Below are 115343 nucleotides of genomic sequence, written 5' to 3' on the forward strand. Positions count from 1 at the left end.
GTTTTTTTCATGAAGGACATCTTTTCCTTTTTCATATCAGAAAGAAAGGGTATACTACGAGGAGACTGTTTTATAGAAAATGGAACCATGCCGTTTATTGTACAAGGATGAAAAAGTTGTATTATAATGGTTCATACTAAAGTCACGGAGGTGTCAGTCACATGGCAGAAGAATTAAAACGCAGCATCCCGCTCCTCCCTTTAAGAGGTTTATTAGTGTACCCGACGATGGTTTTGCATTTAGATGTAGGACGTGACAAGTCGGTTCAGGCCCTTGAACAGGCAATGATGCATGATCATATGATATTTTTAGCCACTCAGCAGGATATTTCGATAGACGAACCGGGTGAAGATGAGATTTTTACTGTCGGCACCTATACAAAAATTAAGCAAATGCTGAAGCTTCCGAACGGTACGATTCGTGTGTTAGTTGAGGGCCTTAAGCGCGCCCAAATCGTCAAATACAATGAGCATGAGGATTACACGTCGGTCGACATTCAGCTGATTCATGAAGATGAATCGAAAGATACAGAAGACGAAGCATTGATGCGGACTTTGTTAGATCACTTTGATCAGTACATAAAAATTTCTAAAAAAATCTCGGCCGAAACATACGCCGCGGTTACTGATATCGAAGAGCCAGGGAGAATGGCAGACATCGTTGCTTCTCACCTGCCCCTTAAACTAAAGGACAAGCAGGATATTTTAGAAACGGCTGACGTCAAAGACAGGCTGAACAAGGTTATTGATTTTATTAACAATGAAAAAGAAGTGCTTGAGATCGAGAAAAAGATCGGCCAGCGCGTCAAACGTTCGATGGAGCGTACGCAGAAGGAATACTACTTGCGTGAACAGATGAAGGCGATCCAAAAAGAGCTTGGCGATAAAGAAGGCAAAACAGGCGAAGTTCAGACACTGACGGAAAAAATCGAAGAAGCAGGCATGCCTGACCATGTGAAGGAAACCGCGCTTAAGGAATTGAACAGATACGAAAAAATTCCGTCAAGTTCCGCAGAAAGCTCTGTCATCCGCAACTATATCGACTGGCTGATTGCTCTCCCGTGGACGGATGAGACAGATGATAAGCTTGATTTGAAAGAGGCAGGACGTCTCTTGGACGAAGAGCATCACGGACTTGAAAAAGTGAAAGAACGTATCTTAGAATATTTGGCTGTCCAGAAGCTGACAAAATCCCTGAAAGGTCCGATTCTCTGCTTGGCGGGACCTCCTGGTGTCGGGAAAACGTCTTTAGCCAAATCAATTGCAAAAAGCTTGGACCGGAAATTCGTCAGAATCTCACTCGGCGGCGTGCGTGACGAATCAGAGATCCGCGGACACAGACGGACCTATGTCGGAGCAATGCCTGGACGCATTATTCAAGGCATGAAAAAAGCCGGCAAGCTGAATCCGGTCTTCTTATTAGACGAAATTGACAAAATGTCATCTGATTTCAGAGGCGACCCGTCATCTGCTATGCTTGAAGTGCTTGATCAAGAGCAAAACAGCACCTTCAGTGATCACTATATTGAAGAAACCTTTGATTTATCAAAAGTGCTGTTTATCGCAACGGCGAACAATTTGGCCACGATCCCGGGCCCGCTTAGAGACAGAATGGAAATTATTAATATTGCGGGTTATACAGAAGTAGAAAAGCTCGAAATTGTAAAAGACCACCTGCTTCCAAAGCAAATCAAGGAACACGGGCTCAAGAAAAGCAACTTGCAGCTTCGTGACCAGGCGATTCTCGATATCATCCGCTACTATACGAGAGAAGCGGGTGTGAGAAGCCTTGAACGCCAGCTTGCCGCGATTTGCCGTAAGGCCGCAAAAGCAATTGTTGCTGAAGAACGAAAACGGATTACGGTCACCGAGAAGAACCTTCAGGACTTTATCGGAAAACGCATTTTCAGATACGGACAAGCTGAAACAGAAGACCAGATAGGTGTAGTTACAGGGCTTGCCTATACAACCGTCGGCGGAGATACGCTGTCGATTGAAGTATCGCTTTCTCCGGGGAAAGGAAAATTGATCCTGACAGGAAAGCTCGGAGATGTCATGAGAGAGTCAGCTCAGGCTGCATTCAGCTATGTGCGTTCAAAAACAGAAGAACTTGGCATTGAACCTGACTTTCATGAGAAGTATGATATTCATATACATGTACCTGAGGGTGCGGTGCCTAAAGATGGTCCGTCAGCCGGTATTACGATGGCGACAGCGCTTGTTTCTGCTTTAACTGGACGGGCGGTTTCACGTGAAGTCGGCATGACTGGGGAAATCACGCTACGCGGACGTGTGCTGCCGATCGGCGGATTGAAGGAAAAAGCGCTTGGTGCGCATAGAGCGGGGTTAACGACCATCATTGCGCCTAAAGAGAATGAAAAAGATATAGAGGATATTCCGGAAAGCGTCAGAGAAGGGCTGACATTTATATTGGCGTCCCACTTAGACGAAGTTTTGGAACATGCCTTAGTAGGAGAGAAGAAATGAAAGTCACAAAGTCAGAAATCGTGATCAGTGCAGTTAAGCCGGAACAGTACCCTGAGGGCGGGCTTCCAGAAATTGCACTGGCCGGAAGATCGAACGTGGGAAAATCGTCTTTTATCAATTCATTAATCAATCGCAAAAATCTTGCGAGAACATCATCTAAACCGGGAAAAACACAAACGCTCAATTTCTACATTATCAATGATGAGTTGCATTTTGTGGATGTACCGGGTTACGGTTTTGCCAAAGTGTCAAAATCTGAGCGTGAAGCTTGGGGCAGAATGATTGAAACCTACATCACAACACGCGAGGAATTGAAAGCAGTGGTGCAGATCGTTGATTTGCGGCATGCGCCGTCTAATGATGATGTGCAGATGTATGAATTCTTAAAGTATTACGGCATTCCTGTTATTGTTATCGCTACAAAGGCGGATAAGATTCCGAAAGGAAAATGGGACAAACACGCGAAGGTTGTCCGACAGACATTAAATATTGATCCGGAAGACGAACTGATTCTCTTCTCCTCAGAAACGAAAAAGGGGAAAGATGAAGCTTGGGGAGCGATCAAAAAAATGATAAACCGGTAGAGAATACTCTCTGCCGGTTTTATTTATCGTATAGATTTTTTTCGTTTTATCAATAATAACAATAAACTGATTCCAATAAAGACAAACGGCCAATACTCTTTTAGAAGTGCTGTCGGAATACGAGCAGACTCAAGCCACGCCATAATTTGTTTGAAAAAGTACAAAAACAGGGAAAAACAAATCATCGACACAGCTTCATATACATATTCTTTTTTCTGAACGGTTGAAATCAAGAGTGAGAAACCGATCAGAAAGAGAAGCATTTCAAAATCATCCGGCCACCATGTCCATTTTGGCTTTGCAAAAAAGTGCAAACCAATCCCGAAAAGAAGCAAACCGATAAAAAAATGGGGTGTGACGGCTTCTTTTTTTCCTTGATATACAAAGGCAGCGCCTAACAGCATGAGGAGAACAGGCCATTGATCCTGCCCTGAAAACAGTTCGGCTTGGCCGCTTTCAAGCCATGCATATACAGAAGCGGCAAGGAGCAGACAAGGGAATAAAATTGATTTTTGTTTCATGCAAATATCACCTTCTTGTTTTTTAGAGCTGATGTGTAGTAAAATTCTGCTGTTTTTGGTATTGTCAATAGGAATGCTTCTTTTGCGTGAAGCTTTTTCTAATATAGCATAAGAATTTTAAAATCTGTTCACATTTTGCGAAAGAAACTATGTTATAATTATTATAAATAATGAGTTCTATGTTAGAATAATTATAAATAAAGATTTGGTGTTGGGGGTGTAATTAAAGCGATGCATATACTTGTTGTGGGAGTAGATTATAAATCCGCCCCTATTGAGATACGTGAAAAAGTAAGCTTTCAGCCAAATGAGCTGGCAGAAGCGATGGTGCAGCTGAAAGAAGAGAAAAGCATTCTTGAAAACATCATCGTTTCCACCTGCAACCGCACTGAAATTTATGCGGTAGTCGACCAGCTCCATACCGGCCGTTATTATATAAAAAAGTTTTTAGCTGATTGGTTTCAACTAAGCAAAGAAGAGCTGTCACCGTTCTTAACATTTTACGAGAGCGACGCGGCTGTTGAGCATTTATTCCGTGTAGCCTGCGGACTTGATTCGATGGTGATTGGCGAAACGCAGATTCTCGGCCAGGTGCGCGACAGCTTTAAAACAGCTCAGCAAGAAAAAACGATCGGGACGATTTTTAATGAGCTGTTTAAGCAGGCTGTTACGGTGGGTAAACGGACTCACGCTGAAACAGACATTGGCTCAAATGCAGTGTCAGTAAGCTATGCCGCAGTTGAACTTGCGAAAAAAATCTTCGGAAACCTTTCAAGCAAGCACATATTGATTCTCGGTGCGGGAAAAATGGGCGAGCTTGCAGCGGAAAACCTGCACGGACAGGGAATCGGCAAGGTTACTGTCATTAACCGAACTTACTTGAAAGCGAAGGAGCTTGCAGACCGTTTCTCCGGTGAAGCGAGAAGCTTGAATCAGCTTGAAAGCGCGCTTGCGGAGGCCGATATTCTAATCAGTTCAACCGGCGCAAGTGATTTTGTCGTGTCCAAAGAGATGATGGAAAACGCGAATAAGCTTCGTAAGGGACGTCCGCTGTTTATGGTGGACATTGCTGTGCCAAGAGATCTTGATCCGGCGCTGAATGACCTTGAAGGTGTTTTTCTTTATGATATCGATGATCTGGAAGGCATTGTAGAGGCGAACATGAAAGAGCGGAGAGAAACCGCTGAAAAAGTTGAACTGTTAATTGAAGAAACCATTGTGGAGTTTAAACAATGGCTGAATACACTTGGGGTTGTGCCAGTTATTTCCGCATTGCGCGAAAAGGCGCTTGCCATCCAGTCAGAAACGATGGACAGTATCGAGCGGAAGCTGCCGCACTTGAGTACAAGAGAGAAAAAACTGTTGAACAAACATACCAAAAGTATCATTAATCAAATGCTGCGCGATCCGATATTAAAGGTGAAAGAGCTTGCAGCAGATGCTGATTCTGAAGAAAAGCTGGCCTTGTTTATGCAGATCTTTGATATTGAAGAAGCTGCGGGCCGTCAATTGATAAAAACTGTCGAAAGCAGCCAAAAGGTCCATTCTTTTAAGAAGGCTGAATCAAAAGCGGGCTTTGCCCCACTTGTAAGTGAGTGAATGCTGAATGATTGATACTGCAATGGCAAGACTTAATGAGGGAACAATCGTCATTTACGCATTAAGTGTACTCTTTTATTTTATAGATTTTCTTCAACACAACCGGAAGGCTGGAAAAATGGCCTTCTGGTTGCTTTCTATTGTCTGGACTCTGCAAACCGTGTATTTGGCCTATTTTATGTGGGTGACGGGGCGGTTTCCAGTATTAAATGTGACGGAGGCGCTTTATTTTTATGCCTGGGTGCTTGTCACGCTGTCACTTGTTTTAACAAAGCTTTTACGAGTTGACTTTATCGTGTTTTTTACAAATGTAATAGGATTCTCTATGATCGCCATTCATACCTTTTCACCGACAGAGCAGCAATCAGCTGCTTTTTCCGGACAGCTAGTATCCGAGCTTTTGGTGATTCATATTACAATGGCGATTCTTTCATACGGCGCTTTTTCCCTTTCTTTCGTTTTTTCTGTACTATATATGTTTCAATATCATCTGCTGAAAAAGAAAAAATGGGGAAAATGGCTGTTGAGAATAGAAGATTTGTCTAAGCTTGATTATATGGCCTATGTTCTGAATGTCATCGGGGTTCCGATGCTGTTGCTGAGTTTGATTCTCGGCGTCATTTGGGCGTATGTCTCACTAGAAACGCTGTATTGGTTCGATGCCAAAGTGCTTGGTTCGTTTGTCGTCCTGCTGCTGTACAGCTACTATCTTTATATCAGGCTGATTAAAGAGCTGCAAGGAAAGGTCGCTGCACTGTGGAATACGGCTTGTTTTCTCGTGCTGATGATCAATTATTTCCTGCTGGGAAGCCTGTCGCAATTCCATTGGTTCAGTTAAATGATGTCCCAAGCAGATTCGGGAGGAAAGAAAAATATGAGAACGATTAAGGTAGGTTCCAGACGGAGCAAACTCGCTATGACTCAAACAAAATGGGTCATTCAAAAACTAAAAGAAATCAATCCTTCGTTTACCTTTGAAATAAAAGAAATCGTGACAAAGGGCGACCGGATCGTCGACGTTACGCTCTCAAAAGTGGGTGGGAAAGGGCTGTTTGTCAAAGAGATTGAACAAGCGCTTTTAAATGAAGACATTGATATGGCGGTACACAGCATGAAGGACATGCCTGCTGTTTTGCCTGAAGGACTTGTGATCGGCTGTATTCCTGAACGGGAAGACCCTCGTGACGCCCTTATTTCAAAGAATCGCGTAAAGCTTTCAGAAATGAAGGAAGGCGCTGTTATTGGCACAAGCAGTTTAAGAAGAAGCGCACAGCTTTTGATCGAGCGTCCTGACATTACAATTAAATGGATTAGGGGTAATATAGATACGAGACTTCAAAAGCTGGAAACTGAGGATTATGACGCGATTATTTTAGCTGCTGCCGGCCTTTCCAGAATGGGCTGGAAGCAAGACGTCGTAACCGAATTTCTCGAGCCTGAACGCTGTTTGCCTGCTGTGGGCCAAGGAGCACTGGCGATTGAGTGCCGAGAATCTGATGAAGAGCTATTGGCGTTGTTTTCTCAGTTTACAGATGAATATACAAAACGGACCGTGCTGGCGGAACGTGCTTATTTAAACGCGATGGAGGGCGGCTGCCAGGTTCCGATCGCAGGATACTCAGTGTTAAACGGACAGGATGAAATTGAATTGACAGGGCTTGTCGCTTCTCCTGACGGCAAAATCATTTTTAAAGAAACCGTCACCGGAAACGATCCGGAGGAAGTCGGAAAGCGCTGTGCCGCTCTTATGGCTGACAAAGGAGCCAAAGAATTAATTGATCGTGTAAAACGGGAGCTTGATGAGGATGGAAAATGATTTTCCACTGAAAGGAAAAACAGTGCTAGTCACCCGGAATAAGGCGCAGGCAAAATCGTTTCAGCAAAAAGTGGAGGCGCTTGGCGGAAAAGCGATTTTGACCTCTTTGATTACGTTTCGCCGCGCTTTGCCGAATGATGTTGCGAAACAGGTGAAAGAGGATCTTGCTGCGCCTGGCTGGCTTGTTTTTACAAGTGTGAACGGAGCGGACTTCTTTTTTTCTTATCTACAGGAAAATCAGCTTTTTCTTCCTGCTCATAAAAAAATTGCGGCTGTCGGTGAAAAAACGGCTCGCCGCTTGGAAACGCATAACGTATCGGTTGATGTAATGCCTAAGGACTATATCGCTGAACAATTGGCGGAGGCCCTTAAGCAGCATGCTGAACCGGCGGAACGAATTACAGTGATTAAAGGCAATTTGTCCCGTGATGTGATCAAACAAGAACTTGTCCCGCTCGGTTTTGAAGTGAAGGAATGGGTTGTTTACGAAACGATTCCGGATGAAGAAGGCATCGAGGCACTGAAAGAGGCTGCGGGCCAATATTCATTTGACTATGTGACATTTACGAGTTCATCAACCGTACATACGTTTATGCATGTCTTAGGAGAAGAATTGAAAAAGTGGCAGGCGAACAGGACGTCATGTATCAGCATCGGACCTTTAACAAGGGACGCCCTGCTGACGTATGGCATCACATCACATACGCCTGACACATTTACAATAGACGGCATGCTTGAGTTAATGTGCAGCATGTCAAGAGAGGAAGAGAGAATATGAGTCAATCATTTAACAGACACCGCCGCCTGCGGTCCTCAAAAGCAATGAGAGAGATGGTAAAGGAAACACGTTTGCATCCATCAGATTTTATTTATCCGATTTTTGTCGTTGAAGGGCTGGAAGGCAAAAAAGCTGTTCCGTCAATGCCTGATGTTTACCATGTATCATTAGATCTATTGAAGGATGAAGTGGCAGAGCTGGTCAAACTGGGCATTCAATCTGTCATCGTGTTCGGCATCCCGGAAGAAAAAGATGATTGCGGAACACAAGCGTACCATGATCACGGCATTGTTCAAAAAGCCATTACAGAAATTAAAAAACACTTCCCTGAGATGGTTGTTGTTGCTGATACATGCTTGTGCGAATATACAGACCACGGCCATTGCGGACTTGTCAAAGACGGAGTTATCCTCAATGATGAATCGCTGGAGCTTTTGGCGCAGACAGCTGTCAGCCAAGCGAGAGCTGGTGCGGATATCATTGCGCCATCAAACATGATGGACGGATTTGTTACAGTGATCAGAGAAGCGCTTGATAAAGAAGGATTCGTCAATATTCCAATCATGTCTTACGCTGTAAAATATTCAAGTGAGTTTTACGGTCCGTTCCGTGATGCAGCAAACAGCACGCCGCAATTCGGGGACCGCAAAACATATCAGATGGATCCTGCCAACCGTATGGAAGCACTCCGCGAAGCACAATCAGATGTTGAGGAAGGCGCGGACTTTTTAATTGTCAAACCTTCACTTTCATATATGGATGTCATGCGTGACGTGAAAAATGAGTTTACTTTGCCGCTCGTCGCTTATAATGTAAGCGGAGAGTATTCTATGGTGAAGGCTGCAGCGCAGAACGGCTGGATCAAAGAAAAAGAAATTGTGCTAGAAATTTTGACAAGCATGAAGCGCGCAGGTGCCGACCTGATTATTACGTACCATGCGAAAGACGCAGCGAAATGGCTTGCGGAGTAATTTTATTCAGTTGACAGGAGTTGAGGCAGATGAGAAGCTATGAAAAATCAAAAGCGGCTTTTAAAAAAGCGCAAAAACTCATGCCGGGCGGTGTGAACAGTCCCGTTCGCGCATTTAAATCGGTAGACATGGACCCGATTTTTATGGAGCGCGGAAAAGGCTCAAAAATCTTTGATATTGACGGTAATGAATATATTGACTACGTCTTGTCATGGGGACCTTTAATTTTAGGGCATACAAATGACCGCGTCGTAGAGAGCCTCAAAAAAGTGGCTGAATACGGGACAAGCTTCGGGGCTCCGACTGAGGTGGAAAATGAACTGGCACAACTCGTCATTGATCGTGTGCCATCTGTAGAAATTGTACGAATGGTCAGCTCCGGAACAGAGGCCACAATGAGTGCCCTTCGTTTGGCAAGAGGCTATACAGGCCGCAACAAGATTTTAAAATTTGAGGGCTGCTACCACGGGCACGGCGATTCTCTCTTGATTAAAGCAGGTTCAGGAGTGGCCACTCTTGGTCTGCCTGACAGCCCTGGTGTGCCTGAAGGCATTGCGAAAAACACCATCACCGTTCCGTACAATGATTTAGAAAGTATAAAGCTTGCTTTCCAGCAATTCGGTGAAGACATTGCGGGTGTTATCGTAGAGCCGGTTGCCGGAAATATGGGAGTTGTTCCGCCGCAAGATGGCTTCCTGCAAGGTCTGCGTGATATCACTGAGCAATACGGTTCCCTGCTGATTTTTGATGAAGTGATGACAGGCTTCCGGGTCGATTATAACTGTGCTCAAGGCTATTTCGGCGTAACGCCTGATCTGACTTGTTTAGGAAAAGTGATCGGGGGCGGACTTCCTGTCGGCGCTTATGGAGGCAAGGCTGAAATCATGGAGCAGATCGCTCCGAGCGGTCCGATTTATCAGGCTGGTACATTGTCAGGCAACCCGCTTGCGATGACGGCTGGCTTAGAAACATTAAAACAACTGACACCTGATTCCTACAAGAATTTCATCAAAAAAGGTGACAGGCTGGAAGAAGGCATTTCAAAAGCGGCTGAGGCTCATGGCATTCCGCATACCTTTAACCGCGCAGGTTCGATGATCGGTTTCTTCTTTACAAACGAACCTGTCATCAATTATGAAACAGCTAAATCATCTGATTTAAAGCTGTTTGCTAAATATTATAAAGGGATGGCAAATGAAGGTGTATTCCTTCCGCCATCACAATTCGAAGGCCTTTTCCTTTCAACGGCCCATACTGATGAAGATATTGAAAAAACAATCCAGGCAGCTGAGAAAGTATTCGCTGAGATCAGCCGCGGATAAGAGTGAAAAACCGGTATCAAGGACATCCTTGTACCGGTTTTTTCTGTGCTCTCCCACTCATATTTTCCCCAGTTCATACATACACCTTTAGTGACATCTAATTTTAAGGATTAGATGAAAGGAGGATATGAACTTGCCGCAAAATCATCGATTGCAATTTTCTGTAGAAGAATCGATCTGTTTCCAAAAAGGACAGGAAGTTTCTGAACTGCTTTCTATTTCATTAGATCCTGATATTAGGGTTCAGGAAGTAAATGATTATGTATCAATCAGAGGATCGCTTGAACTTACAGGTGAGTACAACATAGATCAAAACAAACATACTGAAGAGTTTTATACAGATAAGCGGTTTGTTGAAGAAGTCAGAAAGAGAGAGGATGGAAGTGCGGAACTGACTCACTGTTTTCCTGTGGATATTACCATTCCGAAAAATAAAGTGAGCCATTTACAGGATGTCTTCGTCTTTATTGACGCATTTGACTATCAATTAACGGATTCGCGTATTTTAACGATTCAGGCTGATTTAGCGATCGAAGGGCTTTTGGATGATACGGCAGATAAAGAGCCGGAGATTCCTCTATATGAAGCTCCTGCGGCATTTAGAGAGGAAGAGCTTTCTGAGCCGCCGATACACAGTGTATTAAAAACGGATGCAGATCCGGCAGAGGAAGCAATTATGCAGGATGAACCGCCAGAACTTTTTGTCTCGAAAACCGGGCTTCGTGAAGAGTTGGAAACAGAAAAAGCAGAATCTGCGCCTCCGGAATCAGTTGCTTCAGAACCAGAGGCGCGAGAAGGTGTGAAAGAAGAAGCCGAGCCAGCAGAGCTTGTAGTGCCGGAAGCGGAGTCTCGTGAAGAATCGGAAACAGAAGAAGCTGAACCAGAACCTAATGCATCAGAAATAGAAATTCAAGAGATCGTTAAAGCAGAAAAAGAAACGCCAGAGCCAGCAGCTGCATTAGCAGATGTTCGGATAGACGCGGACTCTCCAGCAGAGGCAGAGCTTCGTGAAGGTTCTGGAGCAGAAGAATCGCCTGCTTTGGAAGCTGAGCTACAAGAAGAGACTGCAATTGAAGAGGAAAAAGCAGAAACACCAGTGTCCTCTATTCTTGAATATGCGTTGCGTCAAGAGGCTCAAAATGAAGAAGCAGATCAATCGGAACAGGCTGAGTCCGCACTTCGTCAAGAAGCAGATCAACCGGAGCAGGCTGAGCCCGTACTTCGTCAAGAAGCAGATCAATCGGAACAGGCTGAGCCCGTACTTCGCCAAGAAGAGAAAGAAGCAGATCGATCGAAACAGGCTGAGCCTGTACTTCGTCAAGAAGCAGATCAATCGGAACAGGCTGAGCCCGCACTTCGCCAAGAAGAGAAAGAAGCAGATCGATCGAAACAGGCTGAGCCTGTACTTCGTCAAGAAGCAGATCAATCGGAACAGGCTGAGCCCGCACTTCGCCAAGAAGAGAAAGAAGCAGATCAACCGGAACAGGCTGAGCCTGCACTTCGTCAAGAAGAGAAAAAAGCAGATCAACCGAAACAGGCTGAGCCTGTACTTCGTCAAGAAAAGAAAGAAGCAGATCAACCGGAACAGGCTGAGCCCGCACTTCGTCAAGAAGAGAAAGAAGCAGATCAACCGGAACAGGCTGAGCCTGCACTTCGTCAAGAAGAGAAAAAAGCAGATCAACCGAAACACGCTGAGCCTGTACTTCGTCAAGAAGAGAAAGAAACAGATCAACCGGAGCAGGCTGAGCCCGCACTCCGTCAAGAAGCGGATGAAGCTTCGGAGACTGTGACTGAGGAGGTTCTCTCTATAGAGGAAAGTAGAGAGAGGAAACCAGCATCAGCTGCATATGTGGAGAATGCCGAAGCCGATTCACATCATCCTACTAATCAAAAAGCAAGCTCGGAGGAGGCAACTCAAGAAGAAGAGCTTGCACCGGCATACCGCACCTTCCTGCCCGAACAAGAAGATGGGGATTCTTTTTATTCAGCGCCTAAACTATTGGAGGAGGAAGAACAAGAGGAAGAAAGCTTTGAAATTGAAGTGAGAAAAATACCTCCGGCTGAAGAGCCTGAGGAAGAAACACCTTTTCAATCCTTCCAGCTGCCTGAAACCTCTGAGACTGAAAGGAAGGAAGCGGATGCTGTTCCTAGGGTTACTCCTGCTGCTGAAACGAAGGAATCTCAAACAAAAGAAAGTAATAATTCTCTTTATTTAACAAAACTCTTTACGAGAGAAGAGGATGAGTTTTCGAGAATGAAAATATGCATTGTTCAGCAGGAAGACACGATCGAACGTTTATGCGAACGGTATGAAATCACCTCCCAGCAGCTGATCAGGATGAATTCTTTAGCCTTGGATGATGAATTGAAAGCAGGCCAGATTCTTTATATTCCTCAATATAACAACAGCCATGCGTAAGCCGTAAGCGATCGGAAAATGTGGTGAATGGAATGGAAGAAACCCAATCGGTTCTTCAGGAATACGGACTGACTGCTCAATTTATTGAGCCTGTCAGTCCTCTTGTATGGAAAGTGTATACAGACTACGGCGTATTCGCCCTGAAAAAATTGAAATCGGTTCGCAGCAAACAGTTTACAGATCATATGGTGGCGATTGAGGAAAAAGGTTTTCGTTCATTTGTTCCCGTTTACAGAACAAATAGCGGTGAGTTTTTCTCAGCGGGCGTACAATCAGGAGATTCCTATTATTTAATGCCTTGGCTCCAATTTGACCAAGAGGAAGAACGGGATCAGAAACATGCTTATTTATTTAGAGAAGCAGCCCGTCTTCACGAGAGAACTGCGCAGGAAATGAAGGTCAGCCGTGATGATATTGAACGTTATTACGGACAAACGAAAAAAAAGTGGGAAAATGATAAAATTTTCTATGAACAGTTTGTGGACAGAGCGGAGAAGGAATGGTACCTTTCCCCTTTTGAACTCCAAGCCGTAACCTATTTTTCAGAAACCATTTCCGCGGTGAACTTTGCACTGGAGCGGTTGGAGGACTGGTATGAGTCGGCAAAAGAAAAGGGCATCTCAAGGGTTGTGATGAACCACGGCAGCCTATCTATACACCATTTTCTGTATAATGACGCCGGGACCGGGTATTTCACAAACTTCGAAAGAGCGTCTGCCGGCCCGCCGCAAAACGACTTGCTCGGCTTTTATACAAAAATGTTCAGAGGCTTTCCGAAAGCTTGTCCGGAATGCGTCGAATGGTTTTATGCATACACGAAATCATTCCCTTTGCGAGAAGCCGAGGTCAGTCTTTTTCTCAGCTATATGGCATATCCGGCAGCCATGTACAAGGTGCTGAACCGTTATCAAACCGGGAAAAGACAGCATGAAAAAGATGAATGTGCGCATTTATTAAAGGCTTACTGGCAAATGAAAAATATAGAGCCGTTTGTGATGAAAATTCATCAGATTGAACAAGAGAAAAAATTTCAGGCTGAAAACGAGTCCACGTCTTAATGGCGCGGACTTGTTTGTTTATATCCATTCTAAATGAAGGGCGCAAGCTAAAAAGATTAGGATTGCGAGCAGCAAAACATCAAAGGTAGTCGGAAAGAAAATGGTTCTGATCCCTTGAAAAATTGTAATGGGGATAATCACTTGCGCGGATACAAGCCGAATTTGCCTGACCCACGGCGGCAGTGAATAAGAGCTGAATCGTTTCTTCACGGTGCATCCTCCTCTACGCATTTACAAGCATCATATGTAAACTTGGGCAATAGGTGCCTGCCCATTTGTATAGAAAGCGGTGTTTTTGGAAAAGATGATTGACGAATCAAAAACACTTTTACTATAATAAAGAACATAAATAATGTATATAATGAGCTGATAAATACACCTGCTTAGAACGGGAAGAGTACAAAAAAGGCGCATGCAGAGAGAGAAGCCGTTTGCTGAAAGGCTTCTTATGTTGTCTGATTGGAAGGTCGCCCGGGAGCATAATTTCTTGAAAGAAGAGTAGAGAAATTCGGGAAACACCCGTTATCCGTTATAAGTGCATGAACTGATAGAGTTCATGAAAAAAGGTGGTACCGCGAAAGAGCTTTTCGTCCTTTTATAGGGATGAAAAGCTCTTTTTTCGTTCTCAGCCATTTTTAACATGCTGGAGGGTTATGATGGAAACGAATGAACAAACAATGCCGACGAAATACAATCCGGCAGCGGTTGAAAAAGACCGATATGATTTTTGGCTAAAAGGCAAATTTTTTGAAGCGGGCAGTGACCAGACAAAAGAGCCATATGCTGTTGTCATTCCGCCGCCAAACGTAACAGGAAGACTTCATCTTGGACACGCGTGGGACACAACGCTGCAAGACATTGTAACAAGAATGAAACGCATGCAGGGCTATGATGTGCTGTGGCTTCCGGGTATGGACCACGCCGGCATCGCGACACAGGCTAAAGTGGAAGCGAAACTTCGTGAGGAAGGCAAATCCCGCTACGATTTGGGGCGCGAGAAATTCCTCGAAGAAACATGGAAGTGGAAGGAAGAGTACGCTGACTTTATTCGCAGCCAGTGGGCCAAATTAGGGCTTGGCCTTGATTATTCCCGTGAACGCTTTACGCTGGATGAAGGCTTAAGCAAAGCAGTTCGCGAAGTTTTCGTTAAGCTTTATGAAAAAGGCCTGATCTACAGAGGCGAATATATTATTAACTGGGACCCTGCAACAAAAACAGCTCTATCCGACATTGAGGTTATTTACAAAGATGTTCAGGGCGCGTTCTATCATATGAGCTATCCGCTCACAGACGGTTCAGGCTCGATTGAAATTGCGACGACACGTCCTGAAACGATGCTCGGTGATACAGCTGTTGCCGTTCACCCTGAAGATGAGCGCTATAAGCACCTTATCGGAAAAACGGTAATCCTGCCGATTACAAATCGTGAAATTCCGATTGTCGGTGATGACTATGTAGATATGGAATTTGGTTCAGGTGCAGTGAAAATTACGCCTGCTCATGATCCGAACGACTTCGAGCTTGGAAACCGCCACAATTTAGAAAGAATTCTTGTCATGAATGAAGACGGAACGATGAATGAAAATGCCCTGCAATATCAAGGTATGGATCGTTTTGAATGCCGCAAAAAGCTCGTGAAAGATTTACAGGAGGCGGGAGTTCTCTTCAAAATCGAAGATCATATGCACTCTGTCGGCCATAGTGAACGAAGCGGGGCTGTTGTGGAGCCTTATCTTTCAACACAATGGTTTGTGCGCATGCAGCCGCTTGCTGATGCAGCGATTGAGCTGCAAAAGAAAGAAGAAAAAGTTAACTTTGTGCCTGACCGTTTCGAAAAAACGTATTTACACTGGATGGAAAACATCCGCGACTGGTGTATTTCCCGTCAGCTGTGGTGGGGCCACCGCATTCCTGCTTGGTATCATAAAGAAACAGGCGAGTTATATGTTGGCCTTGAAGCGCCTGAGAACAGCGAAAATTGGGAACAGGATACAGATGTACTGGATACATGGTTCAGTTCTGCGCTCTGGCCTTTCTCCACTATGGGCTGGCCTGATGTAACGGCTGAAGACTTTAAACACTACTATCCGACAGATGTTCTCGTTACAGGGTACGACATCATTTTCTTCTGGGTGTCTCGCATGATTTTCCAAGCGATTGAATTTACAGAAGAGCGCCCGTTCAAAGATGTTTTAATTCATGGCTTAATCCGTGACGAGCAAGGTCGGAAAATGAGTAAATCTCTTGGCAACGGTGTCGATCCGATGGATGTCATTGACAAGTACGGAGCCGATTCTTTACGTTATTTCCTTGCAACTGGAAGCTCTCCTGGCCAGGATCTGCGCTTCAGCTATGAAAAAGTGGAATCGACTTGGAATTTTGCCAATAAAATTTGGAATGCCTCCCGTTTTGCATTAATGAACATGGATGGCATGACGTACGATGAGCTTGATCTGTCAGGCGAAAAATCAGTAGCTGACAAGTGGATTTTAACGCGATTAAATGAAACGATCGAGCATGTGACCCAGCTTGCTGATCGATATGAATTTGGTGAAGTCGGGCGCCATTTATATAACTTTATTTGGGACGATTTCTGTGATTGGTATATTGAAATGGCGAAGCTTCCGCTTTACGGAGAGGACGAAGCGGCTAAGAAAACAACCCGTTCTATCCTTGCTTACGTACTGGATCAAACGATGCGCCTCCTCCATCCGTTTATGCCATTCTTAACGGAAGAAATTTGGCAGCACCTTCCTCACCAAGGGGAATCGATTACAGTAAGTCAATGGCCTGTTGTAGTGCCGGAACATACTGATACTGAAGCGGCAGCTGACATGAAGCTTCTCGTTGAGCTGATCCGTTCTGTACGTAATATCCGGAGTGAAGTCAATACGCCAATGAGCAAGCAGGTTGAACTGTATATTAAAACAAGCACAGACGAAATAGCAGCCCGCCTCGAGGCGAACCGTTCATACGTTGAACGCTTTACGAATCCGAGCGTACTTAAAATCGGCACTGATATCGAAGCTGTTGATAAAGCGATGACGGCTGTTGTCTCAGGAGCAGAGGTTATTCTTCCGCTAGAAGGCTTAATTAATATTGATGAAGAAATTGCCCGTCTGCAAAAAGAATTCGATAAGCTGACGAAAGAAGTCGAGCGTGTCCAAAAGAAACTTGGAAATGAAGGATTTATGAAAAAAGCGCCTGCGCACGTAATTGATGAAGAACGTGAAAAAGAAAAAGATTATGTGGCAAAGCGTGACGCTGTTCAAAAACGAATGGCTGAGCTGAAGGGCTAATGAAAAGCCGGGGCGGTTTCTATAGAAACCGCCTTGTCTTATAAAAGAGGGGATTATCATTGTTTACTGCATATGAAGAAGCGCGCAGCTGGATTCACGGGCGGCTGAAATTCGGAGTGAAGCCCGGACTCGGCCGAATGAAGCAGCTGATGGCGCGGTTAGGCCATCCTGAAAAAAAAATCCGCGCGTTCCACGTAGCAGGAACAAACGGCAAAGGATCAACTGTCGCTTTTATCCGTTCTATGCTGCAAGAAGCCGGATATTCGGTTGGAACGTTTACGTCACCTTATATCATTACGTTTAATGAACGGATCAGCGTAAACGGGACACCGATTTCAGATGAGGAATGGACAACACTCGTCAATCAGATTAAACCGCACGTTAAAGCATTAGATCAAACGGACTACGGCCAGCCGACAGAATTTGAAATTATGACGGCTTGTGCATTTTTATATTTTGCTGAGTTTCATAAGGTCGACTTTGTTATTTTTGAAACAGGTTTGGGCGGTAGATTCGACTCTACCAATGTGGTTGAACCGCTTTTAACTATGATCACAAGCATTGGACACGACCATATGAACATTTTGGGAAATACTATTGAAGAAATTGCTGGGGAAAAGGCCGGAATTATTAAAGAAGGTATTCCTATCGTTACAGCTGTTACTCAGCCGGAAGCCCTACAGGTCATTCGTCATGAAGCTGAACGACATGCTGCGCCGTTCCAGTCATTACATGATACATGTGTTATTTTCAATGAAGAGGCTCTGCCTGCCGGAGAACAGTTTTCATTCAAAACGGGCGAGAAGTGTTATGAAGATGTTCGAACATCTCTGATCGGCACCCATCAAAGACAAAATGCGGCTTTGTCCATTTTGGCTGCGGAGTGGCTCAATAGGGAGGATATTGCCCATATCAGTGATGAAGCGCTAAGAAGCGGGCTGGTAAAGGCTGCTTGGCCGGGACGGTTAGAGCTTGTTCAAGAACATCCGCCCGTATACTTAGACGGTGCGCATAACGAAGAAGGCGTTGAAAAGCTGGTGGAAACGATGAAGCAGCGTTTCCCTGACTCCCGCATTTCTGTGGTATTTAGCGCGTTAAAGGACAAACCGTATCACAATATGATTAAGAGATTGGAAACCATAGCGCATGCGGTCCATTTTGCTTCTTTTGATTTCCCGCGTGCTTCTCTTGCAAAAGATCTCTATGATGCAAGTGAAATCAGCAATAAAAGCTGGAATGAGGACCCGGACAATGTGATTGAATTCATAGAAAGCAAAAAGGGCTCAAATGAAATTGTGCTCATTACCGGATCGCTTTATTTTATTTCTGAAATCCGCAAAAGATTGCAATAAAGGCATCCACCCGGCAGTATCGAAAATGAGATTCTGCCGGGGTTTTTTATGTGTAAAATTGAATATTCCCGATTAGAGTTCAGGCCGCTCACTCTGCTACAATCCATACCAGAATCTACAGTGAGTAAAGGTGTGTTGTCTATGCTTCCCATTCTCTTTATCCTCGGGCTTATCCTTGGTTCATTTTATTATACGGCCGGGTGCCGTATCCCCTTACATATATCCATTATCACGCCCCGTTCGGCATGCTCATTTTGCCGGCGGACATTAACCCCGGCAGAATTAATCCCCATCCTGTCATTCCTTTTCCAAAAAGGCAAATGTAAAAGCTGTGGGCACAGAATTTCTTTTATGTATCCTGTGGCAGAGCTTGTGACAGCGTGTTTATTTGCGACAGCAGGAATACACTTTGGCCCGTCTCCGGAACTGTTTCCCGCTCTCGTGTTTATCTCTCTTCTCATCATCGTTGCAGTGACAGATATTCATTTTATGCTGATACCAAATCGGATATTAATTTTCTTTGTTCCCGTTTTGGCCGCTGCAAGATTGATTTCTCCGCTTGATTCCTGGTATGCCGGCCTGTTAGGTGCGGCCGCCGGATTTCTATTCCTGGCCTTAATTGCCGCAATCACCCATGGGGGAATAGGGGGAGGAGATATTAAATTATTTGCGGTGATTGGCTTTGTACTTGGTGTAAAAATGCTGACAGCTGCCTTTTTCTTTTCTGTTTTGATAGGTGCTTTGTATGGAGCGGTAGCTGTCCTGACTGGAAGACTCGCCAAAAGACAGCCGCTTCCCTTTGCCCCTGCCATTGCTGCAGGGAGCATTTTAGCTTATTTATACGGTGACTCTATCATTTCTTTTTATATCAAAATGGCATTGGGCTGACTGCTGAAAAATTTGACGAACGTTTTTTGGACAAGACGACAAAAGTCTTGTTCTTTTTTTTTTCGCCTGTGCTAAAGTGTGTAGCATGAAAAGCCGACAAGAACGGTCAAGCAAATGAAGGGAGGAAGCGGAATTGAAAAAAAGAAAGAATAAAAAAAACAGTAAAGCCGCAGAAAAAGCCCTCAAGGTGACGATTAATGGAAAAGAAGAGACGGTTTACGAACAGGAGACGTCTGAGACTGAGACGGAAAAAAGCATGACATTTTCAAATTGGGAGGAAAAGAGAAAGGCAGAGCAAGAGGTTGCGGCATCCCATGAACATCCTAATGAAGATGAATTTAACTGGGATTCCGAGGAGGACAAGGTGTTTAAAGAGGATCCAAAAGTCGTTCCGTCCTATCAAAAGAAAAAAACAAAGCTGTATTCAAAAGGAAAGGCCGGGGCGGCCAAGCCGGTAAAAAAAGTGGCGGCGACGATTGCCTTTGCGGCCGTCATAGGCACTGGATTAGGGTTATTCGCGTTAAACATCTCGGGCAATAAAGAAGCGTCGGCACCGGCCTCATTAGATGATTCTCTAGGAAGCCAAACAGCAAAAGCCGGAGATACATCTGCTGAAAAACAAAGCTCAGGCGCAGAAAAACAAGCGGCACAAACTGAAGGTACATATAAAACGTACGCTGTACAAGCCGGAAAATTCTCAAATGAAAAGGGTGCCGAAACGTTAACTGAACAACTGACCGCAAAAGGCTACTCCGCAGTGTCACTGTCAAAGGATGACGGGTATACGTACGTCATTGCAGGCTTAGCCGGTGATAAGGAAGTGTCACAGCAGTTAGGACAGCTTTTGATCGACAGCGATTTTGAAGCTTGGGGAGGCAAGGAGCTTTCCTTATCAATAGAGTCAGATATGACAGATTCGTTCAAGGAAACAGCGGAGCTTGCAGCAAAGGCGATTCTTGGTGAAGACATTACAAAAGCGAGTGTAGAGAAAATAGAAAAGTCGCTTGGTAAAACAGAAGCGTCTGAAGGAGGAGAGAAAAAAGCGATTTTGCAGGCATTAAAGGAATTAGAGGACCCAAGTGCTGAAGCCGGGTGGAAGGCTCAGCAGGAGCTGTTAGCCGTCATTAAATAAGAAAAAATGCCTGAGCCTTCGTCCTTTAGTGACAGGCTTTTTTTATTTTGTCATGAAAAAGTTATTTTTCTGAAATTGTGACAAGCCTCGTGATTTGGTAGGATAAACGAGTATCTTTTTTTCTTAAGCAAACCCTGAAAGGATGACAAACATGACAAAGCCGCTAATACTTGCATCACAATCTCCGCGCAGAAAAGAACTCCTCGATCTTCTCCAGCTGCCCTACTCCATTATTGTCAGTGAAGTAGAGGAAAAATTAAATCGAAACTTTTCACCTGAAGAAAACGTCCAATGGTTGGCAAAACAAAAAGCTAAGGCTGTAGCTGATCTCCATCCGCATGCAATCGTTATCGGCGCTGATACAATGGTATGCCTGGACGGCGAATGTCTCGGCAAACCGCAAGATCAAGAAGAAGCCGCTTCTATGCTGCGGAGGCTTTCAGGCCGAAGTCATTCAGTGATAACTGCGGTCAGCATACAAGCCGAAAATCACAGCGAAACTTTTTATGATAAGACAGAAGTTACGTTTTGGCCCCTCAGTGAAGAAGAGATTTGGACTTATATTGAAACAAAAGAGCCGATGGATAAAGCAGGTGCATACGGTATCCAAGGAAGAGGCGCGCTTTTTGTAAAGAAAATAGACGGAGATTATTATTCAGTCATGGGCCTTCCTATATCAAAAACGATGAGAGCTCTTCGCCATTTTGATATGAAGGGATGACAGTTCTATAAACGGGAAGGGAAAGAAAAGGAGTGCTTGATCATACACGATCTGCCATTAAAACTCAGAGATTTCCCAACGAAAGAAAAGCCAAGAGAACGGCTTCTGAAAGTCGGAGCCGAGAACTTAGCGAATCATGAACTTTTGGCTATATTATTGCGGACAGGCACTAAACACGAATCTGTTATGGACCTGTCAAACCGGCTGCTGCGCTCTTTTGACGGGCTGCGACTGCTGAAAGAAGCGTCAGTTGAAGAGCTGTCGAGCATTCCGGGAATCGGTATGGTAAAAGCGGTCCAAATACTGGCGGCAGTTGAGCTTGGAAGCCGGATTCATAAATTAGCCAACGAAGAACATTTCGTCATTCGCTCCCCGGAAGACGGCGCAAATCTTGTCATGGAGGATATGCGCTTTTTAACCCAGGAGCATTTTGTCTGTTTATACTTAAATACAAAAAACCAAGTCATCCATAAACGCACCGTATTTATCGGAAGCCTGAATTCATCTATTGTCCACCCTCGGGAGGTGTTTAAAGAAGCGTTTAAACGATCTGCCGCTTCCTTTATCTGTGTTCACAATCATCCTTCTGGAGATCCGACGCCGAGCAGGGAAGATATTGAAGTGACAAGACGGCTGTTTGAATGCGGAAACCTGATTGGCATCGAGCTGCTTGACCATTTGGTGATCGGGGACAAAAAATTTGTGAGTTTAAAGGAAAAAGGATATTTGTAACACTTTTTTTTTCGTCGAATTAAGCTATAATAGAGTTTATGAGTTTTTCCCTTTAGGGTATTTTTGCTTTAAGAAAGGAAGATACATACATATGTTTGGAATTGGTACAAGAGACCTTGGTATAGATCTTGGAACTGCGAATACGCTTGTTTTTGTAAAAGGAAAAGGAATTGTTGTCAGAGAGCCTTCAGTTGTCGCTTTGCAAACGGATACGAAGTCGATTGTTGCTGTCGGAAATGATGCGAAAAATATGATCGGACGGACACCTGGCAACGTGGTAGCTCTTCGCCCGATGAAAGACGGCGTTATCGCTGATTATGAAACAACGGCTACGATGATGAAATATTACATCAATCAAGCTATAAAAAATAAAGGCATGTTTGCCAGAAAACCATATGTGATGGTTTGTGTTCCATCAGGCATTACAGCTGTTGAGGAACGCGCTGTCATCGATGCGACAAGACAGGCGGGAGCGCGTGACGCGTATCCGATTGAGGAGCCGTTTGCCGCAGCAATCGGAGCCAATCTGCCAGTTTGGGAACCGACTGGAAGCATGGTTGTTGATATCGGGGGCGGTACGACAGAGGTTGCGATTATTTCCCTCGGAGGCATTGTAACGTCTCAATCGATCCGTGTAGCCGGTGATGAGATGGATGATGCGATTATCAACTACATCAGAAAAACGTACAATCTGATGATCGGTGACCGTACGGCTGAAGCGATTAAAATGGAGATCGGATCTGCAGAAGCTCCTGAAGAATCCGATAATATGGAAATCCGCGGACGCGATTTACTGACAGGTCTGCCGAAAACAATCGAAATTACAGGAAAAGAAATTTCTAATGCTCTGCGTGACACTGTATCTACAATTGTTGAAGCAGTGAAGAGCACACTTGAAAAAACACCGCCTGAGCTTGCAGCTGATATTATGGACAGAGGTATTGTGTTAACCGGCGGCGGAGCGCTTCTTCGCAATTTGGATAAAGTCATCAGCGAAGAAACAAAAATGCCGGTCCTTATCGCCGAAGACCCGCTTGATTGTGTAGCGATCGGAACAGGGAAAGCACTGGAGCACATCCATCTTTTCAAAGGAAAAACTAGATAATCGGGAGTTCAATAGAAGAGGTGTAACACGATGCCGAATAAACGGTTAATGCTATTACTTCTGTGTATTATCATATTGGTGGCTATGATTGGATTTTCGCTGAAGGGCGGCCGCAATACCACCTGGCCTGAGAAAGTGATCGGCGATACGACGGGAGTATTTCAAAATATTTTTCATACGCCTGCCGAATTTTTTGCAGGGATATTTGAGAACATTGATGATTTAAAAAACACATACAAAGAAAACGAGCGTCTGAGAGAGAAACTGGACGGACAGACACAATATGAAGCCAAGCTTCAAGAACTTGAAGAAGAAAACAAATCCTTGCGTGACGAGCTTGGCCATGTCAAATCGATTAAAGATTACAAGCCGATTTTAGCGACGGTTATTGCCAGAAGCCCTGATAATTGGGCGAAACAGGTCACGATTAACAAAGGGTCTCAGCAAAATGTAGCGAAGGATATGGCTGTTACAAACGAAAAAGGCGCATTAATCGGCAAGATCAAAAGTTCCGGACTTAACAATTTTACGTCTACGGTTCAGCTTTTAAGCGATACTGACCGCAATAACAGAGTCGCGACGAAAATATCCGGAAAAAAAGGCAGCAAAGGCTACGGCCTGATCGAAGGATATGACAAAGACAAAAAACGCCTTAAGATGACCATTATTGAGCGCAAGGATAAACAAGACGTGAAAAAAGGCGATCTTATTGAAACATCAGGCACAGGCGGCGTTTTCCCAGAGGGGCTGACAATCGGTGAAGTGACTGATATCGAGTCAGATTCCTATGGATTAACGAAAGTTGCTTATGTAAAACCTGCGGCTGACCTTACCGATTTAAATAATGTGATTGTTGTTAACCGGGATGTGCCGACTGTCGATACAGAGGAGGAAGGATCGTGAAGCGTTTCCTTCTCCCTTTCGTTATGATGCTTGTTTTTTCTGCGGAAAGCATTTTTACAGATCTGGTGCATTTTCCGTTCGTTACAGATGATCAGGTGCTCGTCCCGCGTTTTCTGATGCTTGTACTGATATTTATGTCGGCTTTCATCAACCAAAAACACGCGATGATTTACGGCTTTATTTTTGGTCTTCTATATGACATGAATTATACAAGTCTATTAGGCGTTTATATGTTTGGTTTTGCCGGGTTATGCTATTTGGCTTCAAAAGCGTTTAAAGTGCTGCATACAAACGCATTTGTGGTGATATTGATAGCTGTTCTCGCTGTCTGCCTGCTCGAATTTTACGTATTCGGCATTCAGTCTTTGATTCATAAAGACATCATGACGTTTAACGGATTTGTACTTGACCGGTTTATACCGACAATTTTATTAAATATTGCAGCCGCTCTTATTCTGGTTCTGCCATTTAGATTATTTTTTATGAGTCTAAAGAAAGAATTGAGAGATGAGTAAAAAGGATTTTATCTTTTTTTGACGAAATGAGTATGTTGTTGAGGTGAATATTGTGAAGACCAAAAAGCAGCAATATGTAACAATAAAAGGAACAAAGAATGGGTTAACATTGCATCTGGATGATGCGTGTTCTTTTGATGAGCTTCTCGATGGTCTTCAGAATATGCTGTCAATTGAACAATATACGGATGGAAAAGGCCAGAAAATCAGCGTCCATGTTAAGCTGGGAAATCGCTTTTTATATAAGGAGCAAGAGAAACAGCTGACAGAATTGATTGCGTCAAAGAAAGATTTGTTTGTTCATTCTATTGACAGTGAAGTCATTACTAAAAAAGAAGCACAGCGTATGAAAGAGGAAGCTGAAATTATTTCTGTTTCAAAAATTGTCCGTTCAGGCCAAGTGCTGCAGGTGAAAGGCGACTTGCTCCTGATCGGTGATGTGAATCCCGGCGGAACAGTCAGGGCCGGAGGGAACATTTTTGTTCTGGGCTCACTTAAAGGAATCGCGCACGCCGGATTTAACGGAAATAATCAAGCGGTCATCGCCGCCTCTGAAATGCTGCCGACACAATTAAGAATCAATCACGTGTTAAATCGCTCCCCAGACCACATTCAAAAAGGGAACGAAATGGAATGTGCTTATTTAGATACAGACGGAAATATGGTCATTGAACGCCTTCAACATTTGGCTCATTTAAGACCTGATCTAACAAGGCTTGAGGGAGGAATGTGAATTGGGTGAGGCTATCGTAATAACTTCGGGAAAAGGCGGAGTAGGTAAAACAACAACATCTGCGAACCTCGGTACCGCCTTAGCCATTTTAGGGAAGCGTGTATGCTTAGTAGATACTGATATAGGGCTGCGCAACCTTGATGTTGTAATGGGTCTTGAAAATAGAATTATTTACGATCTTGTAGACGTTGTAGAGGGCAGATGCAAAATGCATCAGGCGCTCGTAAAAGACAAACGTTTCGATGATCTGCTCTATTTAATGCCCGCTGCTCAAACGAGCGATAAGACAGCTGTTGCTCCTGAACAAATTAAAAATATGGTCCAAGAGCTTAAACAGGAATATGACTATGTCATCATAGACTGTCCTGCCGGAATTGAGCAAGGATACAAAAATGCCGTTTCCGGAGCAGATAAAGCGATTGTGGTCACAACGCCTGAAATCTCAGCTGTTCGTGATGCTGACCGTATTATAGGGCTGCTGGAGCAAGAGGAAAATATTGAATCGCCGCGGCTCGTTGTAAACAGAATCAGAAATCACCTGATGAAAAACGGTGACACGATGGATATCGACGAAATCGTACAGCATTTGTCGATCGATTTGCTCGGAATTGTGGCTGATGATGATGAAGTCATTAAAGCTTCCAACCACGGCGAACCGATTGCGATGGACCCGAAAAACCGCGCTTCCATTGCATACCGCAATATTGCCCGCCGCATCTTAGGTGAATCTGTTCCTTTGCAGGTGCTTGAAGAGCAAAACAAAGGAATGATGGCTAAGATAAAATCATTTTTCGGAGTAAGATCTTAATGTAATAGAATCAAAGAGAAGAATCTGACAAAGCAAATGCTGTGTCAGGTTTTTTTGTTTTTGTCTGCTTTGAGTAACGAATATTTGCCATGGACAAGACATATGATGTACAAACCCAACGAATGCAAAGGATGATGGCAATGAGTCACAGAGCAGATGAAATCAGAAAACGATTAGAGAAAAGAAGAAAACAGCTTTCCGGCTCGAAACGTTTCTCTACTCAGACAGTTTCTGAGAAGCAGAAACCCCCGTCCTGGGTGATGGTCACGGATCAAGAAAAGCATGGAACTCTTCCGGTCTATGAAGATAACATTTCAACATTTAATGGAAAACACCCTCTGGTTAAAACAGATTCAATTATCCTGAAATGTCTTCTGTCGGCCTGCCTTGTTCTCGTATCCGCCATAGCCTATAAAACTAACATTGGTCCCGTCAGCCAGATTAAACCCGTTGTTGCCAAAACCTTCGAAACTGAATTTCAATTTGCCTCAGCAAGCCATTGGTTTGAAACGAAATTTGGCAATCCGCTCGCTTTTCTGGCTCCTGGACATAAAAATAAGGAACAGCAGGTCGAAGTGGGCCAAGACCTGGTCGCGCCTGCATCCGGGAAAGTGCAGCAGGATTTTCAGGACAACGGGGAAGGGATTAAAGTCGAAACGAGCAGCGATACAATTGATAGCATAAAGGAAGGCTATGTAGTTGAAGTCAGCAAAGACAGCCAGACGGGACTGACAGTTAAGGTGCAGCATGCTGACAACACCTATAGTATTTATGGCGAGCTCAAAGAGGTCGATGTTGCTTTATATGATTTTGTAGATAAAGGCAAAAAGCTCGGTTCGATTAAACTTGATGATCATAATAAAGGGGTCTATTATTTTGCCATGAAAGACGGCGATAAATTTATTGATCCGATTCAGGTGATTTCATTTGAATAAATGGCTCGACCTTATCTTGAAGATTCATGTGCACCCTTTTCTTTGGATTATCGCGGCGTTGGGACTGCTCACAGGCCATATGAAAGCATTATTATGTCTGCTCCTGATTGTACTGGTCCATGAGCTGGGGCATGCTGCTCTGGCCGTGTTTTTTTCTTGGAGAATCAAGCGTGTTTTTTTGCTGCCGTTTGGTGGAACGGTTGAAGTGGAAGAGCACGGGAATCGGCCGTTAAAGGAAGAGTTTGCGGTGATTATTGCCGGCCCTCTTCAGCACATCTGGCTTCAGCTTGCTGCCTGGATGCTTGCAGAATTCTCAGTGCTTCATCAGCATACCTTTGAACTCTTCACCTTTTATAACCTTTCTATTTTATTTGTGAATCTGCTGCCGATCTGGCCGCTTGACGGCGGAAAACTGTTATTTTTGTTGTTTTCCAAGCAGCTGCCTTTTCAAAAGGCTCACCGGCTCAATTTAAAAACGTCGCTCTGCTTCTGCCTGTTGCTCGGGTGTTGGGTTTTATTTGTGATTCCTCTGCAAATCAGCGCATGGGTTTTGTTTGTCTTTCTGGCTGTTTCTTTGTTTGAGGAATACAGGCAAAGGCACTATATCCATGTGAGATTTCTCCTTGAAAGGTATTACGGAAAAAACCGTGAGCTTGAAAAACTGCTGCCGCTGACTGTAAAGGCAGAGGACAAAGTCTATCATGTGATGGCCGAGTTCAAACGCGGCTGTAAACATCCGATTATTATAGAGAAATCAGGACAGAAACTCAGCCAGCTTGACGAGAATGAAGTGCTGCACGCTTACTTTGCCGATAAGCGGACGAATTCCTCCATGGAGGAACTGCTGCTGCCTTACTAAAATCAATTGACAAACGTCTTGTATTTTGGTATATTTTTTAATGTTATGGATGTAGCACCATTGCTACAACCGCTCAGTACAGGTGTTAAGAGCTTTTACAGCCCCCTGGTGTCTGGCGAGTCTTAGTCTAATAGGAGGTGCAGAGAATGTACGCAATCATTAAAACAGGCGGAAAACAAATCAAAGTTGAAGAAGGCCAAACTGTTTACATCGAAAAACTTGCTGCTGAAGCAGGTGAAACAGTTACTTTTGAAGACGTTTTGTTTGTTGGCGGAGACAACGTGAAAGTCGGCAACCCTACAGTTGAAGGCGCAACAGTAACGGCTAAAGTTGAAAAACAAGGCCGCGCGAAAAAAATCACTGTTTTCAGATACAAACCAAAGAAAAACGTTCATAAAAAACAAGGTCATCGTCAGCCTTACACTAAAGTGACGATCGAAAAAATCAACGCGTAAGCATGATTCAGGCAACAGTCAGAAGGTCTCATGATAAAGGCATATTGTCTTTTGAAATGACAGGCCATGCGAATTTTGCTGAACATGGACAAGATCTTGTTTGTGCCGGAGTGACAGCTGTTGTGTTTGGAGCCGTTAACGCGGTCATTGTGCTCGCGGGTTTCGAGCCGCTTCTTGATATAGGGGAGGACGGGGGTTATTTTTACTTTGAATTCCCTGAATCTCTTGATCCAGAGGCGCGCCAAAAAGCTCAGCTGCTGATTGAAGGCATGATTGTTTCGCTGGATACAATCGAACGGGATTACAAAGATAACTTGCGTGTGACCACAAACATAATATAGGAGGTGAGCTACATGCTTAGATTAGATCTTCAGTTTTTCGCTTCTAAAAAAGGAGTAGGTTCTACAAAGAACGGACGTGACTCTGAGGCTAAACGTTTAGGTGCTAAACGTGCTGACGGTCAATTCGTAACAGGCGGTTCTATCCTTTACCGTCAACGCGGAACAAAAATTTACCCAGGTGAAAACGTGGGCCGCGGCGGAGATGACACTCTATTTGCGAAAATCGACGGAACTGTTAAATTCGAACGTTTCGGCCGTGACCGCAAAAAAGTGAGCGTATATCCTGTAGCTCAATAATGATTCAAAAAACTCCGGTCGATGATGACTGGAGTTTTTTTTGCAATATGCGGAGTAAACACCAAGAATGAAATGCAGAGTATGTGCGAGCAGACCCCGCCAAGAATGAGAATAAACGTCTCAAACCCACTGGATATGTTCCCCAAGCAGTAATACATAAAATGTTCTGCCTGGCTGCAAATCAACCAAAGCCAGAAAAAAGGAACATGATATTTCTGGGAAAAACAATTGTTTTTCTAACAAAGCCTTCTCTGTTATAATTCATAATACACACTTATACAGACTCCTAAATAAGAAATTAAATGATTGGGAGTGCGAAAATGAAGGATGTTTCAAAAAATCAAGAAGAAAATATAAGCGACACGGCATTAACAAACGAACTGATTCATCTGCTCGGCCATTCCCGGCATGATTGGATGAATAAGCTGCAGCTGATTAAAGGAAACTTAAGCTTGCAGAAGTATGACCGCGTCTTTGAAATGATTGAGGAAATGGTTATAGACGCAAAGCACGAATCAAAGCTCTCAAACCTGAAAACACCGCATTTGGCGTTCGATTTTCTTACATTTAATTGGAAAACCCATTATATGACGCTTGAATATGAAGTTCTTGGAGAAATTAAGGATTTGTCGGCTTATGATCAAAAGCTGGCGAAACTGATGAGAAAGCTGTTTTATCTGTTTGATCAAGCAGTCAGCAGAGAGAGCGAAAATCATTTAACGGTTTCGCTTCAAACGGATCATCCTGACAGACAGCTGATTCTGTACCTTGATTTTCACGGCGCCTTTGCCGATCCATCTGCTTTTGATGATATTCAGCAAAATGGATATGAGGACGTTGATATCATGCGTTTTGAGATCACAAGTCACGAATGTCTGATTGAAATTGGGTTGGACTAGCGGAGTTTTTAACGGTTTAGAACGGAGGACATTATGTTTGTAGATCAGGTCAAAGTATATGTAAAAGGTGGCGACGGCGGCAACGGGATGGTTGCGTTTCGCCGTGAAAAATATGTGCCGAAAGGCGGCCCTGCCGGCGGTGACGGAGGAAAGGGAGGAGACGTCGTTTTTGAAGTGGATGAAGGTCTCCGCACCCTGATGGATTTTAGATACAAAAAACACTTTAAAGCGATTCGCGGGGAGCATGGCATGTCCAAAAACCAGCATGGGCGAAATGCTGATGATATGGTCATTAAAGTTCCGCCAGGCACCGTTGTGACAGACGATGATACAAAGCAGGTCATCGCTGATTTAACAGAGCATGGACAGCAGGCTGTCATTGCAAGGGGCGGAAGAGGCGGAAGAGGGAATTCCCGCTTTGCTACACCGGCTAATCCCGCGCCTCAGCTTTCAGAAAACGGCGAGCCGGGAAAAGAACGCTACGTTGTTCTTGAATTAAAAGTGCTTGCGGATGTCGGACTTGTTGGATTCCCGAGTGTTGGAAAATCCACTTTGCTGTCTGTTGTCTCATCTGCAAAACCGAAAATTGCGGACTATCACTTTACAACGCTTGTCCCAAATCTCGGCATGGTTGAAACGGATGACGGACGCAGCTTTGTCATGGCTGATTTGCCGGGACTGATTGAAGGCGCACACCAAGGGGTCGGACTTGGCCACCAGTTCTTGCGCCATATTGAACGGACACGGGTTATCGTTCACGTCATTGACATGTCCGGCTTAGAAGGCCGCGATCCGTATGAGGATTATGTCACGATTAACCAGGAGCTGAGCGAGTACAATTTGCGTCTCACTGAGCGTCCGCAAATTATCGTTGCCAATAAAATGGACATGCCGCAGGCTGCGGAAAATCTTGAGGCCTTTAAAGAAAAGCTGACAGATGATTACCCGGTATTCCCGGTCAGTGCGGTGACAAGAGAAGGCCTTCGTGAGCTTCTGTTTGAAGTCGCCAACCAGCTGGAGAACACGCCGGAATTCCCGCTGTATGACGAAGAAGAGCTTACACAAAACCGTGTCATGTACACGATGGAGAATGAAGAAGTGCCATTTAACATTACACGCGATCCGGACGGTGTATTTGTACTTTCAGGAGACAGTCTTGAGCGGTTATTCAAGATGACTGATTTCTCACGTGATGAATCGGTTAAACGGTTTGCAAGACAGATGCGCGGAATGGGTGTTGATGAAGCGCTCAGAGAACGCGGAGCCAAGGATGGAGATATTATCAGGCTTCTGGAATTCGAATTTGAATTTATTGATTAATGGTGGCTGAGAGGAGAGCCTGGATGTCAGGCTCTCTATTTTAAAGGGGGGATGCAAATGAAAGAGGAGACATTTTATCTTGTCCGTGAAGATGTATTGCCCGATGCGATGAGAAAAACATTGGAAGTCAAAAAGCTGCTTGATCGAAAAAAAGCAGATTCAGTGGCAGATGCCGTTCAAAAGGTGGATTTAAGCAGAAGTGCGTTTTATAAATACAGAGATGCTGTTTTTCCGTTCTACACGATGGTTAAAGAACAAATTATCACACTTTTCTTTCATTTGGAGGATAGATCAGGTGCACTATCTCAGCTCCTGCAGGCGGTAGCTGATTCTGGAAGCAACGTCCTTTCCATTCACCAGACCATCCCGCTTCAAGGCAGAGCAAATGTGACACTGTCTATCAGTACGTCTGCAATGGAAGAGGACATTCATACGTTAATGAATAAGCTTAGGAAGTTTGATTTTGTAGAAAAGGTTGAAATATTAGGTTCAGGTGCATAAGGGAGAGAAGATCGTCATGAAAGTCGGTTATTTAGGTCCAGCAGCTACATTCACACATCTAGCAGTCAGTTCTTGTTTTCAAAACGGCGCCGAACATGTTGCTTACCGCACCATACCGGAGTGTATAGATGCGGCAGTTGCAGGCGAAGTTGATTTCGCTTTTGTTCCTTTAGAGAATGCATTAGAAGGATCAGTAAATTTAACGATAGACTATTTAATACATGAGCAGCCCTTGCCAATCGTGGGTGAAATGACATTGCCGATTCATCAGCACTTGCTCGTCCATCCTTCCAGAGAGAGTGCATGGAAAGAGCTCGACAAAATTTATTCACACTCACATGCGATTGCGCAATGCCATAAATTTCTCCATCGTCATTTTCCTTCCGTTCCATATGAATACGCCAACTCAACTGGGGCGGCAGCAGAATTTGTCAGTGACCATCCTGAGCTGAATATCGGGGTCATTGCCAATGAAATGGCAGCTTCTACATACGAATTAAAAATCGTGAAACGAGATATACAGGATTATAGGGACAATCATACGAGATTTGTGATCCTGTCTCCTGATGAAAACATATCATTTGAAGTGAATTCAAAATTGAGCTCAAGGCCTAAAACGACTCTGATGGTGATGCTTCCGGATGATCAATCCGGGGCGCTGCACAGAGTGCTGTCTGCTTTTTCTTGGAGAAACTTAAACTTGTCAAAGATTGAATCACGTCCGACTAAAACCGGATTGGGCCATTATTTCTTTATTATTGATATTGAGAAAGCGTTTGATGAGGTATTGATTCCAGGTGCCATGCAGGAGCTCGAAGCGCTCGGCTGCAAAGTGAAGCTTCTTGGTGCATATCAGTCCTACCAATTATAAAAAAAGCCCAATAAAGGGCTTTTTTTAGTCTTTAATTAAAATACCGGCTTCCTCGAGTGCTTGGCAGGCTTGGTCGATGCGGTGTTCATCCGGTGCTGTCAGTGTATGAAGATGCACGCCGTCCGTCAGCTGTGATAAATAGGCGGCATTCGTAGAATTGATTTTTTTGATGAAATTGCTAACTTCCTTCCGGGTGCCTACTTGGATAGCTGCAGTTAAATCTCCGTATACGGGATGTTCAATTTTTACGTCTTTTACTGTAACACCTTCGTCCACGATGAGCTGCAGTTCCTCTTCTGTCCGTTCAGGACCGTGCAGACAAGCTATGATTCTTTCGGCCTGCTGGTGCTGCTGAGCGGCTGCATCCATGTATACATATCCTTGGCTTGTGGCGATAATCGGTTCATTTTTCGCTTTCAAAAGCGATATATCCTGAACAATTACCTGTCTTGAAACGTTCGCTTTTTTTGCAAGTTCTCCTCCTGTCAGCGGTGATGTGGATTCCTTCAGCCACAGAAGAAGCTGGTCACGCCTGTTGGCGCCCATGAGCTTTAATTCTTCGGTCAATATCAAGTTCTCCTTTCTTTTGTTCCCAAAGCGATGTAAACGTATGTAATAACTTATCCAGCTGTTCCTCCGTTGTATGCCTTCCAAAAGAGATGCGGATAAATTGCAGGGCTTCTTGGTCTGTTTTTCTTAATGCTTTCATCGCTGCAGACGGACCATGATAACCGGCAGAACAAGCGCTGCCCGTTGATATGCAAATATTGCTCCGATTACATTCTAACATAACATATTGTCCTTCAAATGCGTGAAAAAAACACCCGACAATATGCGGAAGACATTCCGTTTTTGAAGTGTCTGCCGCAAGAGTTACAGGGAGAGACCGAATGCTGATTTGGTCTAATAGGTATGTTCTTAATGTCTCATTGCGGGATATTTGTTTATCCATTTCGCTTAACATCAGCTCAGCAGCGGCAGTAAAGGCTCCGATCCCGGGAACATTCACGGTACCGGCTCTGAATCCGTGTTCGTGAGAGGTAAGAGGGTAAACGGGTTTCCAAGGGGCATCTGGCCGAATATAGACCGCGCCAACTCCTTTAGGACCGTGGACTTTATGACTGGACATTGAGAGTGCATCAACCCCCAGTTCTTCTGTACTGATAGGGATTTTCCCAAATGTTTGAACAGCGTCGCAATGAAGAAGAATGTCCCTATTATGCAGATATGAAGACAGACGTTGAATGGGCTGAATGATCCCGGTTTCAGAATTGGCATGCTGAATAGATACCAGGCCTGTTTCCGGGCGGATATGAGCTGCTAATATTTCCTCGGTAATAAGCCCGTATTCATCCGGTTCAATGATTGTTACATCAAATCCATGCTGTTCCAGAAAAGCAGCACAGTTATGAATAGACTGATGCTCCATAGCAGTCGTAATGAAATGTCTTTTTGTTTTTGGCAGGCCGTTTAACAGTGATTGAATAGCCAGAAAATTGGATTCAGTGCCGCCGCTTGTAAAATAGATGCCGCTTGCTTCTCCGCCAATGATGTCAGCGATTTTCTCGCGGCAGTACTCCAGTATGTGCTTTGCTTTTCCTCCTGCATCATGCAGGCTGCTGGCATTACCGTACATATCCATACTGAGCTTCTGATATACATTAAGGGCTGCCTCGCAAATAGGCGTTGTCGCTGCATAATCTAAATAAATCATCGGGTCGTTCCTCCATCCGTTCTCCAAAAAAACTCTTGAGTTTATTTTATCCTTGTGTAAATATAGGTGTCAAGACAGGTGTAAACAACAGGAGGGTGGCATATGTCTAAAAAGACGATTGCAGTCATCGGTTCAGGGGCGGCGGCACTTTCCTTAGCGTCCGCTTTCCCGCCCTCATACGAAGTGACTGTCATCACAAAGAAAAGCACCAAAAACAGCAATTCAGTCTTTGCACAAGGCGGGATTGCTGCGGCTTATGCAAAAGGTGACTCGATTGAAGCCCATCTGGAGGATACGTTATATGCGGGTTGCGGACATAACGATCTGACGATTGCATCAGACGTTTTACATGATGGGAAAATCATGATTCAAAGCTTATTGGAGAGTGAATTTCCATTCGACCGCAATGAACAGGGTGATGTTTGTCTTGGCAGAGAAGGAGCCCACTCATACAACCGCATTTTTCATGCAGGCGGAGACGCAACAGGCAGACTGCTAGTTGATTATTTGCTGAAACAGATCGACAGCAATATCGAGCTAATTGAGCATGAAACAGCAGCAGATTTGCTGATGGAGAATGGGCACTGTATCGGTGTCATCACAAAAGACAGCCAAGGGCGGATCAAGGTAAGACATGTGGATGCAGTTGTGCTGGCGGCCGGCGGCTGCGGAAGCCTGTTTCTTCACCATACGAACGATCCATCTGTCACAGGTGACGGCCTTTCTTTAGCTTACCGGGCCGGAGCGGAAATAACTGATTTAGAGTTTACCCAGTTTCACCCGACACTGCTTGTGAAAAATGGTGTTTCCTATGGGCTTGTTTCAGAAGCTGTCAGAGGGGAAGGCGGATATTTAGTTGACGATAACGGACGCCGGGTTATGGCTGGACGGCATCCTTTGGGTGATTTGGCTCCAAGGGACATCGTCTCACGGGTTATTCATGAAGAAGTGGCAAAAGGAAACCGTGTTTATATCGACTGCAGTGCGATTTCTGATTTCGAAGCACGTTTCCCTACTATCACCGCTATTTGTGAAAAAGCAGGGGTGGAGATCCAAAGCGGAAAAATACCTGTTGCCCCGGGAATGCACTTCTTAATGGGGGGGGCTTCAGTTAACCGCTGGGGGGAAACGACAGTGCCGGGGCTTTATGCAATAGGCGAGACTGCATGCACCGGTTTACACGGAGCCAATCGACTTGCAAGTAATTCCTTATTGGAAGCGCTGGTGTTTGGAAAAAGAGCAGCAGAGCATATCATGAAAAAACCGGTTTATAACATGCAATATCAATCAGCACCAGAAAACAGTGTAATCTATGAGGTACCGCACACAGAGGTGTATGAACTGCAAAGCAGAATGACAAGCCACATGTCTATCTTGCGGGAACAAGGCAGTCTGATTGAGCTGAGCATCTGGCTTCATACGCTTCCTTTTCAGGAAGTGAATGTGAAGGATATCACAATTCCGCAGCTGGAACTTTCTCATTTATGGCAAACTGCAAAGCTGATGACATTTTCTGCGCTTTTGAGGGAGGAAAGCAGAGGGGCTCACTTCCGCACCGATTTTCCTCAAGCTGATGTACGCTGGCAAGGAAGACAAATTGTTCATACAAAAAAGGGAACGAAGATTAGAAAAAACGAGGGGATTTGGAAAAATGAATCATTTACAGCTGAAAAAATTGCTGAATCACTTTTTTCTTGAGGACATAGGGATGGGGGATCTTACATCGCAATCAATCTTTGGAGAACAGAGCTGTGAAGCGGAGATTATTGCAAAATCAGACGGCATCTTTGCCGGAGCTGCAGTGATAAATGAAGGCTTTGTTTTATTAGACGAACATATTCAAATCATTTTGCATAAAACAGATGGGGACATTTTGCGAAAAGGTGAAGTAATTGCCGTGTTATGCGGTCCGGCGGCTGCGCTTCTTTCAGGAGAGCGGGTCGTATTAAATCTCATTCAGAGGATGTCAGGAATTGCGACGATGACAAGGGAGGCTGTTCGGCGGCTGGATGATGAACAGATTAAAATTTGTGACACGAGAAAAACAACACCGGGGCTGAGAATGCTGGAAAAATACGCTGTCAGAGCCGGGGGCGGGTATAATCATCGATTCGGTTTGTATGACGGCATCATGATTAAAGATAATCATATTGCAGCATGCGGCTCTATTTTAGAGGCATGCCAAAAAGCGCGTCAGGCCGCGGGGCATATGGTAAATATCGAGGTGGAAATTGAAACGGAGGAACAGCTGCGGGAAGCAATTGAAGCTGGAGCAGATGTTATTATGTTTGACAACTGCCCGCCTGATACGGTCCGACATTTTGCAAATCTCACACCGAACCATATAAAAACTGAAGCTTCGGGCGGGATTACGTTAGAATCTTTGCCTGCTTTTAAAGGGACGGGCGTGAATTATATTTCATTAGGATTTCTGACTCATTCCGTCAAAAGTTTAGATATCAGCATGGATGTTACATTATCAAATGAATCTGCGGAGGAATGCCGTTATGTCAATTCTTGATGTAATAAAACAATCGAATGATATGATGCCTGAAGGTTATAAAGGAATGTCGAGAAAGGATATGGAAACGCGTGTTGCCGCCATTAAGAAAAAGTTCGGCAGCAGGCTCTTTATACCAGGCCATCATTATCAAAAAGACGAAGTGATACAATTTGCTGATCAAACAGGCGATTCCCTGCAGCTGGCCCAAATTGCGGAAAAAAACAAAGAAGCGGATTATATCGTATTTTGCGGCGTGCACTTTATGGCAGAGACCGCTGATATGCTGACAGGCGAGCAACAAACGGTCATCCTGCCTGATATGAGAGCCGGATGTTCTATGGCAGACATGGCTGACATGCAGCAGACCAATAGGGCATGGGAGAAGCTTCAGCATACATTCGGAGATACGATCATACCATTAACTTATGTGAACTCCACTGCGGAGATCAAGGCTTTCGTCGGTAAGCATGGCGGAGCGACTGTAACTTCTTCGAATGCGAAAAAAGTGCTTGAATGGGCGTTTACGCAGAAAAAAAGAATTTTATTTTTGCCTGATCAGCATTTAGGGAGAAATACGGCTTATGATCTGGGCATCGCGCTTGAGGATATGGCTGTGTGGGACCCGATGAAAGATGAATTAGTGACTGAGTCTGATCATAAGAATATAAAAGTGATTTTGTGGAAAGGGCATTGCTCTGTTCACGAAAAATTCACCGCGAAAAATATCCATGATGTGAGAGAGCGTGACCATGACATTCAGATCATTGTGCATCCGGAATGCTCACATGAAGTCGTGACGCTAAGTGACGACAGCGGATCAACGAAATATATTATCGATACAATCAACAAGGCTCCGGCGGGAAGCAAGTGGGCAATCGGAACAGAAATGAATCTTGTCCAGCGGATCATTCAAGAGCATCCTGATAAACAAATCGAATCACTCAATCCTGACATGTGCCCGTGTCTGACAATGAATCGAATCGATTTGCCGCATTTGCTGTGGTCTTTGGAACAAATAGAAAAAGGAGAACCTTCAGGCGTGATCAAGGTGCCAAAAACCATTCAGCAAGATGCCCTCCTTGCCTTGAATCGAATGCTTGCGATCACGTAAATCTGAAATATTTCCCCTCCTTTACTCATAACTTCTTTTGTTCAGGCATATGTTGTGAAGAAACATATTGTAATCACAGCTGAACTGTTCACGTTTTGCATAGGAGGGGAAAACGTTGAAAATCCATATCGTTCAAAAAGGCGATTCGCTCTGGAAAATAGCTGAAAAGTACGGAGTTGATGTTGAGGAAGTGAAGAAACTCAATACACAGCTCAGCAGTCCAGACTCAATCATGCCTGGAATGAAAATAAAAGTGCCGTCCGAGGGTGTCCTGGTCAGAAAAGAGGCAAAGACGGGCCCGGCGGCCGGGAGTGTGAAGCAAGAACATCCAGAACACCCATATGCGAAAGAGAAGCCTAAATCCGTTGTCGACGTGGAAGACACAAAGCCGAAAGAAAAGAAGTCTGTGCCGTATGTCCCGCCGATGCCTAATTTGCAGGAAGATGTGTATCCTGAAGCTGATGTGAACGATTATTATGATATGAAACAGCTTTTCCAGCCTTGGTCGCCTCCTAAACCGGAGGAGCCAAAACATCATGACGGAAATAATGATCATATGTATCATATGCAAGATCAATTTCCACAACAGGAGGCTATGAGTAATATGGAAAATGCAAATTATCCGAATATGCCTAATATGCCAAAGGCGCCAGAGGTAGGCGGTATGGAAGAAGAAAACGTTCATCACACAGTTCCGAATATGCCGGCTGTTCAGCCTTATTTTCATTATCCGGCTCATTTTGTGCCGTGTCCGGTTCCTGTTTCACCGATTCTTCCGGGTTCAGGATTATGCTACCCGTTCTATCCGGCACAACCTTATCCAATGTATCAGCCTCATGGATACCAGCCAAGTTTTGTATCGCCTCAGTATGATCCGGGTGAATATGAAAACCAGCATCATGAAAACAGCCACCACGGACATTACGGTTCATTCGGAGCGCCTCAATACGCCTCACCGGCTTTTGGATCTCCGTATGGACATATGCCGTACGGCCCTCATTATGGTGCACCTCAAGTGATGGGAGCATACCAGCCGGCTGCTGCTCCAGGATTCATGCCGTACAAAGATCATGACGACTGCGGCTGTGATGATGGTCATCAGCCATATTTCTCCGCACCTGGATATTCGGGACTTGGAGCTTATGGAAGTCCTAATTTGCCTTACGGCGCAGCTAACCCAAATCCTAACCCAAATCCTAACCCAAATCCTAACCCAAATCCTAATCCTAATCAAAATCCATATGCGGCCGGAGTTTCTATGCCGATGACGAATCAGCCATCAGTAAACCAAATGTTTGGCCGGCCGGAAGAAGAAGATGAGTGATTGTTCGGAACGATGTAAATCGTTCCTTTTTTTGTTTCACTGCCAAATGGACAGAACTTACAAGCTTAACATGCCCCTCGGACGCACATGATAAAAACGAGCAAACATGCTCAAATTCGTCCACGGGGGGCTTTTCCATTGGGTAAAAAAATGACGATCGCTAGCTTGATTCTAATGACAGCCGGCTTAACAGCATGCGGAGCAAACGATAATGCTATGAATGATACGCGCAATAACGGCAATACCCGTCCAATCGGATATTATACAAATGAAAATGACGCTGACAGACAGGGAGAAGGAATCGTCGACAATGACGGTCCTGTTACTGAATTAATGGAGGACCAGAACGGCGGTAACCGAAACACTACTAATGTAAATAACCGTGACCGTGTTACTGCTGACGATCGCGTTCCTTTGGCAACTGACGGAACATATAACAACACGAATAACAGAAATATGAATCGGAACGTGACGAACAACGGATATGACAACCAAGAAAACAGAAGACTGGCTGCAAAAATTGCCAACCGTGTGAAACAAGTGAAAAACGTCAATGACACACAAGTTAAGGTAACGGATGACCGAGTGGTCGTTGCAGTCAGAAGCCACAGAGAATTCACAAAGTCCGACAGGGAAAATGTTGCAAAAGCGGCACGCAACTATGCGAATGGCCGTGACGTCCAAGTGTCCACAGACAAAAGGCTGTTCACGAGACTTCATAAAATGAACTCCCGCTAGGACGGAAAGGCTGCCGGAAATGATATTCGGCAGCCTTTTTCTTTGCATCAGCGAACAATACCTATTAAAGTGTACATAGAAAATGTCAAAAGAAGGTGAAAACATGGCAGGTCATTCCAAGTGGAAAAATATACAAAAAAGAAAAAATGCACAGGATGCAAAGCGCGGGAAAATCTTTATGAAGCTTGCAAAAGAAATCTATGTGGCAGCGAAAGAAGGCGGAGCTGATCCAGAAGCAAATTCAGCATTGCGTCTTGTCATCGAAAAAGCAAAAGGCGCCAATATGCCGAATGAAAATATAGACCGTGCCATTAAAAAAGCCGCAGGGAACCAAGACGGAAGCAGCTATGAGGAAATCACCTATGAAGGCTATGGTCCATCAGGGATCGCCGTTATGGTAGAATGTGTAACGGATAACAAAAACCGAACCGCTTCAAATGTGCGTACAGCATTTAATAAAAATGGCGGAAGTCTGGGAGAAAGCGGATGTGTAGCCTTTTTATTTGAACGGAAGGGATTCATTGCAATCGACCGTACAGAACGGCAAATAGAAGAAGATGAGCTTATGCTTGATGTGCTGGAAGCAGGGGGAGAAGAGTTGCAGACAGAAGAAGAGCAATATGAGGTATTAATAGAGCCCGAGCGTTTTGATGAGGTAAAAACAGCTCTAGAATCGAAATATCCCATTTCTTCGGCAGAGGTGACCATGCTTCCGAAAACCTATGCAGATGCCGATGATCAGGCCGTTGAGAAGCTGGAAAAACTGATTGACATCCTTGAAGATGACGATGATGTTCAAGAAGTCTATACCAATTACCGCTTATAAAAAACCGGCACGATGTCATATCGGGCCGGTTTTTATATATTCAAGAGACACGCTCATTTTCCTGTGTGTATTCCTTCTCCCAGAAATCAGCGTTTTTGATGCCCAACGCCTTCGGATCAAAGACTGGGTCTAAGCCTTGCTTCTTTTGGCGCTCGTAATCCTTTAAGGCGAGAAGCGCGGGTTTGGCAAGCAGCACGATGGCTATGACGTTCAGCCATACCATAATGCCAAGCCCTGCATCGCCTAATGCCCAAGCCAGTGAAGCGGTTTTCACAGTTCCATAGAACGTCGCGGCTAAAATAATCAGTTTTAAGCCGAGCATTGCCCATTTGCTTTCTCTGCCTCGGGCTAAATAAGCGATATTTGTTTCTGCGATGTAGTAATACGCCATTATTGTTGTAAATGCGAAGAAGAATAAAGCGATGGCGACAAAGCCTGCACCGAATCCGGGAAGCACGCTGTCAATGGCCGCTTGAGTGAAGCCAGGCCCCGCCTCTACGCCTTTAAGTTGTTGAACAATAAAGGAACCATCTGCAGCTTGAGTATTATACATACCGGTAAATAAGATCATGAATGCTGTAGCGGAACATACAAATAGGGTGTCAATATAAACGGAAAATGCCTGAACCAATCCCTGCTTGACCGGATGGGAAACTTCTGCAGCGGCGGCCGGATGCGGGCCTGTTCCCTGGCCGGCTTCGTTAGAGTAAATGCCCCGTTTGACTCCCCAAGAAATCGCCATGCCGATCAGGCCGCCAAAAGCGGAATCCAATGCAAAAGCGCTTTTGAAAATCAATGAGATGACAGCAGGCAGTTCAGATATATTCATGGCAATAATAATCAATGACAACAGAATATATCCAATAGCCATAAACGGAACAATCATTTGCGCGGCATTGGCAATTCGTTTGACGCCGCCAAAAATAATAAACCCTAATAATAAAACGAGAATACAGCCTGTGATGGCAGGAGAGATGCCGAATGCATTTTGGACGCCAGCTGCAATGGAGTTGGACTGTACGCCCGGCATCAGAAGGGCCATTGCAATAAGGGCAGCAGCGGCAAATAGGACGGCAAACCATTTAATGCCTAAGCCTTTTTCTATATAATAAGCGGGGCCCCCTCGATATTGGCCGCCTTGTTTCACTTTGTAAATTTGAGCAAGAGTTGATTCAACAAAGGCGCTCGCAGCACCGATAAAGGCAATCGCCCACATCCAGAACACTGCGCCGGGTCCGCCGAATGCAATCGCTGTCGCCACACCCGCAATGTTTCCTGTTCCCACTCGGCCGGACAGCGCAATTGATAATGCTTGAAAAGAAGAAACGCCGGCTTCAGAGCTCTTTCCCTGGAACATCAGAACTATCATTTCTTTCAAATGCCTGACTTGTAAAAAACGGGTCATAATAGAAAAGACAAATCCTATTCCCAATAAAATATAAATGACGGGCGTACTCCATAAAACCGCATTTAAACTAGTAACAAAATCTGCCATCAAGCTTCCCCCTCACTTCATTTCGAATACATGTATAAAAAGGATTTTGGGCTAATCGAACTATTTCTACAATCGATTTGTCACATTATATGACCGGTAATTGTCAATGAGAAGAGAAGGGGAAAAAGAAAACGCGGCATATCGATTACGCCGCGTTTTTCTTACAGAGGCAAACTGATGGCAATTGTAAAAAGGTCCTTCAACAACAAATAGCCAAGCTCTGTCAATCCGTATATAAAAGGAAAAGCAATCAGGAATTGTTGGAATCGTTTTTCGTTTCGTTCATCACATTCATGTTTCATCAGTATCAAGATGTAAAGTCTAATTGCCGATTTTTACTGTATTGTGATTAATCCATTTAACAGCTCGGCTGCTGTCCGGATAATTCCAGTAAATTGTTTTTTTTATTTACAAGTTCGCCTCCGGCTGCATCTAAGCTTAAGGTATTTCGGGATACATACGTGTTTAACGTATAGCTGCCGTCCGGCGATTCAATCGATTGGACGAGACTGCCTTTTGGGACGTTTTTCAGTGAAAATAACATCCAATAGACGGCGCCGCCGAAGAATATCAGAAGTGCAAATATGATAATTGGATTTTGCTGCGTATATTGATGTGACTCTCTCCCTTTTTTTCTCTCATGTTACCATATACCGGGTTTATGCTATCTTTACATTTCCTTAAAATTCCCTCAATAAACTGATGGTATGATGAAATAAAACAGATAAAGGGTGGGGGAGACAGAGATGGAGAAAACATATTGTCATTCCGGCGAGAAGGGCTCAGAAGCGGTTTACTTAACTGTGAGAGGCTATCGAATTAAGCTGTCACCTGAACAAATGAAACTGATTTCTGCTGTCAGAAAGTAAATATAAATGGACAAAGGCAGCCGCTTGAGCGGCTGCCTTTTCGAATTAAGAATATTTTCTTTTCCGTTGCGCGAAACGCTTTTGGAACCAATCTTTCTTATATAAAAATGCAATAACCTCAAGCCAAAAACCCGGAATCTTTTTGGGGAATATCGGTTTTTTATAGAGTGCATGATACGCTGATTTTAAATCGTCCCACTGAGTGCACGTTTTTGTCTGTTCAAATCTCGCAACATCAATCACCCGCACCGCTCCGGTTTCTGTCAGAATCAGATTCCGCAAATGAATGTCTGACGGGTTCAGGCCGGCTCCCCGTGCGTCAGAGAGTGCTTCTTCAACCTGCTGAATCATGTCATCACTGATCGCAATGCCTTTCTTTAGACAGTTATAAAAGGTTTCACCTTTAATATATTCCATGAGAATAAATGAATCACCAGTTTCGTAAATGTCAGGGTAGAATGCGGACCCGGCTAATTTTTCATAGATCGCGGCTTCTTTGACGGCTGTCGCTTGATATTCCGGAAAAAATACTTTCAGCGCCATTTTTCGATCACCTTCTGTTAAGGCGAACACATAGGCGCTTCTTCCTTTGCCGATGAGGGTCAATTCCTCGGACTTTTCTTTGACTTTATCAAATCTGCTGTTCTTGCGGTATATGACTGAATGGGCCAGTGCCTCTGCTTTTGTCAGCATTTCATTCACCTTCTTTGCTCTATTTTATGCAGTTGTTTATAAGAAAATCATAAACTGTTCGGGAAAAAGAGCCTATTTCTAGTGTATCTGGTCTTGAAGAAGAAGGCTACCTATAAGCCTTGATTGTGATAAAAGAGACATAAAGCGATCATTTCCATTCTTGAAAAGCGCTTACAAATGGGATAGTATTAATTTTAAATAAAGCGCTTTCGTAAATGTTCAAGGAGGAACAAGCTATGACAAAACAGATTGTGACAGGGATTATCGGTGCGGGGCGCATCGGCAAACTTCATGTTCAAAATATACACCGGATTCCTCACATGAAAATAAAAGCGGTCTCTGATATTCAGGCAAGCCGTATAAAAAGCTGGGCTGACAGTCATCAGATTGAATACATAACCTCTGACTATCGTGATTTATTACATGACCCTGATATTGACGTTGTTTTCATTTGCTCACCGACAGCTGCACATGCGCAGATGATCAGAGAAGCGGCCGAGGCGAAAAAGCATATTTTTTGTGAGAAGCCCGTCAGTTTTTCTCTAGATGAAACAAAAGAAGCGCTCGCAGCCGTCCGAAAACACGGGGTTGCACTTCAAGTCGGATTTAACCGCCGTTTTGATCCTCATTTTAAGAAAATCAAAATGATTGTTGAAAATGGTGAAATCGGTACGCCCCATTTATTAAAAATTACTTCTCGGGACCCAGAACCCCCGAATATAGATTATGTCCGTACCTCGGGCGGCTTGTTTATGGATATGTCGATCCATGATTTTGATATGGCCAGATATATTATGGGAAGCGAAGTGACGGAAGTGTATGCAAAAGGGGCGGCTTTGGTGAATCCTTCTTTTGCAGAGCTGGGAGATATTGATACGGCTGTCATTACACTGACTTATGAAAACGGTGCCATGGCTGTAATTGACAACAGCCGCCAAGCTGTGTACGGATATGACCAGCGGATTGAGGTCTTCGGGACGAAAGGCTCGGCAGCAGCGGACAACAGCATGCCGACGACGGTCGAAGTGTCAACAGCTGATTTTGTGATGAAGGATAAACCGCATTTCTTTTTCCTAGAACGCTATAAGGATTCGTATGAGGAGGAGATTCTTCGGTTTGCGGAAGCGATTGATACAAACCGGGAGACTGCCTGCACCGGCAACGACGGTTTTCAGGCGGAACGGATCGCTAGAGCGGCTCAGCAATCGCTTGCTATTGGCATGCCTGTCAGTATTGAGCACACTGAAAAAATCGTTTTTTGAACAAGCAGGATTACATTTCAGCAAGCTTGGGTATATACTCCATTGATACTTTAAGTAGGCGGTGGAGAAAATGAATACAGCACATGCTAAAGGAAATGTTTTGAACAAAATCGGAATTCCTTCTCACATGGTTTGGGGTTACATTGGCGTTGTCATCTTTATGGTTGGAGACGGCCTCGAACAAGGCTGGCTGTCTCCTTTTCTCGTTGATCATGGTCTTAGTATGCAGCAATCCGCATCGTTATTTACCATGTACGGCATTGCTGTCACCATCTCGGCTTGGCTTTCAGGCACGTTTGTCCAAACTTGGGGGCCAAGAAAAACGATGACTGTCGGCTTGCTTGCATTTATCCTCGGTTCGGCCGCTTTTATCGGCTGGGCGATTCCTCATATGTATTATCCGGCTCTTTTAGGCAGCTATGCTCTTAGAGGCTTGGGATATCCGCTGTTTGCATACTCTTTTCTTGTGTGGGTGTCATACAGCACCTCTCAAAAGATTCTTGGAAAAGCCGTCGGCTGGTTTTGGTTTATGTTTACGTGCGGCCTTAACGTGCTCGGTCCATACTATTCAAGCTATGCGGTTCCTGCATTTGGGGAAATCAATACGCTTTGGAGCGCTTTACTGTTTGTAGCGGCAGGCGGATTTCTCGCCCTATTTTTTAACAAAGATAAATTTACACCTGTGCAAAAACAAGATCAGCCGAAATGGAAAGAGTTGTCGAAGGCATTTACAATTATGTTTGAAAACCCTAAAGTCGGCATCGGCGGAGTGGTCAAGACAATTAATGCCATAGGACAATTTGGATTTGCCATCTTTCTCCCGACTTATTTAGCGCGTTTCGGATATTCTGTTTCAGAATGGCTGCAAATATGGGGGACGCTGTTTTTTGTTAATATTGTGTTTAATATTATTTTCGGTGCAGTCGGAGATAAACTTGGCTGGCGCAATACCGTGATGTGGTTTGGCGGTGTGGGGTGCGGCATTTTCACGCTGGCGCTTTATTACACGCCACAGTTAATCGGGCATCAGTATTGGGTGCTGATGATTATCGCCTGCTGTTACGGTGCGGCATTGGCAGGCTACGTGCCATTAAGTGCGCTTTTGCCGACACTTGCTCCTGATAATAAAGGCGCTGCCATGTCTGTGTTGAACTTGGGGTCCGGATTATGTGCGTTTATTGCACCGGGCATTGTGAGTCTTTTCATTGGACCGCTCGGCGCTGGCGGCGTCATTTGGATCTTTGCGGCGTTGTATTTTTTCAGTGCTTTTCTAACACAATTTTTGATGATTTCTGAGCAAAGCGCTGATGTGTATACGGAAGAACGGCTGGTCAGGGAAAACGTGCAAACAAATTTCGAGAAAACGGTTAAGCAGTAGCCTCTTTGGTCAAACTAATCATAAACGTGTGCAAAGAGGTGTAGAGGGTGAAACGATTCAGCACGGCGTATCTGTTGCTGGGCATTCTTTGCTCAGCCGCAGCATTTCTAATAGGTGCTCCTCCCCGCGCACTTGGGGTTGAAGTGGAACACTATGAACCGCTGCAGGTGCATGTGCAGCTTGAAAAAGTGTATTTGGACGGAGATGTCAGCATTGAGCATAAGCGTGAAAAAGTGCTTTCTATGGATGATTTTTGGGCAGCTTATGCCGGCTGGACGCTGGTCGAACAAAAAAAGGGTTATGTGCTCTTCCGGAAGCAAATGGACGATATTTCTCCGCTCAGCAAGGTGAACGGGTATATCGGTGTATCGGATAATGGAGTGATTTCCACTTTTCATGGTCGGCCTGAGTCAGCTTCCGAACCGATTCAGTCTTTTTTCCAAATTGATTTAGAAAGGCTGGAAAGCCATATGCAAAAAAATCTGCTGAAAGGCATTCCATTTCGGACAAAAGCGGAGTTTGAGGACGTCATAGAACATATGAAGACATACAGCGGGTGACGTCCGCTGATTGAAGACATGTATTCATGTCTTTTTTTTCGTGGAAGAATGAGAGAGAAGCGAACATATGTTAACTTTTCTATAAGACTTTGGCTGTTTTTATGGTACAATGAAGAACAGTCAAAGAGGTGAATTTGCGTGATCGAATTTGTTAAAGGGACGATTGATTATGTATCTCCCCAATATATTGTGATAGAGAACGGCGGCATTGGCTATCAGATTTTCACGCCGAATCCGTTTATATATAAGGAGAGAAGTCAAGAAACGATTTTTACGTACCATCATATCAGAGAGGATGCTTTTTCGCTCTACGGTTTTTCAACAAGAGAGGAGAAGGCGCTCTTTACAAAGCTCTTAAACGTGACCGGTATCGGTCCAAAAGGCGCACTCGCCATTTTGGGCTCAGGTGATCCGGGAGCGGTTATCCAAGCAATTGAAAATGAGGATGAAGCCTTTTTGGTCAAGTTTCCTGGTGTAGGAAAGAAAACCGCGCGCCAGATTATTCTTGATTTAAAAGGAAAGCTTGCTGATGTTGTGCCTGAAATGATTGAAAATCTGTTTAATCATGAAGAAAGGCTTGAAAAGCAAACAGCAGAAACGGCTCTCGAAGAAGCGCTTGAAGCCCTAAGGGTTCTCGGCTATGCTGAAAAAGAAATCAAAAAGGTGCTTCCTCACTTAAAAGAAGATATTGGGCTGACAACAGACCAATACGTGAAAAAAGCATTACAAAAACTATTGAAGTAAGGTGATGTTCATGGATGAACGGCTCGTCTCAAGTGAAGCAGACAACCATGAATCAGTGATAGAGCAAAGCCTGAGGCCGCAAAATCTGGCGCAGTATATCGGGCAGCATAAGGTGAAAGAAAATTTGCGCGTGTTTATAGATGCGGCAAGAATGAGGCAGGAGACGCTGGATCATGTTCTTCTGTACGGGCCGCCCGGACTCGGGAAAACCACGCTTGCTTCCATCGTTGCCAATGAAATGGGAGTGGAATTGCGGACGACATCAGGGCCTGCGATTGAAAGACCCGGTGACTTGGCTGCCATATTAACGGCGCTAGAGCCGGGAGATGTATTATTTATTGATGAAATACATAGGCTGCACAGATCGATTGAAGAAGTGCTTTATCCTGCGATGGAGGATTTTTGTCTGGATATTGTGATCGGCAAAGGTCCCTCTGCCCGCTCGGTCCGGCTTGACCTGCCGCCTTTTACGCTGGTAGGCGCCACGACGAGGGTAGGGCTTTTGACAGCGCCGTTAAGAGATCGATTCGGCGTAATGTCGCGCCTTGAATACTATACGCAAGAAGAGCTGGCGGATATTGTCACAAGAACTGCAGATGTATTCGAGGTTGAGATTGATAAACCATCCGCTCTTGAAATTGCAAGAAGATCGAGAGGTACGCCCCGCGTAGCGAATCGTCTCTTGAGAAGGGTCCGCGACTTCGCCCAGGTGCTGGGTGACAGCCGGATTACGGAAGAGATTTCGCAGGATGCGCTTGAGCGGCTTCAGGTTGACCGTCTCGGTTTGGATCATATTGATCACAAGCTGCTGATGGGCATGATCGAAAAATTTAACGGAGGCCCGGTGGGTCTTGATACCATTTCAGCCACAATCGGCGAAGAACCGCATACGATTGAAGACGTGTACGAACCGTACCTCCTGCAAATCGGATTTATCCAAAGAACGCCGCGTGGAAGGATCGTGACACCGGCCGTTTATCATCATTTCCAAATGGAGGCTCCCCGATATGACTGAATTCCCTAAGATCATTATGATTCTTGGTGCTGTTTTGCTTATCATTGGAGCAGTTTTGCATTTTGTCGGCAAGATGCCGGGAGATATTTTTGTGAAAAAAGGAAATGTCACATTTTTCTTCCCGGTTGTCACTTGTATCATCATAAGTGTGGTATTATCAATTTTGCTTAATCTTTTCGGCAGAATGAAATAACAAAAGACTAGAATAAAGGTGAAATCATCATGAAAGTCGATTTATTTGATTTTGAACTACCGGAACGTTTAATTGCACAAGTGCCGTTGGAGCAGCGTGATGCTTCAAGGCTGATGGTGCTTGATAAACATACAGGAGAGCTGACTGACAGCTCGTTTAAACACATTATCAGTTTCTTTAAAGAAGGAGATTGTCTTGTACTGAACAATACCCGTGTGCTGCCTGCGCGGTTATTCGGGACAAAAGAGGATACCGGCGCGAAAGTGGAACTGCTTTTGCTGAAACAGGAAGCTGGTGACAAGTGGGAAACACTTGCCAAACCAGCGAAACGGGTAAAAAAAGGAACCGTTGTGACATTTGGAGACGGAAGATTGAAGGCTGTCTGCACGGAAGAGCTTGAGCATGGCGGCAGAAAAATGGAATTCCAGTATGACGGTATTTTCTACGAAGTGCTGGAATCCCTTGGAGAGATGCCGCTCCCGCCATATATTAAAGAACAGCTAGATGACAGAGAGCGCTACCAGACCGTATATTCTAAAGAAATCGGCTCTGCGGCCGCGCCTACTGCGGGACTTCACTTCACGGAAGAAATCTTGCAGCAATTGAAAGACAAAGGTGTGCAAATTGAGTTCATCACTCTGCACGTAGGCCTTGGAACGTTTCGTCCTGTGAGTGCCGATGACGTTGAAGAGCATAATATGCATGCAGAGTTTTATCAAATGTCAGAAGAAACGGCGGCAGCCTTAAACAAAGTAAGGGAAAATGGCGGCCGGATTATTTCTGTCGGAACGACATCGACACGCACGCTTGAAACGATTGCCGGAGAACATGACGGGCAATTTAAATCATCAAGCGGCTGGACATCTATTTTTATTTATCCGGGCTATGAATTTAAAGCCATTGACGGAATGATTACAAACTTCCATTTGCCGAAATCGTCATTGATTATGCTGGTCAGCGCGCTTGCGGGAAGAGAAAACGTTCTCCGCGCTTATAACCATGCGGTGGAAGAGGAATACCGTTTCTTCAGCTTCGGAGACGCGATGCTGATTATATAATTTTGAGAACAGGAGGCCTCATCAAAAGTGGCTGAACAACCAATACGCTATGAATTTATAAAAGAATGCAAACAAACAGGGGCTCGGCTGGGCAAAGTGCATACCCCTCACGGCTCCTTTGAAACTCCAGTGTTTATGCCGGTCGGCACACTGGCGACAGTCAAAACGATGTCACCTGAAGAGCTGAAAGCAATGGATGCAGGCATCATTTTAAGCAACACTTATCACCTATGGCTCCGCCCGGGTCACGATATTGTCAAGGAAGCAGGCGGGCTCCACAAATTTATGAATTGGGACCGCGCGATTTTAACAGATTCAGGCGGTTTTCAGGTCTTTTCCTTAAGCAAGTTTCGTAATATAGAGGAAGAGGGCGTCCATTTCCGCAATCACCTAAATGGAGACAAGCTGTTTTTATCTCCGGAAAAAGCGATGGAGATCCAAAACGCACTCGGCTCTGATATTATGATGGCGTTTGACGAATGTCCGCCGTACCCGGCAGAGTACGATTATATGAAGCGATCAGTTGAGCGGACAAGCCGATGGGCGGAACGCTGCCTGAATGCCCACAACCGTCAGGATGAACAAGGGCTGTTTGGCATTGTACAGGGCGGAGAATATGAAGATCTGCGTACACAAAGTGCGAAGGACTTGATCTCCCTTGATTTCCCGGGATATGCTATAGGCGGATTATCAGTCGGAGAGCCGAAGGATGTCATGAACCGTGTACTCGAGTTTACAACACCGCTCCTGCCGAAGGATAAACCGAGATATCTGATGGGAGTCGGTTCTCCGGACGCGCTGATCGACGGAGCGATCCGCGGGGTCGACATGTTTGACTGTGTGCTGCCTACCCGGATTGCAAGAAACGGCACAGTGTTTACAGCTGAAGGCCGTCTCAATATGAAAAATGCGAAATTCGAAAGAGATTTCCGTCCGATTGATGAAGAGTGTGATTGCTATACATGTAAAAACTACACTCGCGCGTATATCAGACACTTGATCCGCTGCAATGAAACATTTGGCCTTCGATTAACAACTTACCATAACCTTCATTTTCTGTTACACTTAATGGAGCAGGTAAGACAGGCTATTCGTGAGGATCGTCTGGGTGATTTCAGAGAAGAGTTCTTTGAGCGTTACGGCTACAACAAGCCAAATGCGAAAAGCTTCTAAATAAAAATGAAAAACAGGTTTACAGAAAGGGGTGAAAATCATGACAGGCACTTTAGGTACATTGGTTCCTATTATTTTAATGTTTGCGGTCCTTTACTTCTTGCTGATTCGTCCTCAGCAAAAACAGCAAAAGGCAGTACGCCAAATGCAGGAGGAACTGAAAAAAGGCGATTCAGTAGTGACAATCGGGGGATTGCACGGTACTGTTGACTCTATCGACGAAAGCAAAGTCGTCATTAAGACTGGTGAAAACACACGTCTTACGTTCGACCGCCGCGCGATCAGAGAAGTTTCTGCTGCTGAATAACAGCAGGAGCTATACATAGCAAACAAAAAAAAGAGCGGGTGAACCCGCTCTTTTTTTTATGTGGAAGACCTGTTTCCCCTCATGTTCACGCCGAAAATCCCGCCCAGCATGCATACCCCTAAAAATCCGAGATGGAATAGCAGCTGTTCCGCTGTAAATGTCTTTCCGAATCCTAAATACTGAAACAATAAAATAATCAGAGAAAAGCTTAAGGCAGTCAATGCCCCGATCATCCAGCCTTTTTCTTTCCCTTTCCCCCCTGAAATAAACCCGCCGATAAATAAAGAAAGAAATGAGATGGCGTTGATCAGCCAGTTGAATGATGCCTCTTCAAGCGAGGTTGCTGTCAGTAAAAGTGAAACGGCTAAACTCGTCAGGAGCATGGCTGAGAATATGGCGATTAAGCCGTAAAGAATGCCTTTTCCAACTTGTTTCGTTTCCTCCATGAATGTCTCCTCTCTGCCTGTATTAAAAGGCTTCTTATCTTTTTGAACAAAGCCGTCAGACATGCTGATGGCTCGTCTTTGTAAAAATGTATTCCCTTATCCCATGAATTAGACGTAAAAGCTTTATGAAATACGATCGGTTTTCCTTACATAAATTGTTCGTTTTGTTGCATCCTATGATGAGTTGGAGGTGCATGATGGAAGAGCTTCTCACTATTGCGTTTCGCACAATCGTATTATATTTTGTGATACTGGTCATTTTTCGTTTCATGGGCAAACGGGAAATCGGGGAGCTTAGTATTTTAGATCTCGTTGTCTTTATCATGATGGCTGAAATTGCCGTTTTAGCCATAGAAAATGTAGAAGATCATCTATTTCACACCATTTTGCCAATGCTTGTATTAATGATCATCCAAGTGACATTCGCATACTTATCTTTAAAAAACCGAAAAGTTCGCCAGCTTCTGGACGGCAAGCCGACCATTATTATTAAATACGGGAAAATTGACGAAGACGCCATGAAATCACAGCGTTATAATTTTGATGATTTAATGGTTCAGCTCAGAGAAAATAATATCGACAGAGTATCTGATGTATCATTTGCTATTTTAGAGCCGTCAGGCAAACTGACTGTTGTAAAGAAAGAAAACAGCGGAGAGCATCGGCAGCTGGAAATGCCGCTCATTATAGACGGCTCTATTCAAACGGAAAACCTGTCCAGAATCGGCAAAGACAAACAGTGGCTGCATGAAAAGTTACGAAAACACGGATATACAAACCCTTCAGACATTTCTTTTTGCTCGTTTACTGACGGAGAGTTATTTATTGATGAAAAAGATGGGCACCGCACGTGACCTTTACCGGACGATCAGACGTCCGATAATAGGAATGCGGCGAAGCTCATCTTTTTTAATTAAACCGAATGCGAGCAGGAGGATGATATAGATGCCTGCACTCATCGCAATCCATCCGGCGACATTCACAGCCTCGGACGCTCCAAAGCTTACATATTGTTTGATGGCGGAGCTGATGAATCCGGAAATCACAATAACAGCAAAACTGAGTGCATACTCCTTGATTTTAATACTGATCGGCAGTACCTTGCTTACTGTTGCCGCGTGCAAAAGCGTGACGAGCACCATACCTGTCACAATGGCTAATGCTGCGCCCATAATGCCGAGAGACGGTCTGGTGGCAAGGACGAAAATAAGGCCTGTTTTGACAAGAGCTCCGATTAGGCTGTTCATCATCGCAGCCCCGGCTAAATTAAGCGCCTGCAGCACTGCTTGAAGAGGGCCTTGGAAATAATAAAGCAGAAAAAACGGGGCCATCACTTTTATAAATACAGCAGCGCCTGAGGACCCATACATCACCCTCATCAGCTCATCCGCAAATACGAATAAAATGACAACTGAAATGCCTCCGCTAAGCAGGCAGAGCCGCATGGCTTGTTCCAAGCGGTATTCCACCACCTGCAATTTTTTCTGCTCCATTCCTTCACTGATCGCAGGAACAAGCGCGGTCGACAAAGAATATGTAATAAAGCTGGGCAGAGTCAGCAGCGTCATGGCAAAGCCCGTCAGTTCGCCGTATTGCTTTGTTGCGGCAACTGTCGCCACGCCGGCAATGGCAAGGCTTTGGGCGACGACAATCGGCTCAAAAAACCAAGAAAGATTTCCGATAAAACGGCTTCCGGTCGTTGGAAGGGATACGCTCATTAACTGGGAAAAAGTTTGTTTTCCGTTTTTTATTGACTGGAAAAAGTGCTTTCTGATTTTAATTGTCTTTTTATACTTAAAGCAAATGAATAAATAAAGGAGTGACGCCAGTTCCCCTGCGACTGAGGAGATCATTGCCCCCGCTGCAGCATATTCAATTCCGTAAGGGAGAAAAATCGTCGTGCATACGGCGACAAGTGAAATCCGGACGACCTGTTCAAGGACTTGAGACACGGCAAGCGGGTTCATATTCTGTTTTCCTTGAAAGTAACCCCTCAGCACACTCGATATAGCGATAATCGGTACAACTGGCGTAATGGCCAGAAGCGGGTACAATGTTCTCTTATCTGTCAGCATCGTTTCAGCCATAACCGGGGCGAAAAACAGAAACAGCGGTGTAAAGATCAGGCTGAGCACTCCTGTGATGGTCAGAGACATGACTAAAATATTTTTCGTTTTTTGATGATCGCCGCGCGCGCTGGCTTCAGCTACAAGCTTGCTGATCGCCACCGGCAGACCGAATTGAGTTAATGTAGTGGCTAAGAAAAAGGTAGGCACCGCCATCATGTAAAGCCCGACTCCTTCTTCACCGATAAAACGGGCGATAACCACCCGGTTGACAAACCCGAGCATTCTTGTAACCATTCCTGCTGCGATAAGGATAAGAGTGCCCTTTAAAAACGTCTGTTTCGCCATTTTTACCCCCTGCCTTCTCAAACTACCTGTAATCATATACAATAAAGATATGCGTATATATCGTCCAAGCATGACAAGTCTTCTTGAAAAACAATAAAAAGGAGCGTGGAATTCATGGAGAAGCATCCCGCCGATCTATATAAAGACCACGTCAGGCCGTTTCTTTACAGCAAACTGGAAGAGTTTAAGATTCTCGGGTATGATGATGTTGAACTCGAAAGTTTGTGGTCATACTTAACAGATAAGAAGTGGAAAAAGAAAACGGAACTGCACATTTATGAAATGACGAGCGATATTTTATCAGTGAAAATTGGCGAATTTATGAACTATGCAACCGTTGAGTCATTTAAAACGTCTAATTGGCTGGGAAGTGAAGAAGGCCAGGAAGCATTGGAAGAACTGCTGAGATAGCAGGTTGATTCGCACAGGTTTAAGGGAGGATATACATAATGAAAAAAGGACGCTTGATTGCGTTTTTCCTTTTCGTTTTATTGATCGGCACGGGCTTGGGCTACTTTACGAAGCCTGCCGCTAACAATATTACGTTAGGATTGGATTTGCAAGGCGGATTTGAGGTGCTGTATGATGTACAGCCCGTAAAAAAAGGTGACAAAATCACAAAAGACGTTCTGGTCAGCACAGTAGAGGCGCTGAACCGCAGGGCCAACGTTCTCGGTGTCAGCGAACCGAACATCCAAATTGAAGGAAATAACCGGATTCGCGTTCAGCTCGCTGGGGTGACAAACCAAAACAGGGCGCGTGAAATCTTGGCGACTGAAGCCCAGCTTTCTTTCAGAGATACGAATGACAAAGAATTGCTGAATGGCTCTGACCTCGTCGAAAACGGGGCCAAACAAACATATGATGCCAAAACAAATGAACCGATTGTCAGTATTAAACTGAAAGATGCTGATAAATTCGGAGAAGTGACCAAAAAGGTCATGAAAATGGCGCCAAATAACCAGCTTGTCATTTGGATGGACTACGAAAAAGGGGACTCCTTCAAAAAAGAAGTTCAAAAAGAGCATCCTAAATATGTATCCGCTCCAAATGTAAGTCAGGAATTAAACACAACAGACGTTACAATTGAAGGACAATTTACTGTACAAGAAGCGAAAGATTTAGCCAGCATTTTAAACGCCGGCGCGCTTCCTGTGAAACTGACTGAAAAATATTCGACATCAGTAGGCGCACAATACGGCCAGCAGGCGCTCCATGATACGGTGTTTGCCGGTATTGTCGGTATTGCAATTATTTTCTTATTTATGCTTTTCTATTACCGCCTGCCGGGATTAATCGCCGTGATTACGCTATCAGTTTATATCTACATTACACTCCAGATTTTTGACTGGATGAATGCTGTACTTACACTTCCGGGAATTGCCGCTCTCATTTTAGGTGTCGGGATGGCTGTTGACGCCAATATCATCACCTATGAGCGGATTAAAGAAGAGCTCAAGCTAGGAAAGTCAGTCCGCTCTGCCTTCCGTTCAGGAAACAGACGGTCATTTGCGACGATTTTTGACGCGAATATTACAACGATTATTGCAGCGGTTGTGCTCTTTATCTTCGGGACAAGCTCTGTTAAAGGGTTTGCGACGATGCTGATTCTGTCGATTTTGACAAGCTTTATCACTGCCGTTTTCTTATCAAGATTTCTTCTCGCTCTCCTTGTGGAAAGCAGATGGCTTGATCGGAAAAAAGGCTGGTTCGGCGTCAACAAGAAGCATATCATGGATATTCAGGATACGGACGAAAATACAGAGCCGCATACACCGTTCCAAAAATGGGATTTCACGAGCAAACGCAAATATTTCTTTATTTTCTCCAGTGCGGTCACGATAGCCGGGATTATTATCCTGCTTGTGTTCAAGCTGAATCTTGGCATTGACTTTGCAAGCGGTGCACGTATTGAAGTGCAAAGCGACCATAAGCTGACGACAGAGCAGGTGGAGAAGGATTTTCAATCTCTGGGCATGGAACCTGATACTGTAGTTCTGTCAGGCGAAAAGAGCAATATCGGTGTTGCCCGTTTTGTTGGAGTGCCAGATAAAGAAACCATTGCAAAAGTCAAAACGTATTTCAAAGACAAATACGGATCAGAGCCAAATGTCAGCACAGTTTCACCGACAGTCGGCAAAGAGCTGGCAAGAAATGCGCTGTACGCAGTTGCTATAGCTTCAATTGGCATCATCATTTACGTTTCGATCCGATTCGAATACAAAATGGCGATTGCCGCAATAGCTTCACTGCTTTATGACGCTTTCTTTATCGTCACGTTCTTTAGCATTACAAGGCTTGAGGTAGATGTTACGTTCATCGCGGCCATCTTGACGATTATCGGGTATTCCATTAACGATACTATCGTTACATTTGACAGGGTTCGCGAGCATATGAAAAAGCGCAAACCGAAAACATTTGCCGACCTGAATCATATTGTAAACCTGAGCCTGCAGCAAACCTTTACACGATCTATTAACACAGTATTAACTGTCGTGATTGTTGTCGTGACATTGCTGATCTTTGGAGCATCTTCTATTACAAACTTCTCAATTGCTTTATTGGTCGGGCTGTTAACAGGCGTTTATTCCTCTCTCTACATTGCTGCACAAATTTGGCTTGCATGGAAAGGAAAAGAACTGAAAAAAGATTCGGCACAATAAAAAAACAGGCTGTCCTTTGCAGGGCAGCCTGCTTTTTTGAAGTTTCATTGAACTTAAAATAGACATTTGCTATAATGACATACGCTTACATTTAAACATATAAATGGTGTTAAGAGTGTTTGTGACAGGTTTTCAGAATGTGGGAGGGTTATATATGAGGGTTCGCGAATCAGAGCTGCCGGGCATAGGGCAAAAAGTTGAAATGATTACTAGAAACCACGATAAAATTTCAATTATCATTCATCATGACGGCCGGAGAGAGCTGTACTATTTTGACGAAAACGATCATGAAGAATGTGTTGCCTCCGTGCAGTTAGATGACGCTGAAGCTAGGCAAATTTCTGCAATTCTCGGCGGAATGGCATATAAACCGAAAGCATTAGAAAGCGTCGAGGCAGCCCTTGGTGATTTGATCATAGAATGGTTTAAAGCAGAGACTGGAGCGCCTGCCATTCATCATACAATTGGTGATTTGGATGCAGGGCAGGAATATCATGTGACTGTCATTGCGATCATTAAGAAGAATCAAGAAAAACAATTAAATCCGGGATCTGAAACAGTCATTGATGAGGGCGATACCCTTGTGATTTCCGGTGAGAGAAACGGACTGAAGAGGCTGATCCGGGAAAAATTAACTGCAAATGAGGCTTGACCTAGCGTCAAGCCATGTTTAAAACCAGTCTTGATAGGGAAAGTTACCTCAATAAGTGAAGTTTGGGGGAAAGAGAATGAATAAACAATGGACCATTATTTTCGCACTTATTTTTACCTTAATTGTCGCTATTTTTGCAGTCATTAATGTCAGATCGGTAGAAGTTGATTACCTGTTTGGCAGATCAGAATGGCCGCTCATTCTTGTCATTTTAGGCTCAGTTTTAATGGGAGCGCTGATCGTGTTTTCTGTTGGGATTTTTCAGGTGATGAAATTAAAGCGGGAAATAAAAGCGCTGCGGAAAGAAAACAAAACTGCGATACATAAACAAGAGGATACTCAACTTGCTGATCAGACCGATACACAGGATGCATCAGCCGTGATTGAGAAAAAAGACTAGTTTTCGAATAATATTTGAAACCCCTCAGCCTGCTCTAGTATAATAGGGTGGTTGAGGGGTGAATTTATGTTAGCGTCAAAAATGCGATGGGAAATCCAGCGACCAGATCAGGATAAGGTCAAATCACTCACAGAACAATTGCATATAACACCTCTTGTTGCGTCCCTGCTTGTAAAAAGAGGCTTTGATACGGCAGAAAGCGCAAAGCTGTTTTTACATACAAAGGATGCCGATTTTTATGACCCTTTTGAAATGAAGGGCATGAAAGAAGCGGCAGAGCGTATAAAACAGGCGATTTCACAACAAGAACAGATTATGATATATGGCGATTATGACGCCGATGGAGTTACCAGTACGTCAGTGATGCTGCACACACTGCAAAAGCTGTCGGCTCAAGTTGATTTTTATATACCTGACCGCTTTAAAGAAGGATATGGCCCTAATGAACAGGCGTTTCGTTCGATTAAAGAACGGGGCTTCTCTCTGATTATTACGGTTGATACAGGAATTGCCGCTGTGCATGAAGCAAAGGTGGCAAAGGAACTCGAACTTGATGTCATCATTACCGATCACCATGAGCCGGGACCGGAGCTTCCGGATGTTCACGCGATCGTCCACCCGAAGCAGCCGGGCTGCACCTACCCGTTTAAAGAATTGGCCGGGGTCGGAGTCGCGTTTAAGCTTGCTCACGCTTTATTGGGCGAACTTCCAGATGAACTGCTTGACTTGGCGGCAATCGGTACTATTGCGGATCTTGTCCCGCTGCATGACGAAAACAGATTAATTGCAACACTAGGACTTGAAAGGCTTCGGCAGACGACTCGGCTGGGTTTAAAAGAGCTGATCAAGCTGTCAGGCGGAGACATCGGAGAAGCGAACGAAGAAACAGTCGGTTTCCAGCTTGCACCAAGGCTGAATGCCGTCGGAAGAATTGAACAGGCTGATCCCGCTGTTCATTTGCTCATGTCAGAGGATCCGTTTGAAGCGGAAGAGCTTGCCGCTGAAATTGATCAGCTGAACAAAGAACGCCAAAAGATGGTCAGCAAAATGACGGATGAAGCGATTGAAATGGTTGAACAGCAAGGTCTCAATCAAACTGCAATCGTCGTGGCCAAAGCCGGGTGGAATCCGGGAGTCGTCGGGATTGTGGCTTCAAAGCTAGTGGACCGTTTCTACAGACCGGCCATTGTGCTCGGCATTGATGAAGAAAAAGGGATTGCTAAAGGTTCGGCCCGAAGCATCAGGGGCTTTAATTTATTTGAGAGCCTTTCTGAATGCAGAGATATTCTCCCTCATTTCGGCGGCCATCCAATGGCGGCGGGGATGACGCTGAATGCCGAAGATGTGCCGGATTTGCGTAACAGGCTGAATGAAATAGCGAACAACACGCTTACGGAAGAAGATTTTATTCCTGTACAGGAAGTCGATCTTGTCTGCGATGTCGAGGACATTACAGTTGAAAGCATCACAGAGATGAACCAGCTGTCCCCATTTGGCATGCTGAACCCGAAACCGCACGTTCTCGTAGAAAACGCTGTGCTGGAAGATGTCCGCAAGATCGGGGCTAATAAAAATCATGTCAAAATGACGGTCAGAAACGAGTCATCCCAGCTTGATTGCGTCGGCTTTAATAAAGGTGAGCTTGAAGAAGGCATCGTCCCGGGTTCAAGAATTTCAATTGTCGGTGAGATGTCAATCAACGAATGGAACAATAGAAAAAAACCGCAGCTTATGATTAAGGATGCCGCTGTTTCTGAATGGCAGCTGTTTGATTTAAGGGGAAAACGGATGTGGGAAGACACAGTTTCCGCCCTTCCATCTGCTAAACGGGCCATTGTCTCTTTCAAAGAAGACTCAACAACACTTCTTCAGACTGAAGACCTTCGCCGCGAAGTGCACGTCATTAGCTCTGTAGATCAAGCGAAGGCGTTTGACCTCGATGGTGCATATATTGTATTACTTGATCCGCCGCCTTCGTTGGACATGCTTGCACGTTTGCTGGAAGGCAAGGCGCCTGAGCGGATATATTTCATTTTTCTCAATCATGAGGACCACTTTTTATCAACTTTTCCCGCAAGAGACCACTTTAAATGGTATTATGCGTTCTTGCTGAAAAGAGGCGCTTTTGACGTAAAAAAACACGGTTCAGACCTTGCAAGACATAAAGGCTGGTCCGTTGAAACAATCAATTTCATGACAAAGGTGTTTTTTGATCTAGGTTTTGTTAAAATAGAGAATGGTGTGCTGTCTGTGGTTAGCGGAGTAAAGAAACGCGACTTAACAGACTCACAAACATATCAGGAGAAACAGCAGCTGATGGAACTGGATCAAAAGCTGAATTATTCTTCTGCTGAAGAGCTGAAGGAATGGCTGAATAAGCTGATGAAACAAGATTCAGAGGCTTATGAAAGTACGAGGAGGACATAAAACAGATGGATTTAAAACAATACGTAACAATTGTACCGGATTACCCGAAAGAGGGCGTGCAATTTAAAGATATTACGACACTGATGGATAAAGGCGATGTATACCGCTATGCCACAGATCAAATTGTTGAATATGCGAAAGAAAAACAAATTGATTTGGTCGTCGGCCCTGAAGCACGCGGTTTTATTATCGGCTGTCCCGTTGCTTACGCGCTAGGCGTAGGTTTTGCGCCGGTCCGTAAAGAAGGCAAACTGCCACGTGAAGTGATCAAAGTGGATTACGGCTTGGAATACGGAAAAGACGTATTAACGATCCACAAAGATGCCATTCAACCGGGGCAGCGTGTGCTTATCACAGACGACCTGCTTGCGACAGGCGGCACAATTGAAGCCACAATCAAACTTGTTGAAGAGCTTGGCGGCGTTGTTGCTGGTATCGCTTTCTTAATCGAGCTTTCTTACCTTGATGGCAGAGAAAAACTTGATGATTATGACATTTTAACATTAATGAAATACTGAGGATAATCGCATAACGGAAAAAGCACTCCATGTCAGGGTGCTTTTTTCCTATTGTTTTGACATTTATTTTATATAATATTTGGCTATTTGAACTTCTGCTCTTTACATCTTTCGTTTTTTTCTTGATAATAAACTACAATACAGTTTACATTTTAAAAAAGGTGATTCCATGGCGAACGAACAAGTATTGACTGCCGAGCAAGTTATTGATAAAGCGCGCAGCTATCTATCCGATGAGCATATCGCATTTGTCGAAAAAGCATATCTGTACGCTGAAGGTGCTCATCGCGAGCAATACCGCAAATCGGGCGAGCCATATATAATTCATCCGATTCAGGTTGCGGGCATTCTCGTTGATCTTGAAATGGACCCTTCCACGATCGCAGGCGGATTTTTGCACGATGTCGTGGAAGATACAGATGTGACGCTCGATGACCTGAAAGAAGCATTTTCCGAAGAAGTGGCAATGCTTGTGGACGGCGTAACGAAGCTCGGCAAAATTAAATATAAATCTCAAGAGGAACAACAGGCGGAAAATCATCGCAAAATGTTTGTCGCTATGGCTCAAGATATCCGGGTCATACTGATCAAGCTGGCGGATCGTCTTCACAATATGCGGACGCTGAAACATCTTCCTCAGGAAAAACAGCGGAGAATATCAAATGAAACGCTGGAAATTTTTGCTCCTTTGGCGCATCGTCTCGGGATTTCAAAAATTAAGTGGGAATTGGAAGATACGGCGCTCCGTTATTTGAATCCTCAGCAATATTACAGAATTGTCAACCTCATGAAGAAGAAACGCGCAGAACGTGAGCTTTATGTCGAAGAGGTTGTCAATGAAGTGAAGAAACGTGTCGAAGAAGTGAATATCAAGGCTGACTTCTCGGGACGTCCAAAGCATATTTACAGCATTTATCGAAAAATGGTGCTGCAAAATAAGCAATTCAACGAAATTTACGATTTGCTGGCTGTCCGCATTCTTGTGAATAGCATAAAGGACTGCTACGCGGTGCTCGGCATCATTCACACATGCTGGAAACCGATGCCTGGCAGATTCAAAGATTATATCGCAATGCCGAAGCCGAATATGTATCAATCTCTTCATACAACGGTTATTGGACCTAAAGGCGATCCGCTTGAAGTGCAGATCCGCACCTTTGAAATGCATGAAATTGCGGAATACGGGGTTGCGGCTCACTGGGCTTATAAAGAAGGGAAAGCGGCCAATGAAGGCGCAACCTTTGAGAAAAAGCTTTCTTGGTTCCGTGAAATTTTAGAATTCCAAAATGAATCAACTGATGCAGAAGAATTTATGGAATCGCTCAAAATCGATTTGTTTTCTGACATGGTGTATGTCTTTACGCCGAAAGGAGATGTAATCGAGCTTCCGTCCGGTTCTGTTCCGATTGATTTTTCTTACCGGATTCACTCTGAAATCGGCAATAAAACAATCGGTGCCAAAGTAAACGGAAAAATGGTAACGCTGGACCATAAGCTTCGGACAGGTGATATCGTTGAAATTCTCACCTCTAAGCATTCCTACGGTCCGAGCCAAGATTGGGTGAAGCTTGCCCAAACATCCCAGGCGAAGCATAAGATCCGTCAATTCTTTAAGAAACAGCGGCGCGAAGAAAATGTCGAAAAAGGCCGTGAACTGGTAGAAAAAGAAATTAAAAATCTGGATTTTGAAGTGAAGGATGTCTTAACGCCCGAGAATATCCAGAAGGTTGCTGACAAGTTTAATTTCTCAAATGAAGAGGATATGTACGCAGCGGTCGGCTACAACGGCATTACAGCCTTGCAGGTGGCAAACCGCCTGACGGAAAAAGAGAGAAAGCAGCGCGACCAGGAAGAACAGGAAAAGATCGTTCAGGAAGTCACTGCGGAATCAAAGCCATACCCGCAAGGAAGAAAACGGGAAGCGGGCGTTCGCGTCAAGGGCATCGACAATCTTCTTGTCCGTTTATCAAAATGCTGCAATCCTGTACCGGGCGACGATATTGTCGGATTTATCACAAAAGGCAGAGGGGTTTCGGTCCATCGTGAAGACTGTCCGAATGTCAAAACGAATGAAGCCCAAGAGCGGCTGATCCCGGTAGAGTGGGAACATGAGTCACAGGTTCAAAAGCGCAAGGAATACAATGTTGAGATAGAGATTCTTGGTTATGACCGCCGCGGATTGCTGAACGAGGTACTTCAGGCAGTGAATGAAACGAAAACAAATATTTCATCTGTCTCTGGCAAATCGGATCGCAATAAAGTGGCAACCATTCATATGGCGATTTTCATTCAGAATATTAATCACTTGCATAAAGTCGTCGAGCGTATTAAACAGATAAGAGATATCTATTCTGTGCGCCGCGTCATGAACTAGAGGGGTTAAAAAATGAGATTAGTTGTTCAGCGAGTAACAGAAGCAAACGTTACTGTGGATGAAGACGTTGTCGGTCAAATTGGACAAGGCCTCATGGTGCTGGTCGGCATCACTCACGATGATACAGAAGAGGATGCAGCTTATTTAGCCGATAAAGTTGTTCATCTACGTATTTTTGATGACAGTGAAGGAAAAATGAATCTGTCTCTTTTAGATATAGGAGGAGAGATTTTATCTGTCTCACAGTTTACACTTTACGGAGATACGAAAAAAGGGCGCCGGCCGAACTACATGAACGCCGCCAAACCTGATAAAGCTTTAGGGCTTTATGAAAAATGGAATGACCTGCTTCGTGAAAAAGGAATCAAGGTGGAGACCGGAACGTTTGGAGCAATGATGGATGTTCAGCTAACAAACTCCGGACCGGTCACGCTCATTATGGATTCAAAATAAAAAAGCTGCCAAGAGGCAGCTTTTTTATTGGAAATATTTCTCTAATCCGCTTTCAATCCCGTCTGTTACTTTTTCCTGGTATGAATTGCTATGTACAATGGCTTCTTCCTGCGGATGGCTTACATATCCCAGCTCATACAGCATAGCGGGCTGCCTGTTTTCCCTGAGCACAAAATAATCTCCGAATAACACGCCGCGGTCAGGAATGGAAGAACGCTTTACCACTTCAGAGTGTACATCTGATGCCAGTTCCTGATCTTTGGCAGGACTGTAGTAATAAGCAGTGCTGCCTCTTGTGGAAGTATCTGCATAGCTGTCATAGTGAATGCTTATAAAGGCGTCAGCGTTGCGATAGTGAGACGTGGAGACCCGTGACTGTAAACTGACAAAGGTATCATCCTGGCGTGTCACATACACATCTGCTCCAGCTGATCTGAGTTTACTGGCGAGCAGCTTTGCCGTCTTGATCGTCAGGTTTTTCTCAAATTTGCCCGAATAGCCGATCGTTCCGCTGTCTTTTCCTCCGTGTCCCGGGTCAACAATAATCGTTTTATTGTTCAGAGAGCCGTTTCCGGACGGGGAATCAGAGACAGGCGGCTCACCTGCTTCTTCTGCGCTTTTAGACGTTTGGACCACCCAATTGGCTACATAAGCAGTCTGCCCGTTATCAAGCTTTATTTCATACCAGCTTCCCTTTGAACCAGTAATGGTATACGAATCGCCTTTGCCAGCACGTTCAACGATCGAAGCTGATGTTGACGCATCACTTCTTAAATTCGTTCCTCCGTATACGATATAGGCTTTTTTAGCGGTGGATGAACTGCCGGCATTTGCTGAATCTTCAGTTGGATCAGAACTAGTCAAAAGGTAATGACTTGCAACCCAGCCTTTCAGCCCATTCACCTCGATGTGAGCCCAGCCATTTTTCTCGTTGAGAATCGTCAGTTTCGTTCCGCGGTCAAGTTTTGTTATAATCGCCGCGTCATGTGAGGCGGAGGCTCTTACATTAAGTGAAGAAACACCGACTGTGCCCGTTGATGCCCCGGAAGATTCGGTTTGATCGCTCTCATCAGACGCTGAACTGCTGCCGCCTGACGTGACATATTCAGATGACACCCATCCGGTGGCATTTTGATAGGATATCTTGATCCAGCCGGAATCTTTATCAATGACAGATGCTTGGCTGCCTTGAGGGAATTTGCCGATGACTTCGTATGAAGTGCCCGGTCCGGTTCTCATCCGCAGATCGGGGTCTGTTGATGTCACAGTGTCACTGCTTTCTGAAGAACTTGAGCTGGCCTGGTCTTCCTTTGTAATAAGCCAGGAGACCACCCATCCTTTTTCTCCGGAACCAAGCTGTATCTGCACCCAGTCTCCGTCTTCCTTTAAAATCGGGTAGTGCTCTCCCTTTTTCACTTCCGCTGTAATGCCGTAGCTAAGCCCCGGGCCGCTTCTGACGTTCATTTCATCTGTTGCGATAACCGCTTCTCCCTGAGCGGCTGTAACAGATGAAAAAGGCGGGAAAAGCGCCCCGGCGACGATAATACATACAATAAGAACAAAGTATTTCTTGCTCATTGTGTCCTCCTTTCGATGATCATAAAAAAGCATTCTTGCTTAATATCGTAAAGTCCTTTCTGATTTTTAAATAAAAATAAAATGATTTGTTTATACTAGGCGTAAATAAATCAAAAAGGTGTGCAAATCATGAAATATCATCCAAAAATGGGACGCGCATTTCACGACGGTGAAGCAAATCTGCATTACAGCGATCACGCTGACCCCGATACGACCGGTTATCTAACGGAAACAGCTTCTGAATTTGGTCTTATGTCCAAAGAAGCAGCGATGAGGAAAAACAACCGGAATAAAGCTTGACAGAGAACCCCAATCCCATTATTATAATAGAAATTGAGTACATAGCAAATGATGAATGATTTGAACCAATAATGGAGAAGAGTAGGTCAGATTGCATGGCTAGAGAGGAACCGCCCCGGCTGAAAGCGGATCCCATTGCGTCTTTCTCGAAACAACACTCCGGAGGTTTCCTGCTGAACGCGTTAATCCCGTCATTAGGCAGTGAACGTGAACCTGCGTTAAAGGATCGAGCGGGAATATGAACATATTCCAACTAGGGTGGCACCACGGGTATAACTCTCGTCCCTACTATACATGTATAGTAGGGGCGGGGGTTTTTTTATTTTCATCATTAACGATAATTGTATATTTTATAAGGAATCCATAAGGAGGTCTACATATGGGATATAACATTCCGAGAGGAACACAGGATATTCTGCCTGGAGAATCAGATCGCTGGCAGTTTGTTGAACAAATTATGAGAGACACTTGCCGCACTTATCAATATAAAGAAATCCGCACACCGATTTTTGAGCATACAGAACTGTTTGCCAGAGGTGTCGGGGAGTCAACGGATATCGTACAAAAAGAAATGTATACCTTTCAGGACCGCAAAGGCAGAAGCCTGACGCTTCGTCCAGAGGGAACCGCTGCGGCGGTTCGCGCTTTTAATGAAAACAAGCTATTCGCAAATCCTGTTCAGCCGACAAAGCTTTATTATGTCGGGCCGATGTTCCGTTACGAACGTCCGCAGACGGGCCGCTTCCGCCAGTTCTATCAATTCGGAATTGAAGCGATTGGCTCGAAAGACCCTGCGATCGATGCAGAAGTAATGGCGCTTGCGATGAGTATTTATCAAAAAGCAGGCTTGCAAAACGTTAAGCTTGTTCTAAACAGTCTCGGCGATCAAGAAAGCCGCAAAAGCTACAGAGAAGCGCTCGTGAAACATTTTGAGCCTCGCATCGAAGAGTTTTGTTCAGACTGCCAGTCACGGCTGCACACAAACCCGCTCAGAATCTTGGACTGCAAAAAAGACCGAGATCATGAGCTGATGAAATCGGCACCTTCGATTTTGACCTATTTAAATGAAGAATCAGCCGCTTATTTTGAAAAAGTGAAACAATACTTAAACGACCTTGGCATTTCGTATGAAATCGATCCTAACCTTGTGAGAGGATTGGATTATTACAACCACACCGCATTTGAAATCATGAGCAATGCGGAGGGCTTTGGCGCGATTACGACACTTGCCGGCGGCGGACGCTACGACGGACTTGTCGAACAGATCGGCGGACCTGAAGCGCCGGGCATCGGATTTGCGATGAGCATTGAACGCCTGCTTGCCGCAATTGATGCTGAAAAAAGAGAACTGCCTGTTGATCAGGGAATCGACTGCTATATCGTCACACTCGGCGAAAAAGCGAAGGATTATTCTGTTTCATTGGTGTACAAACTGAGAGAAGCAGGCATTTCCAGCGAAATTGATTATGAAAATAAGAAAATGAAAGGCCAGTTTAAAACAGCTGACCGCCTGAATGCCAGATTTATTGCGATTATGGGTGAAGATGAGCTTGCCCAAAATAAAATCAATGTAAAGGATTCACAGACGGGCGAACAGATTGAAGTGGCACTTGATGAATTTATACATGTGATGAAGGCAAACCAAAAGGGATAAGGAGTGGAACGCATTGTTTGGAAGAACATATTATTGCGGTGATATAACTGAAAAAGCAATTGGTGAATCTGTAACGCTGAAAGGCTGGGTCCAAAAAAGACGGGACCTCGGCGGATTGATTTTTATTGACTTGCGTGACCGTACAGGAATTGTTCAAGTCGTTTTTAACCCTGATGTGTCAAAAGAAGCGCTTGCTATTGCAGAAGGCATCAGAAACGAATACGTCCTTGATGTTAAAGGGAAAGTGGTAGCGCGTGAAGAAGGCACGGTCAATGCGAATTTGAAAACAGGCGCAATCGAAATTCACGCTGATGGAGTGACAGTATTAAGTGCTGCAAAGACACCGCCGTTTGCGATTTCTGATCAAGCAGAAGACGTATCAGAGGACGTCCGTTTAAAACACCGTTACTTAGATTTGCGCAGACCGGCTATGTTTCAAACGATGCAGATGCGGCATAACGTGACGAAAGCTGTCCGCAGCTTTTTAGATGATAACGGGTTTCTTGATATTGAAACGCCGATTTTAACAAAAAGCACACCTGAGGGAGCACGTGACTACTTGGTGCCGAGCCGTGTGCACGAAGGTGAGTTCTATGCGCTGCCTCAGTCTCCGCAGCTATTTAAACAGCTTCTGATGGTATCCGGCATTGAACGCTATTATCAGATTGCCCGCTGTTTCCGCGATGAAGACTTGCGTGCGGACCGCCAGCCTGAGTTTACGCAGATCGATATTGAAATGTCCTTTATGAGCCAGGAAGATATTATGTCATTGGCTGAGGATATGATGGCAAAGATTATGCGTGAAACAAAAGGTGTGGAACTCAAGCTTCCTCTTCCGCGTATGACGTATGACGAGGCAATGAACAAATACGGTTCTGATAAACCTGATACGCGTTTTGACATGCTGTTGACAGATGTGTCTGACATTGTGAAGGATACAGAATTTAAAGTATTCTCATCAGCTGTGGAAAACGGCGGCGTTGTCAAAGCGATTAACGTAAAAGGCGGAGCCGGCGATTACTCCAGAAAAGACATCGACGCTCTTGGCGCTTTTGCTGCAAACTACGGGGCAAAGGGACTTGCCTGGGTGAAAGTTGAGGCAGACGGAGTGAAAGGCCCGATCGCCAAATTCTTTGATGAAGAAAAGCAGTCTAAGCTGATTGAAGCACTTGATGCTGCTGAAGGTGATTTGCTGCTGTTCGGAGCGGATACATTCGGAGTTGTTGCTGCATCACTCGGCGCCCTGCGCTTAAAGCTTGGGAAAGAGCGCGGACTGATTGACGAAAACCTGTTTAATTTCTTATGGGTCATCGACTGGCCGCTCTTAGAGCATGATCCGGAGGAAGGCCGTTTTTACGCAGCCCACCATCCGTTCACAATGCCTGTCCGTGAAGACCTTGAGCTGATTGAAACAGCGCCTGAAGACATGAAAGCACAAGCCTATGACCTCGTCTTAAACGGCTATGAGCTTGGCGGAGGTTCGATCCGTATTTTCGAAAAGGATATTCAGGAAAAAATGTTTGCGCTTCTTGGCTTCTCACAAGAAGAAGCAGCTGAGCAGTTCGGATTCCTTTTAGAAGCATTTGAATACGGCGCTCCTCCGCACGGCGGAATCGCGCTCGGCTTAGACCGACTCGTTATGCTTCTCGCAGGACGTACGAACCTAAGAGATACGATCGCATTCCCGAAAACGGCAAGTGCAAGCTGCCTAATGACAGAAGCGCCAGGGGAAGTAAGCGACGCCCAGCTTGATGAGCTTCATCTTTCTATTAAGAAAAAAGTTAAGAACTGAATGAGCAGTTCGATTCTTGAAAATCAAAATCGTCTGTGATATGATTTTGACAAGTTAAATAAAGTCCTGATGTGTTAGTTGTACACCTAGTTTTGACCGAACATTTTTTTGATTTGGGAGCCCGCATTTTTAAATGGCGTACATGCCTCTTTTCATTCGGTAAAGAGGACTTACAAGATTTAAAATAGGGCACCCACCTGCTGAGAGCGGGTTCAAAACAAAGGAAAGCTGCAACGGCACTATTGGGACTTTATTTTTTGTGCGCAGAAAAAACGGCTGCTCATGGATCAGCCATTTTATAGATGAAAACCAGAATACGAATGTGGAGTGAGGTTCTTGTTACACCAGTTTTCACGCAATGAATTAGCTATCGGAAAAGAAGGCCTTGAAACGCTGAAAAACAGCACGGTTGCTGTTCTTGGGGTCGGCGGAGTCGGATCGTTCGCGGCGGAAGCTCTTGCGCGGTCAGGCGTCGGCCGCATTCTGCTCGTCGACAAAGATGACGTCGACATAACAAATGTAAACCGCCAGCTTCACGCGCTTCTTTCAACAGTCGGACAGCCGAAAGTTGATTTAATGAAAGCGCGGATCGCAGACATTAACCCAGAGTGTGAAGCGATCGCGTTAAAAATGTTCTATACCGAAGAAACATATGAGCAATTTTTTGAATATGATCTTGACTATGTCATTGATGCGTCAGACACCATCTGTTATAAAATTCATTTAATGAAAGAATGTCTGAAACGGGATATTCCGCTTATCTCCAGCATGGGTGCCGCGAATAAAACGGATCCGACACGCTTCCAAATCGCTGATATCTCAAAAACGCACACTGATCCAATTGCGAAGGTCGTCCGTACGAAGTTACGCAAAGAGGGTATCAAAAAGGGCGTTCAAGTGATTTTCTCTGACGAAAGCCCGATTGTCATTCGGGAAGATGTCAGAAAAGAAGTGGGAAATGATGAAGCGAAAATCCGCAAAGCAAAAATGCCGCCATCCTCTAATGCTTTTGTGCCGTCAGTTGCCGGTTTGATTATGGGCGGACATGTTGTCATGGATCTTTTGAAAGACATTGAAATCAAACGTGTGAAAGATAAATAACCCGTAAAAAACAGCCTTGAGTCATCAAGGCTGTTTTTGTCTTATTTCCTTTTCATTAATTTGTCGTATACCTGTTTTAACGCGGATTCGAACTTGCCCGTTTGCTTCGGCTTGTAATATTGCTTGTTCTTTAAAGGATCAGGGAGATATTGCTGTTCGACCCATCCGTTGTCGTAATTGTGCGGGTACTTATAGTCGATTCCTCTTCCTAATTCCTGTGCTCCTTTATAATGCGCGTCCTTTAAATGCTTCGGGACATCCCCGATTTTTCCGGCTCTGATATCCGCCAGCGCCTCATCGATTGCGAGAATGGCTGAGTTTGATTTCGGTGAGAGGCAAAGTTCAATGACTGCGTTGGCCAGCGGGATTCGTGCTTCGGGAAATCCGACTCGCTCAGCGGTCTGAATAGCGTGCAGGACTCTTGGACCGGCTTGCGGGCTTGCTAAGCCGATATCTTCATAGGCGATAACAAGCAGTCGTCTTGCGATGCTTTCCAGGTCGCCAGCTTCAATTAATCTTGCTAAATAGTGAAGAGCGGCGTTGGCATCAGAGCCGCGGATCGATTTTTGAAAAGCGGACAAAACATCATAATGCGCGTCACCGTCTTTATCGTGAGAAAAACTCTTTTTCTGCAAACATTCTTCCGCGGTTTCTAATGTAATGTGAATCACACCATCGGCAGATTCCTTTGTTGACAAGACGGCCAGCTCAAGCGCATTTAAAGCGGAGCGGACATCTCCTCCGCAACCGTGGGCAAAATGCTCCATCGCCTGATCATCAATGGATACAGAATATGTGCCAAGGCCCCGATGCTCATCATGAAGCGCCCGATCTAGAGCCTGTTTAATCAGTTCCGGTGTTAACCGTTCAAGCTCAAAAATCTGTGTCCGGCTTCTGATCGCAGGATTAATGGCATGATACGGGTTAGCCGTGGTTGCTCCGATCAAAATGATCATCCCGTTTTCTAAGTAGGGCAATAGAAAATCTTGTTTCCCTTTATCCAGCCTGTGAACTTCATCCAGAATCAAAATCACCTGACCTGACATTTTAGCTTCCTGGGCTACGATTTCCATATCTTTTTTATTGTTAATGACAGCATTCAGCTTCCGAAAAGCAATACTTGTTGAACCGGCGATTGCTGTTGCGATTGATGTTTTTCCAATTCCGGGCGGCCCGTACAAAATCATGGATGACAAATGTTTTGCCTGAACCATTCTGCCGATAATTTTATCTTCTGCCACCAGATGCTGCTGGCCGATAATATCCTCTATTTTTGTCGGACGCATCCGATATGCCAATGGCTTCATCATCATCTCTCCTTACTTAATTACAGGGTAACGGAAAACTGGACATTAGAAAAGAGGGAAGGCCCGTTTCCGCCTGCCTCAATGAAAATTTGCTGAAGGTATGTTATAATAACAGTTGGTCTATTAGATAATAAACGGACGAATCATATAGAAATTACCATTATAAATGTGGAAAATCATGAAATAACAGAGGTGTTCATGTTGAAAATATCAACTAAGGGAAGATACGGGCTCACCATTATGATCGAGCTTGCAAAAAAGCATGGTGAGGGTCCGACTTCATTAAAAAGCATCGCACAGACGAATAATTTGTCCGAGCATTATTTGGAGCAGCTGGTATCGCCGCTCAGAAATGCCGGTTTAGTGAAAAGCATCAGGGGCGCATACGGCGGATATGTATTAGGCAGCGAGCCGGATGCAATTACGGCGGGAGATATTATCCGTGTACTTGAGGGGCCGATCAGTCCTGTTGAAGTGCTGGAAGACGAGGAGCCTGCCAAGCGTGAGCTCTGGATTCGCATTCGGGATGCTGTGAAAGAGGTTTTAGACAGTACAACACTAGAGGATCTTGCAAGCTATACAGACGGAGAACAAGAAGCTTATATGTTCTATATTTAGATCAGAGGTGTAAACATAATGGAACGGATTTATTTAGATCATGCCGCAACGTCTCCGCTGGATGAGCGCGTGCTGGAAAAAATGATACCGCATTTCTCCGGCAATTTCGGCAATCCATCCAGTATTCATTCATTTGGAAGAGAATCTCGAAAATGGGTGGACGAAGCAAGAGCGCAGATTGCAGCTGAAATCGGAGCTACAGAGCAGGAGATCATTTTTACAAGCGGGGGCACGGAAGCCGATAACTTGGCTATCATGGGAACCGCGCTTGCAAGAAAAGATTTGGGCAGACATATCATCACGACAAAAATTGAACATCACGCCGTGCTTCACACGTGTGAAAAACTTGAGGAAGACGGATTTGAAGTAACGTATCTGGACGTTGACCAAAATGGAAGAGTCAGTGCAAATCAGGTGAAAGAAGCACTGCGTGATGATACAATCCTTGTGACAGTGATGTATGGAAATAATGAAGTCGGAACAGTGCAGCCGATCGATGAAATCGGTGAGCTGCTGAAGGAACACCAGGCTTATTTTCATACGGATGCTGTTCAGGCATTCGGGTTGCTGCCAATTCATGTGAAAAACAGCCATATTGACCTTCTGTCTGTTTCTGGGCACAAGCTCAACGGGCCAAAAGGGACAGGCTTTTTATATGCAAGTAAAGATGTGAAGCTTTCCCCGCTCTTGTTCGGAGGAGAGCAAGAAAGAAAACGCCGTGCCGGAACAGAAAATGTTCCCGGTATTGTCGGGCTGAAAGAAGCCATCAAGCTGTCAAGTGAAGAACGGGACGAAAAAAACGAGAAGTATCAATCGTTTAAAACAATCATTGCCGACACGCTTGAAAATGCCGGTGTGGCATTCGAGATCAACGGGGACAAAGAGCATAGTTTGCCGCATGTACTGAACCTGTATTTCCCCGGTGTATCAGTAGAAGCACTGCTTGTAAATCTTGATATGGCGGGAGTCGCTGTCTCAAGCGGATCAGCGTGCACCGCCGGTTCGGTCCTGCCGTCACATGTGCTGACTGCCATGTTCGGGGATGAGAGTGACCGGCTGACGTCCTCGATTCGGATCAGCTTCGGCCTCGGCAATACGGCTGAGCAAGTGAAAACCGCTGCCAAACATGTGGCCGACGTTGTCAAACGGCTGACACAATAAGGCGGCTTAGTTATTGGAGTGAATAAAATGGAAAAACGGCCGGAGGATACAAGAGTCGTCGTCGGCATGTCCGGCGGAGTAGACTCATCTGTGGCGGCCCTGCTGTTAAAAGAACAGGGCTATGATGTAATCGGAATCTTTATGAAAAACTGGGATGATACGGACGAAAACGGTTTTTGCACGGCGACAGAGGATTATGAAGATGTGATCCGCGTCTGCAATCAAATCGGAATTCCGTACTATGCCGTTAATTTTGAAAAGCAATATTACGAGAAGGTATTTCAATACTTCCTCGATGAATATAAAGCAGGCAGAACACCAAACCCGGATGTGCTGTGCAACAAAGAAATTAAATTCAAGGCATTTTTGGAGCATGCCCTGTCACTTGGCGCCGACTATTTAGCGACTGGCCACTATGCTAGGGTCGACAGAAGCGGCGGCAAAGTCAGAATGCTGCGCGGCATTGATGAAAACAAAGATCAAACGTACTTCTTGAATCAGCTGACAGAAGATACGCTAAGCAAAGTCATGTTCCCGATCGGCGAGCTTCAAAAAAGCCGTGTGCGTGAAATTGCCAAAGAAGCAGATCTTGCAACGGCAACGAAAAAAGACAGTACGGGCATCTGTTTTATCGGCGAACGCAACTTCAAAACGTTTCTCAGCCAATATCTCCCTGCACAGCCGGGCGATATGATGACGATGGACGGCGAAGTAAAAGGACGCCACGACGGGTTAATGTACTACACGATCGGACAGCGTCACGGCCTTGGCATCGGAGGAAGCGGCGAGCCGTGGTTTGCGGTTGGTAAAGATCTTGAAAAGAACATCCTCTACGTGGATCAAGGGTTCCATAACCCGCTTCTTTATTCCGACAAAATTACAGCTACGAATATTAGCTGGGTTCGTTCGGATATCATGAAGGGCGAAGAGATTTCCTGCACGGCTAAATTCCGTTATCGCCAAGAAGATCATAAAGTGACGGTGCGCATGACAGGTGAAGGCGAAGCGGAAGTCATCTTTGATGAACAAGTCCGCGCTGTGACGCCGGGTCAAGCCGTTGTCTTCTATGACGGAGAAGAATGCCTTGGCGGCGGAACTATTGATGATGTGTACAAAGACGGAACAAAATTGTGGTACGTATAAAAGATGAAAAACCTCAACACTGAGTTGGGGTTTTTTAATGAAAGGAAGATGGTCGGTGGATTATAATCAACTCGGTATAGAGGCGATGCAAAAAGGCGATTACGAGAAAGCGGCAGAGGCATTTACAAAAGCGATTGAAGAAAATAAAGAAGACGCGATTCCGTATATTAACTTTGCTAACCTGCTTTCATCCGTGAACGAGCTGGAACGGGCTTTAGCGTTTTATGATAAAGCGCTTGAATTAGACAGCAGCGCCGCCACTGCTTATTATGGAGCAGGAAATGTCTATGTTGTAAAAGAAATGTACAAAGAAGCGAAAGACATGTTTGAAAAAGCGCTTCGTGCCGGGATGGAAAACGGCGACCTGTTTTATATGCTCGGAACGGTTCTTATCAAGCTCGAACAGCCTAAGCTTGCACTGCCATATTTACAAAGAGCGGTCGAACTGAATGAGAACGATACAGAAGCGCGCTTTCAATTTGGGATGTGCTTAGCGAACGAGGGCATGCTGGACGAAGCGCTCAGCCAATTCGCAGCTGTAACAGAGCAAGATCCTGGGCACGCTGATGCATTTTACAATGCCGGTGTTGCTTATGCTTATAAAGAAAATCGAGAAAAAGCGCTGGAAATGCTAGACAAGGCGATTGACATCCAGCCAGATCATATGCTTGCGCTTCATGCAAAAAAACTGATCGACCCATCATAACAGGCAGAGGAGGAGGGACAGCTCGTGCAGCAGCATCCGGATCAGCTTAAACTGGAGGAAGAGCCCTATTTAAAAGGGACAGTCAACACAGTCATCTATCATAATGACACCAATTTATATACGGTTCTGAAAGTGAAAGTCACAGAGACCTCCGAAGCTATTGAAGATAAAGCCGTATCCGTGACGGGCTACTTCCCTGCGCTTCAAGAAGAAGAGACCTACACGTTTTACGGCAAGATCGTAACCCATCCAAAATTCGGGCTTCAATTTCAAGCAGAGCATTTTAAAAAGGAGATTCCGACGACTAAGGAAGGCATCATTCAATATTTATCGAGTGATTTGTTCGAGGGAATCGGCAAAAAAACAGCCGAAGAAATTGTGAAAAAGCTGGGCGACAGCGCTATTAATAAAATATTGGCTGACGCTTCAGTGCTTTATGACGTTCCCAAGCTGTCAAAAAAGAAAGCTGATACGCTGGCCGGCGCCTTACAGTGTCATCAGGGACTGGAGCAAATCATGATTTCCCTGAATCAGTTTGGCTTCGGCCCTCAGCTGTCTATGAAAATCTACCAAGCCTATGAATCCGAGACGCTTGAAAAGATTCAGGAAAACCCTTATCAGCTTGTGAAAGATGTAGAAGGCATCGGATTTGGGAAAGCGGATGAGCTGGGCAGCAGAATGGGCCTTTCGGGTAATCACCCTGAGCGGGTAAAAGCCGCCATATTGTACACGCTTGAAACGACTTGTCTGTCAGAAGGGCATACGTACATAGAAACGGAGAAGCTGATTATTGACACCCAATCTCTATTAAATCAATCAGCTCGGGAGGGACAGCGCATCACTGAAATGGATGCCGCTAACGCGATTATTGCCCTTGGAGAAAATAAAGACATTGTCATAGAAGATGGCCGCTGTTATTTTCCATCGCTGTTTTACGCTGAACAAAATGTTGCTAAGCGAGTGAAACATATCGCAAGCCAAACTGAATATGATAACCAGTTTCCCGAATCAGAATTTCTGCTCGCTTTAGGAGAACTGGAAGAACGGATGAACGTTCAGTATGCCCCTAGCCAGAAAGAAGCGATTCAAAAAGCCCTTTCCTCACCGATGCTTCTTTTAACGGGGGGACCGGGAACAGGGAAAACGACGGTAATCAGAGGGATTGTCGAACTGTACGGAGAGCTTCACGGTGTGTCACTCGACCCGTCAGCGTATAAAAAGGATGAAGCTTTTCCGGTTGTATTGGCCGCACCGACAGGAAGAGCGGCGAAACGGATGAGTGAATCAACGGGGCTTCCGGCAGTGACGATTCACAGGCTGCTCGGCTGGAACGGCGCTGAAGGATTTACCCATACAGAGGATGAGCCGATTGAAGGGAAGCTGTTAATAATCGATGAAGCCAGCATGCTTGATATATGGCTGGCGAACCATTTGTTCAAGGCGATCCCTGATCATATTCAAATCATCATTGTCGGTGACGAAGATCAGCTGCCTTCTGTCGGTCCGGGCCAAGTGCTGAGAGACCTTTTGGCATCCCAGGTGATACCGACTGTGAGACTGACAGACATCTACCGCCAGGCGGAGGGTTCATCGATTGTCGAGCTTGCCCACCAAATGAAAAATGGGTTGCTGCCAAACAATTTGACTGCCCCAACGAAGGACCGTTCCTTTATTCGCTGCGGAGGCTCGCAAATTAAAGAGGTAGTTGAGAAGGTTGTCGCCAATGCATTGAAAAAAGGCTATACGGCAAAGGACATTCAGGTTCTCGCCCCGATGTACAGAGGAAAAGCCGGGATCAATGAACTGAATGTGATGCTGCAGGACATTTTGAATCCTCCTAGAGAAAAACGGAGGGAAATAAAGTTCGGGGATGTTGTCTACAGAACCGGAGATAAAATTTTGCAGCTCGTCAATCAGCCGGAAAACAATGTGTTCAACGGAGACATTGGCGAAATTACATCGATATTTTATGCGAAGGAAAATACAGAAAAAGAAGATATGGCCGTCGTTTCTTTTGACGGCAATGAAATGACGTTTACGAAAAAAGATTTTAACCAGTTTACCCATGCGTATTGCTGCTCTATTCATAAATCGCAGGGAAGTGAATTTCCGATTGTGGTTTTGCCTGTTGTGAAAGGCTATTATAGAATGCTCAGAAGAAACCTTCTTTATACCGCTATTACAAGAGCAAAGAAATTTCTCATTTTATGCGGAGAAGAGGAGGCGCTGGAGTGGGGCGTGAAAAATAACGACGCAACTGTCAGACAGACTTCTTTGAAAAACAGGCTGTCATTACAGGTTGGGGAAATGGATGCTGAGCTTGAAGCTTTGCAAAAGGAGCTCCCATTCAGCGTACACGATGCCAATATTGGCATGGAAGGCATTACACCATTCGATTTTATGAAAGAAGAACAGCTGTAAAAAGGCTCCCGTGATAGCGGGAGTTTTTTTATTTGCGGTGGAAGTGATTTCATCGTATGAGTCAAAGGCGCAAAGCAAAACCTAAGCCTGTTCAACAAAAGGTGGTTGATCACACTTTGAGAACATGCCATGAAGTAGAAGGATTCCCAGTATACTCAGAACGAACTTCTTGTTATCTCGGGACAATATCCGATATTTGTTTTTCTCTTGAGGGAGATTGTCTTGGGTTTATTCTTGCACAAAAACGGTTTTTGCATCATCATCATGCGCTATTAAGGGCGTGTGATATCTCTTGTATTCTTGATGACCGCATATTGGCCTCGGTCAGTTCAGATCAGCTTTTGCCTCTTCCGAAATCATGCTTCACATACGAGCAGATGAAAATGAAGCTTGTGAAATCGCAAGAGGGAGATATATTGGGGATGCTGGAAGATGTATACTTTTGTCTGGACAGGGGCATAATCGTAGCATATGAACTCTCGGACGGTTTCTTTTCTGACCTGGCGGGAAGCAAGCGCCAGATCCAAAGAGCGGATTCGCTTGTCGAGGTGGGGAAAGACGAGATCGTTCTGAACGGATAGAGGTGTGAGATATGCTTATATGCCCGAACTGCAAAAGTAAGGATATCGGGAAAATCGGCGTGAACCAATATTATTGCTGGGGCTGTTTTATTGAACTGACAGTGGCGAAAGGGAAGATTGCAACTCATCAAGTGGAAGAAGACGGAACGTTAAGCAGCTTGGATGATTTGTTTTCTGAGGATGAACGCAGCATCAATTTTTAATCATGAAAGGAGATGCGCAGGATGAATCGGACGATGACTTCTCTTTTGGCATTGGGAGCCGGAGCTCTCGTGTACCGAATGGCGACTCAATCCGACATGCTGAATAATCGAAGCATGAAGCGGATGAGAAGAAGAATAACGAAAATGTTTTAATGCGAAAAAGGATACTCTCCGAAGAGTATCCTTTTCTATGTTTGCCGTGCCTCAAGGCGCCTTGCTGCGAGCGAAAGGCTGTAGTTGACTGCAAAATACATAAGTGCCGCAAGTAAAAAGATCGGGAAAAAATAACTGCCGTCTGCGCTTTGGCCGTTTAAAATCTGCGCGTTATGAATCAGTTCGGGCAGGGCGATCACTACAGCAAGCGATGTATCTTTTAATAAAGAAATAAACTGGCTTACGATTGGCGGTACCATGCGGCGAAGCGCTTGCGGCATGACAATGAAGAACAGGGCCTGTGTATAGCTCAGCCCGGAGGAGCGCGCAGCTTCAATTTGTCCTTTATCAATTGATTTCAGCCCGCTTCGGATAATTTCAGATAGCATAGCGGATTCGAAAATCGTTAATGCTGTAATTGCTGCAGCTGTAATTTCAAGCTTAATCCCGATTTCCGGAAGGGCAAAGAACGTAAAGAAAATAATTAATAGCAAGGGGAGGTTTCTGATCATTTCAACGAGAACCGCAATCAATTGAGAAAGAACGGGAACTTTCGCATAGCGCAGGGTGCCTGCGATTAAACCGAAGAAAAAGCTCAGAATGATGGAGATGAAAGCAACGTACAAGGTGACGAGAAAGCCATCCCATAAAAACGTTAAATGCTCTTTCGAATAAGCTCCGATAAAATCCAATGTATCTCACTCCTTATCAATAGCTTCTTTCCAGCCGTTTTTCCAAATAGTTAACACCGATGCTCAGCGGTATCGTCAGCACTAAGTAAAAAAGCGCCACAAAAATATAAACATCAAATACAACGAGTGTGCTCGAAGAGACCAAATCGGCCTGATACATAAGATCCAGTCCGGCTACAACTCCGAGAATCGAAGAGTTTTTGACTAAGTTTAAAAATTGATTGCCCAATGGCGGCATGACGATTTTGATTGCCTGCGGTAAAATGATATGGAGCATGGCCTGGCTGTAGGTAAAGCCTGACGAACGCGCCGCTTCCATCTGCCCTTTTGAAACAGACTGGATGCCTGCTCTGATGGCTTCTGCGATAAACGCAGAGGTATAAATGGTGAGTGCAACCGTTCCCGCTTGAAAACCGTCAAGCCTCAAGCCTGCGTTTGGAAGGCCGAAATAGAAAACAAAGGTAATTAAAAGAAGAGGAATATTGCGGATAAACTCCACATATGCGGTCCCGAGCCATTGCAGCGGCTTAAAAACTGTAATTCTCATAACCGCTACAACAACGCCGAGAACAAAACTGCCGGCCAGCGCGATGATACTTGCGAGCAGAGTATGGTAAAAACCGTCCATATACATGCCGAAGTTATCGAAAAGAATTGATACATTCATCTGCCTATTCACTCCTTATCAAATCGGGATGAGCATCACCTGCTCATCCCGGGATGGTCGTTATTCAGCTGGGTCTTCTTTGATCCATTTTTTATAAATTTCATCATATCTGCCATCTGACTTCATCTTTTTGAGTGAAGCGTTAATTTCTTTCGCGAGAGCAGATTGCCCTTTTTTTACGGCGATCCCGTAAGGCTCATCTGTAAAAGGCTCTCCTGTTAATTGATAATTTTTATTTTCGTCAGCCATCCCGTATAAAATCGCATTATCCGTTGTAAGGGCATCGCCTTGCCCTGCTTTGAGCGCCGTAAAGGCTTCTGCGTAGTTTTCAAATTCTAAAACAGATGCTTTAGGCGCTTTTTCACGAATGTTTTGAGAGGAGGTGGAGCCTTTTACTGCAAGAACTTTTGAGCCTTTGCCAAGATCTTCAACACTCTTGATTTTGGTTCCTTTTTTTACAAGAAGCGATTGCCCAGCCTCGAAATAGACATCAGAAAAGTCAACTTCCTTTTTTCGTTCTTCAGTGATCGTCATTGTGGCGACAATAGCATCGATATCCCCGTTTTGCAGCATAGGAATCCTTGTTTTTGAGGTGACCTCTTTAAATTCAGCTTTTTTTTCGTCACCTAAAATGTCTTTAGCGATTTGCTTGGCAATATCGATATCGAAACCCTCAATCTCACCTGAGCTCGGGTTTTTAAGACCGAACAGTCTGGTGTCTGTTTTTACGCCGAAGACAATTTTGTCATTGTCTTTAATGGCGGCTAGCGTATCTTTTTTGCTTTCCTTTGAGGCTTCTCCATTTGACCCCTTGCTGCCGCAAGCAGCAAGCAAGATGACAGCGAATAAAGAAATGAATGCTAAAGATAAAATCTTTTTCATACAAGTTCCCCCATTTCTGTTTTAATGATTTAAAATACGGCTTAAGAATAAGCGGGCCCGTTCTTCCTTCGGATTCGCGTAAAACTCAGCCGGTGTTGCTTCTTCTAAAATTTTTCCTCCGTCAATGAAGACAATGCGGTCGGCAACTTCTTTGGCAAACCCCATTTCGTGCGTCACGACAACCATTGTCATGCCTTCTTTCGCAAGTGTTTTCATGACATCAAGCACCTCGCCGATCATTTCGGGATCAAGTGCTGATGTCGGCTCGTCAAACAGCATGACCTCCGGCTTCATCGCAAGCCCTCTTGCGATGGCTACACGTTGCTGCTGTCCGCCAGAAAGCTGGGAAGGGTAGGCGTCAGCCTTGTCTGGGATGCCGACTTTTTCAAGGTAATAACGCGCCGTTTCCTTTGCTTGTTCAGGTGATTGTCCGAGCACTTTTACAGGCGCCAGCATGATATTTTGCAGCACTGTTTTATGCGGATATAAATGAAAGTGCTGAAATACCATCCCGATGTTCCGCCGCACTTTATTAATGTCAGTTTTTCTGTCGTTAATGACAGTGCCGTTTACTGTCAGCGTCCCCTTACTGATCGTCTCCAGCCTGTTGATGCATCTGAGCAATGTGCTTTTACCGGAGCCGGATGGGCCGATGATGACAACGACTTCGCCTTTTTCGATTTGAAGATTAATTTGCTTTAACACATGAAAATCTCCGTAATGCTTGTTTACATTTTGAAATGTGATCATCGCAATCCTCCTATCAGAACTTCAGACAAGTTGTTTGAAAATCACTACCTTTTAATGTAATCAAAAGTAATATAACTTTAAACGTCAAACTTTTCTGAAAATTAAATGCGAAAAAATGTCCATGACTTCTGACTGACTGAAGAAACATAAAGAATAATTCCTTATAAACCTCAAAAGATATAGAAGAGGTGAAAGCAGATGCTTCAAAAACCGGTGCAGCTTTTGTTATGGGTGGCAATTTGTTTGCTGGTCCTGTTAACAGTCTATGTCTTTTTTATGCTTGATATGTTATGGTCGCCCTTTTGGCTCGTTATAAAAACGATCTTTATCCCCTTGATTATTTCCATTTTTATTTCTTATGTATTACTTCCGGTCACGGAATGGCTGCACAGCAAAGGATTGCCGAGGACTTTGAGCATCTTGGTGATTTATGTTCTTTTTTTTGGCGGACTTGGCTGGGCGCTGTATAAAGGGGTACCTGTTTTAATCGTGCAGCTGACGGATTTATCAGAAAATATACCTATGTTTGCCGAAACGTACAACGGGCTTCTTCTTCATGTGCATAACCATACTGATGACTGGCCTGACGGCATGCATCATCGTATAGACAAAATGATCCGCCAGACGGAGGCGTTTTTCGCGGGAACGATCGAGGGTGCAATCAGTGGAATCCGCAATGTGCTTGATTATTTCTTAATAGCGGCAACAATTCCTTTTCTCGTGTTTTATATGGTAAAGGATATTGAGTTGATGAAAAAAACGGTATGGTACTTGACTCCGAAGTCGTGGAGAAAGCGGGGCAGTGACTTCTTGCGGGATGTGGATGACTCCCTTGGCGATTACATCCGCGGACAGCTTCTGGTCTGCTTGATTCTCGGCGTGATGGCGGGCATTACGTTCTGGATATTTGGGCTTCCATATCCGCTGATCTTGGGACTTATTTCTGGGATAACGAATGTCATACCATATTTCGGTCCTTTCATTGGAGCGGTTCCTGCGCTTTTGATTGCAATGACGATCTCAGTGAAAGCAATTCTTGTTGTGGTGATTACAGTATTTATTCTGCAGTTTATGGAAGGGAATATCCTCAGTCCGTTCATTGTGGGCAGAAGCCTTAAAATGCATCCTGTCGTCATCATGCTTGCGCTCCTTGCCGGGGGAGAGCTAGCGGGAATCGTCGGAATGATTCTGGCTGTTCCTGCGACGGCTGTTTTAAAAGTGATGATGATCCATTTTTTGCGGATGAGGACGGAGCATTGACATTGGCGTGCTGCTTGTCTATAATTTCTCGTAGAATACATACGAATCTCGAGTGACGGATCTGAGTACGCCGAAGCCCTGTTAAAGAGAGAAGCTCCGCAAGCTGAAAGGAGCTTTATCAGAAGATCGGAGGAAGCTAATCCTGAGTGCAGTTAATCACTGCCGCACATCCTGCGTTACAGGGTAAAAGGTGACGGGCGAATGATAATGCCCGTAATCAGGGTGGTACCGCGAGACAGCTCTCGTCCCTGTGTAAACGTGTGGTTTGCATAGGGGGAGGGCTTTTTTGCTGTCACTGAAGAGAATTCCGATTTTTATAGAGGAGGAAATACAATGAAACACTTAACTTCTGCGGAAGTGCGTCAAATGTTTTTGGATTTCTTTAAAGAAAAAGGACATGCGGTAGAGCCAAGCGCGTCATTAGTGCCTCATGAGGATCCTTCACTGCTTTGGATCAACAGCGGTGTTGCGACGCTGAAAAAATATTTTGACGGCCGTGTTGTTCCGGAAAATCCAAGAATCGTAAACGCTCAAAAAGCGATCAGAACAAACGATATAGAAAATGTAGGTAAAACTGCGCGCCATCACACATTCTTTGAAATGCTCGGAAACTTTTCCATCGGCGATTATTTCAAAGAAGAAGCCATTACATGGGCTTGGGAGTTTTTAACGAGTGACAAGTGGATTGGTTTCGACAAAGAGCTTCTCTCTGTTACGGTTCATCCTGAAGATGAAGAGGCGTATGAGTTCTGGGCGAAAAAAATCGGTATTCCTGAAGAAAGAATTATCCGTCTTGAAGGGAACTTCTGGGACATCGGTGAAGGGCCGAGCGGACCGAACACGGAAATCTTCTACGACCGCGGTGAAGCATATGGTAATGATCCAGAAGATCCGGAGCTTTATCCTGGCGGAGAAAACGACCGTTACTTAGAAGTATGGAACCTTGTGTTCTCTGAGTTCAACCATAACCCTGACGGCACGTACACGCCGCTTCCGAAGAAAAACATTGATACGGGCATGGGACTTGAAAGAATGGTATCTGTCATCCAAAATGTTCCGACAAACTTTGATACCGATTTGTTTGTTCCGATCATCAAAGCAACAGAAACCATTTCTGGTGAAACATACGGCAAAGACAATGTGAAGGACACTGCGTTTAAAGTGATTGCCGACCACATCAGAACGGTTGCCTTTGCTGTCAGTGACGGGGCGCTTCCGTCAAATGAAGGCCGCGGCTATGTATTAAGACGCTTATTGCGCCGGGCCGTGCGTTATGCCAAAACGATCAACATCCATCGTCCGTTCATGTACGACTTAGTGCCGGTTGTCGCTGAAATCATGGCAGATTTCTATCCTGAAGTGAAAGAAAAAGCGGATTTCATCGCAAAAGTCATCAAAACCGAGGAAGAGCGCTTCCACGAAACACTTAATGAAGGGCTTGCTATCCTGTCAGAAATGATCAAAAAAGAAAAAGACAAGGGCAGCAGCGTTATTTCAGGTGCCGATGTATTTAAGTTGTACGACACGTATGGATTCCCAGTTGAGCTGACGGAAGAATACGCAGAAGACGAGAACATGACGGTTGACCATAAAGGCTTTGAAGAAGAAATGAACCAGCAGCGTGAACGGGCAAGAAACGCCCGCCAGGATGTCGGCAGCATGCAGGTGCAGGGCGGCGCATTGCGCGACGTGACCGATGAAAGCACATTTGTCGGCTATTCTCAAACAAAAGCTGATGCCAATGTCATTGTACTTCTTCAGGACGGCCAATTAATTGAAGAGGCTCATGAAGGGGAAAGCGTTCAAATCATTCTTGATGAAACCCCATTCTATGCAGAAAGCGGCGGCCAAATCGGCGATAAAGGCTATCTCCGCAGCGAACAGGCAGTGGTGAGAATTAAAGATGTGCAAAAAGCGCCTAACGGCCAGCATGTACATGAAGGTGTTGTGGAGAGCGGCACTGTTCAAAAAGGCCTGCATGTTACTGCTGAAGTTGAAGACCATATGAGAAGCGGCGTCATTAAAAACCATACGGCAACGCATTTATTGCATCAGGCACTAAAAGACGTTCTTGGAACTCATGTCAATCAGGCAGGATCTCTTGTGACTGAAAACCGTCTTCGTTTTGACTTCTCGCATTTTGGCCAAGTGACAAAAGAAGAGCTTGAACAAATTGAAAGAATCGTAAACGAAAAGATCTGGGCGAGCATCCCGGTCAGCATTGATTTGAAACCGATCGCTGAAGCAAAAGAAATGGGCGCGATGGCTCTGTTCGGCGAAAAATACGGCGATATTGTCCGGGTCGTTCAAGTCGGAGATTACAGTTTAGAGCTGTGCGGCGGCTGCCATGTCAGAAACACAGCAGAAATCGGCCTGTTCAAAATCGTTTCTGAATCCGGAATCGGAGCAGGTACAAGACGGATTGAAGCTGTAACAGGACAAGGCGCTTACGTCGAAATGAACAGCCAGATCTCAGTATTGAAGCAGGCTGCTGACGAGCTGAAAACAAATATCAAAGAAGTGCCGAAACGGGTTGCGGCTCTGCAGACTGAACTGAAGGATGCACAAAGAGAAAATGAATCTCTTCTTGCGAAACTCGGCAATGTTGAAGCAGGAGCGATCCTGTCAAAAGTTAAAGAAGTTGACGGCGTGAGTGTGCTTGCGGAAAAAGTAAATGCGAAAGACATGAACCATCTCCGCACAATGGTGGATGAACTGAAAGCGAAGCTTGGCTCTGCGGTGATCGTGCTTGGCGCGGTACAAAATGATAAAGTCAATATCTCTGCCGGAGTCACAAAGGATCTCATTGAGAAGGGCCTTCATGCCGGCAAGCTGGTCAAACAAGCTGCGGAAGTTTGCGGTGGAGGCGGCGGAGGCCGTCCGGATATGGCGCAGGCAGGCGGCAAACAGCCGGAAAAATTAGAAGAAGCTTTGGCTTCTGTAGAAGATTGGGTGAAATCCGTTTTATAATTTGCCCATGTAGTGTAGAATGATGGTAAGATTAGGACCCCAGGCTGAACTTTGCCTGCGAATTTGGGAAAGAGGTGCAAAACGGTGAGCTCGTTTGATAAAACGATGAAATTTAATTTCTCCGATGATTCTGCTGAGACTAACGTAAATGAGGTGCTGATTACAGTGTATGACGCGCTTCAGGAAAAGGGCTACAATCCAATCAATCAGATTGTCGGATACTTGCTGTCAGGTGATCCCGCTTATATTCCTAGGCATCGTGACGCTCGCAATTTAATTCGCAAACTTGAAAGAGACGAATTAATCGAGGAATTGGTAAAGTCTTATTTAGAACAGCATAAAGAGGCGTAAATAAAGAATGAGAATATTAGGACTCGATTTAGGAACCAAAACACTCGGTGTTGCTCTGAGCGATGAAATGGGCTGGACTGCTCAAGGCATTGAGACCATAAAGATAAATGAAGCGGAAGGCGATTATGGTTTATCCCGTTTATCTGAACTGATAAAGGACCATACTATAGATAAAATCGTGCTCGGCTTTCCTAAGAACATGAACGGAACAGTCGGGCCGAGAGGCGAAGCCAGCCAAACATTTGCGAAAGTGCTTGAAACAACGTACAATGTTCCTGTTGTGCTGTGGGACGAGCGTCTTACCACAATGGCGGCTGAAAAAATGCTGATTGCCGCTGATGTCAGCAGGCAAAAACGAAAAAAAGTCATTGATAAAATGGCGGCTGTTATGATATTGCAAGGATATCTCGACAGCTTAAATTAAAGCCAGAGGTGAAGAAAATGGAACACGGCGAAAAAAATATTACAATTGTTGACGATCAAGGAAATGAACAGCTTTGTGAAGTGCTGTTTACATTTGAAAACGAAGAGTTTGACAAGTCTTATGTGTTGTACTACCCAATTGAAACAAAAGATGACGAAGAAGTAGAAATTCTTGCTTCCAGCTTCACGCCAAACGAAGACGGTGAAAACGGTGAGCTATTCCCGATCGAAACTGATGAGGAATGGGATATGATCGAAGAAACACTAAACACGTTCTTAGCGGACGAAGACGAAGAATAAAACACCGCGCCAAAGCCGGAGCCATACTGCTCCGGCTTTTTTTCTGCTGTATGAAGGCCTCTTTCACCCTTTTTTTGTAATAAATTGCCGAAATACAATGAATCATGTAGTATAAGAGCTGATGGGAGGAGACCTAATGTATATCAATCAGCAAAAAAAATCATTTTTAAATAAAAAAAGAATCATACTGTCTTCCATTATTGTGCTGCTTCTCATCGTTGGCGGGGCATTTTTATATGGGAAATCATTGCTTGAACCTGTTGAGGAAAACAGTAAAACGACAGTTAATATTAACATTCCGAGCGGATCGTCTGTTTCGGCCATCGCATCGATATTGAAGAAAAACGATGTCATAAAAAGCGAGAAGGCATTTCAGTATTATGTGAAATATAAAGGTGCTTCCGGGTTTCAGGCGGGATTCTATCACCTGAATAAAGGAATGGATTTAGATGCCATTATTCATAAGCTGACAAGCGGGGCTACAGGCTACGCCTTTCAAATCACGGTAACTGAGGGAGAACAGCTGACACAAATTGCAGCCGCTATTGCTGATGAAACGAAATACTCTAAAAAACAAGTCATAGCGAAGCTGGACGATGAAACATTTATCAATCAGCTGAAGAAAGAATTTCCGGACACTGTTACAAACGATGTTTTCAATAAAAAAATTAAGCATCCGCTGGAAGGGTACCTATTCCCGGCTACATACCCTTTTAACGATCCGGATACATCACTTGAAGACATTATTACTGCAATGGTCAAACAGACAAACTCTTATGTGGAAACTTACAAAGCAGAAATGAAGAAAAATAAACTTTCTGTGCATAAGCTGCTGACGATGGCTTCTTTAATTGAAGAAGAAGCAACTGAAAAAGCCGATCGCCATAAAATTGCGAGCGTATTTTATAACCGCCTGAAAGAGAAAATGCCGCTTCAAACAGATCCGACCGTGCTATATGCGGCAGGCAAGCATAAAGACCGGGTTCTTTATAAGGATCTGGAAATCGAATCATCGTACAATACGTATAAAAACACGGGACTGACGCCAGGGCCGATTGCCAACGCCGGCATGTCGTCATGGGAAGCGGCGCTGCATCCGGATAAAACAGACTATCTGTACTTCTTGGCCAAATCAAATGGTGAGGTTGTATTTACAAAAACGCTAAAAGAGCATAATAAAGCAAAAGAAAAATACATTTCCTCAAAAAATGAGAAATAAAAGGAGAGCAAAAAGCTCTCCTTTTGTTCGCTTTCCGCAAGGTTTTATGATAAAATATATCGGGTTGTTTACCGATGTATCATGATGTATTCAGAGAGTGTCCTGTGTTAAAGACTGGGGCACTCCTTTTTAGAACGGGAGGCTGTTTGTTGTGACTGACCGCTATGAACAAATAAATGACTATATAGAAGCATTATTGAAGCCTCGGCCGGAAAACGTGAAGAAGCTTGAAGCATATGCAGAAGAACATCATGTCCCGATTATGGAAAAAGCGGGCATGGAGGTACTGCTTCAAATTTTGTCTGTGAAACAGCCGAAAAAAATACTAGAAATCGGAACGGCCATTGGTTATTCCGCCATTCGAATGGCGCTGGAGCTGCCGTCTGCTGAAATATATACAATTGAACGCAATGAGAAACGGCATGAAGAAGCGGTAAACAATATCAAGGAGTTTCAGCTTGATGACCGGATTCATGTTTTTTACGGAGACGCGCTTGAATTAGCCGACGCCGTTCGTGTGACCGCGCCTTACGATGTCATTTTTATTGACGCTGCAAAAGGTCAGTATCAAAACTTTTTTCATTTATATGAACCGATGCTTTCACCGGACGGGGCGATTATAACAGACAACGTGCTGTTTAAAGGTCTGGTGGCAGAGGATTACAGCAAAATAGAACCGAAAAGAAGGCGCAGGCTGATAACAAAAATTGATGAATATAATCATTGGCTGATGAATCATCCGGATTATCAAACTGCGATTATTCCTGTCGGGGACGGACTTGCGATTAGTAAAAAGAAGAGGTGAACGTCATGAAAAAACCAGAGCTCTTAGTGACGCCGACGAGTACAGCGGACATTTTGCCGCTGATACAGGCGGGGGCAACTGCGTTTTTAGTTGGGGAACAGAGATACGGCTTGAGATTAGCCGGAGAATTTTCTCGTGAAGATATAACAAAAGCTGTAGAGATCGCTCACAAAGAAGGGGCAAAAGTATACGTTGCTGTAAATGCAATTTTCCATAACGATAAAGTGGGAGAGCTTGGCGAATATCTGGCTTTCTTAGCGGAAACCGGTGTGGATGCAGCGGTGTTCGGCGATCCTGCCGTGCTTATGGCTGCCCGTGAATCTGCGCCTGGCCTGAAGCTTCATTGGAGCACAGAAACAACAGGCACCAACTACTATACATGCAATTACTGGGGACGCAAAGGCGCGGCGCGTTCTGTGCTTGCCAGAGAGTTAAATATGGACAGCATTGTGGAGATTAAAGAAAACGCTGAAGTCGAAATTGAAATCCACGTGCATGGAATGACATGCATGTTCCAATCGAAACGTTCTTTGATTGGAAACTATTTTGAATACCAAGGCAAAGTCATGGACATTGAAGGAAAGAAAAAAGAATCGGGCATGTTTTTGCACGATAAAGAACGTGATAACAAATATCCGATTTTCGAAGATGAAAACGGAACGCACATCATGAGCCCGAACGATGTGTGCATCATTGATGAGCTAGAAGAATTAATAGATGCAGGCATTGATTCTTTCAAAATCGACGGTGTCCTGAAAACGCCTGAATACCTAATAGAAGTCACCAAAATGTACAGAGAAGCCATTGATCTGTGTGTGGAAAACCGTGACGAATACGAAGCGAAAAAAGAAGACTGGATTGAACGCATTGAAAGCATCCAGCCAGTTAACAGAAAAATCGATACCGGATTCTTCTTCAAAGAAACGGTTTATTAATCAAAAGGAGGTTAAGCTATGACTGCCGTAAATGATAAAATATCCACAATCGTCAATGGTAAACGTGTGATTACGAAAAAGCCTGAGCTTCTCGCACCTGCGGGTAATCTTGAAAAGCTGAAAATTGCTGTTCATTACGGAGCGGACGCGGTCTTTATCGGGGGACAGGAATACGGGCTGCGCTCGAATGCCGATAACTTTACGATCGAAGAAATTGCAGAAGGCGTTGAATTCGCGAAACAATATGGCGCGAAGATCTACGTAACGACGAATATTTTCGCCCATAATGAAAACATGGACGGGCTTGAAGAATATTTAAAAGCGCTCGGAGATGCCAACGTTGCCGGCATCATTGTGGCAGATCCGCTTATTATCGAAACATGCCGCAGAGTGGCGCCGAATGTTGAGGTTCACTTGAGCACGCAGCAGTCTCTTTCAAACTGGAAGGCTGTCCAGTTCTGGAAGGAAGAAGGCCTTGACCGCGTCGTGCTGGCACGTGAAACAAGCGCGCTCGAAATCAGAGAAATGAAAGAAAAAGTAGATATCGAAATCGAATCCTTTATTCACGGCGCGATGTGCATCGCATATTCCGGCCGCTGTGTCCTGAGCAATCACATGACAGCGCGGGATTCCAACCGCGGAGGCTGCTGCCAGTCATGCCGCTGGGATTATGATCTCTATCAAACAGACGGTGCTAACGCCGTTGCTTTGTATGGTGAAGAAGATGCGCCATTTGCGATGAGCCCGAAAGATTTGAAGCTGATTGAATCCATTCCGAAAATGATCGAAATGGGCATCGACAGCTTAAAGATTGAAGGTCGCATGAAATCAATTCACTATGTAGCAACAGTAGTCAGCGTATACCGCAAAGTAATTGACGCTTATTGTGCTGATCCGGATAACTTTGTGATTCAAAAAGAATGGCTTGAAGAGCTTGATAAGTGCGCCAACCGGGACACTGCGACAGCTTTCTTTGAAGGAACGCCAGGCTATGAAGAGCAAATGTTCGGCGAGCATGCCAAAAAAACGACGTTTGATTTTGTCGGCTTAGTGCTGAATTATGATGAAGACACACAAATGGTCACGCTTCAGCAGCGCAATTTCTTCAAAAAAGGCGACGAAGTGGAATTTTTCGGTCCGGAAATCGAAAACTTTACACACACGATTGAAACCATTTGGGACGAAGACGGAAATGAGCTAGATGCTGCCCGCCATCCCCTGCAAATTGTCAAATTCAAACTAGACAAAAAGATTTATCCGAGCAACATGATGAGAAAGGGGAAGTAACACCCATGGGTAAGAATCCAGTAGTCATTGGAATCGCAGGAGGTTCCGGTTCAGGAAAAACGAGTGTCACACGGTCAATTTATGAACAATTTAAAGGACACTCGATTTTAATGATCCAGCAAGACCTTTATTATAAAGACCAAAGCCATCTTCCATTTGAAGAAAGGCTGAACACAAACTATGATCATCCGCTTGCGTTTGATAATGACTATTTAATCGAGCATATTCAGGATCTATTGAATTACCGTCCGATTGAAAAGCCGATTTACGACTATAAGCTTCACACACGTTCAGAAGAAACGGTTCACGTAGAGCCCAAGGATGTTATTATCCTTGAAGGCATTCTTGTTCTTGAAGACAAAAGGCTCCGTGATCTGATGGATATCAAGCTTTACGTTGACACAGACGCTGACTTGCGTATCATCAGACGGATTATGAGAGATATTAATGAGCGCGGCCGCTCTATTGATTCTGTTATTGAACAGTATGTGTCAGTTGTCCGCCCGATGCATAACCAATTTGTCGAGCCGACGAAACGATACGCTGATATTATTATCCCGGAAGGCGGACAGAATCACGTCGCAATTGATCTGATGGTCACAAAAATCCAAACCATTCTTGAACAAAACGCGATTTTGTAATACCATAGCATAGACATAAATAACTCTGACCATATTATGTATAGGCAGGAAGGGGATGCGCGAATTCCCTTCTTTCCCTGTTTATAAACGCGAAATATTTGCAGAACAACGAGATTCAGTTTAAGATAAACAGTACCTATATGGGAGAGAAGAACGAGGACTGCCCTGTGTTCTCATTCTTGTATTTTTTAGTTTATGCTCTCATACATAATCGAAGATGTTGAGGGACAACCAGAAGGAGTGAAGGGACATGGCACAAGAGAAAGTTTTTCCTATGACTGCAGAAGGAAAACAAAAACTTGAACAAGAATTAGAATATTTGAAAACGGTTAAACGAAAAGAAGTAGTAGAGCGCATTAAAATTGCGAGAAGTTTCGGAGACCTTTCCGAGAACTCTGAATACGATTCAGCGAAAGAAGAGCAGGCATTCGTAGAGGGCCGTGTGACGACTCTTGAAAATATGATCCGCAATGCGAAAATTATTGAAGATGACGGCGGCTCTAACGTTGTCGGTTTGGGTAAAACCGTCACTTTCGTCGAACTGCCTGACGGTGACGAAGAATCATATACAATCGTTGGAAGCGCTGAAGCTGATCCGTTTGAAGGAAAAATCTCAAACGATTCACCAATCGCCAAAAGCCTGCTGGGCAAAAAAGTAGATGATGAAGTGACAGTTCAAACACCGGGCGGAGAAATGCTCGTGAAAATTGTGAAAATTTCATAATATCCGTTTAGCAAAGAAACACCTCGTCCACAATGTGGGTGAGGTGTTTTTTTATGAAGATATCGAAACGAATGAAGCTGACAGTCATCGCTTTTTTGATCGTGTTTTTTTTCCTTCTGCTAAGGCTGGCGGAAATCCAGCTGTTTTTCACAGAATCATTTTCTAAAAAGAAAATCAATTTGATCCAAGAAAGCGTGAAACAGCGGACGGAGGAAGTGCTCATTTCTGATGGAAGAGGTTCCTTTTTAGATCGAAACGGGCAGGCGCTGACCGGAAAAAGTGAGCCTGCGGTTGTTTTGTTCCCTTTTCTGCTGACGCAGGATTGGCCGATCAAAAAAGTTGCAGACATCCTCGGCATGTCTGAAGATGAACTGCACCAGACACTCGCAAAAGCAAAAAAACCGGTCATTTTGCAGCAAAAGAAAATCAAAACACTTTCGAAACAATCCATCACAAAAATCAATTCTTTGAAATATCCCGGAATTTACGGCGTATATATGGAGAATGAAGACAAGCCCAGCCTTGCTTCACATACGATCGGGAGCACGAATCAAGATCCGGCGCTTCTCCGCAGGAAATATCCTGATAAGGAGAGCCTTCCGGTTACAACGGAAATCGGAACAACCGGATTAGAACGGACATTTGATGAGTTTTTGCTTCCGGAACAAGATACGAAGCTTTTATATCATGTGGACGGAAAAGGAAACCCTTTGTTTGGCATGGACGTCAAATATACAGCTGAAGCCAATACATTTTATCCGCTCCAGGTCAAAACAACGATCGACCAAAGCATTCAGAAAGCGATGGAGGAGGTATTGGATGAACAGGGGCTGAAAAAAGGAGGAGCCGTGCTGCTGGACATCGAAAAAAGCAGTGTTCTGGGAATTGTAAGCAAACCGGATGCCGATGTGTCTCAGCAAAACACGCTTCAAAATTACATGCTGACGCCAATCTATCCCGGCTCTGTTTTTAAAACAGTCATTGCCGCAGCTGCGCTCGAAAATGATACAGTGAAGCCGAGCCAAACCTTTAATTGCAATTTAAACCTGTACGGGGAACCGGGCGACGACAAAGGAACCTTGTCTTTTGATGAAAGTTTTGCCCAAAGCTGCAATTACACATTTACGAGTCTTGCAGAACAATTAATGAAAAAAGACGGCTCGGTTATTGAAAATATGTCAGAAAAGCTGGCACTCACAGATCGGGCAGGCTGGGAAGGAAAATTGTATCACGAAACAGATTTCCGCCAGTTGTATAATGAAAAAAGCGGCGTGATTTGGGGGGATGAAAAAGACAAATCGGTCAAAAAAGCCATTGCGCAAACAGCAATCGGGCAGAAAAATGTAAAGGTAACGCCACTCGAGGTAGCCAATATGATGGCAACGATCGCCCGCGGCGGAGAAAAGCGGCAGGTGAAAATCGCTGAACAGATTGAATATAAAAACGGCACAACGCTCGTCAAGTTTAAAGATCAGAAGCTCAAAGGAGAAACGATAGACAAATATACGGCACAGCAGCTTCAAAAAATGCTGCGGCGGGTGGTGGAATCTCCTTCCGGAACGGGCAGAAGGTTTCAGGATCTTCCGTATACTGTAGCAGGGAAGTCAGGCACAGCCCAGACAGGCAAGCTTTCAAAAGAGAAAGAAACGCTTTATGAAAAATGGTTTGCCGGATATTTTCCTGCGGATAAGCCGAAATACGCTCTTGTCGTTTTACACATGGATACGCCGGGGGATAAGGCTCTGACAAATTCGGTGTTTTATGATATTGTTAAAAAAGTACACGAAATTGAAATCAATCAGAAATAGAACAACTTCTCAGCACATGGTAAAATATATGCTGAGCCAAGAGGGATAAAGGAGTGCAGAATTATTGAGCAATAATCAATCTCGTTATGAAAACCGTGATAAGCGCAGGAAAGCTAATTTAGTGCTTAACATTTTAATCGCAATCGTATCCATACTAATTGTCGTAGTAGCAGCTAATCTATTCATTAACAGTCCTTCTAGCAAAGATGTCAGCAAGGATTCTGAAACGGCGCAAAAACAGGAATCTCCGGCTTCAGGAAAGACGGAAAAGAAATCGGATGAGGATATAAAAGACAGCAAGAAAGATACATCTGACAGCGAAAAGGATTCTGAGAAGTCTTCTGACTCAGATTCAGATTCCAAAAAAGATGATTCTTCTAAAAGTGATGAATCAGATTCTGATTCAGACTCAAGCTCAGACGACCCGCTTAAAGACGCAAAAGTAACAGAAGGCGGCTCATCAAGCGATGTGGAAAAAACGTATGAAAACCCTGACTGGAAAGCAGTCGGAACTGAGCAGACGGGCGAGCATGCCGCCACTTATGACTCAAGCTCACAAGACTGGGCTGAGATGCTAAAAGCCATTTCATATGCAACGGGTGTCTCAACAGATCACATGACGGTGCTCTGGCTCGGAAATAACGGCAGCCCGCAGGATGCCAAAGGCAAGATTTTAGACAAGACGACTGGAGATAAATATCAAGTCACGATTACATGGGTTGATGAAAAAGGCTGGAAGCCGACAAAAGTAGAAAAACTAAAATAAACAAAAGCAGCCGGATTAAACCGGCTGCTTTTGTTTTAGGCTTCAGCTGCGAAATGAACAACCGCGCTGTACAATATTCTTCCGTCTGCCACAGCGGTTTGGTGTGAAACAGATTTCACCCGGAGCATGATGGCTTTATTGTTTTCAATTTGTGTATTGATTTTCTTTTCAAGCTCCTGCAATGAAGCCGCTTCGAAAAATTCCACTTTGTCTTTTATCAGATCTAATTGAAAATTCATATCTCGACCCTCCAGCTTTCACAAGTCATATGAAGTATAAGCTTTTTGAGGGGTAACGCGCAATATAGATGGCATAAAATACACAAAGTGTTTTAGTACCTGCTTTCCAGAAGATGTGGTATGATAGGAACTGTTCCATCATTAATTCATAGTATGCTTATAGGAATTATAAAATATGGAGTGTGACAAATATGGGACGTGAATTTATCCCTCTCTTTGAAGATTGGGCAGCAACTTATGATCAAACAGTACAAGGTTTTGATATTCAGTATAAAGAAGCGTTCAGAGGCTATGATGATATTCTTGATGCCATCGTCAGCAGGTCTGGAACGCATGTGGTAGAATTTGGCCCGGGGACCGGGAATTTGACAGCCAAGCTGCTGGATGCGGGCAAATCTGTATTTGGAATCGAACCGTCTCCCGCAATGCGCAAATTGGCTTCTGACAAGCTTTCCGGCAGGGCAGAATTCGTTGACGGAGACTTCCTGACATTTCCTGAGCCGCCATTTCAAGCTGACACGATTGTCAGTTCATATGCTTTTCATCATTTGACCGACGAAGAAAAGCGGGCTGCCATAAAGCAATATGGCAAATACCTTCACTTGCATGATAAAATAGTGTTTGCCGATACCGTCTTTGAAGATGTGCAAGCATATCAACAGGCTATTGATAAAGCACGTTCTCAAGGCTTCTATCAGTTGGCAAATGATTTAGAGACGGAGCATTATCCTACATTGGATGCGTTGAAAGAGATGTTTACAGCTGAAGGTTTTGCAGTCCAATTCACTCAGCACAACGATTTCGTGTGGATAATGGAGGCGATCAAACGGTAAAGTGAAGGGAATGTGAATAGATGAAACTAGCAGTCATCGGAGCAATGGAAGAGGAAGTCACCATCCTAAGAAGCAAACTTGAACATGCAAAAACAGAAACAATCGCACATTGTGAATTTACAACAGGCGAATATGAAGGAACCGAAGTGATTCTTTTAAAATCAGGAATTGGAAAAGTAAATGCTGCGATCAGCACGACGCTTTTGCTTGATCGTTACAAGCCTGATTATGTCATTAACACAGGCTCAGCGGGCGGATTTCATCATACATTGAATGTAGGAGATGTCGTCATTTCCACTGATGTTCGCCACCATGATGTAGATGTAACGGCCTTTGACTATGAATACGGGCAGGTGCCGGGTCTTCCGGCTGCTTATGCCGCGGACGAAAAGCTGATCAGCATCACTGAAGAAGCAATTTCTGAACTCGACGGCATTCAGGTTGCAAAAGGAACGATCGCAACAGGCGATTCTTTCATGAACGATCCGAAGCGGGTTGAAGAAGTGCGTGCGAGATTTTCTGATCTGTATGCGGTTGAAATGGAGGCTGCGGCAGTAGCTCAAGTGTGCCATCAATTTAAAACGCCGTTTGTCGTCATCAGAGCGTTATCCGATATCGCAGGAAAAGAATCACATGTATCATTTGACCAATTTTTAGAACAGGCAGCTGTCAATTCAACAGAGCTTGTGTTAAAGGTGATCAAACGAATTCATTAAAACGGGGGAGAGTTCTCCTCCGTTTTCCCTAAAAACAACCTCTATCAAGGAGGAGACATATATGACTGTCATTACGGACATTACCGAGCTGATTGGGAATACACCGCTTCTCCGCCTGAAGAACTTTGATGTTCCTGAAGGAGTCGCAGTGTATGCCAAGCTTGAAATGATGAATCCCGGCGGAAGCATTAAAGACAGACTGGGAGATATGCTGATCCGTGACGCGCTGGATTCAGGCAAGGTGAATCCTGGCGGAGTAATTATAGAAGCTACGGCAGGCAATACAGGAATCGGCCTTGCGCTGAGTGCCAGAAAATATGGGTTGAAAGCGATTTTCTGTGTCCCTGAACATTTCAGTACAGAGAAACAGCAAATTATGCAAGCGCTTGGAGCATCAATCATTCATACACCGCGTCAAGACGGAATGCAGGGAGCCATTCAAAAAGCCGTGCAGCTGGAGACTGAAATTGAAAATTCTTATTGCGTTTTGCAATTTAAAAACCGAGTAAATCCATCGACTTACTACAAGACACTTGGACCTGAAATATGGGAAGCGTTAGACGGCAATATCCATACGTTTGTCGCAGGGGCAGGATCAGGAGGCACATTCGCAGGAGTTGCTTCTTTCTTGAAAGAAAAAAATCCAGCAGTCAAAACAGTGATTGTCGAACCGGAAGGCTCCATTTTAAACGGAGGAGAGCCTCACGCTCATAAAACAGAAGGCATCGGCATGGAGTTTATCCCCAACTATATGAATGAAAGCCATTTTGATGAGATCTACACCGTAACAGATGAGAATGCGTTTAGACTTGTGAAAGAAGCGGCAGAAAAAGAAGGTCTGCTGATCGGAAGCTCTTCAGGTGCAGCGCTTTATGCAGCATTGGAGGAAGCGAAAAAAGCATCCGCAGGAACAAACATTGTCACAGTATTCCCTGACAGCAGCGATCGATATATCAGCAAACAAATATATGAAGGAGGCATCTGATATGAAGAAAAAAACATTGATGATTCACGGCGGAATCACAGGTGATGAGAAAACAGGCGCGGTTTCTGTGCCTATTTATCAAGTAAGCACGTACAAGCAGCCGAAAGCAGGGCAGCATACAGGCTATGAGTATTCAAGAACGGCCAATCCGACTAGAACCGCTCTCGAGGCACTTGTGACAGAGCTGGAAGGCGGGGAAGCAGGCTATGCGTTCAGTTCTGGAATGGCTGCCATTACAGCAGTTATGATGCTGTTTAACAGCGGAGATCATGTCGTGTTGACTGATGATGTGTACGGCGGAACATACCGCGTAATGACAAAGGTGCTCAATCGTCTTGGCATTGAATCAACATTTGTCGATACAAGCAGCAGAGAAGAAGTGGAAAAAGCGATTCGCCCTAACACGAAAGCCATTTATATTGAGACACCGACAAACCCGCTGCTCAAAATCACCGATCTGTCGCTCATGGCTGATATCGCAAAAAAAGCCGGTGTTCTGCTTATCGTAGACAATACCTTTAACACCCCTTATTTTCAGCAGCCGCTTACTTTAGGAGCTGATATCGTGCTTCACAGTGCGACAAAATATCTTGGCGGACACAGTGATGTCGTCGGCGGTTTAGTTGTGACAGGTTCAAAAGAGCTTGGGGAAGAACTTCATTTTGTGCAAAACTCCACAGGCGGCGTGCTTGGCCCTCAAGATTCCTGGCTGTTAATGAGAGGAATCAAAACATTGGGACTCAGAATGGAAGCGATCGATCAAAACGCGCGGAAAATCGCAAGTTTTCTTGAGAATCACCCTGCTGTCCAAACGTTATATTATCCTGGTTCTTCAAATCATCCCGGACACGAGCTCGCAAAAACTCAAGGATCTGGCTTCGGCGGCATGATCTCCTTTGATATCGGCAGTGAAGAGCGAGTTGATGCGTTTTTAGGAAATCTGAAACTGTTTACCATTGCTGAAAGCCTGGGTGCGGTAGAAAGCTTAATTTCTGTTCCGGCAAGAATGACACATGCCTCTATTCCGAGAGAACGCCGGCTTGAGCTCGGCATTACGGACGGCTTAATCAGAATTTCTGTAGGGATTGAAGATGCGGAAGATTTGCTGGAAGATATCGAGCAAGCGCTTAAAAATGTATAACAAATGGATAGAATTACTTTCTCTGTAAGCTGCCAGATTATATTATAATAGTCGTATACTATGAATCTGGCAGGTGATTCTTTTGAACAAAAATAGAATGAAATCTTTAAAAGAAGACTACAAGCATTTTGCTTTTACATTGCTTGCAGTCAGCACTTTTTTATATATAGGCGCAGTTCTCCCCGATCAAGGCTTAACGTTAGGGCAGAAATCGACGATGTTTTTAGCGGACTGCGTATTTTTAGCCGGTGCTTTCTTTTGCGCTGATCGTTCATTGATTTACAAGAAGCGTTTGGAAGAAGCCGACGAATAAAAAACAGCCATCAACTCAGCGATGGCTGTTTTTTGTTATTTTTCCTGCAGTTCTTTTCCCATGCCTTTTAAAAACTGAAGGCCGAAGCCAACGGCTCTGTTGATATCAGGATCGTTCATTGCTTTTATAAGGTCGAGAATCCCGACTTTCTTGTCTTCTTTTAAAAAGCTCTGCGCCTGTTCAGTACCAGCCATCACGCTTTCTAAAAGCTTTCCTGTAAACTCTGGATCGGCTTTAGTTAATGCGCCTCCGGCGGCCATCATCGTGTTGATGAGATTGGTGACAGGCTCACGTGAAACTTGGCCAAGTGCAATCTTGGCGATGTCTTCCTTCGCTCTCAGCATGCTTGTTGCCGCGTCAAAGATTCCAAGTTCATTGAGTTCATTCATTAATGTCATCGTTTTTGAGACGGCATCCTCATTTTCCGCCAGCAGCTCTTTCAGCTCTTCTATTTTTTCAAGCTTCATTTGCTCTGCTGTTTTTGTTTCTTTTTTGATCGTCGTAATCGGAGTGGCCATTCGTTTTCCTCCTTTCGTTTAATCAGTCAGATGGACATAGCCCGGACGGTTCCATTTTCTTTCTGCTTCGACCCCGTTTTGCGGGTGCCGTTTTTTGTTGCGCGGATTTGTTTTCGGAAGCGGCGCTGTTTCACAGCCTCCAAGCACCTCCATGCGGACCTTTGTCTGTTTATAAGCAGGCGTGTTCGTCCGTTTATCAGCTGCAGGCCCCGTCAGGAAGTTAATCGCTGACTCCTTGTCTGTTGAGTTCATTGGCAGATAGAGTTCATTTTCCCGCACACGGTCTGTGACCAGCGCGTTTAATTTGACTGCTCCGAACGGAGAAACGAGCCGTACAAGCGAACCGTCACAAACCCCTCGCTCCTGTGCAAGCTCAGGCGAGATTTCAACGAATACATTCGGCACTTTTGCTTGAATGCCTTTCGATTTATTTGTCATATTTCCTTCATGGAAATGCTCCAGCATCCGGCCGTTATTGATATGAAGATCATATTCTTCAGGAAATGCCGCTGGCTCAGTCCAATCAGAAAGGGCAAAGCGGGCTTTTTTGTCAGGAAAATTAAACCCGTCTTCATACAGAAGCGGTGTGCTTTCACCTGAGTAGCTGCCCCATAGGAAGCTGTTCCAGCCTTCAAGCACCTCATAGCTTGCTTTACCAAACAGAGGTGAAAGGCTCGCCATTTCTGAGAAAATGTCACTTGGATGGCTATAGTTCCAGTTCGCTCCTAAACGGTTTGCCACCTCTTGAATAATCCACCAGTCCGGTTTTGCGTCACCAAGCGTCGGAAGCGCCTGATATAATCGCTGCACACGGCGTTCTGTATTGGTAAATGTTCCGTCTTTCTCAAGTGAAGGAGTGGCCGGCAAGACGACATCGGCATATTGAGCTGTTCTTGATAGGAAGATGTCCTGCACCACGAAGAAATCAAGGCTTGATAAAATATCATGCACATGGTTTGCGTTTGAATCGACAAGTGCCATATCCTCACCGACAAGATACATAGCCTTCATTTTGCCTTCTTCAATGGAATGAAGCATTTGAATATTATCTAAACCAGGCTTTCCGTCAATCTTGACACCATAAGCCTCTTCAAATTTAGCGCGTGCATTGTCATCTGTAATATGCTGATATCCCGGCAGCCAGCCAGGCAATGTTCCCATATCGCAAGCGCCCTGAACGTTATTGTGTCCGCGCAGAGGATAAGCGCCGGCACCCGGACGGCGATAATTGCCCGTAGCGAGAAGCAGGTTTGAAATCGCTGCTGACGTATCAGAACCGCCTGTATTTTGTGTGACACCCATTCCCCAAAGGACACAAGTGCCGTCAGCGTCACGAATCATTTCGGCAATTCGAATGATATTTTCTTTTGGAAGGCCTGTGATGCGTTCTGCATAATCAAGCGTATAGGTTTTAAGCGTTTCTTTATAATCTTCAAAGTAATTTACGTTCTCATCAATAAACGTCTGATCGTGCCAGCCTTGGTCGATCATATATTTCGTAACAGCCATCAGCCAAACTTGGTCTGTGCCTTGTTTAGGGCTGATGAACAAATCAGACCGCTCAGCCATCTCATTTTTACGCAGGTCGGCAACGATCAGTTTTTGACCGTGGAGCTTGTGTGCCCGTTTGACACGTGTTGCAAGCACGGGATGTCCTTCCGCCGGATTGGCGCCGACAATGATGACGAGACCGGCTTTGGCAATATCTTTAATCGTGCCGGCGTCACCGCCCATGCCGACAGTGCGGAACAATCCGTCTGTAGCAGGAGACTGGCAGTAGCGTGAGCAGTTATCGACGTTGTTTGTTTCAAAGACCTGACGAGCTAATTTTTGAATGACATAGTTTTCTTCATTCGTAATTTTAGAAGAAGAAATAAACCCGACAGAGCCTTTGCCATACTGCTCTTTAATCGATCCTAATCTGCTTGCGACAAGATCGAGGGCTTCTTCCCAAGAAGATTCAACAAAAGCCCCGTTTTTACGGATTAAAGGTTTTGTGATCCGCTCTTCAGAATTGACGAAATCCCAGCCGAATTTTCCTTTCACACATGTAGAAATCGCGTTAACCGGAGCGTCAGAAACAGGCTGGATCTTTAAAATATCCCGTCCTTTTGTCCAGACTTCGAAAGAACAACCGACACCGCAGAACGTACATACAGTTTTTGTTTTTTTCGTTCTCGTTTCACGCATTGCCGCTTCAACTTCAGAAATGGCAAAAATGCTGCCGTACCCCGGTTCAACGTTTTTCACGAGGTCAATCATCGGCTCCATGACATCCTCTTTAATGCCAGTCATAAAACCTGCTTGCCCAAGCATTGATTTTTCCATCAGCGCATTACATGGGCATACTGTGACACACTGGCCGCAGCTGACACAAGAAGATTCATTGATCGGAACTCCCTCATCCCAAATCACGCGAGGGCGTTCGCGTTCCCAATCGATTGAAAGTGTTTCATTTACCTGAAGGTTTTGGCACACCTCAACACACTGGCCGCAGGCAATACATTGATTTGGGTCATAGCGGTAAAACGGATGAGACATATCAACCGCGCAAGATGGATCTTCTTTTGGCGTGTATGGGTATTTTTGATGCTCGATCCCCATCATTTCCGCTGTATTATGCAGTGTACAGTTCCCATTGTTGTTATCGCAAACCGTACAATACAGCAAGTGATTTTCAAGAAGGCGGTCCATCGCTTCGGTTTGGGCCTCTTTCACCCGATTGCCCGAAAGATCAATTGACATTCCATTTTCTGCGACTGTAGAGCATGAACGGACCAGCTTGCCGTTTGCCTCTACAATACATGTATCACAAGTTTGAATCGGGTCAACCTCTGGAACGTGGCAAATCTGCGGGTACTCAATCCCGTTTTCATTTAAAATATCTAAAATTGTGGCCCCTGCTCGTGCTTGAATTTCTGTTCCGTCTACACGGACATTGATCGACTTAACGTCCATCATCTTCATATTCCCCTCCATCTTTCTTTCAAGAAGTCAAAAAAGCCATGTATAGATACACCTGTCCTAAAATTCTTGAAGGTGTAAACACACATGGCGGAATAGTTCACTAGCAAGTCTTACTAACAGACCAATCCTTGATTTTTATAAAACGATAGACTCATAACAAGATCCTATTACAAATCCATCAACACTGCTTTTATTATAAAGTGATATTTATTATAATACAATATGGCAGGAAAATTTTAACCAAGTGAAATGTCCTAAGGGGAACCGGGAAAAGCCTTTATGAGGCAATATCGGAAGGGGTAATCAGCATGTCTAAAAAAATTCATGAGTTCAATGATATTATTCGAAAACTTCGCAAAGAATTGTTCGGCAAAGGGCCTGAACGGATTCATACTGTATTTGTAGAAAACATGGCAGTCTCAACATTATACGGAAATCTGAGTGCAAGCGAGCAGTTTATCGCCCGCACGCCTGAAGGAAGAGAAATGGTACATGCAGCCCGGACAAGCCTGATTCAAGATCTTTATTCCAAACAAACGCCGGAAGGAATGGAGGAGCTGATGGGGGCTAAGCTTGTCCATTTGTTTTCTGATATTAAAATTGAGGAAAATATCGCTGTATCTGTGTTTGTCTTTGACAAAAAAATAGATGATCAAAAAGAAGCCCTGCAAAGCTAGCATATTTGCCATTGACACAAATTTGTCACATTTGATATGATGTTGCTACAGTTATAGAAGGCAAAAAGCGATGGGAATGTATGCACGAACTGTATATATTCTCTTTCAATATCTTAATTCTGCTTGATATTGTTGTATGGGTATGCATACAAGTTAGGCAGCATTCAAACGCCTGGTTGACACAGGTTATTTGAGTGCTGCCTTTTTTATTGCCTTTCTGGCATAACTGTAAGAAAAGAAGAAATAATGGAGGCGTTTTAGTATGGCTTTTCGGAAACCGGATGAAATAGCGGATGCAGCAATTGAAGCAGGGATGAACAAAGTAAAGCTCCCGCTGCCGTCTCTGCTTGTGCTGGGGTTTTTAGGCGGCGCATTTATCGCGCTCGGGTACTTGCTTGATATCAGGGTAATCGGCGACCTTCCGAAAGAATGGGGAAGCCTGTCCAGCTTGATCGGGGCTGCAGTATTTCCTGTCGGTCTGATACTTGTGGTTCTCGCTGGCGCTGAACTGATCACAGGAAATATGATGTCCGTTGCGATGGCTTTATTTTCAAGAAAAATATCAGTTAAAGAATTGGCGGTTAACTGGGGAATCGTCACGATTATGAACCTAATCGGCGCATTGTTTGTTGCTTACTTTTTCGGGCATTTAGTTGGATTGACTGAAACAGGCCCTTATTTAGAAAAAACGATCGCCGTGGCGCAGGGAAAGCTCGATATGAGCTTCGGCAAGGTTCTTATTTCTGGCGTCGGCTGTAACTGGCTTGTGTGTCTTGCCGTTTGGCTTTCTTTCGGCGCTCAAGACGGAGCAGGGAAAATTCTTGGCATCTGGTTCCCGATTATGGCATTTGTGGCAATCGGATTTCAGCACGTTGTCGCCAACATGTTTGTGATTCCCGCTGCCATTTTTGCAGGGTCATTCACGTGGGGGCAGTTTATCGGAAACATCATTCCGGCTTTTATCGGCAATGTCATCGGCGGAGCGGTGTTTGTCGGTCTCATTTATTTTATTGCATATCATAAGAAAGAACGCTCCAGAAAAGAAATGAAGCAGGTGTCATGAAGAAAGGGTAAATCCACTCGATGATTTGCATAATTTCCGTCCATTTTTAGAAAAAGATGTTTACAAAATGGAATTTGGTGGATATACTTACAAAGTAAGAAAAAAGCAAAGGAGGCTGAACAAAATGACAATGAGACAACGACGTCAACCTGTACGTGAAACACAAGTAAAAGTTCATGGTTCATTCAGCCTGTGGAAGAGTTCGTGTCCTTCCTTAACCGATGCTTATCGCACGCATTAAATTGGGAATAGTCGGACATACGCAACTCCCCGCAGGCAGTAGAGGCATTGGTGTCTTCTTTTGTCTGCGGTTTTTATTTGCCCGCGGCAGAAGGAATGATGCCGCGGGTTATTTCGCTTGAAGCGGAATTTGAAAGGGGGTGAGTGATATGACGATTAACCTATTCTTTTTAACGTTAACGATTAACAAACGGTTTAAAAGCCCGGAAGAATTCGAACGAGAACAGCAGATTGAGCAGATTTATGATGAAATGAAAGAGTCTCAGTTAAAGCATCTTTATTTGACAAACTGGCGCTAAAAAACAATGAAAAATACTGAAGGGGGAGATGGCATATGCTTAGAATGGAATTATTGATGCATTATACGATGGAGAAGGACCAAGTTTAGCAAAAACAGCTGTCAAGAAAATGCCTGCCTGCATATGATAAATCAACGTTACGGGTAAGGCAGGTGATGGCATGATGAACGATTATCAAAAAAGGCTGCCGTCGATTGGCCATGGTTATGCGTCCATGCCGCATTCCTTCAAACATGGTTATGGAAATCCATTCCGCCAGCAGAGGCTGATGGCCATGCAGCAGCATAGGCTGTATGTATTCCCTTATTATTGGCATTAGAAAGAGGGCAGAAAACATTTTGTTTTCTGCTTTTTTTGCGGAAAAAAATGAAAAAGTTCAGTTCTATTGAAACATTATTAAACACATTGCCGTCTAGTTGATATCTTCATTCACATTTTAAAATGAAGGTGATATTTATTTTTCGAATATAATAAATAAGCATAGGAAACCAAAAGCAGGTGTTTAAAATGCTAGAAAATAGACTCTATAAACGATCGAATCTTTTGAAATTATTTTCTCGGAAATATAAGCAAACAAAAACCATTGAGCATATGATGATTGACTCTATAGACATACAGGAAAATGACAGAATTTTAGAAATTGGAATTGGAAATGGCACTGTCTTTAAGAACATAACCGAGAAACTGGAAAAGGGAAGCTTAAAAAGCATTGACCCGTCAAAGCGAAAGGTAAGACAGATATCACGAGCGAATCGAAAGAACATGGGGAAAAGGGAGATTTTTCATGGCTATCCTGAGAACATTCCCTTTGATGACCGTACCTTTAATAAAGTGTTTTCCTTACATACGGTTCAGAGCTGCACTGATATGAGGCTTGCATTAAGAGAAATTTATCGGGTGCTTCAAATTGACGGCCGGTTTTACATCAGTATTGATACAAATACCGGTGAGAAAGAGAAAACGTATATTCAGCTGCTGAAAGATCAGCATTTTAGGGATCTTTCCGTCATCAGGCGTGATTCCTGTCTGTGCATTGTGGCTGTTAAATAAAAAAATTTCTCGGGAAATATATCCAGGGCCCTCATTTTTGGTTTTGGGTATATTTTCTTAATTTTTTATTTTTTGCATATACTTTATATTAAAAAAAGTTTTTTTCATATAAACTGATAACATAAGCAAGGGTAAAGAGGTGATATCAGACAGATCGGACATGTTTATTATGAACAAAAGGAATGAATGTTCATTCCGGGACGAATCGGAGGTTGCAACATTACATGTTATCCGCATCCAGCACTAAGTACGACATGATTATGAAAGCGTCGGTCTCACTATTTACGGAAAGGGGATTTAACGCTACCACTATCCCTATGATAGCTGAACGAGCTCATGTTGGGACAGGAACGATCTACCGCTATTTTGACAGCAAAGAAACGCTCGTCAACGTATTGTTTCAAGAAAGCATCCAGCGCTTTACGGAAAAGCTGAAGCAGGATTTTTCGGAATTGCCTGCCAGAGAAGGCTTTCGCCATGTATTTTGCTGTCTCGTTCAATTTACGAAAGAGAGCGACTATGCGCTTTTTTTTCTTGAAACGAAAAAAGACGCTCATTACTTAAACGAAACAAGCAGAAAAATGATAGAAAATCTGACTCAAATGCTTGATGACTATTTTAACAAGGGAAAAGCAGAAGGCGTGATACGCGGCCTGCCCTCTAATGTGTTAATTGCAATTGTGTTAGGGGCGTTTCTCAAGATATATCAGCTTGTCCAAACGGGTGATATAGAGATGGACACTGATTTAATTACTGAATTGGAACAATGCTGCTGGGACGCCATCAAGCTTCATTCATTTACTTCACAAAAATAAGAGAGGAAGATGTTAATGAAACAGGCAAGCGCCATACCTCAGCCCAAAACATACGGACCTTTAAAAAATCTTCCGCATCTGGAAAAAGAGCAGCTTTCTCAATCCTTATGGAGGTTAGCTGATGAATTGGGACCGATTTTCCGTTTCGATTTTCCAGGGGTGTCCAGTGTTTTTGTATCCGGACACAATCTTGTGGCTGAAGTGTGTGATGAAAGCCGTTTTGACAAAAACCTTGGCAAAGGCCTGCTAAAGGTGCGAGAGTTCGGAGGAGACGGCTTATTTACAAGCTGGACCCACGAACCGAACTGGCAAAAAGCCCACCGCATTTTGCTGCCAAGTTTCAGTCAAAAAGCGATGAAAGGCTATCATTCTATGATGCTGGATATCGCAACCCAGCTGATTCAAAAATGGAGCCGGCTTAATCCTAATGAAGAAATTGATGTAGCGGACGACATGACCCGTCTGACGCTTGACACGATCGGATTATGCGGGTTTAACTATCGCTTCAACAGCTTTTACCGTGATTCTCAGCATCCGTTTATCACCAGCATGCTCAGTGCCTTAAAAGAGGCGATGAATCAATCGAAAAGATTGGGCCTGCAAGATAAGATGATGGTGAAAACGAAGCTGCAGTTCCAAAAGGATATAGAAGTCATGAACTCCCTTGTCGATAGAATGATAGCGGAGCGAAAAGAGAATCCGGATGAAAACATTAAGGATCTTTTATCGCTCATGCTCTATGCAAAAGATCCTGTAACAGGTGAAACGCTGGATGATGAAAATATTCGATACCAAATCATCACATTTTTAATTGCAGGGCATGAAACAACAAGCGGTTTGCTTTCCTTTGCGATTTACTGTCTGCTTACACATCCGGAAAAACTGAAAAAAGCGCAAGAGGAAGCCGATCGCGTGTTAACAGACACGCCGGAATATAAACAAATCCAGCAGCTGAAATACATTCGGATGGTGTTAAATGAAACACTCAGGCTATATCCAACAGCTCCGGCCTTTTCTCTCTATGCGAAGGAGGATACTGTTTTAGGCGGGGAATACCCGATCAGCAAAGGTCAGCCTGTCACTATTTTGATTCCGAAGCTGCACCGGGATCAAAATGCTTGGGGAGAAGATGCAGAAGATTTTCGTCCGGAACGGTTTGAAGACCCTTCGAGTATTCCTCATCATGCTTATAAGCCGTTTGGAAACGGGCAGCGCGCTTGTATTGGCATGCAGTTTGCTCTCCAAGAAGCGACGATGGTTCTCGGTCTTGTATTAAAGCATTTTGATTTGATGAACCATACTGGATACAAACTGAAAATCAAAGAGGCATTAACAATCAAGCCGGATGAATTTAAAATTACTGTGAAACCGCGGAAAACAGCAGCAATCAATGTACAGAGAAGAGAACAGGCTGACAACAAAACAGAAACGAAGCCAAAAGAAACAAAACCTAAACACGGCACACCTTTACTCGTTCTTTACGGTTCAAACCTTAGGACAGCGGAAGGAATAGCCGGAGAATTGGCTGCTTACGGCCGCCAGCTGGGATTTACAGCCGAAACAGCTCCGCTTGATGATTATATTGGCAAGCTTCCTGAACAAGGCGCTGTCGTCATCGTTACGGCTTCTTATAATGGGGCGCCGCCTGATAATGCTGCCGGCTTTGTAGAGTGGCTGGATGAGCTTGAGGAAGGCCGATTGAAAGGGGTCTCCTATGCGGTATTCGGCTGCGGAAACCGGAGTTGGGCCAGCACGTATCAGCGGATTCCGCGCCTTATAGATCACATGATGCAAGCGAAAGGGGCATCACGTTTAACACCGATTGGGGAAGGTGATGCCGCCGATGATTTTGAAAGCCATCGCGAGTCTTGGGAAAACCGCTTCTGGAAGGAAACGATGGAAGCATTTGATATAAACGAAATATCTCAGAAAGAAGACAGGCCTTCATTATCGATTACTTTTCTCAGTGAAGCGACGGAAACGCCGCTTGCCAAAGCATATGGTGCGTTTGAAGGGATTGTCTTAGAGAACCGGGAGCTCCAGACAGCTGATAGTCCGCGTTCCACCCGCCATATTGAATTGCAGGTTCCTGACGCCAAAACATATAAAGAAGGCGATCATATCGGAATATTGCCGAAAAACAGCCAAGAGCTTGTTCAGCGGGTTCTCAGCCGATTCGGTTTGCAGTCCAATCATGTGATAAAAATGAGCGGAAGCCCTCATATGGCTCATCTTCCGATGGATCGGCCGATCAAAGTGGCGGATTTATTGTCGTCCTATGTGGAGCTGCAGGAACCGGCTTCAAGGCTTCAGCTTCGGGAGCTGGCTTCTTATACAGTTTGTCCGCCGCATAAAAAAGAGCTGGAACAGCTCGTTTCAGAAGATGGCATTTATAAAGAGCAGGTACTGGAAAAACGTCTCACCATGCTTGATCTTTTAGAGGATTACCCTGCCTGCGAAATGCCGTTTGAGCGGTTTTTAGAACTTTTGCCTTCACTAAAACCGCGATATTATTCCATATCAAGCTCACCGAAAGTGCATGCTAATATCGTGAGCATGACAGTAGGGGTTGTTAAAGGCTCAGCTTGGAGCGAGCGCGGAGAGTACCGGGGAGTCGCCTCTAATTATTTAGCAGAGCTGAATACAGGTGATGCAGCAGCCTGCTTCATCCGAAAGCCGCAATCCGGATTTCAAATGCCAGATGACCCTGAAACGCCTATGATTATGGTCGGGCCGGGTACAGGAATTGCGCCATTTAGGGGCTTTATTCAGGCAAGATCTGTTTTGAAGAAGGAAGGAAACACGCTTGGTGAAGCTCTTTTCTATTTCGGCTGCCGGCACCCCGATCATGACGATCTTTACAGAGAAGAGCTGGATCAGGCGGAACAGGATGGTTTGGTTACAGTCCGCCGCTGCTATTCACGCGTCGAAAACGAATCAAAAGAATATGTCCAGCACTTGCTCAAACTAGATGCACAGAAGCTGATATCACTCATTGAAAAAGGGGCTCATATTTACGTATGCGGTGATGGATCGCGAATGGCTCCTGATGTAGAGAATACTTTGCGACTGGCGTTTGAAGCTGAAAAAGGAGCAAATCAGGAAGAATCAGCTGAATGGCTGATGAAGCTGCAAAACCAAAAACGCTATGTCAAAGACGTTTGGTCAGGTATGTAATAAAAAATCAAACCCCGCCATCAATCAGAATGGCGGGGTTATTTTGCATATGAAAAAGCCGGCACGATATTGAAATCTACTGAAAAGGATGTTATAGGGAGTATCGCGCCGGCCTTATTGTTAATATCGTCATACAGGGACAAAGGTTTAGGTTTTTTGCCTTATTTTTAAAAATAAATAGTCGAAAAGTCTTGTTTTTGTATATTGTGCTTCAGATTTTCTTGTCAGTTTGTTTTCGTTAAGCAAATATTTCTATTCCTCAAGACCACAAGCATGAGGATTAATCGGCTGAAGATCGATGTTTAAATTGGCGCTCCACATGTTTTCTATAATGAAAGTCATGAACCAAACGAATCGTCGGCCTGATTAACAGCAGCAAGCTCCCAATTACAAATAGCCATATCCCTGCCGACATCAACTGGTCATAAAAAAAGAAAAAGCTCCCGACAAGAAACAAAGCACCAATGATAAAATCATTTACTGTATAAAGAACCTTATATCGTTTTTTGAAAAAAAGCTCGTATCGATTGAGTTCTTTTTTGATATCATGTTCTTCATTAGCTGCCACTATCATCCCTCCATTCTATTTTGGCTTACCCTCACGTAAACGACATGTAAACATAAGAATTGTTTTGAAAAAATGGAGATGAAGAGAGAAAGATCAACAATCTTTTTATATAGGACCTCTTATCTTACAAAAACGATTTCATCGCCTGAACAATAAGACCAGTCAAAGCTTTAGCCCCTTGAGGAACCAAGTGTACGCCATCAGGTGTAAAATATTCTGGGTGCTGAAGAGCTTCTGTGTGCCAGTCAACTAACGTAACATTTTGATGTGCGTGGGCCTGTTGCTGCAAAGATTCATTTACCTTGCTTTCCCATTGGCGGGGAACTCGTGTATTGACAAGATAGATATGAGCTTTTGAGAAAGATTGAAGCAATTGTTCGATTTGGCTGTTTGTAAAGTAGCCATTGGTTCCCAGCTCAATGATGACAGCCTTGTTCGGCTGATTAAAAGACTTGTATTCATTTGCGAGTTCCAGAGCTTGAGACATTTGTCTCCCCACCTTTCCATCAATCGTAACATGTGAAAGTGACTGGCGGAGGTGTGAGGCAATATCAAGCATGACGGAATCTCCTATAGCTAACACTTCTTTATCAGAGTCTGCTGGTACTTTCGCCTGCTGAGATTGCTTGTCTTTATTTTTTCTAGTCTCTTGTTCATTAATTTTGTTTTCCTTTTGATCTTGATTGGAGTCTGTTGTCTTTTGTTCAGGATTGTTTTCCCTGTCTTTATCAGCTTCAGCTTTCTTTCTATCCTCAGAAGCCTGGCTGGTATCAGCGTTTGTTTTTTGTGAGCTATACGTCCATTTGGTGGGGTGCTTTTGCTCTCCGGCTAGCCCAGACAGCCCTCCCGCAAAAATAAGTATAGCGAGAATGACGAAACCAATTGACGTTTTGCTGATGACAGATGTCGTTTTCCATTCTCTGATTCTATGTATAAAAATACGGCGGAAAAATGATCTAAATCCCTGTGTCCGTACGGGTTTCTCGATAAAATGATAGGAAAGCTCGGCGAGTATAAATGTAACAATGACCTTTAGCACAATATGCCAAAAAACAGGGTTTCCGATTTCTTGAACTGGCGTGCTTAACACAATAACAGGGTAGTGCCAAAGATAAATACCGTAAGACCTTGTTCCAAGCCAACGGAGCGGCCTCCATGAAAGCAGATTGCCTAAAAAGCTGCTCGGATGGCATACACATGCAATAAGGATTGCGGCAATCAAGCCAATCAAAAGCATTCCGCCTCTGTAAAGAAAAGGCTCATATTCATCTGTGAAATAGACACATAACACTAAAATACAAAACGCCGAAAGTTCAGTAGCGTGCAAAGTTTGCTTCAGTTTGTTTGACAGCCTGTTGGAAGACAGTCTTTTCATCGGCCATACAAGAGCCAGGGCACACCCGATGAGAAGCGCAAACGAACGAGTATCTGTGCCGTAGTACACGCGGCTCGGATCTCCGCCGGGTTCATAAAATATGCTCATCATCACGGCTGAACAAAGCGCTAGCAATGACACCGCCGCCGCCAATCTGGCGCGGTTTTTAAATATGTACATTCCAACAACCAAGAACATCGGCCATATCATATAAAATTGTTCTTCAATCGCCAGCGACCAAAGGTTTTTCAGAGGTGATGGGGAACCGAAACTATCAAAATATGATAGTTTGTGAAAAATAAACCACCAATTACTCATATAAAAGAGAGAGGAAATGGCATCTCCGCGTATAGTGTGCAATAGTTCCCTGTCAAACAATACAACCCAAATAACAGTAAAAAAGATCATGAGGTAAGCCGCTGGCAGAAGCCGCCGAATTCGGCGCACCCAAAAGTCCCGAAAATCAAGGCTGATATCATTTCCATGTGCCGGCAATAGAATGGATGTAATTAAATAGCCGGATAAAACAAAAAAGATATCAACTCCAATGAAACCCCCGTTAGCCCACCTGAAGTTTAGGTGATAAGCGATAACTGACAGGACGGCAAAAGCCCGAAGGCCATCGAGTCCAGGGATATATCGATGATGCTGTGTCTTGTGATACATGGGTATTCCTCCAATAGTGTGCAGAGATTCTCGTTGTTTTGGCAGCGAGGTTACGACCTCAAATAGAGAAGAGAGAAAACATCCATGATATGAGATGGATGTTTTTTATATTATCGAACATAACGTTCTCCCACGAGCAAGCTTGAAATGACGCTGGTTGGAATTTTAAACTCGGTAACGCCCATATAGCCGGGGGCAACTTCATATTCATCAAATGAGATCACAAGTTTATGGTCTTCAGTAATATAAAACGTTTGATCAGGCAGAATCGTTTTGAACGGTTCTGCATCTTCGTCAGTGAGCCAATATATTTTATTTGGATCTTCCTTCATTTGCTGTTTCATTTGTTCTTTGATGTTTTGGCTGATGACTTTAATATAGCTCTCATCTTTGAACAAGCTTTTTAATGTAAGTAAAATATCATTCTTTTTGTCAATCGTGATATAGCGGCTTTGTGTGTAAGATGATGCTTGTGTTTTTTCAATATCACGCCGAATAGAGAGTAGAGCTGGCGTGTCTGTTACTGTCTCGTAATCACTGTAGATACTGAGATGTCCTTTTTTGTTTTTGGATGTAGACTGTATAAATTCTTTGTACAGCTGCTTGCTTTCTTTCAAGTATTTCTGGTTAATGCTGTTTTCAAGCTCTTTATTAGAAAGTCCGGACAGAGCAGGTGTTTTGACATCGATGCTCGACTGATCTTTCTCTTCTTTGGTCTCAATAAAAGTGATGGCCTTGACAATCTTGCCGATGACAGGGATTCTTGACATTGCTTGAGCTGCGTCTGGGTTGATGTTGACAAGTGCAGTGAATAAAATAGCCGCCGCGACAGCTGCTGATGTCGGCCACATGACGATTCTTTTCTTTTTTGGTTCTTCCTGAAGGGCTTTTTCAACAATGATATCAAGTTCCTTAGGAATCTGAACACTTTTATATTCTTCTCTTAATTGCTGCAATCTCTTATCCATTAAGAAAGATCCTCCTTCGTCAACTGAATGCGCATCAGCTTCAATGCTCTGTATAGGCGCGTTTTGACGGTATTCATGTTTTCCCCTGTAATTTCCGCAATTTCTTCTAATTTGAGGTCTTCAAAAAAGCGCAAAATAATAATGGTTTTATAACGGTACGGCAATTCGTCAAGCGCCTCATGAAGATCAGTGTCCTTGTAATGGTCTTCCTTTCCGTTGCTTAAAAACTCTAACGTTTCGTCATCCATCACTTTTACCTTTTTTTGTTTGCGCAAAAAATCAATAGCTGTCCGTACTAAAATTTTATAAAACCAGCTTTTTATCGTCTCAGGGTTTCTGACTGTTTCAACTGAGCTCAGTGCTTTTTTTATAGATTCCTGAACAATATCTAATGCGTCATCTTGATTTTTTACATAACTGAAAGCCAACCTGTAGAAATCTTGCTTATGATCAGTTATGCATGTGACAAGCAACGCTTTTGTTGTTTGTTTTTTCTTCATTGCAATAAAGGGCTCCTTTTTGAATATACGTATATACATAGGCTGTTACCTAGGATAGACGCGGCAGGCTGAAAAATAGTTTGCGCAGAATCACATTTTTTTAAAGAAGTGATCAGAGCGGGGGAGAATTGCAAAAACTTTGCAGAAAGGAATACATATAAAAACATGGCTTGTTGATACAAGCCATGTTTTTATACTATTGCTCTATTCCAGATAATGTTTTTTGAAATCTGAGTGGATAGAAAATTTGCGGCGCAGCTGGATGAGATTTTTTCCAAAGCTTTCTTCTAAAAGCCCTCTATGCTTTTTCAGAATTTCCATGAGGTACAGATCATGAATGATCACTTCAGTAATAGGCATGACTAAACCTACATGCATCGTCCAAGCAGCACGGCTGTCGTTACCAAGAGAGACGATACCCGCTACAACTTCTGAATCATCTCCGCTATAGACAAGCCACCGCCCGTCATACTCTTCTGTAATTTCACTGCTCATATCATGAAGGTACACAGCAGCAAAATCAGATGCGATATCTCCGTACGCAATGATGGTGACATTTACACCTTTAGTTGCCGCCTGTCTCAGCTCTGTTTCTATTTCTTCATAATCCTCTTTCCAGATTTCTAAAAGAATTCTTTTTTTTGCGGATAAAATACAAGCCTTCACCTTTTCAAGAATTTCACTGCGTCCGGTGATATTCCAGATATTTTCCCGGTCATTTGCGGTCTGCTCGAAGTTTTCAAAGTATTTCTCAGCCTGGTCAAAATGCTCTTCCGCTTTGAGCCGGCGGTTTTTAATCAGTTCTTTAGCGGGGACAGGCACATACTGAGGCGTATTTCCGTGACTTACAAAAACATCTCCCCTTAAGACAAGGCTTTCCAAAACTTCATAAATTTTTGAGCGGGGCACTCCGGATTTTTTGGCGACGGCATAGCCTGTTAAAGGCGATTCTTGCAATAAAGCAAGATATGCTTTCGATTCATATTCGGTAAAATTGAGGTTTTTTAAAATGTCTAACATATTTTCCTTCATATATCCTCCAATATAAAGAGCAGTCGCCTGCCTTTGTAATCGCTATTTTAACAAACCATATTGATTTATTCCAAACGGATTGATACAATTTTTTTAAGTAGTTACTTTTGTAGTCACTATATATCGGAGAGATTTTTAAAGGGGGAGAAGAAATGCATAGCTTACTCGCATACATTCCGATCGCTGCCATGATGGTTATCATACCGGGAGCAGATACGATGCTTGTTATGAAGAATACCCTTAGATATGGCGCAAAGGCTGGGCGTTATAATATTCTCGGATTGGCAACAGGACTTTCCTTTTGGACGGTTATTGCCATTTTAGGATTATCGGTGGTGATTGCAAAGTCAGTGATTCTTTTCACAACAATTAAATATTTGGGAGCAGCATACTTAATTTATTTAGGTGTAAAAAGTTTTTTTGCCAAAAGTATGTTTTCTATAGATGACATGCAATCCCAAGCAAACACCACG

General features: G+C 44.3%; 117 protein-coding genes, 1 other RNA gene, 1 pseudogene and 3 other annotated features (1 of these 122 running past the window's edge). Of the genes and pseudogenes, 94 read left to right on the top strand and 25 right to left on the bottom strand.

Annotated elements, in window-relative coordinates:
* The first annotated feature begins 161 nt into the window (after window positions 1-161).
* Window positions 162-2486, top strand: coding sequence for an endopeptidase La (gene lon / locus CVV77_RS13080; RefSeq protein WP_100275586.1), 2325 nt, complete (start codon window positions 162-164; stop codon window positions 2484-2486).
* Window positions 2483-3070, top strand: a complete 588-nt coding sequence (yihA, locus tag CVV77_RS13085; protein WP_003229621.1) for a ribosome biogenesis GTP-binding protein YihA/YsxC — start codon at window positions 2483-2485, stop codon at window positions 3068-3070. The genes lon and yihA overlap by 4 nt, the downstream gene beginning before the upstream one ends.
* A gap of 23 nt (window positions 3071-3093) precedes the next feature.
* Here yihA and CVV77_RS13090 read toward each other — a convergent pair whose 3' ends face one another.
* On the bottom strand, window positions 3094-3591 hold the full coding sequence (locus CVV77_RS13090; RefSeq protein WP_003237604.1) for a hypothetical protein: 498 nt from the start codon (window positions 3589-3591) through the stop codon (window positions 3094-3096).
* A 231-nt stretch (window positions 3592-3822) separates the two neighbouring features.
* Between CVV77_RS13090 and hemA the strand changes: the two genes are divergently transcribed.
* The 8 genes from hemA (at window position 3823) to cotN (ending at window position 13554) form a co-directional block, all read left to right on the top strand.
* Window positions 3823-5190, top strand: coding sequence for a glutamyl-tRNA reductase (hemA, locus tag CVV77_RS13095; RefSeq protein ID WP_100275587.1), 1368 nt, complete (start codon window positions 3823-3825; stop codon window positions 5188-5190).
* A gap of 7 nt (window positions 5191-5197) precedes the next feature.
* A complete protein-coding gene (locus CVV77_RS13100; RefSeq protein ID WP_003222575.1) occupies window positions 5198-6028 on the top strand; it encodes a cytochrome c biogenesis protein in 831 nt (276 codons plus the stop codon).
* A 36-nt stretch (window positions 6029-6064) separates the two neighbouring features.
* Window positions 6065-7006: a hydroxymethylbilane synthase gene (gene hemC, locus CVV77_RS13105; protein WP_003237600.1), complete on the top strand. Its 942-nt coding sequence runs from the start codon at window positions 6065-6067 to the stop codon at window positions 7004-7006.
* On the top strand, window positions 6996-7784 hold the full coding sequence (gene hemD / locus CVV77_RS13110; RefSeq protein ID WP_088112322.1) for a uroporphyrinogen-III synthase: 789 nt from the start codon (window positions 6996-6998) through the stop codon (window positions 7782-7784). Before hemC ends, hemD begins: the two co-directional genes overlap by 11 nt.
* A complete protein-coding gene (gene hemB, locus CVV77_RS13115; RefSeq protein ID WP_088112323.1) occupies window positions 7781-8755 on the top strand; it encodes a porphobilinogen synthase in 975 nt (324 codons plus the stop codon). Before hemD ends, hemB begins: the two co-directional genes overlap by 4 nt.
* A gap of 29 nt (window positions 8756-8784) precedes the next feature.
* A complete protein-coding gene (gene hemL, locus CVV77_RS13120; protein WP_100275588.1) occupies window positions 8785-10077 on the top strand; it encodes a glutamate-1-semialdehyde 2,1-aminomutase in 1293 nt (430 codons plus the stop codon).
* Window positions 10078-10210: 133 nt separating this feature from the next.
* Entirely contained in the window at window positions 10211-12496 is a 2286-nt protein-coding gene (locus CVV77_RS22585; RefSeq protein WP_100275589.1) for a LysM peptidoglycan-binding domain-containing protein, read from the top strand.
* A gap of 32 nt (window positions 12497-12528) precedes the next feature.
* Complete coding sequence (cotN, locus tag CVV77_RS13130) at window positions 12529-13554, top strand: spore coat protein CotN (RefSeq protein ID WP_019259076.1); 1026 nt, start codon at window positions 12529-12531, stop codon at window positions 13552-13554.
* Window positions 13555-13572: 18 nt separating this feature from the next.
* Here cotN and CVV77_RS13135 read toward each other — a convergent pair whose 3' ends face one another.
* Window positions 13573-13764 carry a hypothetical protein gene (locus CVV77_RS13135; RefSeq protein ID WP_003222590.1) on the bottom strand — a complete coding sequence of 64 codons (192 nt, stop codon included), beginning with the start codon at window positions 13762-13764 and terminating at the stop codon, window positions 13573-13575.
* Between the two features lie 165 nt (window positions 13765-13929).
* Window positions 13930-14152 (top strand) — a binding site (T-box leader).
* A gap of 58 nt (window positions 14153-14210) precedes the next feature.
* On the opposite strand from CVV77_RS13135, the gene valS reads away from it, so the two are divergent.
* The 16 genes from valS (at window position 14211) to rpmA (ending at window position 28629) form a co-directional block, all read left to right on the top strand.
* Window positions 14211-16853 carry a valine--tRNA ligase gene (gene valS, locus CVV77_RS13140; protein WP_100275590.1) on the top strand — a complete coding sequence of 881 codons (2643 nt, stop codon included), beginning with the start codon at window positions 14211-14213 and terminating at the stop codon, window positions 16851-16853.
* Window positions 16854-16912: 59 nt separating this feature from the next.
* Entirely contained in the window at window positions 16913-18205 is a 1293-nt protein-coding gene (locus CVV77_RS13145; RefSeq protein WP_019259074.1) for a bifunctional folylpolyglutamate synthase/dihydrofolate synthase, read from the top strand.
* Window positions 18206-18346: 141 nt separating this feature from the next.
* The gene (locus tag CVV77_RS13150) at window positions 18347-19093 is read left to right on the top strand and encodes a prepilin peptidase (RefSeq protein WP_100275591.1); all 747 of its coding nucleotides are present in this window, start codon (window positions 18347-18349) and stop codon (window positions 19091-19093) included.
* A 133-nt stretch (window positions 19094-19226) separates the two neighbouring features.
* Window positions 19227-20225 (top strand): SPOR domain-containing protein, encoded by a 999-nt coding sequence (locus tag CVV77_RS13155; RefSeq protein WP_100275592.1) that lies wholly within the window; start codon window positions 19227-19229, stop codon window positions 20223-20225.
* Window positions 20226-20376: 151 nt separating this feature from the next.
* Entirely contained in the window at window positions 20377-20946 is a 570-nt protein-coding gene (locus CVV77_RS13160) for a Maf family nucleotide pyrophosphatase (protein ID WP_003237578.1), read from the top strand.
* A gap of 36 nt (window positions 20947-20982) precedes the next feature.
* The gene (gene radC, locus CVV77_RS13165; protein ID WP_003237576.1) at window positions 20983-21678 is read left to right on the top strand and encodes a RadC family protein; all 696 of its coding nucleotides are present in this window, start codon (window positions 20983-20985) and stop codon (window positions 21676-21678) included.
* Window positions 21679-21769: 91 nt separating this feature from the next.
* Window positions 21770-22783 carry a cell shape-determining protein MreB gene (mreB, locus tag CVV77_RS13170; RefSeq protein WP_003237574.1) on the top strand — a complete coding sequence of 338 codons (1014 nt, stop codon included), beginning with the start codon at window positions 21770-21772 and terminating at the stop codon, window positions 22781-22783.
* Window positions 22784-22813: 30 nt separating this feature from the next.
* The gene (mreC, locus tag CVV77_RS13175) at window positions 22814-23686 is read left to right on the top strand and encodes a rod shape-determining protein MreC (protein WP_003237571.1); all 873 of its coding nucleotides are present in this window, start codon (window positions 22814-22816) and stop codon (window positions 23684-23686) included.
* Entirely contained in the window at window positions 23683-24201 is a 519-nt protein-coding gene (gene mreD / locus CVV77_RS13180; RefSeq protein WP_060399156.1) for a rod shape-determining protein MreD, read from the top strand. The genes mreC and mreD overlap by 4 nt, the downstream gene beginning before the upstream one ends.
* A 52-nt stretch (window positions 24202-24253) precedes the next feature.
* Window positions 24254-24934, top strand: coding sequence for a septum site-determining protein MinC (gene minC, locus CVV77_RS13185; protein WP_100275593.1), 681 nt, complete (start codon window positions 24254-24256; stop codon window positions 24932-24934).
* A 1-nt stretch (window position 24935) separates the two neighbouring features.
* Entirely contained in the window at window positions 24936-25742 is an 807-nt protein-coding gene (minD, locus tag CVV77_RS13190) for a septum site-determining protein MinD (protein WP_003237566.1), read from the top strand.
* Between the two features lie 140 nt (window positions 25743-25882).
* The gene (gene spoIVFA, locus CVV77_RS13195) at window positions 25883-26677 is read left to right on the top strand and encodes a stage IV sporulation protein SpoIVFA (RefSeq protein WP_100275594.1); all 795 of its coding nucleotides are present in this window, start codon (window positions 25883-25885) and stop codon (window positions 26675-26677) included.
* Window positions 26670-27536, top strand: a complete 867-nt coding sequence (spoIVFB, locus tag CVV77_RS13200) for a stage IV sporulation intramembrane metalloprotease SpoIVFB (protein ID WP_019259068.1) — start codon at window positions 26670-26672, stop codon at window positions 27534-27536. The genes spoIVFA and spoIVFB overlap by 8 nt, the downstream gene beginning before the upstream one ends.
* A gap of 57 nt (window positions 27537-27593) precedes the next feature.
* Window positions 27594-27669, top strand: a sequence feature (ribosomal protein L21 leader region).
* A gap of 13 nt (window positions 27670-27682) precedes the next feature.
* Entirely contained in the window at window positions 27683-27991 is a 309-nt protein-coding gene (gene rplU, locus CVV77_RS13205; protein ID WP_003229668.1) for a 50S ribosomal protein L21, read from the top strand.
* A 2-nt stretch (window positions 27992-27993) separates the two neighbouring features.
* The gene (locus CVV77_RS13210) at window positions 27994-28332 is read left to right on the top strand and encodes a ribosomal-processing cysteine protease Prp (protein ID WP_003237563.1); all 339 of its coding nucleotides are present in this window, start codon (window positions 27994-27996) and stop codon (window positions 28330-28332) included.
* A 12-nt stretch (window positions 28333-28344) separates the two neighbouring features.
* Window positions 28345-28629, top strand: a complete 285-nt coding sequence (rpmA, locus tag CVV77_RS13215; RefSeq protein WP_003222623.1) for a 50S ribosomal protein L27 — start codon at window positions 28345-28347, stop codon at window positions 28627-28629.
* Window positions 28630-28749: 120 nt separating this feature from the next.
* Here rpmA and CVV77_RS22045 read toward each other — a convergent pair whose 3' ends face one another.
* Window positions 28750-28872, bottom strand: a complete 123-nt coding sequence (locus CVV77_RS22045) for a hypothetical protein (protein WP_003229671.1) — start codon at window positions 28870-28872, stop codon at window positions 28750-28752.
* A 77-nt stretch (window positions 28873-28949) separates the two neighbouring features.
* On the opposite strand from CVV77_RS22045, the gene spo0B reads away from it, so the two are divergent.
* From spo0B to pheA, 4 genes are read left to right on the top strand one after another with little or no spacing between them, the layout of a single operon-like run.
* On the top strand, window positions 28950-29528 hold the full coding sequence (gene spo0B, locus CVV77_RS13220; RefSeq protein ID WP_019259067.1) for a sporulation initiation phosphotransferase Sop0B: 579 nt from the start codon (window positions 28950-28952) through the stop codon (window positions 29526-29528).
* A 33-nt stretch (window positions 29529-29561) separates the two neighbouring features.
* Complete coding sequence (gene obgE / locus CVV77_RS13225) at window positions 29562-30848, top strand: GTPase ObgE (protein ID WP_003237561.1); 1287 nt, start codon at window positions 29562-29564, stop codon at window positions 30846-30848.
* A gap of 57 nt (window positions 30849-30905) precedes the next feature.
* Window positions 30906-31349, top strand: coding sequence for a transcriptional regulator ThrR (thrR, locus tag CVV77_RS13230; RefSeq protein WP_003222630.1), 444 nt, complete (start codon window positions 30906-30908; stop codon window positions 31347-31349).
* Between the two features lie 16 nt (window positions 31350-31365).
* Window positions 31366-32220 carry a prephenate dehydratase gene (pheA, locus tag CVV77_RS13235; protein ID WP_003237560.1) on the top strand — a complete coding sequence of 285 codons (855 nt, stop codon included), beginning with the start codon at window positions 31366-31368 and terminating at the stop codon, window positions 32218-32220.
* Between the two features lie 24 nt (window positions 32221-32244).
* On the opposite strand, the gene CVV77_RS13240 is transcribed toward pheA, so the two are convergent.
* Together CVV77_RS13240 and CVV77_RS13245 are read right to left on the bottom strand one after the other, a co-directional pair.
* Complete coding sequence (locus tag CVV77_RS13240; RefSeq protein ID WP_032731919.1) at window positions 32245-32787, bottom strand: transcription repressor NadR; 543 nt, start codon at window positions 32785-32787, stop codon at window positions 32245-32247.
* Entirely contained in the window at window positions 32747-33934 is a 1188-nt protein-coding gene (locus CVV77_RS13245) for an IscS subfamily cysteine desulfurase (protein WP_100275595.1), read from the bottom strand. Before CVV77_RS13245 ends, CVV77_RS13240 begins: the two co-directional genes overlap by 41 nt.
* 102 nt (window positions 33935-34036) lie before the next feature.
* Between CVV77_RS13245 and nadB the strand changes: the two genes are divergently transcribed.
* From nadB to CVV77_RS13275, 6 genes are all read left to right on the top strand, one after another.
* Window positions 34037-35632 carry an L-aspartate oxidase gene (gene nadB, locus CVV77_RS13250; protein ID WP_100275596.1) on the top strand — a complete coding sequence of 532 codons (1596 nt, stop codon included), beginning with the start codon at window positions 34037-34039 and terminating at the stop codon, window positions 35630-35632.
* Window positions 35586-36455, top strand: a complete 870-nt coding sequence (gene nadC, locus CVV77_RS13255; RefSeq protein WP_100275597.1) for a carboxylating nicotinate-nucleotide diphosphorylase — start codon at window positions 35586-35588, stop codon at window positions 36453-36455. Before nadB ends, nadC begins: the two co-directional genes overlap by 47 nt.
* The gene (nadA, locus tag CVV77_RS13260; protein ID WP_100275598.1) at window positions 36442-37548 is read left to right on the top strand and encodes a quinolinate synthase NadA; all 1107 of its coding nucleotides are present in this window, start codon (window positions 36442-36444) and stop codon (window positions 37546-37548) included. The genes nadC and nadA overlap by 14 nt, the downstream gene beginning before the upstream one ends.
* Before the next feature lie 115 nt (window positions 37549-37663).
* Entirely contained in the window at window positions 37664-38872 is a 1209-nt protein-coding gene (safA, locus tag CVV77_RS13265; RefSeq protein ID WP_100275599.1) for a spore coat assembly protein SafA, read from the top strand.
* A 138-nt stretch (window positions 38873-39010) separates the two neighbouring features.
* On the top strand, window positions 39011-39610 hold the full coding sequence (locus CVV77_RS13270; RefSeq protein ID WP_003237553.1) for a YhcN/YlaJ family sporulation lipoprotein: 600 nt from the start codon (window positions 39011-39013) through the stop codon (window positions 39608-39610).
* Between the two features lie 103 nt (window positions 39611-39713).
* Window positions 39714-40436, top strand: a complete 723-nt coding sequence (locus CVV77_RS13275) for a YebC/PmpR family DNA-binding transcriptional regulator (protein WP_019259060.1) — start codon at window positions 39714-39716, stop codon at window positions 40434-40436.
* A gap of 40 nt (window positions 40437-40476) precedes the next feature.
* Here CVV77_RS13275 and CVV77_RS13280 read toward each other — a convergent pair whose 3' ends face one another.
* The 3 genes and pseudogenes from CVV77_RS13280 to CVV77_RS22175 all read right to left on the bottom strand — a co-directional run.
* Window positions 40477-41931 (bottom strand): alanine/glycine:cation symporter family protein, encoded by a 1455-nt coding sequence (locus tag CVV77_RS13280; protein WP_084994784.1) that lies wholly within the window; start codon window positions 41929-41931, stop codon window positions 40477-40479.
* Window positions 41932-42092: 161 nt separating this feature from the next.
* A complete protein-coding gene (locus CVV77_RS13285) occupies window positions 42093-42233 on the bottom strand; it encodes a hypothetical protein (RefSeq protein ID WP_088112339.1) in 141 nt (46 codons plus the stop codon).
* Between the two features lie 22 nt (window positions 42234-42255).
* Window positions 42256-42475: pseudogene (locus CVV77_RS22175) on the bottom strand (DUF5412 family protein); the annotation flags it as partial.
* 202 nt (window positions 42476-42677) lie between these two features.
* Between CVV77_RS22175 and CVV77_RS22050 the strand changes: the two are divergent.
* A complete protein-coding gene (locus CVV77_RS22050; protein WP_003237547.1) occupies window positions 42678-42800 on the top strand; it encodes a hypothetical protein in 123 nt (40 codons plus the stop codon).
* Between the two features lie 45 nt (window positions 42801-42845).
* On the opposite strand, the gene CVV77_RS13295 is transcribed toward CVV77_RS22050, so the two are convergent.
* Complete coding sequence (locus CVV77_RS13295; RefSeq protein ID WP_019259056.1) at window positions 42846-43493, bottom strand: phosphotransferase; 648 nt, start codon at window positions 43491-43493, stop codon at window positions 42846-42848.
* A 236-nt stretch (window positions 43494-43729) separates the two neighbouring features.
* Between CVV77_RS13295 and iolG the strand changes: the two genes are divergently transcribed.
* From iolG to yajC, 9 genes are all read left to right on the top strand, one after another.
* Window positions 43730-44755: an inositol 2-dehydrogenase gene (gene iolG / locus CVV77_RS13300; protein ID WP_100275601.1), complete on the top strand. Its 1026-nt coding sequence runs from the start codon at window positions 43730-43732 to the stop codon at window positions 44753-44755.
* Between the two features lie 70 nt (window positions 44756-44825).
* Window positions 44826-46133, top strand: a complete 1308-nt coding sequence (locus tag CVV77_RS13305; RefSeq protein ID WP_100275602.1) for an MFS transporter — start codon at window positions 44826-44828, stop codon at window positions 46131-46133.
* A 47-nt stretch (window positions 46134-46180) separates the two neighbouring features.
* The gene (gene bofC / locus CVV77_RS13310; RefSeq protein WP_084994775.1) at window positions 46181-46693 is read left to right on the top strand and encodes a sporulation cell-cell signaling protein BofC; all 513 of its coding nucleotides are present in this window, start codon (window positions 46181-46183) and stop codon (window positions 46691-46693) included.
* Between the two features lie 138 nt (window positions 46694-46831).
* A complete protein-coding gene (gene ruvA, locus CVV77_RS13315; protein ID WP_064814390.1) occupies window positions 46832-47437 on the top strand; it encodes a Holliday junction branch migration protein RuvA in 606 nt (201 codons plus the stop codon).
* 10 nt (window positions 47438-47447) lie between these two features.
* Window positions 47448-48452: a Holliday junction branch migration DNA helicase RuvB gene (gene ruvB, locus CVV77_RS13320; RefSeq protein WP_100275603.1), complete on the top strand. Its 1005-nt coding sequence runs from the start codon at window positions 47448-47450 to the stop codon at window positions 48450-48452.
* A complete protein-coding gene (locus CVV77_RS13325; RefSeq protein WP_003222669.1) occupies window positions 48445-48645 on the top strand; it encodes a DUF2905 domain-containing protein in 201 nt (66 codons plus the stop codon). Before ruvB ends, CVV77_RS13325 begins: the two co-directional genes overlap by 8 nt.
* A gap of 29 nt (window positions 48646-48674) precedes the next feature.
* Entirely contained in the window at window positions 48675-49703 is a 1029-nt protein-coding gene (gene queA / locus CVV77_RS13330) for a tRNA preQ1(34) S-adenosylmethionine ribosyltransferase-isomerase QueA (RefSeq protein ID WP_100275604.1), read from the top strand.
* Between the two features lie 27 nt (window positions 49704-49730).
* On the top strand, window positions 49731-50876 hold the full coding sequence (gene tgt, locus CVV77_RS13335; RefSeq protein ID WP_003237529.1) for a tRNA guanosine(34) transglycosylase Tgt: 1146 nt from the start codon (window positions 49731-49733) through the stop codon (window positions 50874-50876).
* Window positions 50877-50916: 40 nt separating this feature from the next.
* Window positions 50917-51183 carry a preprotein translocase subunit YajC gene (yajC, locus tag CVV77_RS13340; RefSeq protein WP_003237527.1) on the top strand — a complete coding sequence of 89 codons (267 nt, stop codon included), beginning with the start codon at window positions 50917-50919 and terminating at the stop codon, window positions 51181-51183.
* A gap of 56 nt (window positions 51184-51239) precedes the next feature.
* Here the strand turns inward: yajC and CVV77_RS13345 are convergent, their stop codons facing one another.
* On the bottom strand, window positions 51240-51629 hold the full coding sequence (locus tag CVV77_RS13345) for a TIGR04086 family membrane protein (protein ID WP_181280847.1): 390 nt from the start codon (window positions 51627-51629) through the stop codon (window positions 51240-51242).
* Between the two features lie 197 nt (window positions 51630-51826).
* Between CVV77_RS13345 and CVV77_RS13350 the strand changes: the two genes are divergently transcribed.
* A complete protein-coding gene (locus CVV77_RS13350) occupies window positions 51827-52483 on the top strand; it encodes a DUF421 domain-containing protein (RefSeq protein WP_060399142.1) in 657 nt (218 codons plus the stop codon).
* Window positions 52484-52486: 3 nt separating this feature from the next.
* On the opposite strand, the gene spoVB is transcribed toward CVV77_RS13350, so the two are convergent.
* Window positions 52487-54043 (bottom strand): stage V sporulation protein B, encoded by a 1557-nt coding sequence (gene spoVB / locus CVV77_RS13355; protein WP_100275606.1) that lies wholly within the window; start codon window positions 54041-54043, stop codon window positions 52487-52489.
* A 114-nt stretch (window positions 54044-54157) separates the two neighbouring features.
* Here spoVB and comN point away from each other — a divergent pair, with 114 nt between their 5' ends.
* The 8 genes from comN to dtd all read left to right on the top strand — a co-directional run bounded on the left by comN (window position 54158) and on the right by dtd (window position 63530).
* On the top strand, window positions 54158-54454 hold the full coding sequence (gene comN / locus CVV77_RS13360) for a post-transcriptional regulator ComN (RefSeq protein WP_019259048.1): 297 nt from the start codon (window positions 54158-54160) through the stop codon (window positions 54452-54454).
* A gap of 38 nt (window positions 54455-54492) precedes the next feature.
* The gene (secDF, locus tag CVV77_RS13365; RefSeq protein ID WP_100275607.1) at window positions 54493-56706 is read left to right on the top strand and encodes a protein translocase subunit SecDF; all 2214 of its coding nucleotides are present in this window, start codon (window positions 54493-54495) and stop codon (window positions 56704-56706) included.
* A gap of 154 nt (window positions 56707-56860) precedes the next feature.
* Window positions 56861-57358 carry a cation:proton antiporter regulatory subunit gene (locus CVV77_RS13370; RefSeq protein ID WP_003237514.1) on the top strand — a complete coding sequence of 166 codons (498 nt, stop codon included), beginning with the start codon at window positions 56861-56863 and terminating at the stop codon, window positions 57356-57358.
* A 76-nt stretch (window positions 57359-57434) separates the two neighbouring features.
* Window positions 57435-57758 (top strand): LapA family protein, encoded by a 324-nt coding sequence (locus tag CVV77_RS13375; protein ID WP_019259046.1) that lies wholly within the window; start codon window positions 57435-57437, stop codon window positions 57756-57758.
* A 66-nt stretch (window positions 57759-57824) separates the two neighbouring features.
* On the top strand, window positions 57825-60185 hold the full coding sequence (gene recJ / locus CVV77_RS13380; RefSeq protein WP_100275608.1) for a single-stranded-DNA-specific exonuclease RecJ: 2361 nt from the start codon (window positions 57825-57827) through the stop codon (window positions 60183-60185).
* 5 nt (window positions 60186-60190) lie between these two features.
* Entirely contained in the window at window positions 60191-60703 is a 513-nt protein-coding gene (locus CVV77_RS13385; RefSeq protein WP_003237508.1) for an adenine phosphoribosyltransferase, read from the top strand.
* A gap of 169 nt (window positions 60704-60872) precedes the next feature.
* Complete coding sequence (relA, locus tag CVV77_RS13390; protein WP_003237506.1) at window positions 60873-63077, top strand: GTP diphosphokinase; 2205 nt, start codon at window positions 60873-60875, stop codon at window positions 63075-63077.
* Window positions 63078-63089: 12 nt separating this feature from the next.
* A complete protein-coding gene (gene dtd / locus CVV77_RS13395; RefSeq protein ID WP_100275609.1) occupies window positions 63090-63530 on the top strand; it encodes a D-aminoacyl-tRNA deacylase in 441 nt (146 codons plus the stop codon).
* Between the two features lie 24 nt (window positions 63531-63554).
* Here dtd and CVV77_RS13400 read toward each other — a convergent pair whose 3' ends face one another.
* On the bottom strand, window positions 63555-65108 hold the full coding sequence (locus CVV77_RS13400) for an N-acetylmuramoyl-L-alanine amidase family protein (RefSeq protein ID WP_100275610.1): 1554 nt from the start codon (window positions 65106-65108) through the stop codon (window positions 63555-63557).
* Between the two features lie 129 nt (window positions 65109-65237).
* On the opposite strand from CVV77_RS13400, the gene CVV77_RS13405 reads away from it, so the two are divergent.
* The 5 genes from CVV77_RS13405 (at window position 65238) to CVV77_RS13425 (ending at window position 69955) form a co-directional block, all read left to right on the top strand.
* The gene (locus tag CVV77_RS13405; RefSeq protein WP_003237500.1) at window positions 65238-65408 is read left to right on the top strand and encodes a YrzK family protein; all 171 of its coding nucleotides are present in this window, start codon (window positions 65238-65240) and stop codon (window positions 65406-65408) included.
* 59 nt (window positions 65409-65467) lie between these two features.
* Window positions 65468-65698, top strand: a binding site (T-box leader).
* 89 nt (window positions 65699-65787) lie between these two features.
* Entirely contained in the window at window positions 65788-67062 is a 1275-nt protein-coding gene (hisS, locus tag CVV77_RS13410; RefSeq protein WP_019259042.1) for a histidine--tRNA ligase, read from the top strand.
* Window positions 67063-67075: 13 nt separating this feature from the next.
* Complete coding sequence (gene aspS, locus CVV77_RS13415) at window positions 67076-68854, top strand: aspartate--tRNA ligase (RefSeq protein WP_100275611.1); 1779 nt, start codon at window positions 67076-67078, stop codon at window positions 68852-68854.
* Between the two features lie 60 nt (window positions 68855-68914).
* A non-coding RNA gene (gene ssrS / locus CVV77_RS13420) (6S RNA) lies at window positions 68915-69107 on the top strand.
* A gap of 83 nt (window positions 69108-69190) precedes the next feature.
* Complete coding sequence (locus tag CVV77_RS13425; RefSeq protein ID WP_084994748.1) at window positions 69191-69955, top strand: tRNA threonylcarbamoyladenosine dehydratase; 765 nt, start codon at window positions 69191-69193, stop codon at window positions 69953-69955.
* A 41-nt stretch (window positions 69956-69996) separates the two neighbouring features.
* Here CVV77_RS13425 and CVV77_RS13430 read toward each other — a convergent pair whose 3' ends face one another.
* Window positions 69997-71262 carry a replication-associated recombination protein A gene (locus CVV77_RS13430; RefSeq protein WP_100275612.1) on the bottom strand — a complete coding sequence of 422 codons (1266 nt, stop codon included), beginning with the start codon at window positions 71260-71262 and terminating at the stop codon, window positions 69997-69999.
* 201 nt (window positions 71263-71463) lie between these two features.
* On the opposite strand from CVV77_RS13430, the gene cymR reads away from it, so the two are divergent.
* The 8 genes from cymR to CVV77_RS13470 all read left to right on the top strand — a co-directional run bounded on the left by cymR (window position 71464) and on the right by CVV77_RS13470 (window position 78248).
* Window positions 71464-71880, top strand: a complete 417-nt coding sequence (cymR, locus tag CVV77_RS13435; protein ID WP_003225879.1) for a cysteine metabolism transcriptional regulator CymR — start codon at window positions 71464-71466, stop codon at window positions 71878-71880.
* Window positions 71881-71898: 18 nt separating this feature from the next.
* Window positions 71899-73041 carry a cysteine desulfurase family protein gene (locus tag CVV77_RS13440; RefSeq protein WP_088112353.1) on the top strand — a complete coding sequence of 381 codons (1143 nt, stop codon included), beginning with the start codon at window positions 71899-71901 and terminating at the stop codon, window positions 73039-73041.
* Window positions 73042-73068: 27 nt separating this feature from the next.
* Window positions 73069-74184 (top strand): tRNA 2-thiouridine(34) synthase MnmA, encoded by a 1116-nt coding sequence (gene mnmA, locus CVV77_RS13445; RefSeq protein ID WP_003237485.1) that lies wholly within the window; start codon window positions 73069-73071, stop codon window positions 74182-74184.
* An 85-nt stretch (window positions 74185-74269) separates the two neighbouring features.
* Entirely contained in the window at window positions 74270-74890 is a 621-nt protein-coding gene (locus tag CVV77_RS13450; protein ID WP_250501479.1) for a tetratricopeptide repeat protein, read from the top strand.
* Between the two features lie 24 nt (window positions 74891-74914).
* Window positions 74915-77311 carry an SF1B family DNA helicase RecD2 gene (gene recD2, locus CVV77_RS13455; protein ID WP_100275613.1) on the top strand — a complete coding sequence of 799 codons (2397 nt, stop codon included), beginning with the start codon at window positions 74915-74917 and terminating at the stop codon, window positions 77309-77311.
* Window positions 77312-77367: 56 nt separating this feature from the next.
* Entirely contained in the window at window positions 77368-77892 is a 525-nt protein-coding gene (locus tag CVV77_RS13460; RefSeq protein ID WP_080010851.1) for a PRC-barrel domain-containing protein, read from the top strand.
* An 11-nt stretch (window positions 77893-77903) separates the two neighbouring features.
* Window positions 77904-78095, top strand: coding sequence for a hypothetical protein (locus CVV77_RS13465; protein WP_003225893.1), 192 nt, complete (start codon window positions 77904-77906; stop codon window positions 78093-78095).
* Window positions 78096-78116: 21 nt separating this feature from the next.
* The gene (locus CVV77_RS13470) at window positions 78117-78248 is read left to right on the top strand and encodes a YrzQ family protein (protein WP_003225895.1); all 132 of its coding nucleotides are present in this window, start codon (window positions 78117-78119) and stop codon (window positions 78246-78248) included.
* 35 nt (window positions 78249-78283) lie between these two features.
* On the opposite strand, the gene CVV77_RS13475 is transcribed toward CVV77_RS13470, so the two are convergent.
* The 4 genes from CVV77_RS13475 to CVV77_RS13490 are packed head-to-tail and all read right to left on the bottom strand — an operon-like array spanning window position 78284 to window position 81239.
* Window positions 78284-78940 carry an amino acid ABC transporter permease gene (locus CVV77_RS13475; protein ID WP_100275614.1) on the bottom strand — a complete coding sequence of 219 codons (657 nt, stop codon included), beginning with the start codon at window positions 78938-78940 and terminating at the stop codon, window positions 78284-78286.
* 16 nt (window positions 78941-78956) lie between these two features.
* Window positions 78957-79607, bottom strand: a complete 651-nt coding sequence (locus tag CVV77_RS13480; RefSeq protein WP_100275615.1) for an amino acid ABC transporter permease — start codon at window positions 79605-79607, stop codon at window positions 78957-78959.
* Between the two features lie 60 nt (window positions 79608-79667).
* A complete protein-coding gene (glnH, locus tag CVV77_RS13485) occupies window positions 79668-80489 on the bottom strand; it encodes a glutamine ABC transporter substrate-binding protein GlnH (protein ID WP_100275616.1) in 822 nt (273 codons plus the stop codon).
* Between the two features lie 21 nt (window positions 80490-80510).
* Entirely contained in the window at window positions 80511-81239 is a 729-nt protein-coding gene (locus CVV77_RS13490) for an amino acid ABC transporter ATP-binding protein (RefSeq protein WP_100275617.1), read from the bottom strand.
* Between the two features lie 198 nt (window positions 81240-81437).
* On the opposite strand from CVV77_RS13490, the gene CVV77_RS13495 reads away from it, so the two are divergent.
* The 13 genes from CVV77_RS13495 to CVV77_RS13555 all read left to right on the top strand — a co-directional run bounded on the left by CVV77_RS13495 (window position 81438) and on the right by CVV77_RS13555 (window position 94728).
* Window positions 81438-82499, top strand: coding sequence for an AI-2E family transporter (locus tag CVV77_RS13495; protein WP_100275618.1), 1062 nt, complete (start codon window positions 81438-81440; stop codon window positions 82497-82499).
* Between the two features lie 333 nt (window positions 82500-82832).
* The gene (gene alaS / locus CVV77_RS13500) at window positions 82833-85469 is read left to right on the top strand and encodes an alanine--tRNA ligase (protein ID WP_019259030.1); all 2637 of its coding nucleotides are present in this window, start codon (window positions 82833-82835) and stop codon (window positions 85467-85469) included.
* An 84-nt stretch (window positions 85470-85553) separates the two neighbouring features.
* Window positions 85554-85820, top strand: coding sequence for an IreB family regulatory phosphoprotein (locus CVV77_RS13505; protein ID WP_003225903.1), 267 nt, complete (start codon window positions 85554-85556; stop codon window positions 85818-85820).
* 7 nt (window positions 85821-85827) lie between these two features.
* Entirely contained in the window at window positions 85828-86244 is a 417-nt protein-coding gene (gene ruvX / locus CVV77_RS13510; RefSeq protein WP_003237472.1) for a Holliday junction resolvase RuvX, read from the top strand.
* 17 nt (window positions 86245-86261) lie between these two features.
* On the top strand, window positions 86262-86543 hold the full coding sequence (locus tag CVV77_RS13515) for a DUF1292 domain-containing protein (protein ID WP_003237470.1): 282 nt from the start codon (window positions 86262-86264) through the stop codon (window positions 86541-86543).
* 136 nt (window positions 86544-86679) lie between these two features.
* Complete coding sequence (gene mltG, locus CVV77_RS13520; RefSeq protein WP_100275619.1) at window positions 86680-87762, top strand: endolytic transglycosylase MltG; 1083 nt, start codon at window positions 86680-86682, stop codon at window positions 87760-87762.
* Between the two features lie 151 nt (window positions 87763-87913).
* Window positions 87914-88567, top strand: coding sequence for an O-methyltransferase (locus CVV77_RS13525; RefSeq protein ID WP_100275620.1), 654 nt, complete (start codon window positions 87914-87916; stop codon window positions 88565-88567).
* 5 nt (window positions 88568-88572) lie between these two features.
* A complete protein-coding gene (locus tag CVV77_RS13530; protein WP_019259027.1) occupies window positions 88573-89502 on the top strand; it encodes a peptidase U32 family protein in 930 nt (309 codons plus the stop codon).
* Between the two features lie 18 nt (window positions 89503-89520).
* Window positions 89521-90789 carry a peptidase U32 family protein gene (locus CVV77_RS13535; protein ID WP_014114598.1) on the top strand — a complete coding sequence of 423 codons (1269 nt, stop codon included), beginning with the start codon at window positions 89521-89523 and terminating at the stop codon, window positions 90787-90789.
* 5 nt (window positions 90790-90794) lie between these two features.
* Complete coding sequence (gene udk / locus CVV77_RS13540; RefSeq protein ID WP_003225916.1) at window positions 90795-91430, top strand: uridine kinase; 636 nt, start codon at window positions 90795-90797, stop codon at window positions 91428-91430.
* Between the two features lie 250 nt (window positions 91431-91680).
* Window positions 91681-92154 carry a transcription elongation factor GreA gene (gene greA / locus CVV77_RS13545; protein ID WP_003237373.1) on the top strand — a complete coding sequence of 158 codons (474 nt, stop codon included), beginning with the start codon at window positions 91681-91683 and terminating at the stop codon, window positions 92152-92154.
* 53 nt (window positions 92155-92207) lie between these two features.
* A complete protein-coding gene (locus CVV77_RS13550) occupies window positions 92208-93962 on the top strand; it encodes a peptidoglycan D,D-transpeptidase FtsI family protein (RefSeq protein WP_100275621.1) in 1755 nt (584 codons plus the stop codon).
* A gap of 64 nt (window positions 93963-94026) precedes the next feature.
* Window positions 94027-94728 (top strand): YrrS family protein, encoded by a 702-nt coding sequence (locus CVV77_RS13555; protein WP_019259025.1) that lies wholly within the window; start codon window positions 94027-94029, stop codon window positions 94726-94728.
* 35 nt (window positions 94729-94763) lie between these two features.
* On the opposite strand, the gene CVV77_RS13560 is transcribed toward CVV77_RS13555, so the two are convergent.
* Complete coding sequence (locus CVV77_RS13560; protein ID WP_003225924.1) at window positions 94764-94967, bottom strand: YrzA family protein; 204 nt, start codon at window positions 94965-94967, stop codon at window positions 94764-94766.
* Between the two features lie 191 nt (window positions 94968-95158).
* Between CVV77_RS13560 and CVV77_RS13565 the strand changes: the two genes are divergently transcribed.
* The 5 genes from CVV77_RS13565 to CVV77_RS13585 all read left to right on the top strand — a co-directional run bounded on the left by CVV77_RS13565 (window position 95159) and on the right by CVV77_RS13585 (window position 98955).
* Entirely contained in the window at window positions 95159-95800 is a 642-nt protein-coding gene (locus CVV77_RS13565; protein ID WP_088112361.1) for a class I SAM-dependent DNA methyltransferase, read from the top strand.
* A 20-nt stretch (window positions 95801-95820) separates the two neighbouring features.
* Entirely contained in the window at window positions 95821-96516 is a 696-nt protein-coding gene (mtnN, locus tag CVV77_RS13570; protein ID WP_019259023.1) for a 5'-methylthioadenosine/S-adenosylhomocysteine nucleosidase, read from the top strand.
* Window positions 96517-96577: 61 nt separating this feature from the next.
* Complete coding sequence (locus CVV77_RS13575) at window positions 96578-97501, top strand: O-acetylserine dependent cystathionine beta-synthase (RefSeq protein ID WP_100275622.1); 924 nt, start codon at window positions 96578-96580, stop codon at window positions 97499-97501.
* Between the two features lies 1 nt (window position 97502).
* Complete coding sequence (locus CVV77_RS13580; RefSeq protein ID WP_100275623.1) at window positions 97503-98642, top strand: bifunctional cystathionine gamma-lyase/homocysteine desulfhydrase; 1140 nt, start codon at window positions 97503-97505, stop codon at window positions 98640-98642.
* Window positions 98643-98724: 82 nt separating this feature from the next.
* Entirely contained in the window at window positions 98725-98955 is a 231-nt protein-coding gene (locus CVV77_RS13585) for a YrhC family protein (protein WP_003237358.1), read from the top strand.
* Between the two features lie 35 nt (window positions 98956-98990).
* Here CVV77_RS13585 and CVV77_RS13590 read toward each other — a convergent pair whose 3' ends face one another.
* Window positions 98991-99473, bottom strand: a complete 483-nt coding sequence (locus tag CVV77_RS13590) for a helical membrane plugin domain-containing protein (protein WP_100275624.1) — start codon at window positions 99471-99473, stop codon at window positions 98991-98993.
* 18 nt (window positions 99474-99491) lie between these two features.
* A complete protein-coding gene (gene fdhF, locus CVV77_RS13595) occupies window positions 99492-102434 on the bottom strand; it encodes a formate dehydrogenase subunit alpha (protein WP_100275691.1) in 2943 nt (980 codons plus the stop codon).
* Between the two features lie 314 nt (window positions 102435-102748).
* Between fdhF and CVV77_RS13600 the strand changes: the two genes are divergently transcribed.
* The 7 genes from CVV77_RS13600 to cypB all read left to right on the top strand — a co-directional run bounded on the left by CVV77_RS13600 (window position 102749) and on the right by cypB (window position 109761).
* The gene (locus tag CVV77_RS13600) at window positions 102749-103117 is read left to right on the top strand and encodes a Na-translocating system protein MpsC family protein (RefSeq protein WP_003237353.1); all 369 of its coding nucleotides are present in this window, start codon (window positions 102749-102751) and stop codon (window positions 103115-103117) included.
* A gap of 262 nt (window positions 103118-103379) precedes the next feature.
* A complete protein-coding gene (locus CVV77_RS13605; RefSeq protein ID WP_019259017.1) occupies window positions 103380-104180 on the top strand; it encodes a formate/nitrite transporter family protein in 801 nt (266 codons plus the stop codon).
* 389 nt (window positions 104181-104569) lie between these two features.
* Window positions 104570-104719: a YrzI family small protein gene (locus CVV77_RS13610; RefSeq protein ID WP_003237348.1), complete on the top strand. Its 150-nt coding sequence runs from the start codon at window positions 104570-104572 to the stop codon at window positions 104717-104719.
* A 160-nt stretch (window positions 104720-104879) separates the two neighbouring features.
* Window positions 104880-105038 (top strand): hypothetical protein, encoded by a 159-nt coding sequence (locus tag CVV77_RS22055; protein WP_003237346.1) that lies wholly within the window; start codon window positions 104880-104882, stop codon window positions 105036-105038.
* A 188-nt stretch (window positions 105039-105226) separates the two neighbouring features.
* The gene (locus CVV77_RS13615; RefSeq protein ID WP_100275625.1) at window positions 105227-105769 is read left to right on the top strand and encodes a class I SAM-dependent methyltransferase; all 543 of its coding nucleotides are present in this window, start codon (window positions 105227-105229) and stop codon (window positions 105767-105769) included.
* Window positions 105770-105993: 224 nt separating this feature from the next.
* Entirely contained in the window at window positions 105994-106584 is a 591-nt protein-coding gene (fatR, locus tag CVV77_RS13620; RefSeq protein ID WP_084994705.1) for a transcriptional regulator FatR, read from the top strand.
* A gap of 15 nt (window positions 106585-106599) precedes the next feature.
* Window positions 106600-109761, top strand: a complete 3162-nt coding sequence (gene cypB, locus CVV77_RS13625) for a bifunctional cytochrome P450/NADPH--P450 reductase CypB (protein ID WP_100275626.1) — start codon at window positions 106600-106602, stop codon at window positions 109759-109761.
* Window positions 109762-110041: 280 nt separating this feature from the next.
* Here the strand turns inward: cypB and CVV77_RS13630 are convergent, their stop codons facing one another.
* From CVV77_RS13630 to CVV77_RS13650, 5 genes are all read right to left on the bottom strand, one after another.
* Window positions 110042-110329, bottom strand: a complete 288-nt coding sequence (locus CVV77_RS13630; protein ID WP_100275627.1) for a YrhK family protein — start codon at window positions 110327-110329, stop codon at window positions 110042-110044.
* A 124-nt stretch (window positions 110330-110453) separates the two neighbouring features.
* Window positions 110454-112370 carry an acyltransferase family protein gene (locus CVV77_RS13635; protein ID WP_100275628.1) on the bottom strand — a complete coding sequence of 639 codons (1917 nt, stop codon included), beginning with the start codon at window positions 112368-112370 and terminating at the stop codon, window positions 110454-110456.
* Window positions 112371-112480: 110 nt separating this feature from the next.
* Window positions 112481-113338 carry an anti-sigma-V factor RsiV gene (gene rsiV / locus CVV77_RS13640; protein WP_100275629.1) on the bottom strand — a complete coding sequence of 286 codons (858 nt, stop codon included), beginning with the start codon at window positions 113336-113338 and terminating at the stop codon, window positions 112481-112483.
* A complete protein-coding gene (gene sigV / locus CVV77_RS13645) occupies window positions 113338-113838 on the bottom strand; it encodes an RNA polymerase sigma factor SigV (protein ID WP_060399119.1) in 501 nt (166 codons plus the stop codon). The genes rsiV and sigV overlap by 1 nt, the downstream gene beginning before the upstream one ends.
* A 204-nt stretch (window positions 113839-114042) precedes the next feature.
* On the bottom strand, window positions 114043-114870 hold the full coding sequence (locus tag CVV77_RS13650) for a TrmB family transcriptional regulator (protein ID WP_019259009.1): 828 nt from the start codon (window positions 114868-114870) through the stop codon (window positions 114043-114045).
* 152 nt (window positions 114871-115022) lie between these two features.
* Between CVV77_RS13650 and CVV77_RS13655 the strand changes: the two genes are divergently transcribed.
* Window positions 115023-115343: the 5' portion of a LysE family transporter gene (locus tag CVV77_RS13655; protein WP_003237327.1), read on the top strand. Its footprint extends 312 nt past the window's final position; the window shows 321 of its 633 coding nt (coding positions 1-321); its start codon is at window positions 115023-115025; its stop codon lies beyond the right edge, outside the window.

Origin of the sequence: Bacillus sp. SN1 (genome assembly GCF_002796895.1) — a bacterium.
In the GTDB taxonomy this organism is placed as follows: Bacteria; Bacillota; Bacilli; order Bacillales; family Bacillaceae; genus Bacillus; species Bacillus inaquosorum.

Excerpts from the sequence above, each read along its gene's own strand:
- CVV77_RS13275 (WP_019259060.1), top strand. The coding sequence starts at position 39,714 with ATGGCAGGTCATTCCAAGTGGAAAAATATACAAAAAAGAAAAAATGCA.
- glnH (WP_100275616.1), bottom strand. The coding sequence starts at position 80,489 with ATGAAAAAGATTTTATCTTTAGCATTCATTTCTTTATTCGCTGTCATC.
- CVV77_RS13470 (WP_003225895.1), top strand. The coding sequence starts at position 78,117 with ATGAATCGGACGATGACTTCTCTTTTGGCATTGGGAGCCGGAGCTCTC.
- rplU (WP_003229668.1), top strand. The coding sequence starts at position 27,683 with ATGTACGCAATCATTAAAACAGGCGGAAAACAAATCAAAGTTGAAGAA.
- dtd (WP_100275609.1), top strand. The coding sequence starts at position 63,090 with ATGAGATTAGTTGTTCAGCGAGTAACAGAAGCAAACGTTACTGTGGAT.
- mltG (WP_100275619.1), top strand. The coding sequence starts at position 86,680 with ATGTATATCAATCAGCAAAAAAAATCATTTTTAAATAAAAAAAGAATC.
- CVV77_RS13480 (WP_100275615.1), bottom strand. The coding sequence starts at position 79,607 with ATGAATGTATCAATTCTTTTCGATAACTTCGGCATGTATATGGACGGT.
- yihA (WP_003229621.1), top strand. The coding sequence starts at position 2,483 with ATGAAAGTCACAAAGTCAGAAATCGTGATCAGTGCAGTTAAGCCGGAA.
- CVV77_RS13370 (WP_003237514.1), top strand. The coding sequence starts at position 56,861 with ATGAGGGTTCGCGAATCAGAGCTGCCGGGCATAGGGCAAAAAGTTGAA.
- spo0B (WP_019259067.1), top strand. The coding sequence starts at position 28,950 with ATGAAGGATGTTTCAAAAAATCAAGAAGAAAATATAAGCGACACGGCA.
- nadA (WP_100275598.1), top strand. The coding sequence starts at position 36,442 with ATGTCAATTCTTGATGTAATAAAACAATCGAATGATATGATGCCTGAA.
- CVV77_RS13560 (WP_003225924.1), bottom strand. The coding sequence starts at position 94,967 with ATGAATTTTCAATTAGATCTGATAAAAGACAAAGTGGAATTTTTCGAA.
- spoVB (WP_100275606.1), bottom strand. The coding sequence starts at position 54,043 with ATGGCGAAACAGACGTTTTTAAAGGGCACTCTTATCCTTATCGCAGCA.
- secDF (WP_100275607.1), top strand. The coding sequence starts at position 54,493 with ATGAAAAAAGGACGCTTGATTGCGTTTTTCCTTTTCGTTTTATTGATC.
- CVV77_RS13610 (WP_003237348.1), top strand. The coding sequence starts at position 104,570 with ATGACGATTAACCTATTCTTTTTAACGTTAACGATTAACAAACGGTTT.
- CVV77_RS13605 (WP_019259017.1), top strand. The coding sequence starts at position 103,380 with ATGGCTTTTCGGAAACCGGATGAAATAGCGGATGCAGCAATTGAAGCA.
- CVV77_RS13495 (WP_100275618.1), top strand. The coding sequence starts at position 81,438 with ATGCTTCAAAAACCGGTGCAGCTTTTGTTATGGGTGGCAATTTGTTTG.
- hemA (WP_100275587.1), top strand. The coding sequence starts at position 3,823 with ATGCATATACTTGTTGTGGGAGTAGATTATAAATCCGCCCCTATTGAG.
- CVV77_RS13210 (WP_003237563.1), top strand. The coding sequence starts at position 27,994 with ATGATTCAGGCAACAGTCAGAAGGTCTCATGATAAAGGCATATTGTCT.
- CVV77_RS13550 (WP_100275621.1), top strand. The coding sequence starts at position 92,208 with ATGAAGATATCGAAACGAATGAAGCTGACAGTCATCGCTTTTTTGATC.
- CVV77_RS13280 (WP_084994784.1), bottom strand. The coding sequence starts at position 41,931 with ATGGCAGATTTTGTTACTAGTTTAAATGCGGTTTTATGGAGTACGCCC.
- greA (WP_003237373.1), top strand. The coding sequence starts at position 91,681 with ATGGCACAAGAGAAAGTTTTTCCTATGACTGCAGAAGGAAAACAAAAA.
- udk (WP_003225916.1), top strand. The coding sequence starts at position 90,795 with ATGGGTAAGAATCCAGTAGTCATTGGAATCGCAGGAGGTTCCGGTTCA.
- CVV77_RS13245 (WP_100275595.1), bottom strand. The coding sequence starts at position 33,934 with ATGATTTATTTAGATTATGCAGCGACAACGCCTATTTGCGAGGCAGCC.
- hemL (WP_100275588.1), top strand. The coding sequence starts at position 8,785 with ATGAGAAGCTATGAAAAATCAAAAGCGGCTTTTAAAAAAGCGCAAAAA.
- CVV77_RS13530 (WP_019259027.1), top strand. The coding sequence starts at position 88,573 with ATGAAAAAACCAGAGCTCTTAGTGACGCCGACGAGTACAGCGGACATT.
- CVV77_RS13590 (WP_100275624.1), bottom strand. The coding sequence starts at position 99,473 with ATGGCCACTCCGATTACGACGATCAAAAAAGAAACAAAAACAGCAGAG.
- iolG (WP_100275601.1), top strand. The coding sequence starts at position 43,730 with ATGACAAAACAGATTGTGACAGGGATTATCGGTGCGGGGCGCATCGGC.
- CVV77_RS13100 (WP_003222575.1), top strand. The coding sequence starts at position 5,198 with ATGATTGATACTGCAATGGCAAGACTTAATGAGGGAACAATCGTCATT.
- queA (WP_100275604.1), top strand. The coding sequence starts at position 48,675 with ATGAAAGTCGATTTATTTGATTTTGAACTACCGGAACGTTTAATTGCA.
- CVV77_RS13285 (WP_088112339.1), bottom strand. The coding sequence starts at position 42,233 with ATGAAACATGAATGTGATGAACGAAACGAAAAACGATTCCAACAATTC.
- CVV77_RS13515 (WP_003237470.1), top strand. The coding sequence starts at position 86,262 with ATGGAACACGGCGAAAAAAATATTACAATTGTTGACGATCAAGGAAAT.
- yajC (WP_003237527.1), top strand. The coding sequence starts at position 50,917 with ATGACAGGCACTTTAGGTACATTGGTTCCTATTATTTTAATGTTTGCG.
- CVV77_RS22050 (WP_003237547.1), top strand. The coding sequence starts at position 42,678 with ATGGAGAAAACATATTGTCATTCCGGCGAGAAGGGCTCAGAAGCGGTT.
- CVV77_RS13580 (WP_100275623.1), top strand. The coding sequence starts at position 97,503 with ATGAAGAAAAAAACATTGATGATTCACGGCGGAATCACAGGTGATGAG.
- hemC (WP_003237600.1), top strand. The coding sequence starts at position 6,065 with ATGAGAACGATTAAGGTAGGTTCCAGACGGAGCAAACTCGCTATGACT.
- CVV77_RS13345 (WP_181280847.1), bottom strand. The coding sequence starts at position 51,629 with ATGGAGGAAACGAAACAAGTTGGAAAAGGCATTCTTTACGGCTTAATC.
- relA (WP_003237506.1), top strand. The coding sequence starts at position 60,873 with ATGGCGAACGAACAAGTATTGACTGCCGAGCAAGTTATTGATAAAGCG.
- CVV77_RS22055 (WP_003237346.1), top strand. The coding sequence starts at position 104,880 with ATGATGAACGATTATCAAAAAAGGCTGCCGTCGATTGGCCATGGTTAT.
- mtnN (WP_019259023.1), top strand. The coding sequence starts at position 95,821 with ATGAAACTAGCAGTCATCGGAGCAATGGAAGAGGAAGTCACCATCCTA.
- nadC (WP_100275597.1), top strand. The coding sequence starts at position 35,586 with ATGAATCATTTACAGCTGAAAAAATTGCTGAATCACTTTTTTCTTGAG.
- ruvB (WP_100275603.1), top strand. The coding sequence starts at position 47,448 with ATGGATGAACGGCTCGTCTCAAGTGAAGCAGACAACCATGAATCAGTG.
- CVV77_RS13635 (WP_100275628.1), bottom strand. The coding sequence starts at position 112,370 with ATGTATCACAAGACACAGCATCATCGATATATCCCTGGACTCGATGGC.
- fdhF (WP_100275691.1), bottom strand. The coding sequence starts at position 102,434 with ATGATGGACGTTAAGTCGATCAATGTCCGTGTAGACGGAACAGAAATT.
- CVV77_RS13350 (WP_060399142.1), top strand. The coding sequence starts at position 51,827 with ATGGAAGAGCTTCTCACTATTGCGTTTCGCACAATCGTATTATATTTT.
- recJ (WP_100275608.1), top strand. The coding sequence starts at position 57,825 with ATGTTAGCGTCAAAAATGCGATGGGAAATCCAGCGACCAGATCAGGAT.
- valS (WP_100275590.1), top strand. The coding sequence starts at position 14,211 with ATGGAAACGAATGAACAAACAATGCCGACGAAATACAATCCGGCAGCG.
- CVV77_RS13160 (WP_003237578.1), top strand. The coding sequence starts at position 20,377 with ATGACAAAGCCGCTAATACTTGCATCACAATCTCCGCGCAGAAAAGAA.
- alaS (WP_019259030.1), top strand. The coding sequence starts at position 82,833 with ATGAAACACTTAACTTCTGCGGAAGTGCGTCAAATGTTTTTGGATTTC.
- mreC (WP_003237571.1), top strand. The coding sequence starts at position 22,814 with ATGCCGAATAAACGGTTAATGCTATTACTTCTGTGTATTATCATATTG.
- CVV77_RS13430 (WP_100275612.1), bottom strand. The coding sequence starts at position 71,262 with ATGAAGCCATTGGCATATCGGATGCGTCCGACAAAAATAGAGGATATT.
- CVV77_RS13450 (WP_250501479.1), top strand. The coding sequence starts at position 74,270 with ATGCAAAAAGGCGATTACGAGAAAGCGGCAGAGGCATTTACAAAAGCG.
- CVV77_RS13090 (WP_003237604.1), bottom strand. The coding sequence starts at position 3,591 with ATGAAACAAAAATCAATTTTATTCCCTTGTCTGCTCCTTGCCGCTTCT.
- CVV77_RS13150 (WP_100275591.1), top strand. The coding sequence starts at position 18,347 with ATGCTTCCCATTCTCTTTATCCTCGGGCTTATCCTTGGTTCATTTTAT.
- CVV77_RS13325 (WP_003222669.1), top strand. The coding sequence starts at position 48,445 with ATGACTGAATTCCCTAAGATCATTATGATTCTTGGTGCTGTTTTGCTT.
- nadB (WP_100275596.1), top strand. The coding sequence starts at position 34,037 with ATGTCTAAAAAGACGATTGCAGTCATCGGTTCAGGGGCGGCGGCACTT.
- CVV77_RS13465 (WP_003225893.1), top strand. The coding sequence starts at position 77,904 with ATGCTTATATGCCCGAACTGCAAAAGTAAGGATATCGGGAAAATCGGC.
- lon (WP_100275586.1), top strand. The coding sequence starts at position 162 with ATGGCAGAAGAATTAAAACGCAGCATCCCGCTCCTCCCTTTAAGAGGT.
- cypB (WP_100275626.1), top strand. The coding sequence starts at position 106,600 with ATGAAACAGGCAAGCGCCATACCTCAGCCCAAAACATACGGACCTTTA.
- CVV77_RS13650 (WP_019259009.1), bottom strand. The coding sequence starts at position 114,870 with ATGAAGGAAAATATGTTAGACATTTTAAAAAACCTCAATTTTACCGAA.
- CVV77_RS13305 (WP_100275602.1), top strand. The coding sequence starts at position 44,826 with ATGAATACAGCACATGCTAAAGGAAATGTTTTGAACAAAATCGGAATT.
- hisS (WP_019259042.1), top strand. The coding sequence starts at position 65,788 with ATGGGATATAACATTCCGAGAGGAACACAGGATATTCTGCCTGGAGAA.
- thrR (WP_003222630.1), top strand. The coding sequence starts at position 30,906 with ATGAAAGAGGAGACATTTTATCTTGTCCGTGAAGATGTATTGCCCGAT.
- sigV (WP_060399119.1), bottom strand. The coding sequence starts at position 113,838 with ATGAAGAAAAAACAAACAACAAAAGCGTTGCTTGTCACATGCATAACT.
- CVV77_RS13600 (WP_003237353.1), top strand. The coding sequence starts at position 102,749 with ATGTCTAAAAAAATTCATGAGTTCAATGATATTATTCGAAAACTTCGC.
- hemD (WP_088112322.1), top strand. The coding sequence starts at position 6,996 with ATGGAAAATGATTTTCCACTGAAAGGAAAAACAGTGCTAGTCACCCGG.
- CVV77_RS13375 (WP_019259046.1), top strand. The coding sequence starts at position 57,435 with ATGAATAAACAATGGACCATTATTTTCGCACTTATTTTTACCTTAATT.
- ruvX (WP_003237472.1), top strand. The coding sequence starts at position 85,828 with ATGAGAATATTAGGACTCGATTTAGGAACCAAAACACTCGGTGTTGCT.
- CVV77_RS13440 (WP_088112353.1), top strand. The coding sequence starts at position 71,899 with ATGGAACGGATTTATTTAGATCATGCCGCAACGTCTCCGCTGGATGAG.
- CVV77_RS13400 (WP_100275610.1), bottom strand. The coding sequence starts at position 65,108 with ATGAGCAAGAAATACTTTGTTCTTATTGTATGTATTATCGTCGCCGGG.
- CVV77_RS13460 (WP_080010851.1), top strand. The coding sequence starts at position 77,368 with ATGAGTCAAAGGCGCAAAGCAAAACCTAAGCCTGTTCAACAAAAGGTG.
- spoIVFA (WP_100275594.1), top strand. The coding sequence starts at position 25,883 with ATGAGTCACAGAGCAGATGAAATCAGAAAACGATTAGAGAAAAGAAGA.
- CVV77_RS13535 (WP_014114598.1), top strand. The coding sequence starts at position 89,521 with ATGACTGCCGTAAATGATAAAATATCCACAATCGTCAATGGTAAACGT.
- comN (WP_019259048.1), top strand. The coding sequence starts at position 54,158 with ATGGAGAAGCATCCCGCCGATCTATATAAAGACCACGTCAGGCCGTTT.
- fatR (WP_084994705.1), top strand. The coding sequence starts at position 105,994 with ATGTTATCCGCATCCAGCACTAAGTACGACATGATTATGAAAGCGTCG.
- rsiV (WP_100275629.1), bottom strand. The coding sequence starts at position 113,338 with ATGGATAAGAGATTGCAGCAATTAAGAGAAGAATATAAAAGTGTTCAG.
- CVV77_RS13565 (WP_088112361.1), top strand. The coding sequence starts at position 95,159 with ATGGGACGTGAATTTATCCCTCTCTTTGAAGATTGGGCAGCAACTTAT.
- mreB (WP_003237574.1), top strand. The coding sequence starts at position 21,770 with ATGTTTGGAATTGGTACAAGAGACCTTGGTATAGATCTTGGAACTGCG.
- CVV77_RS13575 (WP_100275622.1), top strand. The coding sequence starts at position 96,578 with ATGACTGTCATTACGGACATTACCGAGCTGATTGGGAATACACCGCTT.
- CVV77_RS13615 (WP_100275625.1), top strand. The coding sequence starts at position 105,227 with ATGCTAGAAAATAGACTCTATAAACGATCGAATCTTTTGAAATTATTT.
- rpmA (WP_003222623.1), top strand. The coding sequence starts at position 28,345 with ATGCTTAGATTAGATCTTCAGTTTTTCGCTTCTAAAAAAGGAGTAGGT.
- CVV77_RS13405 (WP_003237500.1), top strand. The coding sequence starts at position 65,238 with ATGAAATATCATCCAAAAATGGGACGCGCATTTCACGACGGTGAAGCA.
- cotN (WP_019259076.1), top strand. The coding sequence starts at position 12,529 with ATGGAAGAAACCCAATCGGTTCTTCAGGAATACGGACTGACTGCTCAA.
- pheA (WP_003237560.1), top strand. The coding sequence starts at position 31,366 with ATGAAAGTCGGTTATTTAGGTCCAGCAGCTACATTCACACATCTAGCA.
- CVV77_RS13385 (WP_003237508.1), top strand. The coding sequence starts at position 60,191 with ATGGATTTAAAACAATACGTAACAATTGTACCGGATTACCCGAAAGAG.
- obgE (WP_003237561.1), top strand. The coding sequence starts at position 29,562 with ATGTTTGTAGATCAGGTCAAAGTATATGTAAAAGGTGGCGACGGCGGC.
- CVV77_RS13490 (WP_100275617.1), bottom strand. The coding sequence starts at position 81,239 with ATGATCACATTTCAAAATGTAAACAAGCATTACGGAGATTTTCATGTG.
- mnmA (WP_003237485.1), top strand. The coding sequence starts at position 73,069 with ATGGAAAAACGGCCGGAGGATACAAGAGTCGTCGTCGGCATGTCCGGC.
- CVV77_RS13295 (WP_019259056.1), bottom strand. The coding sequence starts at position 43,493 with ATGCTGACAAAAGCAGAGGCACTGGCCCATTCAGTCATATACCGCAAG.
- hemB (WP_088112323.1), top strand. The coding sequence starts at position 7,781 with ATGAGTCAATCATTTAACAGACACCGCCGCCTGCGGTCCTCAAAAGCA.